At 73.2% G+C, this 103,375-nt stretch carries 90 protein-coding genes and 3 pseudogenes; 48 read left to right on the top strand and 45 right to left on the bottom strand.

Annotated elements, in window-relative coordinates:
* Window positions 1–227: 227 nt before the first annotated feature.
* The 7 genes and pseudogenes from OTB20_RS42900 to OTB20_RS27965 form a co-directional block, all read right to left on the bottom strand.
* Window positions 228–323: pseudogene (locus OTB20_RS42900) on the bottom strand (FKBP-type peptidyl-prolyl cis-trans isomerase); the annotation flags it as partial.
* Between the two features lie 4 nt (window positions 324–327).
* Window positions 328–717 (bottom strand): VOC family protein, encoded by a 390-nt coding sequence (locus tag OTB20_RS27990; RefSeq protein ID WP_267821622.1) that lies wholly within the window; start codon window positions 715–717, stop codon window positions 328–330.
* A gap of 135 nt (window positions 718–852) precedes the next feature.
* On the bottom strand, window positions 853–2,484 hold the full coding sequence (locus tag OTB20_RS27985; RefSeq protein ID WP_267821620.1) for a N,N-dimethylformamidase beta subunit family domain-containing protein: 1,632 nt from the start codon (window positions 2,482–2,484) through the stop codon (window positions 853–855).
* Between the two features lie 116 nt (window positions 2,485–2,600).
* Complete coding sequence (locus OTB20_RS27980; RefSeq protein ID WP_267821618.1) at window positions 2,601–4,994, bottom strand: polysaccharide lyase 8 family protein; 2,394 nt, start codon at window positions 4,992–4,994, stop codon at window positions 2,601–2,603.
* A gap of 65 nt (window positions 4,995–5,059) precedes the next feature.
* Window positions 5,060–5,905 (bottom strand): sugar phosphate isomerase/epimerase family protein, encoded by an 846-nt coding sequence (locus tag OTB20_RS27975; RefSeq protein WP_267821616.1) that lies wholly within the window; start codon window positions 5,903–5,905, stop codon window positions 5,060–5,062.
* Window positions 5,902–7,059 carry a dihydrodipicolinate synthase family protein gene (locus OTB20_RS27970; protein ID WP_267821614.1) on the bottom strand — a complete coding sequence of 386 codons (1,158 nt, stop codon included), beginning with the start codon at window positions 7,057–7,059 and terminating at the stop codon, window positions 5,902–5,904. Before OTB20_RS27970 ends, OTB20_RS27975 begins: the two co-directional genes overlap by 4 nt.
* Complete coding sequence (locus tag OTB20_RS27965; RefSeq protein WP_420716502.1) at window positions 7,056–8,180, bottom strand: Gfo/Idh/MocA family protein; 1,125 nt, start codon at window positions 8,178–8,180, stop codon at window positions 7,056–7,058. Before OTB20_RS27965 ends, OTB20_RS27970 begins: the two co-directional genes overlap by 4 nt.
* A gap of 238 nt (window positions 8,181–8,418) precedes the next feature.
* Between OTB20_RS27965 and OTB20_RS27960 the strand changes: the two genes are divergently transcribed.
* Window positions 8,419–9,516, top strand: coding sequence for a LacI family DNA-binding transcriptional regulator (locus tag OTB20_RS27960; protein ID WP_267821611.1), 1,098 nt, complete (start codon window positions 8,419–8,421; stop codon window positions 9,514–9,516).
* Window positions 9,513–10,313, top strand: a complete 801-nt coding sequence (locus tag OTB20_RS27955) for a sugar phosphate isomerase/epimerase family protein (protein ID WP_267821609.1) — start codon at window positions 9,513–9,515, stop codon at window positions 10,311–10,313. The genes OTB20_RS27960 and OTB20_RS27955 overlap by 4 nt, the downstream gene beginning before the upstream one ends.
* Here OTB20_RS27955 and OTB20_RS27950 read toward each other — a convergent pair.
* Both OTB20_RS27950 and OTB20_RS27945 read right to left on the bottom strand, forming a co-directional pair.
* A complete protein-coding gene (locus OTB20_RS27950; protein ID WP_267821630.1) occupies window positions 10,301–11,293 on the bottom strand; it encodes a hydroxyacid dehydrogenase in 993 nt (330 codons plus the stop codon). The two genes, OTB20_RS27955 and OTB20_RS27950, sit on opposite strands and share 13 nt — an antisense overlap.
* Before the next feature lie 418 nt (window positions 11,294–11,711).
* On the bottom strand, window positions 11,712–12,866 hold the full coding sequence (locus tag OTB20_RS27945) for a substrate-binding domain-containing protein (RefSeq protein ID WP_267821607.1): 1,155 nt from the start codon (window positions 12,864–12,866) through the stop codon (window positions 11,712–11,714).
* Between the two features lie 184 nt (window positions 12,867–13,050).
* Here OTB20_RS27945 and OTB20_RS27940 point away from each other — a divergent pair, with 184 nt between their 5' ends.
* The 3 genes from OTB20_RS27940 (at window position 13,051) to OTB20_RS27930 (ending at window position 16,705) form a co-directional block, all read left to right on the top strand.
* Window positions 13,051–14,901, top strand: a complete 1,851-nt coding sequence (locus OTB20_RS27940; RefSeq protein WP_267821605.1) for a glycoside hydrolase family 35 protein — start codon at window positions 13,051–13,053, stop codon at window positions 14,899–14,901.
* A gap of 124 nt (window positions 14,902–15,025) precedes the next feature.
* Window positions 15,026–15,634: an organomercurial lyase gene (gene merB, locus OTB20_RS27935; protein ID WP_267821603.1), complete on the top strand. Its 609-nt coding sequence runs from the start codon at window positions 15,026–15,028 to the stop codon at window positions 15,632–15,634.
* A 123-nt stretch (window positions 15,635–15,757) separates the two neighbouring features.
* The gene (locus OTB20_RS27930) at window positions 15,758–16,705 is read left to right on the top strand and encodes an aldo/keto reductase (RefSeq protein ID WP_267821601.1); all 948 of its coding nucleotides are present in this window, start codon (window positions 15,758–15,760) and stop codon (window positions 16,703–16,705) included.
* Window positions 16,706–16,718: 13 nt separating this feature from the next.
* Here the strand turns inward: OTB20_RS27930 and OTB20_RS27925 are convergent, their stop codons facing one another.
* The 3 genes from OTB20_RS27925 to OTB20_RS27915 all read right to left on the bottom strand — a co-directional run bounded on the left by OTB20_RS27925 (window position 16,719) and on the right by OTB20_RS27915 (window position 21,402).
* Window positions 16,719–17,588, bottom strand: coding sequence for a carbonic anhydrase (locus tag OTB20_RS27925; RefSeq protein ID WP_267821600.1), 870 nt, complete (start codon window positions 17,586–17,588; stop codon window positions 16,719–16,721).
* Window positions 17,589–17,785: 197 nt separating this feature from the next.
* Entirely contained in the window at window positions 17,786–18,685 is a 900-nt protein-coding gene (locus OTB20_RS27920; protein WP_420716501.1) for an ABC transporter permease, read from the bottom strand.
* Window positions 18,686–18,690: 5 nt separating this feature from the next.
* Window positions 18,691–21,402: an alpha/beta fold hydrolase gene (locus tag OTB20_RS27915; RefSeq protein ID WP_267821599.1), complete on the bottom strand. Its 2,712-nt coding sequence runs from the start codon at window positions 21,400–21,402 to the stop codon at window positions 18,691–18,693.
* 190 nt (window positions 21,403–21,592) lie between these two features.
* On the opposite strand from OTB20_RS27915, the gene OTB20_RS27910 reads away from it, so the two are divergent.
* The 5 genes from OTB20_RS27910 to OTB20_RS27890 all read left to right on the top strand — a co-directional run bounded on the left by OTB20_RS27910 (window position 21,593) and on the right by OTB20_RS27890 (window position 25,825).
* Entirely contained in the window at window positions 21,593–23,137 is a 1,545-nt protein-coding gene (locus OTB20_RS27910; RefSeq protein ID WP_267821598.1) for an ATP-dependent DNA ligase, read from the top strand.
* A 66-nt stretch (window positions 23,138–23,203) separates the two neighbouring features.
* Window positions 23,204–23,884 (top strand): helix-turn-helix domain-containing protein, encoded by a 681-nt coding sequence (locus tag OTB20_RS27905; protein ID WP_267821597.1) that lies wholly within the window; start codon window positions 23,204–23,206, stop codon window positions 23,882–23,884.
* Window positions 23,885–23,901: 17 nt separating this feature from the next.
* Window positions 23,902–24,120, top strand: coding sequence for a DUF6126 family protein (locus OTB20_RS27900; protein WP_267821596.1), 219 nt, complete (start codon window positions 23,902–23,904; stop codon window positions 24,118–24,120).
* A gap of 146 nt (window positions 24,121–24,266) precedes the next feature.
* Entirely contained in the window at window positions 24,267–25,349 is a 1,083-nt protein-coding gene (locus OTB20_RS27895) for a dihydrodipicolinate reductase (protein ID WP_267821595.1), read from the top strand.
* Window positions 25,346–25,825 carry a carboxymuconolactone decarboxylase family protein gene (locus OTB20_RS27890; protein ID WP_267821594.1) on the top strand — a complete coding sequence of 160 codons (480 nt, stop codon included), beginning with the start codon at window positions 25,346–25,348 and terminating at the stop codon, window positions 25,823–25,825. Before OTB20_RS27895 ends, OTB20_RS27890 begins: the two co-directional genes overlap by 4 nt.
* A gap of 69 nt (window positions 25,826–25,894) precedes the next feature.
* On the opposite strand, the gene OTB20_RS27885 is transcribed toward OTB20_RS27890, so the two are convergent.
* Entirely contained in the window at window positions 25,895–27,550 is a 1,656-nt protein-coding gene (locus OTB20_RS27885; protein WP_267821593.1) for a GMC oxidoreductase, read from the bottom strand.
* Window positions 27,551–28,000: 450 nt separating this feature from the next.
* Window positions 28,001–28,657 carry a DUF6629 family protein gene (locus OTB20_RS27880; protein ID WP_267821592.1) on the bottom strand — a complete coding sequence of 219 codons (657 nt, stop codon included), beginning with the start codon at window positions 28,655–28,657 and terminating at the stop codon, window positions 28,001–28,003.
* A 138-nt stretch (window positions 28,658–28,795) separates the two neighbouring features.
* Between OTB20_RS27880 and OTB20_RS27875 the strand changes: the two genes are divergently transcribed.
* Window positions 28,796–30,823, top strand: a complete 2,028-nt coding sequence (locus OTB20_RS27875; protein WP_267821591.1) for a glycosyl hydrolase family 28-related protein — start codon at window positions 28,796–28,798, stop codon at window positions 30,821–30,823.
* A 20-nt stretch (window positions 30,824–30,843) separates the two neighbouring features.
* Here the strand turns inward: OTB20_RS27875 and OTB20_RS27870 are convergent, their stop codons facing one another.
* On the bottom strand, window positions 30,844–32,331 hold the full coding sequence (locus OTB20_RS27870) for an MFS transporter (protein ID WP_267821590.1): 1,488 nt from the start codon (window positions 32,329–32,331) through the stop codon (window positions 30,844–30,846).
* Between the two features lie 70 nt (window positions 32,332–32,401).
* On the opposite strand from OTB20_RS27870, the gene OTB20_RS27865 reads away from it, so the two are divergent.
* The 7 genes from OTB20_RS27865 to OTB20_RS27835 all read left to right on the top strand — a co-directional run bounded on the left by OTB20_RS27865 (window position 32,402) and on the right by OTB20_RS27835 (window position 38,439).
* On the top strand, window positions 32,402–32,728 hold the full coding sequence (locus tag OTB20_RS27865) for a hypothetical protein (RefSeq protein ID WP_267821589.1): 327 nt from the start codon (window positions 32,402–32,404) through the stop codon (window positions 32,726–32,728).
* 15 nt (window positions 32,729–32,743) lie between these two features.
* Complete coding sequence (locus OTB20_RS27860) at window positions 32,744–33,274, top strand: malectin domain-containing carbohydrate-binding protein (RefSeq protein WP_267821588.1); 531 nt, start codon at window positions 32,744–32,746, stop codon at window positions 33,272–33,274.
* Window positions 33,275–33,985: 711 nt separating this feature from the next.
* Window positions 33,986–34,837 (top strand): hypothetical protein, encoded by an 852-nt coding sequence (locus OTB20_RS27855; protein ID WP_267821587.1) that lies wholly within the window; start codon window positions 33,986–33,988, stop codon window positions 34,835–34,837.
* 40 nt (window positions 34,838–34,877) lie between these two features.
* Window positions 34,878–35,417 carry a protein-tyrosine phosphatase family protein gene (locus OTB20_RS27850; RefSeq protein ID WP_267821586.1) on the top strand — a complete coding sequence of 180 codons (540 nt, stop codon included), beginning with the start codon at window positions 34,878–34,880 and terminating at the stop codon, window positions 35,415–35,417.
* A gap of 189 nt (window positions 35,418–35,606) precedes the next feature.
* Window positions 35,607–36,869, top strand: a complete 1,263-nt coding sequence (locus tag OTB20_RS27845; RefSeq protein ID WP_267821585.1) for a cytochrome P450 — start codon at window positions 35,607–35,609, stop codon at window positions 36,867–36,869.
* 119 nt (window positions 36,870–36,988) lie between these two features.
* Window positions 36,989–38,146 carry a hypothetical protein gene (locus OTB20_RS27840; RefSeq protein ID WP_267821584.1) on the top strand — a complete coding sequence of 386 codons (1,158 nt, stop codon included), beginning with the start codon at window positions 36,989–36,991 and terminating at the stop codon, window positions 38,144–38,146.
* Window positions 38,143–38,439, top strand: coding sequence for a hypothetical protein (locus OTB20_RS27835; protein WP_267821583.1), 297 nt, complete (start codon window positions 38,143–38,145; stop codon window positions 38,437–38,439). The genes OTB20_RS27840 and OTB20_RS27835 overlap by 4 nt, the downstream gene beginning before the upstream one ends.
* 33 nt (window positions 38,440–38,472) lie before the next feature.
* On the opposite strand, the gene OTB20_RS27830 is transcribed toward OTB20_RS27835, so the two are convergent.
* The gene (locus OTB20_RS27830) at window positions 38,473–39,870 is read right to left on the bottom strand and encodes a gluconate:H+ symporter (RefSeq protein ID WP_267821582.1); all 1,398 of its coding nucleotides are present in this window, start codon (window positions 39,868–39,870) and stop codon (window positions 38,473–38,475) included.
* A 73-nt stretch (window positions 39,871–39,943) separates the two neighbouring features.
* Window positions 39,944–40,459 (bottom strand): gluconokinase, encoded by a 516-nt coding sequence (locus OTB20_RS27825; protein ID WP_267821581.1) that lies wholly within the window; start codon window positions 40,457–40,459, stop codon window positions 39,944–39,946.
* 144 nt (window positions 40,460–40,603) lie between these two features.
* Here OTB20_RS27825 and OTB20_RS27820 point away from each other — a divergent pair, with 144 nt between their 5' ends.
* The gene (locus OTB20_RS27820) at window positions 40,604–41,332 is read left to right on the top strand and encodes a FadR/GntR family transcriptional regulator (RefSeq protein WP_267756102.1); all 729 of its coding nucleotides are present in this window, start codon (window positions 40,604–40,606) and stop codon (window positions 41,330–41,332) included.
* 57 nt (window positions 41,333–41,389) lie between these two features.
* On the opposite strand, the gene OTB20_RS27815 is transcribed toward OTB20_RS27820, so the two are convergent.
* A complete protein-coding gene (locus tag OTB20_RS27815; RefSeq protein ID WP_267821580.1) occupies window positions 41,390–42,265 on the bottom strand; it encodes a helix-turn-helix transcriptional regulator in 876 nt (291 codons plus the stop codon).
* 138 nt (window positions 42,266–42,403) lie between these two features.
* On the opposite strand from OTB20_RS27815, the gene OTB20_RS27810 reads away from it, so the two are divergent.
* Both OTB20_RS27810 and OTB20_RS27805 read left to right on the top strand, forming a co-directional pair.
* Window positions 42,404–43,183 (top strand): NAD(P)H-dependent oxidoreductase, encoded by a 780-nt coding sequence (locus OTB20_RS27810; RefSeq protein ID WP_267821579.1) that lies wholly within the window; start codon window positions 42,404–42,406, stop codon window positions 43,181–43,183.
* A gap of 58 nt (window positions 43,184–43,241) precedes the next feature.
* Window positions 43,242–43,373 (top strand): hypothetical protein, encoded by a 132-nt coding sequence (locus OTB20_RS27805; RefSeq protein WP_267821578.1) that lies wholly within the window; start codon window positions 43,242–43,244, stop codon window positions 43,371–43,373.
* A gap of 142 nt (window positions 43,374–43,515) precedes the next feature.
* Here the strand turns inward: OTB20_RS27805 and OTB20_RS27800 are convergent, their stop codons facing one another.
* The 5 genes from OTB20_RS27800 to OTB20_RS27780 form a co-directional block, all read right to left on the bottom strand.
* A complete protein-coding gene (locus tag OTB20_RS27800) occupies window positions 43,516–43,716 on the bottom strand; it encodes a hypothetical protein (RefSeq protein ID WP_267821577.1) in 201 nt (66 codons plus the stop codon).
* Window positions 43,709–44,302: a hypothetical protein gene (locus tag OTB20_RS27795; protein ID WP_267821576.1), complete on the bottom strand. Its 594-nt coding sequence runs from the start codon at window positions 44,300–44,302 to the stop codon at window positions 43,709–43,711. The genes OTB20_RS27800 and OTB20_RS27795 overlap by 8 nt, the downstream gene beginning before the upstream one ends.
* Window positions 44,303–44,374: 72 nt before the next feature.
* Window positions 44,375–45,235: an NAD(P)-dependent oxidoreductase gene (locus OTB20_RS27790; protein ID WP_267821575.1), complete on the bottom strand. Its 861-nt coding sequence runs from the start codon at window positions 45,233–45,235 to the stop codon at window positions 44,375–44,377.
* A 144-nt stretch (window positions 45,236–45,379) separates the two neighbouring features.
* Window positions 45,380–45,760 (bottom strand): VOC family protein, encoded by a 381-nt coding sequence (locus tag OTB20_RS27785; RefSeq protein ID WP_267756114.1) that lies wholly within the window; start codon window positions 45,758–45,760, stop codon window positions 45,380–45,382.
* 63 nt (window positions 45,761–45,823) lie between these two features.
* Window positions 45,824–47,752 (bottom strand): ABC transporter ATP-binding protein, encoded by a 1,929-nt coding sequence (locus tag OTB20_RS27780; protein ID WP_267821574.1) that lies wholly within the window; start codon window positions 47,750–47,752, stop codon window positions 45,824–45,826.
* A 139-nt stretch (window positions 47,753–47,891) separates the two neighbouring features.
* Here OTB20_RS27780 and OTB20_RS27775 point away from each other — a divergent pair, with 139 nt between their 5' ends.
* The gene (locus OTB20_RS27775; protein WP_267821573.1) at window positions 47,892–49,973 is read left to right on the top strand and encodes an AMP-binding protein; all 2,082 of its coding nucleotides are present in this window, start codon (window positions 47,892–47,894) and stop codon (window positions 49,971–49,973) included.
* Here OTB20_RS27775 and OTB20_RS27770 read toward each other — a convergent pair.
* Entirely contained in the window at window positions 49,886–51,790 is a 1,905-nt protein-coding gene (locus tag OTB20_RS27770; RefSeq protein ID WP_267821572.1) for a GNAT family N-acetyltransferase, read from the bottom strand. The two genes, OTB20_RS27775 and OTB20_RS27770, sit on opposite strands and share 88 nt — an antisense overlap.
* Window positions 51,791–51,894: 104 nt before the next feature.
* On the opposite strand from OTB20_RS27770, the gene OTB20_RS27765 reads away from it, so the two are divergent.
* On the top strand, window positions 51,895–52,317 hold the full coding sequence (locus OTB20_RS27765) for a DUF350 domain-containing protein (protein ID WP_267821571.1): 423 nt from the start codon (window positions 51,895–51,897) through the stop codon (window positions 52,315–52,317).
* Window positions 52,318–52,445: 128 nt separating this feature from the next.
* Window positions 52,446–52,826 carry a VOC family protein gene (locus OTB20_RS27760; protein ID WP_267821570.1) on the top strand — a complete coding sequence of 127 codons (381 nt, stop codon included), beginning with the start codon at window positions 52,446–52,448 and terminating at the stop codon, window positions 52,824–52,826.
* A 188-nt stretch (window positions 52,827–53,014) separates the two neighbouring features.
* Here the strand turns inward: OTB20_RS27760 and OTB20_RS27755 are convergent, their stop codons facing one another.
* The 5 genes from OTB20_RS27755 to OTB20_RS27735 form a co-directional block, all read right to left on the bottom strand.
* Window positions 53,015–54,238 (bottom strand): acyltransferase family protein, encoded by a 1,224-nt coding sequence (locus tag OTB20_RS27755; RefSeq protein WP_267821568.1) that lies wholly within the window; start codon window positions 54,236–54,238, stop codon window positions 53,015–53,017.
* On the bottom strand, window positions 54,235–55,278 hold the full coding sequence (locus OTB20_RS27750; protein ID WP_267821566.1) for an alpha/beta hydrolase: 1,044 nt from the start codon (window positions 55,276–55,278) through the stop codon (window positions 54,235–54,237). The genes OTB20_RS27755 and OTB20_RS27750 overlap by 4 nt, the downstream gene beginning before the upstream one ends.
* Window positions 55,279–55,478: 200 nt before the next feature.
* Complete coding sequence (locus OTB20_RS27745) at window positions 55,479–56,162, bottom strand: response regulator (protein WP_267756130.1); 684 nt, start codon at window positions 56,160–56,162, stop codon at window positions 55,479–55,481.
* A complete protein-coding gene (locus OTB20_RS27740) occupies window positions 56,159–57,415 on the bottom strand; it encodes a sensor histidine kinase (RefSeq protein ID WP_267821564.1) in 1,257 nt (418 codons plus the stop codon). Before OTB20_RS27740 ends, OTB20_RS27745 begins: the two co-directional genes overlap by 4 nt.
* Before the next feature lie 205 nt (window positions 57,416–57,620).
* Window positions 57,621–58,088, bottom strand: a complete 468-nt coding sequence (locus tag OTB20_RS27735) for a hypothetical protein (RefSeq protein WP_267821562.1) — start codon at window positions 58,086–58,088, stop codon at window positions 57,621–57,623.
* Here OTB20_RS27735 and OTB20_RS27730 point away from each other — a divergent pair.
* Window positions 58,087–59,034 (top strand): AEC family transporter, encoded by a 948-nt coding sequence (locus OTB20_RS27730; protein ID WP_267821560.1) that lies wholly within the window; start codon window positions 58,087–58,089, stop codon window positions 59,032–59,034. The genes OTB20_RS27735 and OTB20_RS27730 overlap by 2 nt on opposite strands.
* Window positions 59,035–59,080: 46 nt before the next feature.
* Entirely contained in the window at window positions 59,081–59,473 is a 393-nt protein-coding gene (locus OTB20_RS27725; RefSeq protein WP_267821558.1) for a hypothetical protein, read from the top strand.
* Here OTB20_RS27725 and OTB20_RS27720 read toward each other — a convergent pair.
* The 4 genes from OTB20_RS27720 to OTB20_RS27705 all read right to left on the bottom strand — a co-directional run bounded on the left by OTB20_RS27720 (window position 59,427) and on the right by OTB20_RS27705 (window position 64,347).
* Window positions 59,427–60,353, bottom strand: coding sequence for a trypsin-like peptidase domain-containing protein (locus OTB20_RS27720; RefSeq protein ID WP_267821556.1), 927 nt, complete (start codon window positions 60,351–60,353; stop codon window positions 59,427–59,429). The genes OTB20_RS27725 and OTB20_RS27720 overlap by 47 nt on opposite strands.
* A 122-nt stretch (window positions 60,354–60,475) precedes the next feature.
* Window positions 60,476–62,008: an FAD-binding oxidoreductase gene (locus OTB20_RS27715; RefSeq protein ID WP_267821554.1), complete on the bottom strand. Its 1,533-nt coding sequence runs from the start codon at window positions 62,006–62,008 to the stop codon at window positions 60,476–60,478.
* Window positions 62,005–62,628, bottom strand: coding sequence for a class I SAM-dependent methyltransferase (locus OTB20_RS27710; RefSeq protein WP_267821552.1), 624 nt, complete (start codon window positions 62,626–62,628; stop codon window positions 62,005–62,007). The genes OTB20_RS27715 and OTB20_RS27710 overlap by 4 nt, the downstream gene beginning before the upstream one ends.
* Before the next feature lie 33 nt (window positions 62,629–62,661).
* Entirely contained in the window at window positions 62,662–64,347 is a 1,686-nt protein-coding gene (locus OTB20_RS27705; RefSeq protein ID WP_420716500.1) for an IucA/IucC family protein, read from the bottom strand.
* A 109-nt stretch (window positions 64,348–64,456) separates the two neighbouring features.
* Here OTB20_RS27705 and OTB20_RS27700 point away from each other — a divergent pair, with 109 nt between their 5' ends.
* The 3 genes from OTB20_RS27700 (at window position 64,457) to OTB20_RS27690 (ending at window position 67,490) form a co-directional block, all read left to right on the top strand.
* Complete coding sequence (locus OTB20_RS27700) at window positions 64,457–66,076, top strand: IucA/IucC family protein (RefSeq protein WP_267821550.1); 1,620 nt, start codon at window positions 64,457–64,459, stop codon at window positions 66,074–66,076.
* 124 nt (window positions 66,077–66,200) lie between these two features.
* The gene (locus tag OTB20_RS27695) at window positions 66,201–67,025 is read left to right on the top strand and encodes a GntR family transcriptional regulator (RefSeq protein WP_267821549.1); all 825 of its coding nucleotides are present in this window, start codon (window positions 66,201–66,203) and stop codon (window positions 67,023–67,025) included.
* A 147-nt stretch (window positions 67,026–67,172) separates the two neighbouring features.
* Window positions 67,173–67,490 (top strand): hypothetical protein, encoded by a 318-nt coding sequence (locus tag OTB20_RS27690; RefSeq protein WP_267821547.1) that lies wholly within the window; start codon window positions 67,173–67,175, stop codon window positions 67,488–67,490.
* Here OTB20_RS27690 and OTB20_RS27685 read toward each other — a convergent pair.
* Window positions 67,447–68,319 carry a GntR family transcriptional regulator gene (locus tag OTB20_RS27685; RefSeq protein WP_267821544.1) on the bottom strand — a complete coding sequence of 291 codons (873 nt, stop codon included), beginning with the start codon at window positions 68,317–68,319 and terminating at the stop codon, window positions 67,447–67,449. The genes OTB20_RS27690 and OTB20_RS27685 overlap by 44 nt on opposite strands.
* 230 nt (window positions 68,320–68,549) lie before the next feature.
* Here OTB20_RS27685 and OTB20_RS27680 point away from each other — a divergent pair, with 230 nt between their 5' ends.
* Together OTB20_RS27680 and OTB20_RS27675 are read left to right on the top strand one after the other, a co-directional pair.
* Entirely contained in the window at window positions 68,550–70,157 is a 1,608-nt protein-coding gene (locus OTB20_RS27680; RefSeq protein WP_267821542.1) for a beta-N-acetylhexosaminidase, read from the top strand.
* Entirely contained in the window at window positions 70,109–71,569 is a 1,461-nt protein-coding gene (locus OTB20_RS27675; protein WP_267821540.1) for a cellulose binding domain-containing protein, read from the top strand. The genes OTB20_RS27680 and OTB20_RS27675 overlap by 49 nt, the downstream gene beginning before the upstream one ends.
* A 72-nt stretch (window positions 71,570–71,641) precedes the next feature.
* Here the strand turns inward: OTB20_RS27675 and OTB20_RS27670 are convergent, their stop codons facing one another.
* A complete protein-coding gene (locus tag OTB20_RS27670; protein WP_267821538.1) occupies window positions 71,642–73,204 on the bottom strand; it encodes a S8 family peptidase in 1,563 nt (520 codons plus the stop codon).
* 67 nt (window positions 73,205–73,271) lie between these two features.
* Here OTB20_RS27670 and OTB20_RS27665 point away from each other — a divergent pair.
* From OTB20_RS27665 to OTB20_RS27650, 4 genes and pseudogenes are all read left to right on the top strand, one after another.
* A pseudogene (locus tag OTB20_RS27665) lies at window positions 73,272–74,016 on the top strand (hypothetical protein).
* A 194-nt stretch (window positions 74,017–74,210) separates the two neighbouring features.
* Complete coding sequence (locus tag OTB20_RS27660; protein ID WP_420716499.1) at window positions 74,211–75,278, top strand: SigB/SigF/SigG family RNA polymerase sigma factor; 1,068 nt, start codon at window positions 74,211–74,213, stop codon at window positions 75,276–75,278.
* 184 nt (window positions 75,279–75,462) lie between these two features.
* Window positions 75,463–76,536, top strand: a complete 1,074-nt coding sequence (locus OTB20_RS27655; protein ID WP_324290422.1) for a betaine/proline/choline family ABC transporter ATP-binding protein — start codon at window positions 75,463–75,465, stop codon at window positions 76,534–76,536.
* The gene (locus OTB20_RS27650; protein WP_267821532.1) at window positions 76,536–78,341 is read left to right on the top strand and encodes an ABC transporter permease/substrate binding protein; all 1,806 of its coding nucleotides are present in this window, start codon (window positions 76,536–76,538) and stop codon (window positions 78,339–78,341) included. Before OTB20_RS27655 ends, OTB20_RS27650 begins: the two co-directional genes overlap by 1 nt.
* 75 nt (window positions 78,342–78,416) lie before the next feature.
* Here the strand turns inward: OTB20_RS27650 and OTB20_RS27645 are convergent, their stop codons facing one another.
* Window positions 78,417–80,618 (bottom strand): MMPL family transporter, encoded by a 2,202-nt coding sequence (locus tag OTB20_RS27645; RefSeq protein ID WP_267821530.1) that lies wholly within the window; start codon window positions 80,616–80,618, stop codon window positions 78,417–78,419.
* Between the two features lie 206 nt (window positions 80,619–80,824).
* On the opposite strand from OTB20_RS27645, the gene OTB20_RS27640 reads away from it, so the two are divergent.
* The 3 genes from OTB20_RS27640 to OTB20_RS27630 all read left to right on the top strand — a co-directional run bounded on the left by OTB20_RS27640 (window position 80,825) and on the right by OTB20_RS27630 (window position 83,147).
* The gene (locus OTB20_RS27640) at window positions 80,825–82,105 is read left to right on the top strand and encodes a sensor histidine kinase (protein ID WP_267821527.1); all 1,281 of its coding nucleotides are present in this window, start codon (window positions 80,825–80,827) and stop codon (window positions 82,103–82,105) included.
* Window positions 82,102–82,770: a response regulator gene (locus tag OTB20_RS27635; RefSeq protein ID WP_267821525.1), complete on the top strand. Its 669-nt coding sequence runs from the start codon at window positions 82,102–82,104 to the stop codon at window positions 82,768–82,770. The genes OTB20_RS27640 and OTB20_RS27635 overlap by 4 nt, the downstream gene beginning before the upstream one ends.
* Before the next feature lie 152 nt (window positions 82,771–82,922).
* Window positions 82,923–83,147 carry a hypothetical protein gene (locus OTB20_RS27630; RefSeq protein WP_267821523.1) on the top strand — a complete coding sequence of 75 codons (225 nt, stop codon included), beginning with the start codon at window positions 82,923–82,925 and terminating at the stop codon, window positions 83,145–83,147.
* Window positions 83,148–83,182: 35 nt separating this feature from the next.
* Here OTB20_RS27630 and OTB20_RS27625 read toward each other — a convergent pair whose 3' ends face one another.
* The gene (locus OTB20_RS27625; protein WP_267821521.1) at window positions 83,183–84,520 is read right to left on the bottom strand and encodes a chloride channel protein; all 1,338 of its coding nucleotides are present in this window, start codon (window positions 84,518–84,520) and stop codon (window positions 83,183–83,185) included.
* A 236-nt stretch (window positions 84,521–84,756) separates the two neighbouring features.
* On the opposite strand from OTB20_RS27625, the gene OTB20_RS27620 reads away from it, so the two are divergent.
* From OTB20_RS27620 to OTB20_RS27605, 4 genes are all read left to right on the top strand, one after another.
* Complete coding sequence (locus tag OTB20_RS27620) at window positions 84,757–87,957, top strand: TIM-barrel domain-containing protein (protein WP_267821520.1); 3,201 nt, start codon at window positions 84,757–84,759, stop codon at window positions 87,955–87,957.
* Window positions 87,958–88,171: 214 nt separating this feature from the next.
* Window positions 88,172–89,077, top strand: coding sequence for an aminoglycoside phosphotransferase family protein (locus OTB20_RS27615; protein ID WP_267821519.1), 906 nt, complete (start codon window positions 88,172–88,174; stop codon window positions 89,075–89,077).
* Window positions 89,078–89,131: 54 nt separating this feature from the next.
* Entirely contained in the window at window positions 89,132–89,521 is a 390-nt protein-coding gene (locus OTB20_RS27610; protein ID WP_267821518.1) for a YunG family protein, read from the top strand.
* A 142-nt stretch (window positions 89,522–89,663) separates the two neighbouring features.
* Window positions 89,664–90,578 (top strand): LysR family transcriptional regulator, encoded by a 915-nt coding sequence (locus OTB20_RS27605; RefSeq protein ID WP_324290421.1) that lies wholly within the window; start codon window positions 89,664–89,666, stop codon window positions 90,576–90,578.
* Here OTB20_RS27605 and OTB20_RS27600 read toward each other — a convergent pair.
* Window positions 90,549–91,802, bottom strand: a pseudogene (locus OTB20_RS27600) (MFS transporter); the annotation flags it as partial. The gene OTB20_RS27605 and the pseudogene OTB20_RS27600 overlap by 30 nt on opposite strands.
* A gap of 38 nt (window positions 91,803–91,840) precedes the next feature.
* Window positions 91,841–92,434, bottom strand: coding sequence for a TetR/AcrR family transcriptional regulator (locus tag OTB20_RS27595; RefSeq protein WP_267821516.1), 594 nt, complete (start codon window positions 92,432–92,434; stop codon window positions 91,841–91,843).
* A 112-nt stretch (window positions 92,435–92,546) separates the two neighbouring features.
* Here OTB20_RS27595 and OTB20_RS27590 point away from each other — a divergent pair, with 112 nt between their 5' ends.
* On the top strand, window positions 92,547–92,807 hold the full coding sequence (locus OTB20_RS27590; RefSeq protein ID WP_267821514.1) for a DUF6158 family protein: 261 nt from the start codon (window positions 92,547–92,549) through the stop codon (window positions 92,805–92,807).
* A gap of 331 nt (window positions 92,808–93,138) precedes the next feature.
* On the opposite strand, the gene OTB20_RS27585 is transcribed toward OTB20_RS27590, so the two are convergent.
* Window positions 93,139–93,681 (bottom strand): DapH/DapD/GlmU-related protein, encoded by a 543-nt coding sequence (locus OTB20_RS27585; RefSeq protein ID WP_267821512.1) that lies wholly within the window; start codon window positions 93,679–93,681, stop codon window positions 93,139–93,141.
* 201 nt (window positions 93,682–93,882) lie between these two features.
* On the opposite strand from OTB20_RS27585, the gene OTB20_RS27580 reads away from it, so the two are divergent.
* Complete coding sequence (locus OTB20_RS27580) at window positions 93,883–94,044, top strand: hypothetical protein (protein ID WP_267821510.1); 162 nt, start codon at window positions 93,883–93,885, stop codon at window positions 94,042–94,044.
* Window positions 94,045–94,123: 79 nt separating this feature from the next.
* Here the strand turns inward: OTB20_RS27580 and OTB20_RS27575 are convergent, their stop codons facing one another.
* Together OTB20_RS27575 and OTB20_RS27570 are read right to left on the bottom strand one after the other, a co-directional pair.
* Window positions 94,124–94,684, bottom strand: coding sequence for a DinB family protein (locus OTB20_RS27575; protein ID WP_420716498.1), 561 nt, complete (start codon window positions 94,682–94,684; stop codon window positions 94,124–94,126).
* A 75-nt stretch (window positions 94,685–94,759) separates the two neighbouring features.
* Complete coding sequence (locus tag OTB20_RS27570; RefSeq protein ID WP_267821506.1) at window positions 94,760–94,945, bottom strand: DUF6126 family protein; 186 nt, start codon at window positions 94,943–94,945, stop codon at window positions 94,760–94,762.
* A gap of 110 nt (window positions 94,946–95,055) precedes the next feature.
* Here OTB20_RS27570 and OTB20_RS27565 point away from each other — a divergent pair, with 110 nt between their 5' ends.
* Window positions 95,056–95,613 carry a TetR/AcrR family transcriptional regulator gene (locus tag OTB20_RS27565; protein ID WP_267821503.1) on the top strand — a complete coding sequence of 186 codons (558 nt, stop codon included), beginning with the start codon at window positions 95,056–95,058 and terminating at the stop codon, window positions 95,611–95,613.
* Between the two features lie 56 nt (window positions 95,614–95,669).
* Window positions 95,670–97,193: an MFS transporter gene (locus tag OTB20_RS27560; protein ID WP_267821500.1), complete on the top strand. Its 1,524-nt coding sequence runs from the start codon at window positions 95,670–95,672 to the stop codon at window positions 97,191–97,193.
* 66 nt (window positions 97,194–97,259) lie between these two features.
* On the opposite strand, the gene OTB20_RS27555 is transcribed toward OTB20_RS27560, so the two are convergent.
* Genes OTB20_RS27555 through OTB20_RS27545 form a run of 3 tightly spaced genes read right to left on the bottom strand, consistent with a single transcriptional unit; the run spans window position 97,260 to window position 100,656 of the window.
* A complete protein-coding gene (locus OTB20_RS27555) occupies window positions 97,260–98,402 on the bottom strand; it encodes a serine hydrolase domain-containing protein (RefSeq protein ID WP_267821498.1) in 1,143 nt (380 codons plus the stop codon).
* Window positions 98,399–100,144 (bottom strand): carboxylesterase/lipase family protein, encoded by a 1,746-nt coding sequence (locus OTB20_RS27550; RefSeq protein ID WP_267821496.1) that lies wholly within the window; start codon window positions 100,142–100,144, stop codon window positions 98,399–98,401. The genes OTB20_RS27555 and OTB20_RS27550 overlap by 4 nt, the downstream gene beginning before the upstream one ends.
* Window positions 100,144–100,656: a mycothiol transferase gene (locus OTB20_RS27545; RefSeq protein ID WP_267821494.1), complete on the bottom strand. Its 513-nt coding sequence runs from the start codon at window positions 100,654–100,656 to the stop codon at window positions 100,144–100,146. Before OTB20_RS27545 ends, OTB20_RS27550 begins: the two co-directional genes overlap by 1 nt.
* Window positions 100,657–100,840: 184 nt before the next feature.
* On the opposite strand from OTB20_RS27545, the gene OTB20_RS27540 reads away from it, so the two are divergent.
* Window positions 100,841–102,088 carry a hypothetical protein gene (locus tag OTB20_RS27540; RefSeq protein ID WP_267821493.1) on the top strand — a complete coding sequence of 416 codons (1,248 nt, stop codon included), beginning with the start codon at window positions 100,841–100,843 and terminating at the stop codon, window positions 102,086–102,088.
* 94 nt (window positions 102,089–102,182) lie between these two features.
* The gene (locus OTB20_RS27535) at window positions 102,183–103,286 is read left to right on the top strand and encodes a PHP domain-containing protein (RefSeq protein ID WP_267821491.1); all 1,104 of its coding nucleotides are present in this window, start codon (window positions 102,183–102,185) and stop codon (window positions 103,284–103,286) included.
* Window positions 103,287–103,375: the final 89 nt, after the last annotated feature.

The raw sequence follows: 103,375 nt of genomic DNA, 5'->3' as shown, positions 1-103,375 counted from the left end.
CACAGCGCGGCAGGAGCGGCTCCAGCCGCCCCCACTCCGCATTCGTCAGATCCCCTCGACCAACCACGCCAACCAGCCTGGCCTCACAAGCATGATCACGTCAGGAGATCCAGGAAACAGAACCTAGCCCAGGCGCGCACTCTCGCACGCGAAGAGACCCCCGGCGCCTTCTGCGTCGGGGGTCTCTCCATGGGTGTGGTGCCGGCAGTCCACGGCAGTGGCCATCGGGAGGGGGACTTGTCACCGTACGCAAGGCGGTTCGGGGTGGTCGGCTCGCGCCGGGCGCCGACCTTCATGCCGACTACGCCCTCGTCCCAGCCCTTTGTCCTACTTCTTGAACCCGCCGTACGGGACGGTGATCAGTTCCATGCCGTGGCCCGACGGGTCCTCGAAGTACACGCCGCGGCCGCCGTCGTTGTGGTTGATCTCGCCGGGGCGCTGCCCGTGCGGGTCGGCGAAGTAGGTGATCCTCGCCCGCTTGATCTTCTCGAAGGCCTCGTCGAACTCGGCCTCGGAGACGAGGAACGCGTAGTGCTGTGCGGTGATGGACTCGGCCGGGATGGCCGCGAAGTCCAGGGTGACGCCGTTGGCGAGCTCGACGGGGATGAAGGGGCCCCAGGGGGCTCCGACCTCCAGGCCGAGGAAGTAGGCCAGGAACTCGGCGGACTCCCGGCGGTCACGGGCGTGGATGATCGTGTGGTTGAGCTGAACCGTCATGAGTGGATGCCTCCGAAAGGCACGTCCCGGCACCTCCATGCCTCACCCAGCCGGTGACCGACACGCGATGCCGCGACATGATCCTAAACACCCCTTACGGGTGGAGTCCAGTGCGTTTGGGTCGAGCGGTGGAGCTCACGCACCCGAACCTCCGTACACCGCCTTCACGTTGTCCTGCGCCGGACGCGTCCGTCCCGCAGGGCCCGCCGCGAAGACGCGGAGCAGGTTCTCCGTCACCCGTGTGGTCAGGGCGCCCGAACGTGCGTCGAGACCGTGGTTGGCCCGGCTGCGGCCGTCGCCCGTCGCGTCGAGGGCCTCCACCCAGCGCATCGTCCCGGTCGCGAAGACGGCTGCCCCGCTCGGTGTCGTGTAGTACGCCGTGTCCTGGTGGCTGGGGCGGCCCTCGCAGACCACGGGGGAGTGGGCCAGGATCTCGATCGGGCGCGGGGTCGTGAAACCCGTGTTGACCTTGTCGTACTCCACGCCGACCAGGTGAGGGAAGCTGTCGCCCGCCTTCGCTCCGGTGCCCTCGAAGAGCCAGTGGCCGGGGTACGTCACCACGTACGGGGCGTCCACCGGGTAGCCGTCGTAGATCACGCCGAGCAGCGTGCTCTCCGGGTCGGCGGCGGGCGGGGACCGGAAGTCGACGGTGGCCGGGTGGCCGCGTTTGAAGCCGGGATCCTGCTCGAAGGAGGACTTGTAGCAGACCAGCGTACGGTCCGGTCCGAGGTCGGAGGCCTCCAGGCGGATCCGGCGGTAACAGCAGTTCGCGCCGAGGATCGCGATGTTGGTGCCCGCGTCGCGGGCCGCCGTGAAGTGGGCTCGTTGCTCGGGCGACCAGTACTCGTCGTGTCCGAGGGAGAGGACCGCCGAAGCACCCTCCAGGAGTCGTTTCTCCCGGGCCACGTCAGTGGTCGTCGTGTACGCCAGGGGGGTGCCGAGGCGTTCGGCGAGCGCGAGCAGTGGGGCCTCGTACACGAGGAAGAGGCCCGCGCCGTCGTCGTACTCGTAGGGCCGGTCGAAGGTCACGGCGAGCGAACGCGAGGCGTATCCGCCGCCGGGGCCGTCGTAACTGCCGTAGCCGCCCCAGCGGTTGTACGCCTGCCAGGTCGCCACCGCGTTGACCACGACGGTACGTCCGGCCGTGGTGGCGGACCGCACGGTGACGGGTACGAACCTCTGGCCCTCGCCGCCCTGCGCATCGAGGCGCAGGAGGTAGCAGCCCTCGGGCCAGCCCTTGGTCTCGACGGTGGTGCTACGGGCCCACCGGGTGCGGACCGTACGGGTCGCGGAGTCCACCGTGTGGTCGGGCCGGCGCACCCCGGGCAAGGACTCGGAGCGCCAGACCAGGCGGGCCCGGGCGCCGCCGTACCAGCCCATGCGGTAGGCGGAGACGGTGAACCGGGGCGCGGTGGTGGAGACGTGCAGGCCGAAGGATTCGCCGGGCAGCACACTGACCCGGTCTGCGAAGCCCTCGATGGCCCGGGCCGGACCGGCCTTGGTCACCTGCCAGTCGGCGTTCCCCGGGTGGGCGTTCTCGGCCTTGACGTCGAAACCGCGCGGCCTTTCCTTCTCCGGCTTCGCCGGTGGACCGGACGGCTCCGGGCTCCCGCCGCGCCCGGCCCCGTCCGCCTCACCGGTGTCCTCGTCGGCGCAGCCGGCCAGGGCCCCCAGCCCGGCGGCGGTGGCCGCTGCCCCCGTCGCCAGGGCGAGGAACCGCCGCCGGCCCGCGCGTTCGCCGTCCCCGGATATGTGCTCCTGATCCATACAGGGCACGTTATGTCACCCTGTGGCCTCTGCTTTTACCGCCCCCGCGGGGTGTCCGCCCGACCGCCCCCGTGCCGTCCGGAGATCACGGCGCCGCACCATACGGCGGTCGGGGATCACCCCAGCTTCACCTCCACCACCTGGCTCGCCCCCTCCAGCGCCGTGAGGCTGCCGAAGCCGAGCTGGAGCCGGGTCCCCGTGGTCGCCGAGACCACGCTCGCCGGCCGGGACAGTACCTGCGCGACGGGCCGGTTCCACACGAGGGTCAGCCCCGTCAGCGTGCGCGTCGGGTCCGAGACGCAGACCACGGCCGTGCCGTTGCCGCGCTCCCGCACCGTGACCGAGCACGGCGCGCTCGCCTGCAGGGCTCCGATCGTCGCGGGCTGCCAGAAGTTCACCCCGGTGAAACCGAGCGAGCCCACCGCCACCCCTTGGGCGGTCACGTTGTTGGCGAGCACCGTGAGCCATCCGGTGGCCGCGGACCGCGCCGAGGTCTGGGCGGCCGAGGCGCCCGGCATCAGCTGGTAGACGTAGCCGCCGGCGGTCGGGTCCGTCCCGTGGTCGTACCAGAGGGTCAGGTAGCGCCGGGTCAGGGCCGTGGTGGAGGCGATCCGGTTGATATCGCTCCACCGGCCGGTGCGCGCCTCCCGCAACGCTCTGAAGGTGCCCGAACCCGACATCACATAGCCGCCGAAGCCGGCCAGGTGCGCCCAGCCGGGCGCGGGAAAGGAAGCGGTCCAGCCCAGCGTGGCCGGCTGGACCGTGCCGCCCACGGTCAGGGCATGGGCGCCGGCCGCGCCCAGATTCCGGTTGTCGATGACGGAGTCGACCGCGGCGCCGTCGGTGGCGCTGATCCCGGCGCCCAGGCAGACCACGGTGTCGTCGAGGAAGAACCACGACTTGCGGGCCGTGAGGGTGCTGCCCAGTCCCTTCAGGTGCTGGCCCACCGAGGCGAACTCCCCGTCGGTCGTGCCGCCCACCCAGGTGGCGTCCGGCCGGGAGGCACCCCAGTCGCCCCCTGCCCCGTCGGCCAGCGCCTTGCGGGAGACGGTGGTCCCGGGCAGCCGGTACGGATTGACCGTCGGCCAGAACGCGTCCGAGTACTGGCCGTTCCCATAGGTGGAACCCCACCAGCAGAGCATGCCGCTGCCCGTGTGCCAGCCGCGCAGGTTCTCGCCGTTGCCCGTCTCGTAGTGCGTGATCCGCTTCGAGGCCATCGACAGGGAGGCCGCCCACGTGGGCCTGCGGTGCGCGGCCCGGTCCATCGAGGGGAACAGCCGGTGCGCCACCGGCTCGGGCGCGGCCGGCACGCTGCTGTCCGCCAAGACCTCGGAGAGGCGGGCCAGGGCCGACAGTGTCTGGGTGACGTCCGCCATCGGAGGGCTGTAGTAGGCCCGCGCCGTCCAGCCCTTCACCAGGGATCGCCAGTGGGTCCGTTCGGCGGTGCTCGCACCCTCGGCGAGGAGCAGGATCGCGGCGAGTACGGAGTGCCCGCGGGTGTGGTCGTCCAGCTGCGCCCGGAGCGGATCGGCCAGCTGGACGCCCCGGCTGGGGGCCCGCCCCGATACGGCGTCCATGACCAGCCCGTTGAAGAGGAACGGCGCCCACGCGTGCTCGACCGCGTCGAAGACGATCTGCGCGCCGGGGGCGGTGACCTCCCACGCCGTACCCTTCAACAGGCCGAACAGCATGCCCAGTCCGCCGAGCATCACCGAACCGTACGAGCCGGTGTACGCGACGTAGGTGTGCTGGATGAAGGAGCCGTCCCGGTAGAGCCCGTCGCCGGAGGTGACGTACGGGAACACCGGCGTGAGCGCGTCCCGGGCGAGAGCGATCTTCGCGTCGTCACCGCCGGCCACTCCCCGCAACGCGAGCACTCGGCACAGGTCCACCCGGTTCGCCCCGGTACTGGTCCCCGTGTACGCGCCGACGGACGAATCGGGTACGAAGTGGTCCACGGCGGCGCAGTAGCCGTCGAGCTGGGCGGCCGACAGCCGGCCGTACATCAGCACCATGGTGTCGAGCAGCGCCTGTGGGGCGCCGATCTGCCAGCACCACCAGTTTCCGTACCGCGCCTGGCCGGCGTGGTAGACCTCGTCGTGGAGATGGTCCAGCCCGGTCAGCACGGCCGCACTGAGTCCGGCGTCGCCGGTGAGCCCCGTGCCCGGCCTGACGTAGGCCTCCGCCATGCTCCGCAGCCGGTAGTAGCTCTGGGCCAGCTGCTCCGGGTCGGTGGTGAAGACCTGGTCGGGCCAGAGCGAACCGGTCGTCGGGGCCATCGAGGAGCGCCACTGGCCGGCCTGCGCGCCCAGCGCGGCCAGCCGGGTGCGGAACGGCTCCGCGGTGGGGGAGGACACGGTCCCCAGGACGAGGCCCTGCCACACCGCGCGCATGGCGGCGTGCACCGGGGTCATCGTCCCGGCGGTCGCCGGGAAGGCGGGGGCGCCGAGCAGCACCACGCTGCCGCCCAGTGCCGTGAGGAAGGCACGTCGGTTCCACACATCTGTCATCGCAGTCTCCTTTGACTGAAACGCTCCGGTCCCCCGTGGTCCCTTCTCACGCATCCCCCTTCACCTCATGCGACGTGGTCGCGGTAGCGGTCGATCACCTCCCGCAGCACCTCTTCGCCGTCCCGGGCCCACAGCCCGGGATGGAAGATCTCCACCTCCACCGGCCCCCCGTACCCGGCGGCGTCGGTCAGCTCCCGGAAGGCCCGCAGGTCGATCGAGCCGTCGCCCAGCTGTCCCCGCCCCAGCAGCACGCCCTCGGGGAGCGGTGTCACCCAGTCGGCGACCTGGACGGACACGATCCGTCCGGCCTCGCCGGCCCGCCGCAGTTCGGCGGGCAGCCGCTCGTCCCACCACAGGTGGTAGGAGTCGACGACCACCCCCACCTGTGGCGCGGGGAACTCTTCGGCGATGTCCAAGGCCTGACCGAGGGTGGAGACCACACAGCGGTCCGCCGCGTACATGGGGTGCAGCGGCTCGATCCCCAGGCGTACCCCGTGCCCGGCGGCGTACGGGGCCAGGTCGCCCAGGATGTCGACGATCCGCCGCCGGGCCCCCGCCAGGTCCCGGTCTCCGTCCGGCAGGCCGCCCGAGACCAGAACCAGGGTGTCGGCGCCCAGCTCCGCGGCTTCCTCGACGGCGCGGCGGTTGTCCTCGAGGGCGGCCGCGCGCCCGGCCGGATCGGCGGCGGTGAAGAAGCCGCCCCGGCACAGCGAACTGACCCGCAGTCCGGCCCCGGCGACCAGCTTCGCGGTCTCCCGCACCCCGAACCCCCGCACCGGATCGCGCCACAGGCCCACCGCGCCGACCCCGGCCGCGGTGCACCCGGCCACCAGCTCGGGGACGGACCACTGGCGGATCGTCTCCTGGTTGAGGCTGAACCGGGCCGGCGCCGTCGCCGTCGCCGGGCTCACGACGCGGTCCCGTGCAGCGCGAGCAACTGTCGCATCCGGGCCTCGGCGAGCTCAGGGTCCGGGAACAGACCGAGACGGTCGGCCAGTTCGTACGCGGTGGCCAGATGGGGGAGCGAGCGGGCCGAGTGCATCCCGCCCACCATCGCGAAGTGCTCCTGGTGTCCAGCCAGCCAGGCCAGGAGTACGACGCCCGTCTTGTAGTAGCGGGTGGGCGGGGCGAACAGGTGCCGGGACAGGGCCACCGTCGGATCCAGCAGCTCCCGGAAACCGGCCGGATCGTCCTGGTCGAGGGCGAGCGCGGCCCGCGCCGCGATCGGGGCGATCGGGTCGAAGATCCCCAGAAGGGCGTCGCTGGCCAGCTCGCCGTCCCCCGCGATGAGTTCCGGGTAGTGGTAGTCGTCGCCCGTGTAGCAGCGCACTCCCGCCGGGAGCCGCCGCCGGATGTCCACCTCGCGCCCCGCGTTGAGCAGCGAGACCTTGATGCCGTCGACCTTCTCCGGATACTCCGAGATGATTTTGAGGAAGACGTCCGTGGCCTCGTCGAGGTCCTCGTGCCCCCAGTACCCCTCCAGCGCCGGGTCGAACATCGGCCCCAGCCAGTGCAGGACAACCGGCCGGGAGCTCTGCCGCAGCAGCCCTCCGTACACCGACAGATAGTCCTCGGGGCCGCGCGCCGCCGCGGCCAGGGCCCGCGAGGCCATCAGCACGGCCGGTGCCCCGCACGCCTCGACGTGCGCCAGCTGCTCCTCGTACGCGGCGGTGACGGCGGCCAGGGAATGCGCGGTGTCCGGGGCCAGCTGGTCGGTGCCCGCCCCGCAGACGATCCGGCCCCCCACCGACCGGGCCTCCGCGGTCGAACGGCGGATCAGTTCCGCCGCGCCCGGCCAGTCCAGTCCCATCCCGCGCTGCGCGGTGTCCATGGCCTCCGCGACCCCCAGGCCCTGCCTCCACAGCGTGTGCCGGAAGGCCAGAGTGCTCTCCCAGTCGATCACCGGTCCGGACTCGGCCGAGGCGAAGAGGGGGTCGGCGACCACGTGCGCGGCCGAGAAGAAGGTGCGGCTGTGGGCCGGGCCGCAGGTGAGCAGCGCCAGCGGCGCGGTGCCCGGCGAGTGGAGGCGCAGCCCGCCGTCCACCGAGGGGAGCCGGATGCTCACAGCGCCACCTCCGGCACCACGAGCCGCCGGCCCTCGGCCGAGGAGCGCAGCCCGAGGTCGGCGAGCTGCACCCCGCGGGCCCCGGCCAGGAGGTCCCACTGCCAGGGCTCGTCCCGTACGACATGGCGCAGGAACAGTTCCCACTGGGCCTTGAAGCCGTTGTCGGCGGGGCTGTTGTCCGGGACCTCCTGCCACTGGTCGCGGAACCGCTCGGTCAGGGGCAGGTCCGGATTCCACACCGGCTTCGGCGTCGCCGCGCGGTGCTGGATCCGGCAGCCGCGCAGCCCGGCGACCGCCGAGCCGTGGGTCCCGTCCACCTGGAACTCCACCAGCTCGTCGCGGTTGACCCGGACCGCCCAGGAGGAGTTGATCTGCGCGACGGCGCCCCCCTCCAACTCGAAGATCCCGTACGCCGCGTCGTCCGCAGTGGCCTCGTACGGTTTGCCCTCCTCGTCCCAGCGGCGGCCGATGTGGGTGCGTGTCAGGGCCTGGACGGTGCGGACCCGGCCGAACAGCTCGTGCAGCAGGTACTCCCAGTGCGGGAACATGTCGGCGACGATGCCGCCGCCGTCCTCGGTCCGGTAGTTCCACGACGGGCGCTGGGCGGGCTGCCATTCGCCCTCGAACACCCAGTACCCGAACTCCCCGCGCACGGAGAGGATCTCGCCGAAGAAGCCGCCGTCGATGAGCCGCTTGAGCTTCAGCAGGCCCGGCAGGAACAGCTTGTCCTGCACCACCCCGTGCTTGACGCCGGCCGCGTCGGCCAGCCGCGCGATCTCCAGCGAGGACTCGAAGGTGAGGGCGGTGGGCTTCTCGCAGTACACGTGCTTGCCGGCCGCCACGGCCTGCCGCACGGCCGCCTCGCGGGCGCTGGTGACCTGGGCGTCGAAGTAGATCTCGACCTCGGGATCAGCCAGCACCGCCGCCAGATCCGTACTCACGTGCTCCAGCCCGTGCCGCTCCGCGATGGCCCGCAGGGCCGCCTCCCGGCGCCCGACGAGCACCGGCTCCGGCCACAGCACCGTGCCGTCGCCGAGGTCGAGCCCGCCCTGCTCGCGCAGTGCGAGCAGGGAGCGGACCAGGTGCTGGCGATATCCCATCCGCCCGGTGACGCCGTTCATGGCGATCTTGATCGTCCTGCGCTGCACGGTGTCCCCCTCCTTTGTCTTGTGCGGTGATCCTTGTACGGAGCTTTCGAGGAAGCAGCATAGAAAGCGCTTTCCCTCCGTTCAGGCTAGGGCCGCGCAACACTTCGGTGCAAGACTCTTACGGGTGATGGAAAGCGCTTTCTTTTTCGGCGAGTATGGAGATCCACACCGGATGAGACGATGACTCGGGACGGATCGGAAGGAGGAGCTCATGGCGGTCACACTCGCCGAAGTGGCGGCGCAGGCGGGCGTATCGCCCGCCACGGTCTCGCGCGTGCTCAACGGCGGCTACCCGGTGGCCGGCGCCACCCGGACCCGCGTGGAGCGGGCGGTCGAGGACCTCGGCTACATCGCCAACGGCCCGGCGCGGGCCCTCGCCGCCGCGACCTCGGACCTGATCGGCGTCCTCGTGCACGACGTCGCGGACAGCTTCTTCGGGATCCTCGCCGGCTCCTTGCAGAGCGCGCTGGCCCCCGGTGGCCACGGCGACGCGCGCCGGCTCGCCGTCGTCTGCAACACCGAGGGGGCCCCGGCCGCCGAGCTCGACTACCTCGCCCTCCTGGAGGGCCAGCGGGCCGGCGGAGTCGTGCTGACCGGCGGCGCCGTGGAGGACCCGGAGCACACCCGGGCGCTGGCCGCCCGCCTCGCACGCATCGCGGCCACCGGCGCCCCGGTGGTGCTGTGCGGGCGTCCCCCGCTGCCCATGCCCGCCGGACTCCCTGTCGCCACCGTCATGTTCGACGACCGGGGCGGCGCCTTCCGGCTCACCGAGCACCTGCTGACACTCGGCCACCGCCACATCGCCTACGTCGCCGGCCCGCCCGGACTGAGCACCACCCGCGAGCGGCTCGCCGGACACCAGGACGCGCTGCGCGACCACGACCCCGCACTCCCCGGGCACTGCGCCGGCCTCACCGTGCACGCGGGGTTCGAGCGCTCCGCCGGATACGATGCCACCCGTGAACTGCTCCGCCGCGGGGCGCCCTTCACCGCCGTGGCCGCAGCCAACGACACCGTCGCCACCGGAGTGGCCGCGGCCCTGCGCGAAGCCGGCTTGCGGATACCCGAGGACGTCTCCGTCGCCGGCTTCGACGACCTGCCCGTCTGCGTGGACACCGCCCCCGCCCTCACCACCGTCCGGGTGCCGCTGCGCGAGGCGGGGGTGCTCTGCGCCCAGCTCGTCACGGGCCGCAGAGCACTGCCCCCGGGCGGTATCACCACACTGCCCACCGAGCTGATGGTGCGCGGCTCCACCGCGCCGCCACCCGCGACCGCGCCGTCCGCCGCCACCGAAGGGGGGCATCCGTGAAGTACGCCTTCTCCACTCTCGGCCTGCCCGGCACCCCGCTGGAGCGCAGCGCGGCCCTCGCCGCCACCCACGGCTACGAGGGCCTCGAACTGCGGGCCCACCCGGAGGAGCCCCTGCATCCTGCCAGCCCCGCCGGCGACCGCACGGCCGGCCTGCGCACCCTGACCTCCGCCGGAGTCGCCGTCCTCACGGTCGCCGGCTACGCCCGGGTGGCCGCCCCCGGTCCCGACGAGCCCGTCCTCGCCGAGATCCAGAGCCTGGTCCGGCTCGCCGCCGACCTCGAAGCCCCCTACGTACGGGTCTTCCCCGGCGGCGGTGAACTGCCCCCGGCCGCCGCCGACGCCCACGCGGTCCGCAGGCTCCGGGCCGCCGCGCCCTTCGCCGAGCGGCAGGGGGTGCGGATCCTGCTGGAGACCCACGACTCGCACCGCACCGCGACCGCCACGGCCCGGGTGCTCGACCAGGTCGCGCACCGGGGCGCGGGCGCGCTGTGGGACGTACTGCACACCTGGCTCGGGGGCGAGTCGCCGGAGGAGTCGAGCCGCGCCCTCGCCGGGCACTTGGGCTACGCACAGGTCAAGGACGTGGCGTCCGCGCACGAGCTGACCCCGCTCGGGCTCGGCGGGGGAGCGCTGCCGCTCGCCGAGGCGGTGGCCCTCGTACCGCCGCACGGCTGGCTCTGCTGGGAGTACGAGAAGCGCTGGTATCCGGGCGCCGGCGAACTGGCGGGACGGCTGGGGCCGGGCCGGGAGTACTTGGAGGGGCTGGTCCGCGCGGCCGACCGTCAGGCCGAGTAACCGAGCCGGTCCCGGTCGACGGGGTGGCGGAAGGCGAACCCCTGGGCGTAGCGCCCCAGTTCCTCGACGGCCGACGCCGCCAGCCGGTCCAGCTCCCCGCCCAGGGCGCCGGCCACGTGCGGGGTGAGCAGCACGTTGGGCAGGTCGTACAGCGGGGAGTCGGCGGACAGCACCTCCGGCTCGGTGTGGTCGAGCACGGCGTGCAGCCGCCCCGAGACCAGCTCCTCGGTCAGCGCCGCGGTGTCGACGAGCGAGCCGCGCGCGGTGTTCACGAGAGTGGCCCCGTCCGGCATCAGGGCCAGCCGGGGCGCGTCCAGCATCCGGCGGGTCCGCGGCAGCTCGGGAGCGTGCAGGCTCACCACGTCGCTGCGGGTGAGCAGTTCGTCCAGGGCTACGGCCTGGGCGCCGAGAGCGGCCAGCTCGGCCGGATCGGCATACGGATCGTGCACGAGCACCCGCAGGTCGAAGGGGCGCAGCAGCTCCAGTACGCGGCGCCCGATGAGGGAGGCGCCGACCAGGCCGACCGTACGGCGGTAGTTGCCGACGGCGGGATAGCGGCGCAGCGGGTCGACATGGCCGCGGGCCGCCCGGTAGGCGTGCGCGGAGTCCAGTACGCGCTTGTTGGCGAACAGGATGGCGGCGAGCGTGTACTCCGCGACCGGCAGGGCGTTCGCGGCGGCGGCGCTGGATACCAGCAGCCCGCGCTCCCAGCAGGCCTCGGTGACATGGTGTTTGACACTGCCGGCGGCGTGCACGACCGCCCGGAGCTCCGGCATCAGCTCCAGCGCGTCCGCGTCCAGCGGAGGGCAGCCCCACCCGGTGAACAGGACCTCGGCCGCGGCCAGCCGCCGCCGCACGGCGTCCTCGGAGCAGATGGAGCGGAAGTCGGTGACGAGCAGCGCGGGGTCCACATCGGCGACCCGGACCAGGTCCGTAAGGATCCGCTCACCGAGGACGGCGGCTCGGGCATCGGGGCCCATGGCGAGCACCGTCACGGGGCGGCGCGGCGGCGCGGAGGGGCAGGGGCCGGAACCGGAGGCGGGGTGGGTCACTTGACGGCTCCTGAGGTGAGGTCCGAAGCCCGGCCAGGCGTCCCCGAGGGCGAACGCGAGGGTGAACACGACGATGGTCACAAACCCCGGCCGCGGCGCCGGGAACGACACGTGGGCGGAGCCGAGCCGTTCCGCCGGGGCGGGATGGGGCCCCGAGGCCGCCGCTCCCCCAAAGAGGCGGCCCCGGAGCCCTTCGAGCCTCATCCTTCTTGCCGGGTGATCACATCGTCAAGGCGAATCCGCTATTCGATCGAAACGTTCACTCCGGTCGGAAGTGGTGGCTCGGTGGCGGGAGCCGGATCGGGGACCGGTCCGCGCCCGAGGCCCGCCATACCCCCGGGCGTCGCTACGGGCGGACCGTCAGTCGGGGAAGCAGATCCAGATGCTGCCGCGGCCCCTCCCGCCCCGTCCCGCGGTCCTCCAGCCGGTCCAGCAGCATGCCGGCCGCCCGCGCCCCCACCTCGCGCTTGGCCGGCGCCACCGCCGTCAGGGGTACGTCGGCCAGGCCGGCCACCTCGTCGTCGTAGGTGATCACCGCCAGGTCCTCCGGCACCCGCACCCCCCGCGCCTGGAGCCGCGGGATCAGCATGATGGCGTCCGTGTCGCTGTGGATGAGGGCGGCGGTCACGCCCGACTCGGTCACCGCCGCGCACAGGTACTCCAGGGCCCGCGCGAACGCCTCCGCCTCCGTGAGCGAAGCAGCCCCGGCAGCGGCATCCGCCCCGGCAGAGGCACCCGCCCCGGCCGCAGGCCACGGCGGCGCCGGCTCCAGCCCGAGCGCGGCCACGGCCGCCGCGAAGCCGGTCCGCAGCCGTCCCGACGTCGGGGTCTCCCGGCTGGCCAGCGCGATCCGCCGGTGCCCCAGCCCCGCCAGGTGCCGTACGGCACGCGCCGCGCCGTCCGCGTGGTCGGAGGCCACCCGGTCCAGGGAGGCGGCCGGATGTCCCGGCGGAGCCCACCGTTCCACCAGGACGGCCGGCACCGGCAGTTCCGCCGTCCACGCCCCTTCGCCGGGTCCGGGCGCTCCGGCTTCCCAATTCGGGGTCAGCAGCAGTCCGTCGGCCCCCGTGGACAGCAGCCGCTCCGCCTGTGTGCGGTCCTCGCCCGCCAGGTACCGGGTCAGCCCCACGGTGAGCCGTGCACCCCTCGCCTCGACCACCTCGCGGGCCCCCCGTACGACGTCGGCGTAGTAGTACTCGGTCGTCGGCACGACCATTCCGACCACCAGCCCGCCGGCGTCGGCGCCCGTGCCCCTGCCCCTGTCCCTGCCCGCGGTCCCGGCTCCGGTCCCGGCCTCCGTGCCCGCCGGGACGGTCTCCAGCCGGCTGATCACCCCGTGCATCCGCTGAATCTCGCCCCGCGCCGCCATCGCCTCGATGTCCCGCCGCAGGGTCACGGGGGAGATGCCGAGTTCCCGGGCGAGGTCCGCGACGCGCGCACTGCCCCGCGCCCGGACGAGGGCGAGCACCCGGGCCTGGCGCTGGTCGACATGTGGTCTCAAGGATCCCCCTGCTGTCTGCGTGGTCCGTCGCGCGCGTGCGGCTCGATTCCACCACAGAAAACCGAAACGATCGATTCGATCGAATCCGATCAACCGGTCATTGACGGCGTGGACCGTGCGTTCATATATTCGGCCACGTCCCGCACCTCACGGCAGCATCTCGACCTCTCCCGGGAGTCAGCGCATGCTCACGCACGACCAGGACGGCTTCCGGCGAGCAGACCGCCCCCACCGCATCGTCTCGGGGGCGCTGCACTACTTCCGGGTCCACCCCGACCTGTGGGAGGACCGCCTGACCCGGCTGCGCTCCATGGGCGCCAACACCGTGGACACCTACGTCCCCTGGAACTTCCACGAGACCGCTCCGGGCAAGGCCGACTTCACCGGCTGGCGCGACCTGGGCCGCTTCCTGCGCATCGCCCAGGACCTCGGCCTCGACGTCATCGTCCGCCCCGGCCCGTACATCTGCGCCGAATGGGACTTCGGCGGCCTGCCGGCCCGCCTCCTCGCCGTCGACGGCCTGCGGCTGCGCTGCTCCGACCCGCGCTTCGAGGCAGAGGTGGACGGCTGGTTCGACCTCGTCCTTCCCGAGGTGCTGCCGTACCTCGCCAGCCGCGGCGGTCCCGTCGTCGCCGTCCAGATCGAGAACGAGTACGGCTCGTACGGCAATGACACCCGCTACCGCGCCCACATCGAGCAGGCGCTCCTCGAACGCGGCGTCGACTGCCTGCTGTTCACCGCCGACGGCCCCACGGACGCCATGCTGCAGGGCGGCATGGTCCCGGGCCGGCTTGCCACCGCCACCTTCGGCGCCAAGCCCGCTGAACGCCTCGCCTCCCTGCGCCGCTACCAGCGGACCGGTCCGCTCACCGCCATGGAGTTCTGGATCGGCTGGTTCGACCACTGGGGCGAGGAGCACCACGTACGCCCCGTGGAGGACGCGGCGCGCTCGCTCGACGAACTCCTCGCCACCGGGGCCTCCGTCAATCTCTACATGGCCCACGGCGGCACCAACTTCGGCTTCTGGGCCGGCGCCAACCACACCGGCTCCCGTCCCGGCGACCCCGGCTACCAGCCCACCGTCACCAGCTACGACTACGACGCCCCCATCGGCGAGGCCGGCGAACTGACACCGAAGTTCCACGCGTTCCGCGAGGTCATCGGCAAGTACGTGCCGCTGCCCGACGGTCCGCTGCCCGAGCCGCAACCCCGGATGGCCCCGGCCCTCGCCGCCGCCGAGGGCGTCGCACCGCTCTTCGCGCACCTCGACCTCCTCGCCGGCCCGCCGCTCCTGCGCCCCGCGCCCGAGTCCATGGAGAATCTCGGCCAGGACCACGGCCTGATCCACTACCGCACCACCGTCACCGGCCCGCGCCCCGCCATGCCCGTCAAGATCGACGGGCTGGGTGACCGTGCGTACGTCTTCGCCGACGGCGTGCCGCTCGGCACCCTGGACCGCAACGCTCCGGACGAGGGCCTGGACCTGCCCGTCGGCGAGGCCGGAGTCGTCCTCGACCTGCTCGTCCGGGCCCAGGGGCGGGTCAACTACGGGCCGCTGCTCGACGACCGCAAGGGCATTTCGCGCGCCGTGCGCCACGGCCACCAGCACCTCTTCGAATGGGAGATACGGCCGCTGCCGCTCGCCGACCTGACCTCACTGAAGTGGTCTGCCGGCACCCTGGAATCCGACACCCCGGAATCCGACACCCCGGAATCCGGCGCCGCAGAGCCCGATGCCCCCCAGCCCGGCGAGCCCGCCTTCCACCGCTTCACCCACACCCTCACCGGCTCCCCGGCCGATGGCTTCGTCGACCTCTCCGGCTGGGGCACCGGCCTGATCTGGCTGAACGGCTTCCTCCTGGGCCACTACGACACGCCCCGCGGTCCCCAGCGCACCCTGTACGCACCCGCCCCGCTGTGGCGGGCCGGCGCCAACGAGATCGTCGTACTGGAACTGGAGCGGCCGGGCACGGAACTGCCCCTGCGCGACCAGCCCGACCTCGGCCGCCCGAAGATCGTCGACATCGACTACTGAGGCGTTGACGTGGGCGGATCCGGCGAACTGCGAGGCAGTTCACAGCCGCCCGGTCGCCCCGTGATCCGATAGCTTGGGAGCGGGACAAAACCCCGCCAACAAGGAGAAAACACGTGAACCCCGCGTGCAGGACCTGTCGGATCAGCTGGTCGCCAAGTGGACCTCCCCGAAGGGAGTGAAGCTCATGGCCGCCGGGGCGGGCATCGTCGGCGGACTGCTGAACGTCGGACCGCTCTCCCCGGCCAAGGCGGGCGACGTGCTCGGCTGGCCGGCCGAGCACGTCCTCGACCGTTTCCGTGCCATGGACTTCGGTCTGGAGACGGACGCGGGCGGCGACATCGTCGGCGCGGGGGTCTCGCTCGACGCGGAACGGCCGTACGCCATGGAGCTCAAGGGGCAGCGCGTCACCGGCTGGTGCGTCATGGACATCCTGATGTTCCCGGTCGTCTTCAAGGAGGAGTCCAGCCGGGTCACCGGCCGCTGCGCCACGACCGGCACGCCGATCTCGCTGACCGTCACCCCGGACGGAGTCCGCGACCTCACCCCCGCGTCCGCCTGCCTCACGCTGGCCCCGGCCACCGGCGCCGACATCCGCGAAGTGTTTTGCAATCGCGTGAACTTCTACGCCACCACCGAACTGGCCGAGGCGGCCGTCGCGGCCGATCCCGACCTAGCGGTCTGCTCGGTGGACGAGGGCTGGACCATCGGCAAGCGGCTCGCCGACCTCTTCTGAGGCCCGAGCCCGGGGGTGTTCCGAATGGGCGTGGGCACGCCCCGTCCCCCGCCCGGGGCGCTGGGCGATCTACACTGCCGTCCGGTCGATCAAGTGCCGGACGAGTGCGGAGGAACGAAACCCATGCGCCATCTCCCCCTGGGCAGTTCAGGTCTTCAGGTCTCGGCGATCGGGCTCGGCTGCAACAACTTCGGCGGCCGGCTCGATGCCCGGGCCACCCGCGAAGTCGTCGACGCCGCCCTCGACGCGGGCATCACCCTGCTCGACACCGCTGACATCTACGGGGGCGGCGGAGGCTCCGAAACCCACCTCGGCGAGGCCCTCAAGGGCCGCCGGCACCAGGTCGTCCTCGCCACGAAGTTCGGCTACAACGGCGTGGACATGGGCTACGGACCGGCCGCAGGCTCCCGCGGAGGCCGCGCCTACATCCGGCGTGCGGTCGAGGCGTCCCTGACCCGTCTGCAGACCGACCACATCGACCTCTACCAACTCCACAGCCCAGACCCGGCCGTTCCCGTCGCAGAGACCCTCGCCGCGCTCACCGAGCTCGTCACCGAAGGCAAGATCCGCTACATCGGTCACTCCAACCTCAGCGGCTGGCAGCTCGCCGAAGCCGCCCACGTGGCACGCGAGACCGGCGCGGCACCCTTCGTGTCGGCCCAGAACGAATGGTCGCTGCTCCAGCGGTCGGCCGAGCGTGAGCTCGTCCCGGCCGCCCGCCACTACGGAGTCGGTGTGCTGCCGTACTTCCCGCTGGCCAACGGGCTGTTGACCGGCAAGATCCGCCGGGGCGCCCCCGTCCCGGCCGGCTCCCGCCTCGAAGGCCGCGAGGCCTACCTCACCGACGAGCGGCTCGACATCGTGGAGGCCCTGGCCGCGCTCGCCGACAAGCACGGCCGCAGCGTCCTGGAACTCGCCATCGGCTGGCTCTCCGCCCAGCCAGGCTGCGCCTCCGTCATCGCGGGCGCAACCTCCGCCGAGCAGGTACGGGCCAACGCGGCCGTCGCCGACCGGCCGCTCGACGCCGAACTCCTGGCGGAGGTCGACGCCGTCGCGGGAGCAGTCGGCTGACGGGCGCGCACCCTCAGGACGCGTCGGCCGACTCCGATGCGGATGCGGATGCGGATGCGGATGCGGATGCGGATGCCGACTCCGACGGGGTCGGCGAGGCGCTGGGGGAGTTACTGGCCGACGGGCTGGCCGACGTACTGGCGGAAGCGGTCCCGGCCGGCGCCCCCGTCAGTACCTCCACCTGGCCGGTGTCCAGCGAGTAGTACGCGCCGACCACGGCCAGCGCGCCCTTCCGTACCAGGGGCGCGAGGTCCGTGTTGGCCCGCAGCTCGTCCGCCGTCACCTTGATCTGATTGCGGATCATCGTGTCGACCGGGTCGTCGCCCGGGTCCTTGACGGTCAGGTCATAGGCCGGCACCAGGGCCTTGGCGATCGCCTCCAGGTTGCCGGGCAGCGAGGTGCCCTCCCGCAAGGCCTTGTACGAAGCGTCGATGGCCCCGCAGCGCTGGTGCCCGAGGACCATGATCAGTGGGGTGGCCCCCGTCATCGGGCCGAACTCCACCGACCCCGTCACCACCGGGCCGACCGCCTGCCCGCCGGTGCGCAGCACGTAGAGGTCGCCGAGTCCGGTGTCGAAGAGCAGCTCCGGCGGCACCCGGGAGTCGATGCAGGCCAGGATCACGCCGAAGGGATCCTGCGCCTCCGCCACCAGCTGGCGGCGGTTGGGATCCCGGTCGGGGTGGTTGAGGCTGCCGCTCACCCAGCGCTTGTTGCCCTCCATCAGCCGGCTGTACGCGCCGGCGGGAGTGCTCGGCCGAGGCTCCGGCGCCGCCGTCGTCGCCTTCGGGGCGCTCTTCGCCGAGCAGCCCGAGAGCAGGGCCGCGGTGGCCGCGAGGCCCCCGGTCAGCACGAACCTGCGAGGCGGAAGTCCTGCTCTGTCCATCGTTCGTACCCCTCGGTTCCGTTCGGACGCGTCCGTACGTCCTGACCGAGGCCGATTCTTGGGGTGCGCGGGCCGAGGGGGCGGCAGGCACACGCGTGGGCCCCCGGGTTGGCCCCCTACGGCCGAACGGGACCGGGCGTCGGAGCACGGCCCCGCGGGCGGGGGCCCGTACGGCCCCGGGCTTCAGGACCGGAGACTCAGGACACGATGTCCTTGCGCGCGAACCCGCGGAACGCGAGCGCGAACAGCACCAGCGCGTACGACACCGATACCACCGTCCCCTTGATCATCCCGCCCCACTCCAGCTGCGGCTGCAAGGCGTCGGCCCACGCGAACTGCCAGTGCGCCGGCAGGAACTCCCGCCAGGAACCCAGCGCCGTCACCGCGTCCAGCACGTTGCCGACGATCGTCAGCCCGACCGCCCCGCCCACCGCGCCCAGCGGTGCGTCCGTGCGCGTCGACAGCCAGAACGCCAGCCCGGCCGTGACCAGCTGCGACACGAAGACGAACGCCACGGCGATCGCGAGCCGGCCCACCGTGTCCCCGGCCGGCAGCGAGCCGCCCGCGGGGAGTTCGAGCGGCCCCCAGCCGTACGCCGCCGTACCCGCGGCGAGCGCCACCAACGGCAGCAGCACCATCGCGGCCAGGCTGAACCCGAGCGCCACCACCAGCTTGCTCCACAGCAGCCGGGCCCTGGGCACGGGCGAGGCCAGCAGATAGCGCAGCGAGGACCAGCTCGCCTCCGAGGCCACCGTGTCCCCGCAGAACAGCGCCACCGGCACCACCAGCAGGAACCCGGCCGACACGAACAGGCAGGTGGCCGCGAAGTTCGCGCCCGAGGCCGTAGCCGTGTCGATGAGGGTGATCCGGCCGTCGCCGCCGCCGCGACTGCCCGGGCCGCCGCCCACCGCGAAGGCGATCATCAGGATGAAGGGCAGGGCGGCCAGGATCCCGCCCATCACCAGCGTCCGCCGCCGCCGCCACTGCCGCAGCGCCTCCACGCGCAGCGGCAGCGTCCGGCCGGCCCGGTAGCCGGGCGCGACCTCGCGGCCGATGCCGGCCGGCGTCACGCCGTCGTTCGCATCCAGGTCCGTCACGGCGTTCACGCCGCACCTCCGATCAGGGTGAGGAACGCGTCCTCCAGCCGACGGTGCGGCCCCACTCCCGAGACCGGCACCTCCAGCCGTACGAGTTCGGCGATCAGCTCGGCGGCGCTCGCGCCGTCGAGGCGTACGAGCAGACCGTCAGCGGCGCTCTGCACGGACTCCACTCCCTCCAACGCGGCGAGTTTCCCGACCGCCGCTTCGTCCACCGGTCCGCCCAGTGTCACCAGCAGGATGTCCCCGCCGCCGGTGATCTCGGCGACCTCGCCGGCCTGGACGAGCCGGCCGCGGTCCATGACCACCAGGTGCGTGCAGGACTGTTCGACCTCGGACAGCAGGTGGCTGGAGACGATGACCGTGCGCCCGGCGGCCGCGTACCGGATCATCACGTCGCGCATCTCGCGGATCTGCGGCGGGTCCAGACCGTTGGTCGGCTCGTCGAGGATCAGCAGGTCCGGCATGCCGAGCATGGCCTGCGCGATCGCGAGGCGCTGGCGCATGCCCTGGGAGTACGTGCGTACCGCGCGCTCCAGCGCGTCGCCGAGGCCGGCGATCTCCAGGGCCTCCTCCATGTGGGAGTCCCCGGTGGGGCGGCCCGTGGCCTGCCAGTACAGCTCCAGGTTGGCGCGACCCGTCAGGTGCGGCAGGAAACCGGCGCCCTCCACGAACGCCCCGACCCGGGAGAGCACGGGCGCGCCGGCCCGTACCTGGTGCCCGAACACCCGGATCTCCCCGGCGTCCGGAGTGATCAGGCCCATCAGCATCCGCAGGGTCGTGGTCTTGCCCGCGCCGTTGGGTCCGAGCAGGCCGAGCACCTGGCCCTTCTCCACCCGGAAGGACAGGTCCCGTACTGCGTAGCGGTCCTGGGCCTTGGCATAGCGTTTGGTCAGCCCGGTGATCTCCAGCGGTACGTCGGCCAGGGCGGGTTCGGGCTGCGTGCCCGCCCGGCCCCCGCCCGGCCCCCGGCCGGTCCTGCGGATCCCCACCAGCGCCGCGGCCAGCAGCGCCGCCCCGAGCGGCATCCACCAGGTCCAGGCGGGCAGCCCGGAAGACGCCGTGCGGACCCCGTCCGCGACGGGCACGGCCAGTGGGCCCTGCGCCGAGACGGTGTAGGCCGAGGGTGCGGCCGGGGACGCGTAGCCGAGGTCGGTGGCGGCGACGACGAGCCGCAGCCGGTGCCCGGCCTCGACCGCGTGGTCGATCGCGGGCAGCCGCAGCTCGACGGTCTTGTCCTGCTGCGCGTCCTCCATGCGTACCGGGGCCACCAGCTGACTCGGCAGTACCTGCTGGCGCCCGTCGGGGCTGACGTCGTACACCTTGCCGAACAGGACGGCCGAACCGTCCGCAGCTGTAGACCTCACCTTTAGGGTGATGGTCGGGGTCCCGGTGATCCGTGTTTCCCCGGTCAGCGGCTCCGAATCGAACCGGGCGTTCTGCCCGGGGAAGTCCAGTGAGAGCCCGCCTCCGAGGGCGGCGAGCTGCCCGCCGATGCCCGGCAGCGCGGACAGTGCGGGCGGGGCTCCGCCCGCCGGGTTGCCGAAGGTCTGCTCGCGGCCGGTCAGGGCGAACTCGCGCGGCCCCGACAGCAGCCCGGGATAAGTGGAGCCACTGGCTCCGCGCAGGGTGACCTGGCCGTCGGTGGAGTCGATGCCGCCGGAGCGCGAGACGCGGAAGGCGGGCCCGGTGTCCACGGCCGTGTCCTCCTTGAGGTACCGGTCGAACCAGGACTTCACCCGGTCCTCGACGCGGTCCGCCTCGAGCATGCCCCCGTCGTGCCCGCCGGCCGCCCAGTCCACGGAGACGGGCGCGCCGTTGGCGGCGATCGCCTCGGCCATGGCATCGGCCTGGTCCAGGGGGAAGAGGGAGTCGTCCTGGCCCTGCGTGATCAGGGTCGGCACCTTGATCGCGCCGCCGACCGCCGACGGGCTGCGCCGCTCCAGCAGGGCGCGGGCCTCGGGGTCCGGTTTGCCGGCCACCGCGACCCGTTCGTACATGGCGCACAGCTCCGGCTGGAAGCGTCCGCAGCCGGGCGCGGCCGGGGCGGCCCGCGGGGCGCTGCCGGGGCCCGGGGCGCCCGGCTGCAGTCCGCCCGCGGAACCGGTGGTGAAGAAGAGGCCCGCCCACAGCTTCTTGAAGACGCCGTTCGGGAACAGGGCGTCCGCGAGGTTCCAGTAGGTGATCGAGGGGGCGATGGCGTCCACGCGCGGGTCGTGACCGGCGGCGAGCAGCGAGATGGCCCCGCCGTAGGAGCCGCCCGCGAGGCCCACGCGCGGATCTCCCGCCGCGTCGAGCCGCACCCCGGGCCGGGCGGCGATCCAGTCGATCAGCCGGGCGACGTCCTTGACCTCGTAGTCGGGGTCGTTCAGCCCGATCTTCCCGCCGGACCGGCCGAAGCCGCGCGCCGACCAGGTCAGTACGGCGTACCCGTCGCGGGCGAGGCGCTCGGCCTGCGGACGCACGTCCTCCTTGCTGCCGCCGAAACTATGTGCGAGGAGAACGGCAGGACGTTTCCCCCCGCCATCCCCGGCGGTGAAGTACGAGATGTCGATTCCGGCGCCGGGCATGTCGAGGACCTGGTCCTCGCGGCGCACGGACGGAGCGTCGCCGGCCGCGGCGGTGGCCGTGAGGGTGCCCGCCCCCGCGACGACGGCGAGCGCGGCAGCGCCCGCGAGCAGGCGGCTTCGGCGGCGCCGGGGCAGTCGGAGCTTCATACGGGAACCCTAAGCGCCAAGCACGCGCCGTCCGCGCTCCCGCAGGCTGAACTGCCGACGTTCTCAAGGACTACACGGACCGGCGCGCGTACCGCGCCTGCGGTACACGCGGCGGGGTGCGGCGGCGGGCGCGGGTGGGCGCCCCCGGCGTCGAGCTGCGCCGGGAGCCGGCCGGCGGGAGGATGGCCGCATGCTGCTGGCCGAGGTCGCGCGCGTGTCCCGGGAGGTCTCCGAAACCTCCGCCAGGTCGGGGAAGACCGCCCTGCTCGCGGAGGTGTTCGCCGCCGCGCCCGCCGAGGAGGCCGCCCTGGTGGTGTCCTACCTCGCCGGGCGGCTTCCGCAGGGACGCCCGGGCATCGGCTGGCGCGCCCTCGCCCGACAGACGCAGCCGGCCGCCGGGCCCACCCTGACCGTGACCGCCGTCGACCAGGCCGTGACCCGGCTGGCGGCCGTCGCCGGGGCCGGTGCCCAGGCCGCGCGCCACGGGATCCTGGACGCCCTGTTCGGCGCCGCGACCGAAGCCGAGCAGCGGTTCCTGCGCAGCCTGCTCTCCGGGGAGGTGCGCCAGGGCGCGCTCGACGCCGTGGCCCTGGAGGGGGTGGCCGCCGCGGCCGGGGTGCCCGCCGCCGCACTGCGCCGGGCCGCCATGCTGGACGGCTCCCTGCCCCGGGTGGCGGCGGCCGTGCTCGCCGACGGGGCGGCGGCCCTGCGCGATGTCACCCTGCGCGTGGGGCAGCCCGTACAGCCGATGCTGGCGAACACCGCCAAGTCGGTGGCCGAGGCCCTGGCCGTGATCGGGCCGTGCGTGGTGGAGGAGAAGCTCGACGGGATCCGGGTGCAGGTCCACCGCGAGGGAGACGACGTACGGGTCTACACCCGCTCCCTGGACGAGATCACCGACCGGCTGCCGGAAGTGGCGGAGCTGGCGAGGTCGTTTCCGGGGGACCGGTTCATCCTCGACGGGGAGGTCATCGGGATGTCCGCGGCGGACGGGCGGCCGGTGCCGTTCCAGGAGGTGGCGAGCCGGGTCGGCTCCCGCATCGACGTCAAGGCCGCCCGGCGGACCCTCCCGGTCGCCCCCTACTTCTTCGACGTGCTGGCGGCGGGAGATCGCGTACTCCTGGACCTGCCGGTGCGCGAACGGTACGCGGCGCTCACCGCCCTGGTACCGGAGGAGTCCCGGGTCCGCCGGCTGGTGGTCGAGGACCCGGCGGCGCAGGCGGCCGAGGCGCAGGAGTTCTGGACGCAGACCTTGAGCCGGGGTCACGAGGGCGTGATGTTCAAGGCCCTCGACTCCACCTACGCGGCCGGCCGGCGCGGCAAACACTGGCTGAAGGTGAAACCGGTACACACCCTGGACCTGGTGGTGCTCGCCGTGGAGCGGGGCCACGGCCGGCGCACCGGACTGCTGTCCAATCTGCACCTGGGCGCCCGGACCGCCGACGGCGGCTACGCGATGCTCGGCAAGACCTTCAAGGGACTCACCGACGAGATGCTGCGCTGGCAGACCGAGCGGCTCGGCGAGCTCGCGGTCGAGGACGACGGCCACACCGTGCGGGTGCGCCCCGAACTGGTGGTGGAGATCGCCTACGACGGTCTCCAGCGCTCCCCGCGCTACCCGGCCGGGGTGGCCCTGCGCTTCGCACGCGTCCTGCGCCACCGCCCGGACAAGGGGGCGCAGGACGCGGACACGGTGGACACGGTGCTCGGCGGCCCACTGGCCGGAGGGGCCTGAACGGCTGGCTTTGCCTCAGAGGCAAAGCGGATTGCCAGGCAGGTAAGAATCTGGCTCAATCGGGGCATGACAACCGGTCCTGCCCCCGGCCCCGGCGAAGCGGCCGACCCGTACCCGGGCCCCAGCAGCCCCGGCGACCTCGCCCACGAGGCCGAGCTGCCCACCGTGGCCCCGCAGCTGCGCGACCTGCGCCGCCGGGCGGGGCTCACCCTGGAGGCTGCCGCCGCCCGGGCGCGGCTCTCGCCGGCGCACCTGTCACGGCTGGAGACCGGCCGGCGCCAGCCCTCGCTGCCGCTGCTGCTCGGACTCGCCCGCACCTACGGTACGACGGTCTCGGAGCTGCTCGGGGAGACCCCGGCCGTCGCCGATCCCATCGTACGGGCCGGTGGTCCGGGCGCCCGCGAGGCCGACGGCTGGACGTACTGGCAGGCCGGCGGATCCGGCCGCGGGATGCAGGCGCTGCGCGTGCACGTCCCACACGGCCGCAGCCAGGGCGAGCTGGTCCGGGTCCACCCCGGGGAGGAGTGGCTGCACGTGCTCCGGGGGCGGCTGCGGCTGCACCTGGGGGAGAGCGAGTACCTCCTGGAGCCCGGGGACAGCGCCCACTTCGACTCGCTCACCGCGCACAGGATCGGCGCGGCCTCGGCCGCCGGGGCGGAGCTGCTGTTCGTCCACACCCTGCTGCAGAGCAGCCTCGCCGGCCTGTGCCTCGGCGGCGGCACCGGCACGACCACACACCACCGATAGGCGAGGAGCCGTACGCCATGCCCCAGACGCAGCAGCCGAAGTCGCAGCCCCAGTCGCAGCCCCGGTCGGAGCCCGAGTCACAGCTCCGGGCACAGCCAGCTCCGACCGTTGTACGGCGCATCGAGTCGAAATTCCCGCGCGGTCTGATCATCCGGCTCGTCGCCTACTTGTTCGTAGGCCACCTCTTCGCCTTCTTCGTGTACCTGCTCTTCGTCCTGGGCGCAGAGAACCAGTGACGCGGGAGCGGTGACGCGGGGGCGGTGACGCGAAACGAGTGAAGCGAAACCAGCGAGGCGGATCGTGCCGCAAAAGCAGTGACAGCGGGCCGGAATTTCCGTACACGGCTCTAGGAACCTACAGGTCCTGAAGTTACCCTCCGCGCATGATTTCCACGGTTGTCTGGGGTACCGGCAACGTCGGCCGTTTGGCCATCCGTGCCGTAGAGGCCCATCCGGCGCTGAGGCTCACCGCCGTCATCGTCCACAATCCGCAGAAGGTCGGCCGCGACGCCGGTGAACTCGGCGAACTCGACTACGAAGTGGGGGTCGCGGCCACCGACGACATCGAGGCGGTCCTCGCGGCCCGTCCACAGGCAGTCGTCTACGCGGCGTCGGGCGACATCCGCCCCGACGACGCGCTCGCCGACATCTCCCGGGCGATCCGCGCCGGGGCCGTCGTCGTGAGCCCCGCCCTCTATCCGCTCTACGACTACCGCAGCGCGCCACCGGAGTTCCTCGACCCGGTGACCGCCGCCGTCGCGGAGGGCGGCGGTTCGCTCTTCGCCTCCGGCGTCGACCCCGGCTGGGGCAACGACGTGCTCCCGCTGCTGCTCAGCGGGCTGGGCACCCGGATCGACGTGATCCGCTGCCAGGAGATCTTCGACTACTCCACCTACGACCAGCCCGACTCGGTCCGCCTGCTGATCGGCATGGGCCAGCCCATGGACTTCGAGCCGATGATGCTCATGCCGTCGATCCCGAGCATGGTGTGGGGCGGGCAGATCCGGATGATGGCCCGCGCCCTGGGCGTCGAACTCGAGGACATCCGCGAGACCGTGGAGCGCCGCGCCCTCGACACCACCGTCACCACACGCACGATGGGGGAGTTCGAGGGAGGCACCCAGGGCGCCATCCGCTTCGAGGTGCAGGGGATGGTCGAGGGCGAAGCCCGCATCGTCATCGAGCACGTCACCCGCATCCACGCCTCCTGCGCCCCCGACTGGCCGACCCCGCCCGACGGCGGCGACGGCGCCCACCGGGTCATCATCGAGGGCCGCCCGCACATCGAGGTCACCATCGAGGCCACCGACGAGGGCGAGAACCGCTCCGCCGGAGGCAACGCCACCGCCGTCGGACGCCTCGTAGGAGCCATCGACTGGCTGGTGGAGGCAGAACCGGGGCTCTATGACGCCCTGGACGTCCCCCTGCGCCCCGCCGTCGGCAAACTCGGAAGGAAACTGTCATGAGGATCGACGTACCCGAAGGCCAGCACCCCATCGAGTACGTGTGGGGCGATCTGGTACCCGGCATCGGGATGGCCGCCGCCAACTTCTCGCTGTCGGTCTACGCCCACACCACCCTGGGGCTGCGGGAGTTCGAAGCGGCGCGGCTGCGCGTCGCGCAGATCAACGGCTGCGTCTTCTGCCTGGACTGGCGGACGGACCGGGACGGGGAGAAGGTCGAGAACGAGTTCCCCGAGGCCGTCACCGACTGGCGCACCACGGACCGGTTCGACGAGCGCACCCGGCTGGCAGCGGAGTACGCGGAGCGGTACTGCGAGGACCACCACGGCCTGGACGAGGAGTTCTGGGAGCGGATGACGGCGCGCTACAGCCAGGTGGAGATCGTGGAGCTGACGATGAGCATCGGGTCCTGGCTGGCCTTCGGCCGGCTCAACCACGTGCTCGGACTCGACAGTGTCTGCGTGCTGCCGGGCCACTGAGCGCGGCGCACACGGGTCCGGGGCCGTCGGAGAATCCGACCGCCCCGGTCTTCGTGCTGTCCGCCGCCCCTACAGGTCGGTGGCGATGATCTTCTCGATGTTGCGCTCGGCGAGCGCCGTGATGGTGACGAACGGGTTGACGCTGGTGTTGCCGGGGATCAGTGCGCCGTCGATGACGTACAGGCCGGTGTAGCCGTGCAGGCGGCCGTAGTTGTCGGTGGCCTTGCCCAGGACCGCGCCGCCGAGGGGGTGGTAGGTGAGGTGGTCGCCCCAGATCTTGTTGGTGCCGAAGAGGTCGGTCCGGTAGATCGTCCCCTCCGTCTTGTTGATCTTGTCGAAGATGGTCTTCGCCATGTCGATCGACGGCTGCTTCCACGCCGTCTGCCAGTTCAACTTGACCGAACCCGACGCGGCGTCGTAGGTGAACTCCGCGCGGTTCGGGTTCTTGGTGATCGACAGGTAGAACGAGGCGTACGTCTCGATGCCGGTCGGCAGCGGCGCCACCTCGGCGAACGCACCGCCCGCGCCCCAGTTGTCGATGCCTCCGCAGGGGATGGACGCCTGCACCTTGCCGGTCGCGTCCCACATGTGGTTGGCCCGGCCGCACATGACGTTGCCGTTGTCGCCCCAGCCCTTGCCGACCTCGCCGTTCAGGTTGGGCAGCGCTCCGGTGGCCTTGAGCCGGACGAGCAGCTTGCTGGTGCCGACGCTGCCGGCCGCGAAGAACACCTTGTCCGCGCGGACGGTCTTGGTCCCGATCGTGTCGCCCGTGGTGTTGATCTGGTCGATGACGACCGTGTACCCGCCGGCGGCGGCCTGGGAGACCGAGGTGACCTTGTGCTGGGGGGAGATGGTGACCTTGCCGGTGGCCTTCGCCTGGGCGATGTAGGTCTGCTGGAGGGACTTCTTGCCGGCGTTGTTGCCGTAGAGGATCTCACCGGCGACGGCGGACTTGGGGACGGTCCCGGCCGACTCCTGCTTCATGTAGTCCCAGTCGTATACGTCCGGGACGAAGACGAAGGGGAATCCGGCGCGCTGGGCGTGCTTGCGGCCCACCCGGGCGAACTGGTAGCAGTCGACGGTGTCGAACCAGGCCGGGTCGATCAGGCCGACGCCCAGGCCCGCGTTGGCACGCGGATAGTAGGTGTTGTACATCTCGTCCACGTTGACGGTCGGCAGGACGGCGCCGAAGTTCTCGCGCTTCGGAGTGACCGCCATACCGCCGTTGACCAGGGAGCCGCCCCCGACGCCGCGGCCCTGGTAGACGATGATCCCGCCCATCTCCTCGGCGTCCAGGATGCCGGTGTAGCGCGGGACCGCCTTGTCGATGGGGAAGCCCAGGAAGTTGCTCAGCGGCGCCTTGGTCTTGGTGCGGAGCCAGTAGGCGCGGTAGTCCGGGGTGGTCGTGTTACAGAAGATCTTGCCGTCCGAGCCGGGGGTGTCCCAGGCCATGCCCATTTCGATCATGTGGACGTCGACCCCGGCCTGGGCGAGCCGCAGGGCCGCGACGGAGCCGCCGTACCCGGTACCGATCACGAGGGCCGGTACGTGTGCTCCGTTGTCGATGGGGCCGGCGGCGGCCGCGCCGGCCGTGGCGGCCTGGGCCTGAGACGGGGCGATCTGACCCGCGAGGGCCATCGCACCCAGAATGGAACCAGTTCTACCGAGGAACCCTCGACGCGATACGCCGTTCTGGCTCGCTTTGTGCAGGCCTTTGTCGCTCATGTGAGCTTCCTCACTCTAGGCGGAATGAGAACGAGTTCTACTGCCGAGTGCTTGCGAAGTCACTAGATACGTCGAGGTATCTTTCGCGAGTTGCCGCCGTGGACGGCCTCAATCCTTGGTCCGCGCAAGGGCGTTGAAAGTCCCATCGGACGCTGGGAACGACGGCCGGCTGTGGATGGCCGGTGGCCCCTGAGTGACGCGCGCGCCCTTGCGGGAGGGGCCGGGCGGCGGGGTGCGCGCGGTCGAATCCACCACGTCGGAAGTCGAACGCGTTACGGGAGGCCGCCTCGTCCGGAGCCGGTGGAGGCCTTGGCGCACCCAGCCACTCCGTCGTGGCTGCATCCCACGGGCCCCGAGGCCGAAAAGCGACAAACCGCAAGGTGGGCCCGTGGTCGGCGGCCAAATCTTTTTACCTTCGGCAGGTGCTTCTGTTCGCCACCCGGGCCGGCGTTACAGGTTCGGCGCACCCCGGCCGGCGATCTCGTGTACACAAGGGGAACGCGCACGGTCGCCGGTCCAGACCAGGATCAGCGTCGATGCGGCCGCCGCGAAGGCGCACCAGGTGGAAGCGAACTCGAGCCTCCAGAGAGCAGCGCAGGCCAGGGCCCCGGCGCTCATGAGGAGGCCCAGGAGGCGCAGCAGGCGGTCCCCGGAGATGAGCAGGGCGCCGATCGTGGCGAACAGGTAGCCGGCGAGGGCCAGGGGCATCCACGGGACGTTCACGCCGTATCCGAGGACGTGGCCGCGGATCTCGGCGGTCACCGGGCGGGTCGCCAGGCAGTACGAGAGGTACGCGCCGGTGGCGAGTCCGGCGGCGGCCGGCCAGTACAGACGGGTTCTGAGCTCGGGCGCGGCGGCGAGCAGCACCCCGAGCGACACCCACACCGGCAGCAGCGGAAGGGTGATCGCCGCCCAGACGGTGGAGGCCGGGCCGCAGCCCGCTCCGGAGTGCCAGGCAGCGGCTTCGATCAGCTGGTGCGCGCCCAGGATCAGCGGGAGCGCGGCAACGGGCAGGTCCCGGGCGCGTCGGGTCCGGGCCAGGCAGGCGATCCCGATGGCGGTGATGACCGTGCCCGCCGTCAGATCGGCCGTCGCGCTCCAGCACATGACGCCCTCCCGATCTCACGGTAAATCCGAGGTGCGGACGTCTGCCACACCACGAAAGTCTGGAAAAATTCGACAGAACACAGAAGATTTCTGCACGAGTCTTGCTGTGTTTGCGTGCGGGGTCCTACTGTCCCGGCCATGCCCCCAAGAAAAGCCGCAATAAGAGCCGCAAGAAGAGCCGTCCCCGCGCGGGCCGCCACCGTGCTGGCGGCGTTCACCGCGTCCGCCCTCGGTCTCGGCGCCCTGGGTGCGGGCGCGGCCCAAGCCCGGCCTGCCGGCGAGGACCGCGCGGCAGCCACGGCCGTCACCCGGGCCGCCCTCGACCCCGCACTGGCCGAGGGCCGCGGCGCCCGCGTGGACTTCGCCGAACAGGAGGCGGAGAACGCCGTCACCTCCGGCACGCTCATCGGCCCCGACCGCACCGCGTACTCGCTGCCCGCCGAGGCCTCCGGCCGCAAGGCGGTCAAGCTGGCACCCGGCCAGTACGTGGAGTTCACCCTGCCCGCGGCGGCCGACGCGCTCACCGTCCGCTATAGCCTCCCCGACGCCCCGGCCGGCGGCGGCATCACCGCCCCGCTCGACGTCACCGCGAACGGCAAGAACCGCCGCTCCATGACGCTGACCTCGCAGTACTCCTGGATGTACAACCAGTACCCCTTCAGCAACGACCCGCAGGCCGGCCTCCTGCACCCCGACTGGTGGATCACCGAGTGCGGGTGCGTCCCGGCGGCCACCACCCCGGCCCCGGTCATCGCCAAGCCGTTCCGCCCCACCCACATGTACGACGAGCAGCGCCTCCTCCTGGGCCGCACCTACCAGGCGGGCGACAAGATCCGGCTGACCGTCCCGGCCGGGAGCCCCGCCGCCTGGACGGTCATCGACCTCCTCGACTCGCAGCGCGTCGGCGCCCCGCACGTGGAGACCGCCGCCGCCAACGCCCTCCTCTTCGGCGCCGACCCGACGGGCCGCCGCGACTCCGCCGACGCCATCGACCGGGCCGTCGCCTTCGCCAAGCGCCACCGGCTCCCGGTCTACCTGCCGCCCGGCGCCTACCAGGTGAACCGCCACATCATCGTGGACGGGGTCACGGTCACCGGCGCGGGCAGCTGGTACACCACCGTCAAGGGCAAGGGCGTCGGCTTCTACGGCAAGGAGGCCGCGGACGGCGGCAGCCGCGGCGTCCACCTCTCCCGCTTCGCCATCGAGGGCGACGTCCGCGAACGGGTGGACACCGACCAGGTCAACGGAGTCGGCGGCGCGATGAGCGACTCCACCATCGACTCCCTCTACATCCACCACACCAAGGTCGGCCTCTGGTTCGACGGCCCGATGAGCAACGTGAAGGTCACCCGCAACGTCATCACCGACCAGATCGCCGACGGCCTGAACTTCCACACCGGGGTCACCGACTCCCTCGTCCAGGACAACTTCGTCCGCAACACGGGCGACGACGGCCTCGCGATGTGGGCCGAGAAGACCACGAACGCCCGCAACACCTTCGACCACAACACCGTGCAGAGCCCCACCCTCGCCAACGGCATCGCGATCTACGGCGGCGCCGACACCACCGTCAGCGCCAACCTCGTCGCCGACCCGGTCCGCGAGGGCAGCGCCCTGCACGTCGGCTCCCGCTTCGGAGCCGAACCCTTCACGGGGAGTCTGCGGATCGATGGCAACACCACCGTGCGCGCGGGCACGTACGAACTGAACTGGAACATCGGGCTCGGCGCGATCTGGTTCTACGCCCTCGACCGCAGCATCGACCTGGCGGACGTCCAGGTCACCGGCAACTCCTTCCTCGACAGCACCTACAACGCGGTCATGCTGGTCAGCGACTGGCCGGTGAAGGACAAGGTCCGCATCGAGAACGTCCACTTCAAGGACATCCGGGTGGACGGCACCGGCACCTCCGTGGTCAGCGCGCGGGCGGCCGGCTCGGCGACCTTCGAGAACGTGGACGCCCGGGGCGTGGGAGCCGTCGGCGTCAACAACTGCGGTTCCTTCAACTTCCCTGCCACCGGCTCGGAGTTCACCCTCGTCGACCGGGGCGGCAACGACGGCGGCGGTACGACCGGCCCCTGGCTGGCCGGCTGGGAGCTCCCCAACACCATCACCTGCGACGACCGCCCGCCGGTCGTCGCACCACCGGCGCCGAGCCCCTGGTAGGGGTTCCTCCGCCGACGGGGTCACCGCTTCGCCGCTCCCGGGGGTTCGAGCGGCGGAGCGGTCACCGCGCAGTTGGTACGGCACTGCGGGTGACATGCCCCGGATGCGGGGGACCGTACGGTGGCCCAGGCCACCACGGCTCCGGCCACCAGCACCCCCGCGCACCAGAACATCGCCCGCCCGAAGGCCGCGTCGAAGGCCCCGGCCGAAAGGTACGCGTCCGGCCCCATCCCGGCCAGCAGCGGCAGCGCGGCCACCGCGAGGAGCCCGGCGGCGCGCGCGGCCGCGTTGTTGATGCCGCTGGCCAGGCCCGCCCGGCCGGGGTCCACGGAGGACAGGACGGTCGCCGTCAGCGGAGCCACCAAGGCCACCATGCCCATGCCCATCACGATCAGCGCCGGCAGGACGTCCTGCGCGTAGGAGGCCTCCGGGCCCACCCGCAGCATCAGCAGCATTCCCGTCGCGCACAGCAGCGGCCCCAGCGTCAGCGGGATGCGCGGGCCGATCCGCTCCCCGAGTTGAGCCGACCGGGCCGACAGGAACAGCATCAGGGCCGTGGTGGGCAGCAGGGCGGCCCCGGAGGCCAGGGCGGAGTAGCCGGACACCACCTGGAGCTGGAGCACCACGAGGAAGAAGAAGCCGCCGAACGCCGCGTACACGCACAGGGTGACCAGATTGACGGCGGTGAACTGGCGCGAGGAGAAGATGTCCGGCGGCACCATCGGATCGGCCCGCCGCCGCTCGAGCGCCACGAACGCCCCGCCCAGCAGTACGCCGCCCACGGCGGTGCCCGCCACGAGCGCGGTGCCCGACCGGGCCTCGATGAGCGCGTAGGTGAGCAGCGCGAGCGAGGCCGCGCCGAGGATCGCCCCGGCCACGTCGAACCGTCCGTGCGCCGACGGATCCCGTGATTCCGGTACGTGCCGCAGTGCGACCGGGACGCAGAGCGCGGCCACCGGCACGTTGAGCAGGAACACCCAGCGCCAGCCCGGCCCGTCCACCAGCCAGCCGCCCAGGAACGGCCCCACGGCGGCCCCCACCCCGCCGAACCCCGACCACAGGCCCACCGCGCGGGCCCGGTCGTCGGGATGGATCGAGCCCTGGATCAGCGCGAGGGAACCGGGCGTCAGCAGTGCCCCGCCGACGCCCTGCAGGGCGCGGGCGGCGATGAGCATCCCGGCGTTCGGCGCGATCCCGCACAGCAGGGAGCCGGCCGCGAACCACACCACCCCCAGCACGAAGATCCGGCGCCGCCCGAACCGGTCCCCGAGCGCCCCGCCGACCAGGATCAGGCCCGCGAGGGTCAGCAGGTAGGCGTTGACCGTCCACTGGAGCGCCGCCAGATCGGCGCCGAGATCCCGTCCGATGCGGGGCAGCGCCACATTGACCACGGTCGAGTCGAGCAGTGCCATGGCGGACCCGAGCACGGTGGTCAGTACGATCCACCGGCCCTGCGCGGTCCCGAGCCGTACCCCGGGGGACGGCGGCGGGGATACGGGATCGGTCATCCCCCCAGGCTCGCCCCCGTGGCCGGGAACAGCCACCCGGCGTCGGCGGTACGGCTCATCCGGCCCTCTTGTGACCGCGGCCCAGTACGAGCCCGCGGCGGGCACCGTGGACGTCAAGGCGGCCGACGTCACCCTGGTGACCCGGTCGCTGCGCACCGGCAAGGTGACCCCGTCGAAGCCGGCGGTGGAGATCGTCCTGCCGCCGGGCCGGCAGCGGGCACGGACCCCGGACCTGGCCAACCCGGGTCTCGGCACGGCCTTCACCGTGGCCGAGGACGCGGCCTGGCTGAAGGTCTCCCCGGCCTCGGGCGACCTCCCGACGGGCGGGAAGGCCCCGCTCACCCTGTCGGTGGACACGGCCGGCCTGACCCGGGCACCGTCCTCACGACCGACCTGAAGATCACCTCGGCCAGTGGCCGGACCGGTGCTCACCGTCCCCGTCGAACTCGTCGTCCCGCGCTACCAGGTCGCCCTGGACGCCGGCTCCACGGGCGCGAGCACCGACTCGCTGGGCGACGGCTGGTCCCCGGACCGCAAGTACACGACGGGCTCGTACGGCTACCAGGGCAATGCTTCCGCCCAGTCCACCAGCCGCACGATCACGGTCACGAACGACCAGAAGCTCTTCCGCGACGCCCGTGGGGGCATGTACGAATGCCGCTTCGACAACGTCCCCAACGGCACCTGCACCGTGGAACTGGGCTTCGCGGAGCTCTCCTCCACCAAGCCGGACAAGCGCGTCTTCGACGTCCTCGCGGAGGGCACGCAGGTACTGCCTTCGCTGGACATCGCCCTGGAGGCGGGCACGTACACGGCCCTGACCCGCACCTACACGGTCACGGTCACCGACGGCACCCTGCACGTCCGCTCCGTCACCCACACCCGCTTCGGCAAGCCCCTGCTGAACTCCCTGCGCGTGACGGACCGCCCGGACAAGAGCTGATCCCCGGCGGTACTCAGAAGGGCGGGGCGCTCCACGCGCCCCGCCCTTCCCGCGCTTCAGCTCCGGCGGTACTGGTCCCCGAGGATCGTGACGGAGCCGTAGGGCAACAGCCACCGCCGGGGCCGGCAGCGCGAACCGCCGCCCGCGTCCAGGCACGCCGCGGCCCCGCCCGGGGGCCGGTGCCGGTGCGGGTGGGGGCGTGGGTGCCGCTGTCCGGCCGCCGGGTCCGGCTCCGGAGTCCATGGCCGCCCCGGGGAAAGGGGGAGCGCTGGCCGGCGGGCCCGGCCGTGCGGTGGCCGTTCTGGTGGCCTGGAACGGCGCCGGGGCGGGCCATCCGGTGTCCCCGGCCCCCGACCTCCCGGACCGGCCCGGGCAGCCGGCCTTCGATGAACTCCGGCCGTGGACCCACCAGGGGGTGAGCCCGTACGGAGGCGATCAGTTCGGCCGGCTCCGGACGGTCCGGAGCGGCAGGACCGTGCGGGCCGGCAGCGGCCCGTGCCGCCGTACCACCTCGTGCAGTGGTCGTCACCGGGATCCGCGCCGAACCGCCGGGGGAAGGGGCCTGAAGGGTCCGGGGGAGCCCGGGACGGGCCGAGTCGCCCGGTACCCGACCGGCCCTGCCGGGCCGGTGCGGGGCATTCGGGTGGCCGGCCGCGGCCGGGCCGGGCGACGCGCGGGGCAGGTGCGGCGGGCGCCGTACCGTGGCTGACCATGACGCTCCAGAGCGACCGGGCCGGGCAGGGCGAGCAGGCCGAGCAGTGCGGGCAGACCGTGCACTGCGGGCACACCGAGCAGTGCGAGCCGGTCGCGCACCGCGCGCCGGCCGGGTACGCCGACCGGATCGAGGCTCTCGTACGGGACGCGGACCCGGGGGCCGGCTGGGCGGTCGGCGGCCCCGACGGTCCGGACGCGGTGGTCGAGGCCGGGGTCAGTGCTGAGGCCGGAGCCGGAGCCGGAGCCGAGATCGGAGCCGCGGACCGGTCCGGTGGCTCCGACGTCGGCGGGCTGGTGGGCGTGCTGGCCGTCTGGCCCGTCATCGGCCTGCTCGTGGACGCGGGGGAGCTGGCCCTGCACACCCCGCTCGCCGCCTACGGGGCGGGCGCGGGCCTGCCCGCCGGTACCACCGCGCACCACCTGCTCACCCACGGTCCGGGGGTGTCGCCCGCCCTCATCGGGCTCACCGAGAGGTTGTGCGGCGGCCCCCTCGCCGGGTACGCCGCCGAGCGGATCTGGGGCCCGCTCGGCATGACCCGGACGGGCTTCGCCGCCGACGGCACCCTGCACGCGCCGGCCGCCGACCTCGGCCGGTTCCTGAGCCACCTCCTCGCCCCGGCGGGCGGCCCCGTCAGCCCGGCCTGGACGGCGCAGTCGCTGCGCATCCGCACCGGCGAACTCCTTCCCGCCCGAGGCCTCCTCTGGAATCCCGCCGCGCACGGATCCTGGTCCCACGGCGAGGGCCCGGCCCTGTGGATCTCCCCGCGCGGGCGACGCTGGGCGGCCCTCCTCCCCGGCATCCCTTCGGCCCCGCTCCGTACCGCCTTCGGTGACGCGGCCTTCTCCTGAACTTCCTTACGCGGCAAGGCAGTCGTATCCTCGGAGCCGAATGAAGAAGACCCACCGCAAGGGCCGCGACGTACCCGGTCCGCAGAGTCCCTGGGACGAGATCGCCCCCGGCCTCTGGATGGGCGGCCACTTCTGGACCGACCCGGCCGGGGAGCTGCGGCCGGTCGTTGTCGGATCCGAGTTCGACCTTGTCATCAGTCTCTTCACCCGCCAGGGTCACGGCCCCGACCCGTTCGTGGAACACCTGGTCGGGGAAGTGCCCGACGCCCCGCTCACGGGCGCGCAACTGCGTACCGTCCTGCGGCTGGCCGGCGCCGCCCGCACGGCCCTCGACTCCGGACGCAGGATCCTGGTCCGCTGCCATTCCGGCTACAACCGCTCCGGGCTCGTCGTCGCCCAGTGCCTCGTCGACGGCGGTCTCGCGCCGACCGCCGCCATCGGCCTCGTCCGCCTCGGACGCTCCCCCTGGGCCCTGCACAACGAGACCTTCACGGAGTACCTCGCCGCAGGCCCGGACGTCGCCGCGCTGCTCGTCGACCTCGATCCCGGTCCCGGATCCGCGGTGGCGCCCCACCCGTAGGACCTCGCGTGGCCCGCCCGTAGCCCCCTCGCGGTCCTCGGGGCGCGGTCCCGGGACGGTCGACGTACGGTGAGCGCGAGATCACCGACCGACGAGTCCCAGGCTGCGCGGAGGTACACGGATGCGTACGGCCCACGAGACCGCCCTCGATGCGCGCACGCCACCGGACCCGGCCGCGCAGGCCCCCCAATGACGGCCCGGACGACGGCCCGGACGGGGCGCGGCGAGCGCGCCCGGTTCGTCGCCGCCCACACCCTTCCCGCCCTCGTACGGGGCTTCGTGAACGCCCGTCCCGGTGCGGCACGCGGCCACGCCGGGCCGGGCCGGCCGCGCTGGTCCGCCGCCACCCTGCGGGCCCTGCGCGAGCGGCACGGCGGGGCGCCCGTGCTCGTACGCGGGCTGGGCGGCACCGTCCTGCTCATCCTCGATCCGCAGGACATGCGGCAGTTCTACGCGGAACCCGTCGGCTCCCTCGCCCTGCCCGCCACGGGAACGGACGGCTGCGCTCACACCGGGTTCCGCGTCGAGCGGCGGGCGGTGGACGACTCCGTGCTCGCCACCGGGCAGAGCGTGCACCCCTCGTGCGGGGCGTTCCTCTCGGTCCTGGCCGACGAGGCCCGCCGCCTGACGGCCGGTGGTTCCCTCGAACCCGCCCGCGTCCGGTACGTCGTGGCCCGCGCGGCCCGGCGCATCGTCCTCGGCGACGCGGCCGCCGAGGACGTGGAACTCGGGCGCCGACCCGGCCGTTCACACGACAGGGCCGGCGCGCGGATCGCCGCGTACGCCGACCTCGCGGAGCCACACACCCTCGTCGGGCGGGCCCGCCGCCACACGGACTCCCTCGGTCGGCCGGACGGGCTCGGGCCGGACCAGGTCGGGCAGGTCCGCCAGTGGCTGGCGGCCTTCGACCTCGTGCCCGGCGTCCTGCTGCGCACCCTGCTGCTCCTGGGCGCCCACCCGGCCGAACAGGACGCCGTCGCCGCCGAGGCGAGGGCCGCCGGGTCCGCGCGAGGCGCCGCCCCGGGCGCGCTGCCCCGGATGCGCGCCTGCGTGCGGGAATCGCTGCGCCTCTATCCGACCGTGCCCGACCTGATAAGGACCACCCGGGCCGAGACCGAATGGCGGGGTGTGCGGCATCCGGCCGGGACCCGTGTGCTGCTCCCCGTGCTGTTCCACCAGCGCGACCCCGACCACGTGCCCGCCGCGCATGTCTTCGTGCCTGGCCGGTGGGCTTCGCGCGAAGCGGACCGGGACGTCCGGATGGCCCCGTTCGGCCATGCCGGCGGACGCTGCCCCGGCGAACAGCTGGGGCTGCTGGTCACCGCGGCGCTCTGCGCGGAAGTGCTGCGCGGGCACCGGGTACGGCCCGTCCGGCCCCTGCTCGACCCCCTCGGCCCGCTCCCCGCGGCCCTGGACCCGCAGAACATCCGCCTGCGCCTGACCCGCCGCTGACCCCACCACCGGCCTCCCGCGTAACCCGGCGGAGCCGCGGGCGCCCTCCGTCCCGACCGCTCCTGCCCGGCCTGCCGCCCCTGTCCTGCCCGACGTGCACCCGACCCGACGAGGAATCCATGTCCGACGCCCCGACCCCCGGGACCTCCGCGACCTCCGCGTCCACCGACCCGGACGCCGACCAACTGGACGCCCTGTGCCGGGAGCTGGCCGAGGCAGCCGACGCCGTTGGCGAAGCCGCCCGTTACGCCTCCCGGCTGGCCCTCGGCTCCCGGCTGCCGGTCACCGCGCTGGGCCTCGGCAGCCGCCGCCGCGCGGCCTGGCGTACGCTGCTGCGGGCCCTCACCGACCCGGACGGACTCGGCTGGGCCGCCCTCGGCCGTGGCGTCGCGCGGGCCGGGTGGCTCGCCGGTGTCTTCACCCGCCGGGAGAGCCTGGCCGTCAGCCTCGCGGTGTGCGGCCTCAAGGGCCGGATCCGGGTCGCGAGCGCCCGTAACCCGCAGAGGTCGGCCGACCCGGCCGCCGCCGAGGTGTTCCTCGCGGTGGAGGAGGGCCGGCAGGCGGACGCAGTCCGGGCGTTCCGCGACCTCGTGCGCCGGCGGGGCGAGGGTCCCGCCTTCGCCCTGCTGAAGCCCGCCTTCGCCGACATCCTGGCCTGGAAGGCGCTGACCGACGACAATCCGTTCAACGACCACGCCGGCTGGCAGGTCGCCACCGGCAGGGCCGTCGCCGCCGAGCCGCTCCTCGGCATCGGCGCCGCACTCCGGGCCTTCTTCGACCGGGGACCCGCCTGCTCCGAGCCGGGGAACGGCCTCCTCGAGGAGCTGGACACCACCGGCACCCCGGCCGGGTACCGGGGCAATGCCGACCGGATCGGCGGGGCCCCGGGGGCGGCCTTGCTCCAGCAGGTCGTCGGCCCGGACGGGTGCGAGCGGTGCGTGCTCCAACTCGCCGGCCCACCAACGGAGTCCGGCAGCGCCGATGCCCCGTACGAGGAGTCGGCCGCGCACGTCAGGGAAGTGGCCGCGACCGTACGCCGCCTCGTGCCCTCCGGGACCGAACTCGCCCTGCTCGGCCACGGCCCGGGCGCCCGGACGGCCGGACGGCTGGCCGCGAGCCGCGAGTTCACGGCCGCCTACCGGGTCACCTGGGTGGGTTCGGGCCCCGAGCCGGGTCCGGCGGCGGCCCTCGCCGCCTTCCGGGGCCGGGTCACCGGGAGCCACCTCGTACGCCTGCCGGGCCATCCCGACGTCTTCGTACCGGGGCGGTCGCAGTGACGGACACGGACACGGACACCGCCGGGCCCGGGCCCCGAGCCGGGACCGGTCCGGCCCCGGCCGCCGGCCTGCGCGCCCACTCGGCCGCCCTGCGTTCGCACGCCGAGCGGCTCCGCATCGCCGCCGGCGACCTGAACTGGCAGGGCCCGGGGGCCGACGCCTTCCGCGTCGAGGTGGCGTCCCTGGCCGACCGCTGCGCCACCGCTGCGGGCGGCTTCGAGCTGGCGGCGGCCCAACTGGCCCGCCCCGGGCCCCAGGACGGGACCGGTGGCAGGTCCCGGCGGCCCGGCTGACCGGACGGGGCCGGGGTGCCGGCGTGGCGGGGGTCAGAGGACCAGCGACAGCAGCAGGACGAAGCCGAGACCGACCACCGAGATGATGGTCTCCATCACCGACCACGTCTTGAGGGTCTGTCCGACCGTCATGCCGAAGTACTCCTTCACGAGCCAGAACCCGGCGTCGTTGACGTGGCTGAAGAACAGCGACCCCGATCCGATGGCGAGGACCAGCAGGGCGGTCTCCGTGGTCGACATGCCGGCCGCGAGCGGGGCCACCAGGCCGGCCGCAGAGATGGTGGCGACCGTGGCCGAACCCGTGGCCAGGCGGATGGCCACCGCGATGAGCCAGGCCAGCAGGAGGGCGGGTATCGCCCAGTTCTGGGACAGATCCATGATCATCCGGCCGACGCCCACGTCGATCAGCGTCTGCTTGAAGCCGCCGCCCGCGCCCACGATCAGCAGGATGCCCGCGATCGGGGCCAGCGACTTCTCCACCGTCACGGACAGCCGCGCCTTGGTGAATCCGGCCGCCCGGCCCAGGGTGAACATGCCCACGAGCACCGCCGCGAGCAGGGCGATCAGCGGCGAACCCGCCACATCGGTGACCCGCTGGACCGCGTTGGCCGGGTCGTCGACCACGATGTCGACCAAGGCCTTCATCAGCATCAAGGCCACCGGCAGCAAGACGGTGAAGACCGTCGCCCCGAAGCGCGGACGGTGTTCCAGCTCCGCGGAGGGCCGCTGCGGGACCATGTGCTCGGGCGCCGGTATGTCCACCCACCGGGCCGCGTACCGGGAGAACAGCGGGCCCGCGATGACGACGGTCGGGATGGCGACGAGTACACCGAGCGCGAGGGTGACGCCCAGGTTGGCGTGGAGCGCGTCGATGGCGACCAGCGGACCGGGGTGCGGCGGGATCAGCCCGTGCATCACGGACAGGCCGGCCAGCGCGGGGATGCCGATCCGCATGAGCGAGTAGTTGCCCCGCTTGGCCACCAGCAGGACCACCGGGATCAGCAGCACGATGCCGACCTCGAAGAAGAGCGGGAGGCCGATCACCGAGGCGATCAGCACCATCGCCCAGGGCATGGCCCGGCCCTTGGCGCGCGCCAGGATGGTGTCCACGATCTCGTCCGCGCCGCCCGAGTCGGCGAGCAGCTTGCCGAGGATCGCCCCCAGCGCGATCAGTACGCCGACACCTGCGACGGTGGCGCCGAGTCCGGCGGTGAAGCTGGAGATGGTCTTGGCCAGTGGAGCGCCCGCGAACACCCCGAGGGCGAGCGAGCCGAGCGTCAGCGCCAGGAAGGCGTGCAGCTTGAGGCGGGTGATGAGCAGGACGATGACGGCGATGCCCGCGAGGACGGCTATGCCCAGCTGGGTGTTGCCGGCCGAGGTGATCGGCTCGGTGGCGGCCGCTGCCAGAGTCTCGACGCTGAGACTGGTCACGGTGACGGTTCCTTCGTTCTCGTTCCCGGACGGGGAGGAGGGGGCGGGCGGGGGTGGTCGTGGGCCTGCGCGGTCAGGTGACCGGCGCCGGGAGGCGGCGCAGGGCGGCCAGCGCGCGAGCGGTGATCTCCTGCGGGGCTCCGGACACGTCGACGAGGACGCCGAGTTCGTCCGCTTGGAGCGGCTCGAGGGTGGCGAACTGCGAATCCAGCAGCGTGGTGGGCATGAAGTGGCCCTTGCGCGCCGCCATCCGCTCCTCGATCAGGGGCCGCTCGCCGGTGAGGTGGACGAAGACGGTGCCCGGCGCGATGGCCCGCAGCCGGTCGCGGTAGGCCCGCTTGAGCGAGGAGGCCGCGATGACCCCGCCGCTGAGACCGGCCCGGTTGCGCATCCACTCGCCGATGGAGTCCAGCCAGGGCCAGCGGTCCGTGTCGTCCAGGGGGATGCCGGCGGACATCTTGGCGACGTTGGCCGGCGGGTGGAAGGCGTCGCCCTCCGCGTAGGGGAGGGTCAGCGCGTCGGCGAGCAGCCGGCCCACGGTCGTCTTTCCCGTCCCGGCCACGCCCATCACCACAATGACGCGCGTCATCGCGCACCTCGTTTCGCTGTCCTCGTTGACTTCGGCCCGTTAGGACCTGGCATTACTGAAGCCTATTACGTAGTACTTATTCAAGAGGTGCATGGCAAAACGTCATATTTTTTGTCCATCGGGGAGTCACCGTACGCTTACGCCATGACCACTGAAGGGCCGGGCGAACCGGGCGGGCCGGGCGGCCAAGGGCTCCACTCCCATGTGCTGGACACCCTCGGCCTCGCGATCACGGCGGGGGAGCACCCGCCCGGCAGCGTGCTGCGCACCGACGAGATCGCCGAACGCTTCGACGCCTCCCGGACCGTGGTCCGCGAGGTGGTCCGCGTACTGGAATCGATGCAACTGGTCGAGTCCCGCCGCCGGGTCGGCGTCACCGTCCGCCCCACCGGGCAATGGAACGTCTACGACCCGCGCGTCATCCGCTGGCGCCTCGCCGGCACGGACCGCCCCCGTCAGCTGCGCTCCCTCACCGTGCTCCGCTCGGCCGTCGAACCGGTCGCGGCCGGACTCGCGGCCCTCCGGGCCACCCCGGAGCAGTGCGCCGAACTCACCGAGGCGGCCCTGGGCATGGTCCGCACCTCACGCGGCCACCAGCTCGACGGGTACCTCCACCACGACATCGCCTTCCACCGGACCGTGCTCAACGCCTCCGGCAACGAGATGTTCGCGCGCCTCGGCGATGTCGTCGCCGAGGTCCTGACCGGGCGCACCCAGCACGCGGTGATGTTCCACGATCCGGACCCGGCGGCCGTCACCCTGCACGTGCGGGTGGCCGAGGCCGTACGCGAGGGGGACGCGGCCGGCGCCGAGGCGCTGACACGGCAGATCGCGACGGGCGCGCTGGAGGAACTGGACGTGCTCGCACCGTAGGGCGCCGGGCCTGTACGGCCCCGGCCCCGGCTCCGTCGGTGGGCGTGTCCCGTCCGGCTATTCGCGTACCCGGGCGTCCATCGTCGGACGCCCGCCCTCGGCGTCGCCCTCGCCCTCGCCCTCGGCGCTGTCTGCGCCGAGGCCCGCGAGCAGGCGCAGCCCGTCCTCGGCGGGGCTGTCGGGGGCCGCGGAGAACACCAGCAGCTCCATGCCCGATTCGTTCGGCAGCGCGAAGTTCTCCTGGTGCAGTTCCAGCAGTCCGACCAACGGGTGGCGGAACGCCTTGCGTCCATGGGTGCGGGCGCGCACGTCCGCACGGGCCCAGAGGCGGCGGAACCGCTCGCTGCCCATCGCCAGCTCGCCGATGAGCGCGGCCAGGCGGGGATCCTCGGGGTATTGGCCGGCGGCCAGGCGCAGGTGCCCGACGACATCGAGGGTGCACGTCTCCCAATCCGCGTAGAGGCCGGACTCGGCCTCCTCCAGGAACATGTGCCGGGCGATGTTCAGGCCCGGCATCGGCCGGCCGAAGAGGAGTCCGGCCATGCGGTTCCCGGCGAGCGCGTCCAGTCGGTGGTCCATGATCAGCGCAGGTGCGTCGGCGACCAGCGCGAGGACGCGCAGCAGCTCCGGCCGGACCCGGCCGCCCGGCGCCTTCGCACGTCGGCGGCGCTGCCGGGCGAGCCGGTAGAGGTGCCCGCGTTCGGTCACGTCCAGGCCGAGGACGCGGGCGAGTGCGTCGAGGACCTGCTCGGAGGGCTGGGTCGCGCGGCCCTGCTCCAGACGCACGTAGTAGTCGACGCTGACCCCGGACAGGTGCGCGACCTCTTCGCGGCGCAGGCCTTCGACCCGGCGGCGGCTGTCCGTGGGGATGCCGACGGCCACAGGGTCGACCCGGGAGCGCCGGGTCCGCAGGAAGCCCGCAAGATCGTCCATGTCGCCCAGTATGGCCTCGCCCGGGCCCGTGAAGGTGGTACTGCCAGTACCAGGAAGCCCCGTCCGATGGAAGGAGCGCCCCTGAACACCGGGCGCCGAGGGCCCCAGGATCAAGGCATCCGATCCGAAGGAGTCCCCATGAAGACGCTCATCGTCTACGCCCACCCCGAGCCGAAGTCGCTCAACAGCTCACTGAAGGACCTCGCCGTCACCACCTTGGAGGCCGCCGGGCACGAGGTGCGGGTGAGCGATCTGTACGCGATGAACTGGAAGGCCGTCGTGGACGCCACGGACTACGGCTCCGAGGCCTCCAGCCCCTTGAAGGTCGCCCTGGACTCGGGCCGGGCCTTCGACGCCGGGACGCTCACCCCGGACGTCCTCGCGGAGCAGGAGAAGCTGCTGTGGGCCGATACGGTCATCTTCCAGTTCCCGCTGTGGTGGTACACGATGCCCGCGATCCTCAAGGGCTGGGTGGACCGGGTGTTCACCTACCACTTCGCTTACGGTGTCGGCGAGCACAGCGACACCAAGTACGGCGACCGCTTCGGTGAAGGCACCCTCGCGGGCCGCAGGGCCCTGCTGTCGGTGACCGCCGGAGGCCCGGAGTCGCACTACGCCGCCCGCGGCATCAACGGCCCCATCGACGACCTGCTGTTCCCGATCCACCACGGCATCCTCTACTACCCGGGCATCGAGGTGCTGCCGCCGTTCGTGCAGTACGGCACCGACCGGATGTCGGACGAGGACTACGCGGACGTGGCCAAGGCCTGGCAAGAGCGCCTGCTCACACTGGAGTCGACCGAACCGATCCCGTTCCGGCGGCAGAACTCCGGCGACTACGAGATTCCCTCGCTGCACCTGAAGGAGGGACTGGAGCCCACGGGCCGCAAGGGTTTCGGACTGCACGTGCACGCCTGACGGCCGGCCCGGCCCTGACCGCCGTGTCAGTGGCGACTTCAGCCGGACCGACCTCATCGTGGCGCCGGTCACCGGCTGCCCCGCCGGCGTCCGCACGGTCGCCCCTGCCGTCCGGGGCAACGACGTGAAGGTCAAGGCCGACGGGTACGACGGCGGTGACTCCGCTTCCTCCGTGGGGCCGGACCGGTGAACCGGCCGCACAAGGGCTTTGCGTGAAGAACGGCTGATCACCCTGACCGGGCCGGGACCCCGGCCGCAGCGGTGCGGCAATGGATCGGCGAGCGCCGGCTGCTCCTCGTAGCCTGCCGCGGCCACCTGCACGCCGCGCGCGGCTACGTGGAACGGGCGCTCGCCGCCGCGCGGCCCGAGGAGGTGGCCCCGCGGATCCGGGCGCTGGAGGTGGCCCCCTGCTCCAGGGCGAGCAGGAGCAGGCCCACCGGATCGCCGTCGGCTGCGAGGCCCTGGCCGCGGGGCTGGAGGGGGATGACTCCGGGCCGGCGCTGGACGCGGCATACCTGCTGGGCCTCAGCCACCTACTGGCCGGGCGGCCGCTGGCCGCGCGGATCGTCTCCGACACGCCCGCGACCGTACGAAGGCTGAGCGCGGGCGGGGCGAGGTCGGGGCGCGGGCGGGGCGAGGCCGGCGGGGGGCCGGGCCCGGGGTGCGAGGCGGCTGGTCGGCGGGAGCGTCGGCGAGGCTGACGGCGGGGCAGCCGAAGAGCTCGGTGAGGACCCGGCGCTGGTGGCCCGTCAGTGGATTGACGAAGACGACCGCGTCGGCTCCGGCAGCCTCGCGGAGCACCAGCACCTCCTGGGCCTTCCCGCGCCGGATGAGGGTCTGCGAGGAGAGCGGCCAGGACATCTTGCGCACGCCGCCGTCCGAGACGCCGCGGCGCTGGACGGCGCGGCCCAGGACCCGGATCCCCCGGGCGGCCAGTACGGCGGCGGCCGTGTCCATGACCGAGGCGAAGTCCTTGCGCTTGCCGGAGAAGTAGCCGACGAGCACCACTCCCGTCCCTTCGGCCAGTACGGACCCGGCCTGCCGGAGCGGGAGCGGGGTGGACGTGCGCCCGGACCGCGGCCGGGCCGGACGGTGATCGCGCCTGCGGCTCCTGTGCATGACCGGACCGTAGCCGGGCGTTCCCGCGGGACGACATCCATTTTCCGCGGACCGCGGGCACGGGCCCGCCGGTCAGGGCTGGTTGGGGAAGCTCGCGAAGTAGCCGGCGGCCATGTCCTCGGAGCCGTGGCCCAGTTCGTCGGCGCGGTGGAAACGGGCCCGCGCGGCGACCGCCAGGTCCACCGAGATCCCGGCTTGCGCCGCGGCCTCGGCGATCAGGCCGGTGTCCTTCTCGGCGCCGCGCACCGTGAAGCTCGGCGTGAAGTCCCGCTCCAGTACGGCCCGCATCTTGGCCTGGAGGTACGGATTGTCCATCGGCCCGCCGGTCACGACCCGCGCGAACAGTTCCGTGTCCACCCCGAGTCCCTCGGCCAGTGCCAGGGCCTCGCCGACCGCCGCCGTCACGGTGATCGCGTACCCCACGGCGGCCAGCTTCAGCCGGGTCGCCGCTCCGGGCTCGTCCCCGACCCGCAGCACCTTGTCCCCGAGGGCGGCGAAGACCGGGTCCAGCCGCGGATCGGCCGGGCCGCCGACCAGCACCACCAGGGTCCCGTCCTCAGCGGGCTGACGGGTGCCCTGCACCGGGGCGTCCACGAAGACCAGCCCGTGGTCCGCCGCGAAGGCGGCCAGTTCGTCGAGCGCGGCCAGGCCGACCGTACCCATCTGCGCCCACACCTGACCGGCGCTCAGGCCGTCCACGGCCGCCGCCATGGCCCGGGACACCGCCGCCCCGTCGGCCAGCATGGTGATCACCACATCGGCCCCGGCCACCGCGTCGGCCGGGCCGTCGGCGACCACCGCACCGTCGGCGGCCAGCGCGGCCGCCTTCTCCCGGGTCCGGTTCCACACGCGGACTTCCAGTCCGGCCTTGAGCAGGTTCCGGGCCATGCCCGATCCCATGATTCCGGTCCCCAGCAGTGCGACGACGCTCATGGCGCCACTCCCTCTCCGATGATTCCGCAGGCGTACCCCGGGGGCCAGTCTCCACGGCCGTGGGACCCGGTCACGCCGACGGGGCCACAACTCGCCATCGGGAGAGCCGCCGAGAGGACGCGTTCCGGCGGGGGCGGTTCCCCCTCAGCCCGCCGATGCCGTGCGCGGAGTGGTCTGCTGGACGGCCCAGCCGTTGCCGTCGGGGTCGGAGAAGTAGACGAAGGAGCCCCAGGGCATGTCCTCGATCTCCGTCACCTCGATGCCCCGGCCCTTGAGGTCGGCGAAGGCCTCCTCGATGTCCGCTACCACGACCTGCATGTTGTCCAGCGAGCCCGGTGTCATCCGGGTCAGGCCCTTGCCGATGGCGATCGAGCAGGCCGAGCCCGGCGGGGTCAGCTGGACGAAGCGGATGTCCTCGCTGACCGTGACGTCGTGGTCGGCGTGGAAGCCCAGCCGTTCGTAGAAGGCCTTGGCCCGGTCGATGTCGGTGACCGGTACGGCGACCAGTTCCAGTTTGATGTCCATCGGCTGCTCCTGACTCCGGTGTACCAGTGGATCAGGGGGCCGGTCCGGCCACCCCGTCGGCCATCATCCGCCGGAGACCGCCGCCGCGCCGCCCGCGACGGCATCCGCCGACGGCGTGTCTCCGTCCGGGCCCGACGTCGCGAACTGGGTGCGGTACAGCTCCTCGTACCGTCCGGCCGCCGCCAGCAGCTCGGCGTGCGTGCCGCGTTCCACGATCCGGCCCTCCTCCACCACCAGGATCAGGTCGGCCGCCTGCACCGTCGACAGCCGGTGCGCGATCACCACGGCGGTCCGCCCGGCCAGGGCCTCCCCGAGGGCCTCCTGGACCGCCGCCTCCGAGGTGGAGTCCAGATGGGCGGTGGCCTCGTCCAGGATCACCACCCGCTGTCCCGCCAGCAGCAGCCGGGCGATGGTCAGCCGCTGGCGCTCGCCGCCCGAAAGCCGGTAGCCGCGCTCGCCGACGACCGTGTCGAGCCCGTCCGGGAGCGAGGCCACGAGCCCGTCGAGGCGGGATCGGCGCAGGGCCTCCCAGATCTCGGCCTCGTCCGCCTCCGGGCGGGCCAGCAGCAGGTTGGCCCGTACCGACTCGTGGAAGAGGTGCCCGTCCTGCGTGACCATGCCCAGCGTCTCGCGGATGGAGTCCGCGGTGAGGTCCCGTACGTCGATGCCACCGAGGCGCACCGTGCCCGAGTCCGTGTCGTACAGCCGGGGGAGCAGCTGCGCGATGGTCGACTTTCCAGCGCCCGAAGAACCGACCAGGGCGATCATCTGCCCGGGCTCGGCACGGAAGGACACCTCGTGCAGCACCTCGGTGCCACCCCGCGAGTCGAGGATCGCGACTTCCTCCAAGGAGGCGAGGGACACCTTGTCGGGGGAGGGGTAGCCGAAGGAGACCCGGTCGAATTCCACCGTCACCGGCCCCTCCGGCACCCGGCGGGCGTCCGGCTTCTGGGAGATCAGCGGCTTCAGGTCGAGGATCTCGAAGACACGCTCGAAGCTGACCATCGCGCTCATCACCTCCACCCGCGCCCCGGCGAGCGCGGTCAGCGGCGCGTACAGCCGGGTGAGGAGGAGGGCCAGGGCGACCACCGAGCCCGCGTCGAGGGTGCCGGCGAGCGCGTAGTGGCCGCCGAGACCGTACACGAGCGCCAGGGCCAGCGCGGAGACCAGGGTGAGGGCGGTGATGAAGGCCGACTGGGCCATCGCCGTCCGGATCCCGATGTCGCGCACCCGGGCGGCCCGCGCAGCGAACTCCGCCGACTCCTCCGCGGGCCGACCGAACAGCTTCACCAGCGTGGCGCCCGGCGCGGAGAACCGCTCGGTCATCTGCGTGCCCATCGAGGCGTTGAGCGCCGACGCCTCCCGCTGCATCGCCGCCATCCGCGCCCCCATCCGGCGGGCGGGCAGGACGAACACCGGCAGGAGCACGAGGGCCAGCAGGGTGATCTGCCAGGAGATGCTCAGCATCACGGTCAGCGTCAGCAGCAGCGTCACGGTGTTGGCCACCACTCCCGACAGGGTGTTGCTGAAGGCCCGCTGCGCGCCGATCACATCGTTGTTGAGCCGGCTGACCAGCGCCCCGGTGCGGGTCCGGGTGAAGAACGCCACCGGCATCCGCTGTACGTGGTCGAAGACGGCCGTCCGCAGGTCCAGGATCAGCCCCTCGCCGAGGGTGGACGACAGTCGGCGGACGATCAGCCCCAGCGCCGCCTCCGCGACCGCGATCAGCGCGATGAGGAGGGCGAGGCGGGTGACCGTACCGCCTTCGCGGCCCTCGACGATCGTGGTGACCACACGGCTCGCGAGTACCGGGGTGGCCACCGCGAGCAGTGCGGTCACCACACTGAGCAGCAGGAAGAGCGTCAGCCCGCGGCGGTGCGGGCGGGCGAAAGCGGCGACGCGGCGCAGCCCGGCCCGCGAGAGCGGGCGCCGGTCCTGCTGGGCGTTGATCGCGCTGTGCAGCGATGTCCAGGCGGTTACTTCCATATCCATGAGCCGAACGCTAAGACCTCAACCAACCTTGAGGTCAATAGGTGGAGCCCCACATGATCCGATTCAGGACCAACTCCCGCTCGTAAGGGCGATTTTCCTCCCCTTCGTGACTGTCGGTGCCCGGTGACAGAATCGGTCCATGACGCACGGATCAGAGTCCTTCACGCACTCCGGCCGACGCACCGACGACACCGTTCTGACCCGCTTCGAACGCTGGGTACGCGACACCCCGGGAGCCCAGGCCGTCGCCGCGGGCACCGACAGCCTCACCTACGGACAACTCGACGCACGCGCGAACCGGTTGGCCCACCACCTGCTGAACTCCGGACTGCCCGACCGGTCCGTCCTCGCCGTGGCCTGCGCCCCGCGGGCCGAGCTCCTCGCCGTGCTCCTCGCCATTCTCAAGGCCGGCGCCGCCTACGCCGTCATCGACATCGAGAACCCGCGCACCGGGCAGCGCCAGCTCGCCGCCTCCCGGCCCTTCGCCCTGCTCGCCGACGCCGCGGACCGGGCCCGCCTCGACGACGGCGGCGACGGCGGCCATCTGCGGGTGATCCGCCTCGGCGCACACGCGGACGAGGCGGGCGGGCTGCCCGCCGACCCGCCGGAGCGTGTCGTACGAGGGGACGCGGCCGCCGTGCTGTTCACCGGGGGCGCGGACCGGCGGGCCGTCCCCATCGGCCACGGACGGCTCCTCGCCGCCCACGAGGGCTGGGCCCGGGTGACGGGGCCGGTCCCCGAGGACCGGCACCTGATCGCCGCCGCCCCGGACCTCACCGGCTTCGCCGCCGGATGGACGCGGGCCCTGTGCGAGGGCGCCGCCCTCGTCCTGCCCGAGGGGCCGCGCTGGACGGCCGAGTCGCTGCGCCGCGCCGTAGACGCCGAGCGGGTCACCGTCCTGCACGCCGACCCGGGCACCGCCACACAGCTCCTCCTGCGCGACCGCGAGGCAGCCCTGTCGAAGACCCTGCGCCGCACCGACGAAGGGCTCCGCTCCCTGCGCATGGTCACGGTCACCGGCGACCGGCTCTACCTCGACGAGCAGGCCGCCCTGCTCGCCCGGCTGCGGCCCGGCGCCCGGCTGCTGAACGTCTACGGTCCCACCGAGGCGGTGGGCATCGGTGCCCGGTTCGAACTCCCGCAACTCGCCGGGCCGTTGGACGGGTCCGAGGAACTCTCGTTGATCGGCTCCCCGTTCCCCGGCTGCCAACTCGACCTGTGCGACGGGGAGATCCACCTCACCGTGCCCGGCGGCGGCGAACCGGTCCCGACCGGCGATCTCGGTGCGCTGCGCCCCGACGGGCTGCTGGAGTTCCGCGGCCGGATCCGCGACCGGCTCACCGTGGACGGCAAACCCCTCGACCCGCATCCCGTCGAATCGGCGATCCGCGGCCATGCGGCGGTCGGCGGGGCAGTCCTGGCCGAGGTCAAGGGCGCCGGTACGGGGGTGAACGCGAGGCCGGCGCTCATCGCCTTCCTCGCCCCGCCCGCCGACAACGACAGCCGGCCACCGGGCTCCGACCTCCCCGACGGCGCGGAGCTCCGCCGACACCTGGCGGGCAGGCTCCCGGGAGCCATGATGCCGAGCGCCGTGTTCCGGCTGCCCCGGATCCCCCGGGACAAGGCCGGCCGCGAGCAGCGCAGCGCGCTCCCGCTGCCCCCGGGGCCCGCCGAAGACGGGCCGACCGGGGGCGGGACCAAGTACGCGAGGTCTTCATCGGGGCCCCATGCCTCCGGATGGGCTGGACTCGTCTTCTTCGTCGTGCTCGGGCTGCTGCTGCTGGGGGGCGTCGCCATGCTCCTGACCGCGATGTTCTGGCCCGGATCCACGGACCTCTCCGGCGTCCCGAACCCGTACGCGACGCTCTTCTTCATCCTCTACCTGGCCGAGTCCTGGGCCTTCGCGGCCGGTGTGCTGTTCCTGTTCATCGGCCGCTCCCGGATGCTCCGCCACGGGCGCCGCGGCCCCCGCATCACCACGGCCGCCCACCTGGCGATCGTCTACCTGCTGGCCGCCTGGTGGCCGCAGGACAACCTCTACCGGCTCGCCGCCAAGCAGGACTGGCCCCAACAGGCGGCCCTCGTCTACACCTTCAACATCCCCCTGATGATCGCCGCCGGGATCGTGGCGGTCTACGCCTCCCGCCCGCCGCTCAGCGCCTTCGACGTGAACCCGGAACCGGCGCCGGCCCGGGAAGCGGCCTCCGGCCCGGCCGGCTGAGCCCCGCCCGCCTGCTCGAACATCGCCCCGACGGACAGTGCCTCAGCCCGAACCAGCCGTTCGGCCGCGTCCAGCAGTTCCCTGCCGGCCGCGGCCACCAGGGCGCCCATCCAAGGCGCCGGTTCGAAGGCGCCGGTGGGGATGGCGGGGAGGAACACCGCGCCGGTCCCGGCGCACCTGCGAACCAGCCGCTCGCACAGGTCGTCGAACGCAGCCTCCGGAAGCCGGGCACCCAGCTCCACCCGGTCGACGATCCGTACGAAGTGCCCCGCGCCCCGCAGTTCGTCCAGCCGGGCCGCCACCACGAAGGCGACGGACGGCCCGGTCAGCCGCAGGTTCGTCTCCGTCGGCGCGAGCCGTCCCGCACCGTCGGCGACGAAATCCACGTCGAACCAGCCCCGGTAGCCCGCGGCCGACAGCTCCCGGCCCACCGCCCCGCCGAAGGCCAGCAGAGGCTCCTGTGCCCACCCGGGGACCACCCCCGGCCCCACCGTGGCCCCGCGGTACCCGCCGTCCGCCACGTCCATCACCGCCCCGCCCACCTCGTGCACCCGGCCCCGCGCGTCCACGAACCCGTCATACGTGAGGTCGCGCGGCTCGTCCGGATCCGCCGGGCCGCGTACGTACTCCTCCACCAGCAGCGGACCGCGCGGCAACGCCCGCACCACGGCCCGGGCCCCGCCCGCCGCGCGGATCCGCTCGGGAGTCACCACCGTGGTGCCCGAACCCCCGACCCCGTGCTCCGATTTGAGGACGGTGCTCTCGCCCGCCCCGGTACGCGAAGCCAGCAGCCGGACCGCCGCCCGCCGGGTCGGCGCCCGCCACTGCGCGGGAAGCGTGATCGCGGGATGCCCGCCCTCCGCGAGGATCCGCCCGAACAGCCCGTGCGCCGCCGACTTCGACTCGTACCGCAGCTCCTCCGGCCGCCAGGGCCGCCGCGCCAGACGCGCGAAGGGGGCGGTCAGCCCCCACGGCACGAGGGGCGCCCCGGCGAGGGCTCCGGTCACGGACCCGGTCCCGGCCAGCCGCGCGGCCAGCGCCGGCCGGGCCCGTACGGCGTCCGACAGATCCGGGTCCCGCTCCGCCAGCCCGTCGTACACCTCGACCCCGGCGGGCCAGTCCAGTTGGCGTCCGAGCAGGGAGATCCAGCCCTGCGGTACCGGGCGCGGCAGCACCAGCGCGGCCGGCCGGGGACTGTAGAAGGCGGCCAGACAGGCGTAGTGGTGGGCGGCCGTCTGTCCCCGGTCCAGGGAGGCGTCGGCGAACTGTGCGTTGTACTCGGCGACATTGCCCACGTGTACGGCCGCCGCGCCGCCCGTCCAGGCCCGGGCCCAGTCGGCCAGGGGCGCGGGCGCCACCTCGAACGGCACGAGCGCGCCGAGAGCGTCCGGGCCCGGGCCCGGGCCCTCGCCCACCGCGCCCATCGCCCGGTAGAACCCGCGGGCGTGCGGATCGGCGTCGATCAGAAGCCGGCGGAAACCCAGCTCGGCGGCGCGACGCACCACGTCCCGGTACAGCAGGCGCCCCACGCCCCCGCCGATGGCCGCCGGCTCGACGAAGAGCAGCCCCAGCCGTCCGAGCGGCGGCTCCCCGTCCAGGGAGGCGAGCCCGAGCACGGCGGCCGGGCCGCCGCCGGACCGGGCCCCGGGCCCGGCGACCACGATCCGCCGCCGCTCCACGTCCCCGGCCTCGATCCGCAACTCCGGAGCGCACGCGGCGAGGAACCCCGCCCCGTACCCCCAGTGCGCCTTCGACCGCATGACCAGATCCGTCAACGCCTCGGCTTCCCCGGGCCGCGCGGCCCTGAGCTCCGCCATTTCCAGACCTCCCCATGGTCGGGTGCCATGGCGTGCGATAGATTCGGCCACCGCGACGACAGGCACGCGACGTACTTCCTACCCCACCCGGAGACGGCTTCCCAATGAGCGACATCATCAACGGACTTGGCCGCACCAGCGCATTCGGCGGCGTCGGTCTGGTGCTGCTCATCCTCGGCATCGTCCTGGTGGACGTGCTGACCCCCGGCAAACTGCCGAAGCAGATCTGGGAGGAGCGCAACCGCAACGCCTCCGTGATGCTCTCGTCGGCGCTGCTCGGCATCGGCGGCATCGTCTTCACCTCGATCTGGACCACGTACGACAGCTTCGGCAAGGGCCTGCTCTCCACGGCGGCCTTCGGAATCCTCGGCCTGGTCCTGATGGCCGTGGCCTTCCTGCTGCTGGACCTGGTGACCCCGGGCAGGCTCGGCGCGATCGTGGTCGACCCCGAGCCGCACCCCGCCGTATGGGTGACGGCCTCCTGCAACCTCGCGGTCGCCGCGATCGTCGCCGCTTCCATCGCCTGACGGCCCGCGCCCGCCCGAACGCCACACACGAGAGCGCCGCTCCCCGGAGGGAGCGGCGCTCTCGTTTCGTACGGGTGCTCCGGACGGGCCCACCTGGGAGCGATGTTCCCGTGCGTCAGAATCGACGCATGCTGAGTATCGGATCCGTTGTGCTGGGTGTCTCGGACGTGCCGCGTGCGGCTGCCTTCTGGGGGGCGGCCCTGGGGTACGTGCCGCGTGAGGAGATGGAGGACGACTGGGTGGTTCTGGTTCCGGCCCCAGGGGTGGCGGCCGGAGTCCAGCTGTCGCTCAGTCTGAGCGTGACCCCGGTCCGGGACCATCCGCGAACCCATCTGGATCTGTACGCAGCCGATGCGTCCGATCAGTTGGCCGAGGTGGAACGGCTGGTCTCGCTGGGCGCCCAGCGGGTCGAGTGGGACCTCTATCCCGCCGATGCCGACTTCGTCGTGCTCGCCGATCCCGACGGCAACCGCTTCTGCGTCATCGACACCGGCCAGGCCGCCTCCTGACCCGCGGACCCGGGAATTTCGCCGGGTTGGCGCCCGTCGTGGATATCAGGTCCACCGGGTTCGCACCCGCCGCGCGGACGTGCACCGCGATTTCACTCCGGGCCGGGCCCCGGTGTCTGCGCGTCCACGAGTTCGCAGCCCGCCGGGGTGCCGGAGGCAGGGGCGAACCGGCAAGGGCCGTTGCCGGACTAAGCCAGGCCCAGTGCGAAGACCGCGAACCCGGCCGCCAGCAGGCCGGCCACGGTACGGCGCACCGCCGTGGCCCTCGTCCAGGGCTGCTCGAACCGGCGAGCGTAGCGGGCGATGCCCACCAGCAGCGCCGCGAACACCGGCATCCACGCCAACCGCGCCACGATCCATCCGACACTGTCCGGCGCAGTCGTCAGACCGGCCAGCCCGCCCGCGAACGAACCCGGTACGGCGGCCGCCAGCATCGCCGTCTGGTGCCAGCACAGGATCGTCATCGCGCACAGGTTGACCACGACCACCGGCGCCCACAGCAGCGGCCGGGCCAGCAGCCGCGCCAGCCGGTCCCGCAGCAGGATCGCCGCTCCCGACTGGGCCGAGGCCAGGGCCAGTACCAGCAGCGACGGCGGATGGGAGTTGGTCCGGGTCTTGCCCGGCACGCCGACCATCGACGCCGGGTAGTGGAAGACCACCAGCAGGGCCGCGAACAGTGCGCCCCCGCCCGCCAGCAGCAGCCACCCGCCGCGCCGCCCGATCCGGCCCTCGCCCCAGTCCACACCGAGCTGGTACGCGAACAGCCAGCCCGGCAGGATGTTCACCAGCGCCACCCACCCGGGCACCGAGTCCGCGAAGGGCCCGTAGCGCAGGAAGTCCACCACCGCGACCGAGGCGAGCAGCGGGGCGGCCGCCCAGCCGCCCAGCCGGTGCGCGGCCCGCACGCAGTACGGGGTCAGCGCGGTGACCAGCAGGTACACCCCGACGAACCAGAGCGGCTGGATCACCAGCTTCGCCCCTGTCCGCAGCGTGGCCTCGGGCACCCCGGCCGCGTACAGCACGGGCGCGGCCAGCGCCCACACCGCCGTGACCCCGAGCACCGGCCGCCCCAGCCGGGAGGTCCGGCCCTTCAGCCAAGCCCCGGCCGATCCGGTGCGGCGCCGGAAGGAGAGCGCCGAGGCATAGCCTCCGACCAGGAAGAAGATGCCGAGCATCTGCAGCACCCAACTGGCCGGCGCCAGGCCGCCGAAGGCGGAGAGGGGACTGGCATTGTGCAGGGCCCCGACGTCGTCGAGGGTGAACCCGCCGAGCAGCCAGTGCCCGGTCGGAACGGCCAGCAGGGCCAGCGCCCGCAGCCCGTCGACCGCCCGGTCCCGGTGGGCGGGGGTCTTCGCGTCGATCCGGCCGGCGGCCTCCCGTGCCCTGGTGAGGATGGTGCCGGGCGCGCTCATCGGCCCGCTCCCGCGGCGATCGAGGCGAAGGCCTTCAGGGACTGGGTGCCGGGGGTGAAGTAGCCGGTGTGGCCCGCCACGTCGGCGGCGGGGATCCGGCGGGCGCCGAAGGCCGCCGAGGTGGGATCGGCGCCGTGGCCGAGCCCGGCGAACTCCACGTTGGGCACGTCGGAGATCCAGTCGTCGGGCCCGCGCGCCGCCCATACGCGGGCGTCGGTGTGCAGGCGCGCGACACTGCCCGCCCGCATCCCGGGGGAGCCGAAGGCGACGATGTCGGTGGCGTCCGTGTGCCGGGCCGCCAGTCCGCAGACCACCGAGCCGTAGCTGTGGCAGAACAGCACCGGGTCGGGTGCGCCGACGGCGTCCAGCCCATCGGTGAACCGGGCCAGGCGGACCGCGCCCGCCTCCGCGAGGCGCCCGCGGGCCGTGTCCAGCCCCACCCCGACGGGCGTGGTGTAGCCCGTCCACGCGATCACGGCGGCCGCCTCCCCGGTCGCTGACCGCAGGGAGCGGGCCATGCCCGCCGGGCCGGTGTACGCGGCCCGGGGCCGGTCGTAGGTGGTGGCGTCGTTGTCCGAGCCCGGCACGACCACCGACACGTGCGCGGCCCGACCCAGGTCCCCGAACACCTCGGCGACGGTGCCCCGGCCGCGCGGGTCGAAGGCCAGGATCTGCCGGCCGGGCGCGGCCAGCGAGGCGAAGCGGGGCTCGCCCGTCGCCAGCACGGCCAGCCGGTTGGCCTCGTAGCGGAGCGCGAGCGGGGCGCCGTCCAGATTGCCGGCCACCAGCGGGTGGGACCGTACGAGGCCCAGCGCCAGGGAGTCGTCCAGCGCGGCGAAGAACCGCGCGACCTCCGACGGCGTCGCCCGCGCCGGATCCGGCAGGGGGCGCCCGGACACCGTGTCGGCCCGCCATGCCGCGCTGCCGGGCGGCGGCCCGGTGACGGCCGACTGCGAGCCGGCGGATGCCCATCCGGCGGTTCCGGCGACGACGGCCGTGGCCAGAGCGGCCGTGACCAGTGTCCTTGCGAAGCGGCGCATGCCCCTTCTCCTCTCCTCGTGACGAGGAGGAAGGTAAGGAGAAGGTGACGCACGGGGCGTCGCACCGTGGAGCCAAACCGGATGTCATACCCCGGTAGGGGGTGGAGGAGATCCCCCCGGGCCGGGCGGCGGACGAGGGTCCGGGCCGGGCCGCGAGGTGGGTCCGGGCCCGGACCGCGAGCGGGGCTCCGGAGGCTGGATCAGGCCTTCGAGTCGCCCGGCCGCACCAGCCCCGCCTCGTACGCGAAGATCACGGCCTGCGCCCGGTCCCGCAGGTCCAGCTTGCCGAGCACCCGCCCGATGTGCGTTTTGACCGTCTGCTCGGCGAGCACGAGATGGCCGGCGATCTCCTGGTTGGACAGTCCGCGCGCGATGAGCTCCAGCACCTCGGTCTCCCGCGGGGTCAGCCCGTTCAGCCGCAGCGCGGGATTGCGGCGCGGCGCCGGCCGCCGGTCGACGAAGTCGGCGATCAGCCGCCGGGTCACCGACGGAGCCAGCAGCGCATCGCCCGAGGCGACCACCCGTACCGCCGCGATCAGATCCGCCGGCGGGGCGTCCTTCAGCAGGAATCCGGAGGCGCCCGCGCGCAGCGCCTCGTACACGTAGTCGTCGATGTCGAAGGTGGTCAGCATCAGAACCTTCGGCCGGTGCTCCACGCCCGGCGGGGGATCGAGGAGCTCGCGGGCGGCGCTGAGCCCGTCCATCTCCGGCATCCGGACGTCCATCAGCACCACGTCGGGATGGACGGTGCGGGAGACCTGGATCCCCTGACGTCCGTCGGGCGCCTCGCCCACCACGTCGATGTCGGCCTGCGCCGACAACAGCGCGGCGAAACCGGCCCGCACCATGGCCTGGTCGTCGACGATGATCACGCGGATGGTCAACTTGGTTCCTCGGACGGGGTATTGATGGGCATACGGGCGGCTACCCGGAAGCCGCCGTCGGGCAGCGGGCCGGTGTCCAGCGTCCCGCCCGTCAACCGTACGCGCTCCCGCATCCCCACCAGGCCGTGCCCGGTGCCCGAAGTCTCCAGCGCCACCACCGCGTCCCGTGCGGGGCCGTTGACCACCAGCACGAGGACCTCCTCCTCGTCGAAGGTCACCGAGACCCGGGTCGGCGCCCCCGGCGCGTGCCGCACCACATTGGCCAGCGCCTCCTGCACGATCCGGTACGCCGACAGGTCCACGGCCGGCGGCGCGGCCCCGGCCGCCCCGGTGGCGAGCGCCAACTCCACCGGCTGCCCGGCCCGTACGGTCGCCTCCACCAGCTGCTGCAACCGTCCGAGCCCCGGCTGCGGGGCCCGGTCGGCGCCGTTCGCCTCGTCCCCGCGCAGTACCGTCAGCAGCCGCCGCATCTCGCCCAGCGACTCGCGCGCGCTCGCCGCGATCGCCGCGAACTCCTCCCGCACCGGCTCCGCCATGCCGGGCAGCCGGTACGGCGCCGAATCCGCCTGCACCGTGATCACCGACATGTGGTGGGCCACCACGTCGTGCAACTCCCTCGCGATTCGCGCCCGTTCCTCCAGAAGGGTGCGCCTGGACCGCTCGGCCTCGCTGATGCTCTCCTGCTCGGCGATCTTCTGGCGCGCGTCGCCGAGCCCGCGCAGCGCTCCCGTCAGCGCGAGCACCACCCCGGCCAGCACGAACAGCAGGGCGACCGTATTGGTCGTTCCGTCCGGCTGGAAGCCGCTCAGCGCCGAGCCCGCCACCCCGGTCGCCAGCCACACCCCGACCAGGGTCCGGATGGACTCGCGCAGGCCCAGGCAGGCCATCAGCACCAGGTAGCCGATGATCACCATCGGGGTCCAGGGCCAGGCCTGCCCGGCCACCTGGTCTGCCTGGGTCAGTACGGCGGCCCCGGCCGTGTCCGCGAGCAGCACCATGCCCCACGCGGGCAGCGGCCGGGTCACGGCGAGCAGCAGCGGCAAGGTCTGGGCCACGCCCAGCGCCCCGGCCCAGCCGCCGCCCGCCTTGTAGCCGTTGGTCAGCACCACGATCGTCACCGGCAGCAGCGTCATCACGCAGATGGCGGTCACGGCGTACGGCAGCATCCGCTGCCAAGCCTTGGGGGCCTGCGCGAACAGTGGCTCGCGGGCCCGTGCGGGCGTGCGCAGCGCCACCGCGAACTGGGCCGCCACCCGCGGAGTCCGGGCGGCGGAGGCGGCGTCCGGGGTGACCGACTCGGATCGGGACGGGGATCCTGACGGGGATCCGGACGGCGATCGGGACGGCGATCCGGATCCGGATCGGAAGCGTGCTCGGAAGCGGGCTCGGGCTCGGGGTCGGTCGCTCATGATCGGCCCAGCGTATGTGCCCGCGACCCGCCACGGCCCCGTACGGTGCTCACCGGCCGGGCCGGCCGCCAGGGACGGGAGCCGAGCCCGCGGGAGAGGCACCCGCCCGCTGCGCGAGGGCCGCGCGCAACCGGGTGAGCCGCCCGATCTCGGCGTCGAGCACGCCGGGCCGGTGCGCGACGATCCCGCCCGAGCCGCAGCGCGGCGGCGGGATCCGCCGCGAGCAGGTGGAGCCGGTCGCCACGCCGCGCAGGTCCTCGACGGTGAATCCGTGGGCCGGCAGATCGCGGATGATCCGCAGCCGGGCAACGTGACGGTTGCGTACGAGGACCAGCCCGGGGCCCGGCCCGGGCTCCCGCAGTGGCACCTCGACGACGGCGAAGTGTGCCCGCTCGGGCAGCCCTTCGGGGCGGGCGGCGAGCCGGATCCCGCTCCCGCGAGGCCGCCTCCCACGGTCGGCATAGACTGCGCCCGGCCCGGAAAGCGGGTCGCGAACGGCGGGGGAGCGGGTACGCATGGGCGGGGCGGCCGCGCTGGAGAAACTGATACCGGTGGCGCTCGCCTTCGGCGCCGGCGTGTTCCTCGCGCGCCGAAAGACGGTCCCCGCCGAGGCCTCCAAGGCCTTCGCCGACTACGCCTTCCTCTTCGCGGTCCCGTGCTACCTCTTCGGCAACATCTACGAGGCGAACCTGTCCGCCCTCTTCGACTGGCGGGCCATCGGCGGCTACGCGGCCGCGGCGGCGCTCGCGGTCGCGGCCGTGGCCACCGTCTCGGCGGCGGCCGGACTGCGGGATCCCCGGGCCGTGGCGCTGCGGGTGATGGCCGGGGTCCAGGTCAACACCGCCTACTTCGCCGTCCCCGTCTTCATCACCTTCTTCGGGACGGCGGCGCCGATCTTCCCGGTCCTGCTCTTCCAGGTCTGCGTCCTGTCGCTCGTCGTCATCGCCATCATGGAACTGGGCCGTTCCGGCCCCGCTGCGGGCGGCCCCGGCCGGCGACTGGCCCGCGCCGTCAGCGCCTCGCTCGTCACTCCGCTGGTCCTCGCCTGCAACGCCGGGATCCTGCTGAACCTGCTCTCCGTGCACGTCCCGCAGGTGGTCCTGGACGGGGCCGCCTTCGTCGGCGACAGTGCCTCCCCGGTGGCGCTCTTCGCCCTCGGCCTGCACCTCGGCGGCATCGGCCTCGACGTCCGGGGTACCACCCGCGAGGAGCTGGCGCTCATCGGCTTCAAGTGCCTGGCCTTCCCGCTGCTTGCGTGGGCGGTGTGCGGGGCGCTGTTCGGGGTCCGGGGCGAGTGGCTCACGTACCTCGTGCTGATCGCCGCGATGCCGACGCCCCAGAACCTGTTCATCTTCGCCCAGCGCTACGACGTGGGCGTGGACCTCTCCGCCGCCGTCGTGATCAAGAGCTCGCTGGTCTGCCTCCTGCTGCTGCCGCTCTGGCTGCAGCTGCTGTCCCGGTGACCTCGGGGGCGTCGTTCCCCCGGCGGGCTCCGCTCGTTGAGCGGGCATGGAGCTTCCGTCGATCGCGGCGCCCGGCGTCGGTGAACAGGCCGACGCCGTGGCCGATGCCGCCTGCCACCTCTACGACACCCTCGCGCCCTGGGGTCACACCGCGCCCGGAGGGTGGAGCCGGGGCGCCGCCGAGGACGCCGCCGAGGCCATCGAGACGGCCGCGCACGCCCTCGCGTACGCCCATCCGCGTGCCGAGGTCATCCTCGGGCCCGTGCACACCGCCCTCGCGGACCTGCGCCGTCAGCTCGGCCTCGGGCCCGCCGAACCGCTGACCGCGCAGGGGCTGCCGGCGACCCCGCGGACGGTGGGCAACCCGCGCCGCACCCGCCGGGCGAGGGTGTTCATGCCACCCGCGCCCCGGCAAGCGCAGTCTCGTACAACTTCCTGATGTCGGCCCCGAAATAGGAGCTGTAGGAGGTGTCGGGGGTGTCCCCGCCGGTCTTCCAGCCGCCGATCACGCCGACCACGTCGCCGGTCTCGGTCCGCTCGTCGAAGCCGGTCAGGAACGGACCGCCGCTGGTGCCGCCCGGGTAGCCCGTGCAGGCGATCCGCAGGAACGATCCCGGGATCCCCGGATCGGTGCTGGTGAACTTCGCCGTCCGGTTCACGCACAGCCGGGGCCGGGCGGCGGAGGCCGGATAGCCGATCAGGGAGACCTTCTTGTGCGCGTACGTGGCGCCGGTGACGAGGCGGTTCCCGCCCACCACGTCCTCCACGGGAAACCCGTCGGCGTCCGGGCCGACTTGGGCGAAGGCCACGTCGAGGGCGGCGCCCTTGTCCGCGCCGAGCCGCCGGTAGCGCGGGTCGATCCACACCTTGGAGCGGCCGCCCGCGTCACGCAGGATGGGGAACATTCCGTACGGCTGGGGGTTCTGCGCCGTGTACTGCGGTACGAAGGCCACCTGCCGGGCGTCCGTCCCGAGCAGGCAGTGCGCCGCGCTGAGCACCAGATCGTGGCCGGGGGAGGAGACCACGCTCGCGGTGCAGAAGTAGGCGCCGCCGCTCTTCATGACGAACATCCGGCCCACGACCGGGATCCCGTCGAAGTCCTGGCCGGTCCCGTCGGCCGCGGCCGGGGCGCCGCCGCGGCTGATCGGGACCGCGGACGCCATCCGGTCGGGGGTCCAGAACGACTCCGCCTCCCGCGCCGACCACCGGCCGGCGGCCGACGCCGGCGCCGGGGCGGTTCCGGCCTCGGCCACGGGCAGGGGCCCGGCGGGCAGCAGCAGGGCGGCCGTGGCCGCCGCCACCGTCAACGTACGTCGCATGTCCGTCTCCTTCTTCGGGGATGGGAGGCAGGTTCTTCGGGGATGGGAGGCAGGGGCTGGTGCTGCTCCCGGCCAGAGCGCCGATGCCTGGCGGGAAGGTCTGCCAGGTCCCGGCCACAGCACTAGACGGCCTGCGGGAAGCGGAACAGCCGGTCGGGGTCGTAGCGGCGCCGGACTTCTTCCAGGCGGGCGAGATTCGGCCCGTAGTAGGCCTCGCGCCAGCCGGTCAGCTTCGGGTCGGCGTAGTTCTGGTACGCGGCTCCGCTCGCCCAGGGCCGCAGGTCCTGCCAGAGTCCGTCGAGCCAGCCCTGGTGCCGGGCGATGCCGGCGGCCGGGGCCGGGCCGGGCCAGTGGACGAGGTACTGGGCGAGGAAGCCGGCCGAGCGGTGCGCGAAGGCGGTGGCCCGCGCCGGGACCCGGCCCAGGGCTCCGCCGCAGACCCCGTCGAACTGCACCACGCCGAACCCGCCGCGCGGCACGCTCCCGGCGTAGCGCCGCAGGGCGGCCAGGACCGCCAGGGCCGCAGGTTCGCCCAGTCCGCCCGGGGCCCAGAAGTCGGACCTGGCGGCGTAGGAGGCACGGCCGAGGCGCCCCTGGGGATTGTGTCCGGGCAGGCTGCCCGCCGGCCTGCATTCGGCGGGGCTCCGGTCCAGGCAGCCGGCCATGGCCCGGACGGTGTCCGCGTAGCCGCGTACGACGGTCCAGCTGTCCCGGGGCGGGCCGCCCACCAGATCGGACAGCCGGGTCAGCTGCCGCTCCAGCTCGGCGTGCCCGCCGTCCAGGCAGAGCACCCGCAGGGCCGGGGCGACGACCGGGCCGCCGTCGACGGTGAACTCCACCTGGCTCCAGAACGGGTCGGGCAGCGCCTCCAGCCAGCGCTGCCAGCCGCGCAGCACGGCGGGGGAGTCGGCGGCGGACCAGCGCAGCTCCGCGAAGGCGCAGTCGGAGACCGGGTGGGCACGGAAGCGGAACCCGGTGACCACCCCGAAGTTGCCGCCTCCTCCGCCGCGCAGGGCCCAGAAGAGGTCGGGCTCGTCGTCGGCGCCGACCTCGCGGACGGTCCCGTCGGGGGTCACGACGGTCACCCCCGTGAGCCGGTCGGAGGTGGTTCCGCAGGACCGGGAGGAGAGGCCCAGACCGCCGCCGAGGGTGAGACCGGCGATGCCGACGGAAGGGCACAGCCCCGTCGGGATCGCCAGGCCGCGCGCGGCGAGGACGGCGTTGACCTCCCCGAGGCGGGCGCCCGCGCCGATCCGCACCCCGGTCCCGGAGTCCGCGGCCACCTCCGCCATGGCTCCCGTGTCGATGACGAGCCCGGCCTCGCGGGTGGACCAGCCCGCATAGCCGTGGCCGCCGCCCCGCGGGACCACGGGGACGGCCGAACGCCGGGCGAAGTCCAGGCAGGCGGCCACGTCGTCCGGGTGCGCGGGATAGGCCACCGCGCCCGGCCGGACCGAGTCGAAACGGGGCTGGAACAGCTGCCGGGCCTCGTCGTACTCCGGGTCGCCCGACGCCACCACCCGGCCGTCGAGGGACCTGGCCAGCGCACCGTAGTCCGGCTCCGTGCGCCGGGCCGTCCCGCGGGGCGTCGCGCCGATCGAGGCGAGCACGCCCGTGGCGGCTCCCGCGAGGACCTGGCGGCGGTGGAGGGTCATCCCGCCTTCCTGCCACCGCCTTGCCCGTTCGGGGCGAAGGCGGGCCCACGGGGGCCCGCTTGCCCCCCGAACGGCCGATGCCCGGGCGGGGTCCAGTACACGTCGAGGTCGACCGGATGCCCGTACGCGTGTTCCAGCCGGAGCTGCCGGTCGCCCGCCTTGAACGCGATCAGCAGGTACCCGCCCGGGGCCAGTACCCGCGCGAACTCGGAGAACAGTGCGGGGAGTTCGGGCGCCGGCGTATGGACCGTGGAGTACCAGGCCAGCACCCCGCCGAGGACCCCGTCCGCGATGTCCAGCGCGCCCATCGAACCGACCTCGAACCGCAGCCCCGGATAGGTCCGGCGGGCCACCGCCACCATCGCGGGGGACAGGTCGACTCCGAAGGCCCGTACCCCGAGGCCGTCGAGGTGCGCCGTTACCCGGCCCGGGCCGCAGCCCAGGTCGGCCACCGCCCGGCCTGCGGCCGGATCGTCCCCGCGCACGCACTCCGCGAAGGCGGCCAGCATCGCCCGGTCCAGCGGTTTGCGCTCCAGCTCCGAGGCCAGCAGCGCGGCGTAGTCCCCGGCGACGGCGTCGTACGACGACCGGACGGAGTTCAAGTGCGAAGTCGATGACATGCCCCCGGACAGTAGCCCGCCCGCGCCCCGGACTCAGCCCCCGGCCAGTGGATTGTCGAGCTCGGCCCACTGATCGCCCGGTACGCCCGGGCTCAGCCGCATCAGGGTCAGCGCCTTGGTCGGCAGCGGCCCGGTCAGCAGCGCCCGGGTGTCGGCGGTGGCGGGCAGGCCGGGCGCGGCAGCCGCCAGATCCGCCGCGAGCGCGGTGGCCGAACCCGCCGTGGAACCGAGCGCCCCGGCAACCAGCGATCCGAAGAGCTTGCGGCGCAGCAGGGTCACGTCATCGGTGATCAGCCGCCCCGACAGCGGCGGCGCCGACAGGCCGTGGCGGGCGAGGCGGTCCGGGCTGATCCGGATGTCGGCCAGGTCGCGGTACACGAGCCGCAGCGGGGCGCCGTCGGCGGACAGGACGACCAGGAGGTTCTGGCCGTGCGCCTCCAGGGCCACTCCGAGCTCCAGCACCCGCAGGCACACCGACAGCGCGAGGCGGGCGAAACCGGCCCGCCAGGGGGCCGAGCGTGCGTACGGGGTCAGCGCCAGGGCCGCCACGGGCAGGACCCGCTCGCCCGCGCCCCGGTCCGCGTACGCTTCGGGCGGCTCGCGGAGCACGGCGGCCAGATCCGGGGTGCCGGCGGTGACGGCGCCCAGCGTGCGGGTGATGTGCAGACGGCCGTCGAGCCGCTCGGACAGGCTCTGCGCGAAGGCGGAGACGGCGGCGGCCGTGTCGATGGAGTAGACGGAGATGTCCCGCACGGAGGAGGTGAGCCGGGTGCTGAGCGCGGTCTTGACGTGCGGCCCGCCGTCCCAGGGAGAAAGGGTGCGCAAGGCCATCAACGGGTGCGCGGCGGGACCGGGCCGGAGCTCGTGCCCATGCGGCTCCCCCTGTTTCACCACGTGCTCGGCCTGCCAGGGATGGACGGGTACGAGGATCCGCCCGGCCTCCCGCCACCGGTCCGGCCACTCCCCGGTCACCCGGCACTCCGCCGCCCGTACGACGGCCAGCCCCAGGGTGACCACCGGCCGGTGCTCGGGCGCGTACGCCAACTGCTCGGCCACCGTGAATCCGGGACGGGAGCGGCAGTTGGGGTGGTACGGATGGCCGTCGACCACCCGTTGCTCCCACTCCCAGGCGGCGAGCTGCCCGGCGCCGGGCCCGGCGCCGGTACTCGGGCCGGCCGGCTGACCCGCGCGGGACAGGGCGAGGGAGGACGTGCTGTCGTCCAGCTCTGCGGCGAACTCCTCCCCGTACGGCAGCCCCAGCGCGGCCATCAGCGGGGCGGCCTGCCGGTAGGGGCGGCCGTCGAGCAGCAGCTCGGTGACGGGGGGCGCGGTCGAAAGGGTCGCTGAGTGGGTCGTCGCGTACGGGTCGGGGAGGGGGCCTTCCAGCCGGGCGCCCGAGGCCAGGCGAAGCGCGAGCACACCGGAACCCCGCTCCCGGCGGGTGATCCACGGCAACGGCTCGAAGGCGAACGCCCGCCACAGCCGGGTCAGCACCGCGGCGCGCGCACCGGGGAGCGCGGCGGCGTACGCCGGCCCGAGCGAGGGCCGGTCCCCGGCCGGGGACGCGGGGCCGGCGGGTCCGGCCGGCCCCGTGGGCCCGGCAGGCCTGGTCGGCCCGATGGGCGCGGCGGGCCGGGCGACTCCGGCCGGGGCGGTTTCGGACAGCCCGGCCAGTTCGGCGGCGACGGCCTCTTCGGCCGTGGTGGCGGGGAGGTACATGCTGGGGTCCAGGGCCCTGGTCCTCTCGGATGACGTGATGATCACTTCATCATCGCGGATACTGAAGATCACGGCCGGTGGTACGCCCCGCGCACCTCCGGCGCTCAGGATGGACCGAATGGAATCCGTGGACCTCAACGCCACCGACAACGCCGCCGCCGACACCTACGCGGCCGCCCCGCTCCTGAACTGCCTGCTACGGGAGGCCGCCGAACCGGTCCCGCCCGCCGGGTCGGGGGAGTCCGCGGGCTCGGGGGAGCCCGCCGGGTCGGAGGGAGGCGGCTGGTGCGTGTACCGGCTGTCGGGCAGCGGGCGCCTGCTGCGGGTGCGAGCCGGGCGCCGGCCCGAGCGGCCCGAACTGCGCACGGAGGCCGGCTGGCACCCGCTCACCCACACCGAGCTGGTCAAACTCGTCTCCGACGAACTGCGCCAGTACACCGGGGTGTCCAACGACGAGCTCCCGGTCGAGATCGGCGACAGCCGCGAGACCATCGCCGCACTGCTGGCCGTCCGCGCGGCCACCACGCCGGCGGCCGACCCGTACGTCCGGTCCGAACAGGCCCTGGTCATGGGGCACCCCCACCATCCGGCGCCCAAGGCCCGGGGCGGCGGGCCGGTGACCGGCTGGCTGCCGTACGCCCCCGAGGCGCACGCCCGTTTCCCGCTGGTCTTCCTGGGGCTGCGCGAGGACCAGGTGGCGCAGGAGGGCGGGCCGGCCGCGTCCGCCGCGGTCGATTCGCTCGCGGAGGCACTGGGCGGGCCGCGCCCCCCGGCCGGCTACCGGCTGCTGCCCGCCCACCCCTGGCAGCTCGACCTGGTCGGGGGCAGGCCCGCCGTCCGCGAGGCCTTCGCGGACGGGAGGCTGCTGACGCTGGGAACCGGCCGGGTGCCGGTCTGGCCGACCGCCTCGATCCGGACCCTGTACGTGCCCGGCGCGGGCCCGGCCGGTGACCTGTTCGTGAAGTTCAGCCTCGATGTGCGGATCACCAACGACGTGCGCCGGCTGTGGCGGCACGACCTGCTGAAACTGCGCCGCACGGACGCCGCGGTCGAGGCGGGCTTCGCCGAACTGCGCCGGTCCGGGTCGGGCGCGGCCTGGCTGTCCGACCGGGGGTACCGGACGGCCGCCTTCGCCTTCGAGGAGCTGGCCGTGCTGGTCCGTGACGGCCTGGAGGCGCACGCGGAGCCCGGGCTCACGCCCTTGCTGGCGGCCGCGCTGGCGGAGGGGTATCCGGACAGCCCGCTGGCCGCGACGGCCGACCCGGCCGCGTGGTGGCGGGCGTACCTGCGCCAGGTGGTGCCGCCCGTGCTGCACCTCTTCGCCCGGCACGGCGTCGTCCTGGAAGCCCACCTCCAGAACACCCTGGTGGCCGTCGACGCCGAGGGCATGCCCGCGCAGGCCCTCTTCCGGGACGCGGAGGGCGTCAAACTCCTCCCCGACCTGGGCCGGGACGCCGCTTGGCAGCGCCTCGTCTACTGCCTGGTGGTCAACCACCTGACCGAGGTGGCGGGCACGCTCGCGCAGAGCCACCCGGAGGCGGCGGGGGAGCTGTGGCCCGCCGCCCGCGCGGAGTTCCGGCGCTTCGGCGCCGCCCACGACCTGCCGGAGATCGCCGGTCTGCTGGCCGCCCCGGCCCTCCCGGCCAAGACCAACCTGTTGCTGCGCTGGACCCGCGCCGACGGCGGCGACGCCCGCTACCTGCCGCTTCCCAACCCGCTGCGGCCCTGAGGGGGCGTGTGGTTCCGGCCAAAGAGGTTCGGATACCGGATCTCACCTCGTTCACAGGTATAGACCAATGCTACGTTGGTCGAGCAGACCGCGCAGTCCTTGACCTCCCGTCAGAGGAGAAGCCATGCCCTCCCCTTCACGGGGCGGCGGCCCGACCGCCATGCCCGAGTACCACCCGGCCGCCCTGCCCAAGTACCAGCGGATCGCCGCGGCGTTGCGGCGCGAGATAGACCTCACCGCACTCGATCCCGGTGCCCGGCTCCCCTCCGAGCGCAGCCTCGCCGCCCGCTTCGAGGTGAACCGGCAGACCATCCGGGCCGCCCTGCAGCACCTGAGGGAGGACGGCCTCGTCGTCACCGGCCGGCGCGGCACCCGGCCGGCCTTCCAGGCGCTGCCGCCACGGCCCCCGGCCCCGGCCCAGGACGCGGCCGCGGCCCACGACGCGGCCCCGGCCCAGGCGGCCGCGCCGGTGCCCGAGGGGGTCTCCGCCCGGGCGTGGCTCACCCTCGTCACCCTGGCTCCGGCGCTCGCCGAGCAGCTCGGCATGCGCGGCGGGGAGCAGACCCTCGTCCACCACCACCGCGAAAGCGGCCCGACGGGTGAGACCCGGCGGCACGCGGTGACGTACCTCTGTCCCCGCACCGTCGCCAGGTTCCCCGAACTCGCCCGCTACCGGGACCGCCTGACGGCGGGCGTCCGGGACGAGGACCTGGGTCCCCTGCACCACTGGCTGGAGGGGGCCGCGCGGGCCGGCCGGGTCGCCGAGACCATCACCATGACCCGGACCACCTCCCCCCACACCGCCGCCCCGGCCGGTGGGCTCTCCGTACGCCGCACCCTGCACGATGCCTCCGGCCGGCTGCTCGCCGTCACCGATCTCGACTTCCCCTCCTGGGACCGGCTGACCTTCGACAGGTCACCGGCCGCCATCGGCTTCCGGGTGACGTAACCGGCCGCCCGGCCTCCGGGGGAGCGGGCTGGGCCGGGCGCCCTGGGGGGCCGGGCGGAACCCCTGGGGGGCCGGGCTGGACCGGGGTCGTCGGGGTGAGCCGGGGCGGGGTGCCCGGGTGGCGGGCTCCCGGGACCGGGTGTCGCCGTGGACCCGGACCGGTGGGACGTGCGTTCGTACGCGCGACCCCTGGACCAGCAGACGGGCGGCGCCGACTACCGGCCCTACCTGACCACCCCCTACAGCACGGGCTACATCACGCCCGACCGCAAGTACCACACGCTGATGGCGTACTCCTCGGCCTGCGGCGGGCCCTGCTCGGCCGTCAACCAGTACGCGAACACCGAGAACACCGGGGACGGGCAGCCGCTCGGGGACGCCTGCAACAACAACGCCGCCGTCGCCCGGGTCACCACCCCGATCATCTCGGGCTCGTGTGGACGTCCCCGGTGGTGGTGGAGGTGATGACCGCCCGCCGGCCGAGGTCGCCCGGCGGGATCCCCGGGTGGTGGCCGCCCGACAGCGCGGTTCCCGGGGACGGGCCGGGGGGCGGCCCCGGGGACACCCCGAGGGCCAGGCGCGAGACGATCCGGTAGCGGTCGCCCCGGTACACGGAGTGCACGTACTCCACGGGCCGGCCGGTGGAGTCGGTGGTGAGCCGCTCGATGAGCAGGGCGGGGGAGAGCAGCGGGACGTCCAGCAGGCCCGCCTCCGCCTCGTTCACCACCGTCGGCTCGATGGACTGCTGCGCCTCGTGCACGTACACGCCGTGGTGGTCGCGCAGGTGCTCGTAGAGGTCCCCGGCCTCCAGTTCCGCCGGGGTCAGGGCCGGTACCAGATCGGCCGGGATGTGCAGGTGCTCGATGGCCATCGGGGCCCCGTCCACCAGCCGCAGCCGGGCGATGTAGAGCAGGAGCGCGCCGGGGGAGATCCGGAGCCGGCGGCCGATCCGGGCGCCCGCCTGGACGGTGGAGTGCTCCAGGACCCGGCTGGACCAGTGGCCGGAGGCCTGCCTCATCGCGAACGCCGCCTCGTCGGCGGCCAGCTCCTGGGTGATCTTGGCCGGGGCGACGAACATCCCGCGTCCGTGCTCGCGCACGAGCAGCCCCGTGGCCACGAGCTCGTCCACTGCCGCGCGCAGGGTGGGGCGGGAGACCTCCAGGGTGGCGCACAGGGTGCGCTCGGAGGGGATCGCGTCGCCGGGCCGCCGGATGTCGATGAGCCCCAACAGGTGCTCGCGGACCCGTTCGCGCTTGAGTACGGATCCCGACGAGTCGGTTGCGTCCTTTGTCATGGCCCGCCCCCATTTCTCTCTGCTCACCTGTCCAACTGGTCATGTGCATCTAACCACTCGGTCGGGAGTGGCGCGAGGAGTCCGCGGAAATTTGTTGGTACCTGCGGGGTTGACGGCGCATACGGGCCGTGTCACCTTCTAGCCACTCAGCTAACCAATTGGTCAGTTGGTCAACTCCAGTTCTTTTGGTCCCAGTTGGCAGAACAGCCAGGTGAGGAATCTCCGACACCGTGACCGATGCCGCCTCCGCTTCCCTCCGACCCGATCTCGCGCTCGTCCCGCGCCCCGACTCGGTCACCCCCCTGCCCGGGCGCTTCATCCTCGACCACCACACCGGACTGCGCGCCGGTCCCGGCGCCGAGGCGGCCGCCGACCTGCTGCGTGAACTGCTCACCCCCACGACCGGATTGCCCCTGGCGCCGGATGCCGGCGGCCGGATCTCACTCCTGCTGACCTCCGGGCAGCAGGCCCTGGGCGCCGAGGGGTACGTCCTCACCGTCCGTCCCGACTCCGTCCTGCTGAGCGCCGCCGGCCCGGACGGGCTGCTCCGCGGGATCCAGACCCTGCGGCAGCTGCTGCCGCCCGAGGCGCTGGCCGCCGGGGGCGCGCGGCCCCGTACCCCCGCCTCCGGCTGGTCGCTGCCCTGCGTGCGGATCACCGACCGGCCGAGGTTCGCCTGGCGCGGAGCCATGCTGGACGTGGCCCGCTACTTCCAGCCCGTGTCGTACGTACGCCGCTTCGTGGACCTGCTCGCCCTGCACAAGCTCAACGTCCTGCACCTGCACCTCACCGACGACCAGGGCTGGCGGATGCCGGTCGCGGCCTACCCCCGGCTCACCGAGATCGGCGGACGCCGCGCCGAGAGCGAAGGTGACGGGGTCCCGCACGAGGGCGCCTACACCCGCGCCGAGCTGGCCGGGCTCGTCGCCTACGCCGCCCGGCGCGGGGTGAGCGTCGTCCCCGAGATCGAGATGCCCGGCCACGCCCGCGCCGCCCTCGCCGCCTACCCCGAACTCGGCAACCTGCCCGGCGTCCGGCTGGAACCGTGGACCCGCTGGGGGGTCTGCGAGAACGTCTTCGGGGTCCACGACGCCGTGCTCGACTTCTGCCGGGGAGTGCTGGACGAGGTCGCGGACGTGTTCCCCGGGCCCTACGTCCACCTCGGCGGCGACGAATGCCCCCGGGTGGAATGGGAACGCTCCCCGGCCGCCCGCGACCGGATCACCGCCGAAGGGCTGGCCGGCCCCGGCGCGCTCCACGGCTGGTTCCTCGGCGCCGCCGCGGAGCACCTGGCCAAGCTCGGCCGCCGCCCCCTCGGCTGGACCGGCACCGGCACGGAGCTGCCCACCGCCTTCACCGCCATGGCCTGGCTAGACACCGAACACGGGCGGGCCGCCGCACTGCGCGGCCACGACGTGATCATGGCCCCCTACCGCTCCACCTACCTCGACTACCCGCAGTCCGCCGACCCCGGCGAACCGCGCGGCCAGGACGGCGTGCTCGACCTGCGCGGTGCCTACGACAACGAGCCCGCCCCCGCGCACTGGGAGCCCGAGGCCGCACGCCGGGTCCTCGGCACCCAGGCGCAGCTGTGGACCGAGTACGCGCGCACCCCGGCCGAACTCGAATACCTGGCCTTCCCCCGACTGTGCGCCCTGGCCGACACCGCCTGGTCGGCGCACCGCGACTGGCCCGACTACCTCCGTAGACAAGGCCACCACCAGACCCGGCTCGACGCCCTGGGCGTGCGAGGCCGATCCCTTCCCCCCCACCCCGAGAGGAACGCACCATGCGCACCCCGACCCGAACCCGAGCCCACAAGCGCCGCACGGCCGTAGCCCTGGCCATCGCCCTGGCCGCCGGCCTCGGTTCGGCCGCCCTGACGGCCCTGCCCGCGACCGCCGCGGCCGACTCCGTCAAGGTGCAGTACCGCACCAGTGCGACCGGAGCCACCGCGGACCAGGCGGAGCCCTGGTTCAAGGTGGTCAACAACGGCTCCTCCACCGTCGCCCTGAACCAGGTCACCTTCCGCTACTACTTCAAGGCGGACGGCCCGAACACCCAATACCGGTACGCCTGTTCGTGGGCGGTCAAGGGCTGCGCCAACATCACCGGCACCTTCGGCACCCTGGCCACCCCGACGGCCACCGCCGACCGCTACCTGGAGGTCACCTTCACCGGCGGCGCGGGCTCCCTCGCCCCCGGAGCGGACACCGGCGACATGCAGCTGCGCTTCTACCGCGCCGACTGGCAGACGCTGAACCAGTCCGACGACTACTCCTTCAGCGCGTCCCGCACGGCGTACGGCGACTGGGACAAGGTCACCGCCCGGCTGGGCCCCAACACCGTCTGGGGCACCGCGCCCGGAGGCAACACCCCCGACCCGACGCCGACCCCGACCGGACCGACCCCCAGCCCGACCCCGACCGACCCGGGCCCCTCCGGAGCCACCCTCTTCGACGACTTCACCTACACCTCGTCCACCGACCCGGCGATAGCGGCCCACGGCTGGAGCGTGCGCTCCAACTCCGGCGGCCCCGGAGTCCCGAACGCGACCTGGGCGCCCGAGAACGTCACCTTCGCGGCCGAGGCCGGCAACTCCATCATGAACTTGGAGACCTCCACGGCCGGTACGGGTGAGAGCACCAAGCAGACCGAAGTCCTCACCAAGGCGTCCAAGTTCAAGAACGGCACGTACGCGGCCCGGGTGAAGTTCTCCGACGCCCCCAAGTACGGCCCGGACGGCGACCACCTCGTACAGACCTTCTTCACCATCAACGACCTCAAGGCCCCGATGGCCGACGACTACGCCGAGTACGACTTCGAGTACCTCCCCAACGGAGGCTGGGGCGAGCCCGCCAACATCCTCTACACCACGTCCTGGGAGACGTACCGCCCCGACCCGTGGGAGGCCGTCAACCAGCACAGCGAGTCCCGGATCAGCTACGCGGGCTGGCACGACCTGGTGCTCACCATCGACAACAACGCCATCACCTACTACGTCGACGGCCAGGTGTTCGGCACGCACGACGCCAAGTACCTGCCCGAGCGGCCCATGTCGATCAACTTCAACCAGTGGCTGATCGACCTGAACGGTCAGCCGGGCTCCACCCCCCGCGCCTACGACCAGAAGGTCGACTACGTCCTGCACGTCAAGGACCAGGTCCTGACCCCGGCCCAGGTCGCGGCCAAGGTCGGCGGCTACCGCACGGCCGGCACGGCCTTCGTGGACAACGTCCCCAACGGCTGACCCGGGCCCGGCCTACGTACAAGGCGGCGCGCTCCGGGGACAGCTGCCCCGGAGCGCGCCGGCCGTCGGCGTTCAGAACCGCAGCGCCCACCCGTTGATGTATCCGGTGTTTCCGGCGAAGGCGTCGAACACGCGCAGCTTCCACACCCCGGCCGCCGTCTCCGAGGACGCGTTCACCCCGTACAGCGAGACGAGGTTCCTCTCGCCCCAGCCCGTGTACTCGTCCTTGAGCGGATAGGCCGTCCCGTCGGGTGCGATCAGGTCGATCTTCAGGGTCCCGGAGTCCGGGTGCGCGATGTACACCTCCACGTCCAGCTGGGCCGGGGCCTTGCCCGTGACCCCGCTGACCGTGATCGGGGACTGGACGGTCTTCAGATCACCGACCGCGTAGTTCGCGGTGTTCACGAACCGCTTGCTGATCACCGGGTTGGGTGCGCTCCCCACGTAGAGCGAGCGGATGGGGGAGCCGGTTCCGGCGCCGAGTACGGCCCCGGTGGTGGCCGAAGCCCTGATGTAGTACGCCACCTGGGCCGGGGTGGCGGTGCGGTGGAGGGAGAGGTACAGCGCCGCCGCGCCCGCCACGTGCGGGGAGGCCATCGACGTACCCGACATGACGGTGCTCCACTCGTCGTCCCAGGAGACCGCCGAGGTGATGGAGTCACCGGGGGCGAACAGGTCGATCAGCGGACCGTAGTTGGAGTACGAGGACCGCGAGTCGTGGTCGCTGAGCGCCCCGACCGTGATCGCCTGGGAGACCCGGGCCGGCGAGTGCTTGGAGGCGTCGATGCCCTGGTTGCCGGCAGCCACCGCGTAGGTGATGCCGGAGGCGATGGAGCCCCGGACGGCCGCGTCCAGCACGGCGTCGGGGTCTCCGCCCAGGCTCATGTTCGCGACGGCCGGTTTCACGGCGTTGCGGGTGACCCAGTCGATTCCGGCGACCACCTGCTCGGTCGTGCCCTCTCCGGCCGCGTCGAGGACCCGGACGGCCACGACCTTGGCCCGCTTGGCCACACCGAACGTGGTTCCCGCGACCGTCCCGGCCACGTGTGTGCCGTGCCCGTGCAGGTCCTCGGCCACGGAGTCGTTGTCGATGGCGTCGTAGCCGTGCGAGGCGCGCCCGCCGAAGTCCTTGTGGGCGATGTTGACACCGGTGTCGATGACGTACGCGGTCACCCCGAGCCCACCGGAACTCGGGTACGTGTACGCGTCGTTCATCGGAAGCCTGCGCTGGTCGATCCGGTCCACGCCCCACGACGGCGGGGTCGGCTGGGTGGAGTCGAGACGCAGCTTCCGGTTCTGCGCGACCGTGGCCACGGCCGGGTCGGCCGCGAGCCGCCGGGCCTGGCGCTCCGTCATCTGGACGGAGAAGCCGCTGACCGCCGAGTCGTACGTCCGGCGGATCGTGCCGCCGGACCGTTCGACCGCGGCCCGGCCCCGGTCCGTACGGGAACCCGCGGGCGCCGGGTTCAGTAGGACGAGGTAGCTGCCGCTGACGGCCCCGGGCGCTCCGGCGTACAGGACCGCCCCCTCCGGCGGGGTCGCGGCCGAGGCACCTGTGTCCACCCCGAGCGCGAGCGCCGAGGCGAGTGCCAGCGCGGCTGCACAGCGCCGCGATAAGTGCGATCTCATGATCATGAAAATGGGATCCCCCCTGAGTCGTCCGCTCAGAGTGCTGCGTTCGCAGGTCCCGCACAAGGGCCCCGTGCGGGAGGAATCAGGCCTTGCGGATGGGGGCCCTTCTCCACGCAGTTGGGACTACGTCGAGGACCGCTTCGGGGCTCCGGACCTGCTTCCCTTCACCATCTCCGACATGGACTTCGAGACCGCCCCCGAGGTGCTCGCAGTCCTGCGCGGCCGCCTGGAACACGGGGTACTCGACTACTCCCGCCGACGCCACGGGGAGTTCCTCTCCGCGGTCCGGCACTGGTACGCCACCCGCTACGACACCCCCGTGGAGCAGGACGGCATCGCCTAGTGATGAGACTCACTCCGGCCTCGCGCCCGCCCCCCCCATCGGCACCGCCCCTGGGCGCTGTACGGCCGCCCCGGCGGAGGCCGGGCCGTGGCTCGACGCGCTCAACGCGTACGTCCGGGGCAACCTGCGCATGGTCGGTGAACGCCTCGCCGAGGCCTTCCCCGGGCTCGACTGGCAGCCGCCCCGGGCCGGCTACCTCGCCTGGATCGATCTGCGGCCCCTCGCGATTCCCGACGAGGTGCTCCAACGTGAGCTGATACACACCGAGAAGGTGCCGATCACGCCCGGAACCGCCTACGGGCCCGAGGGCGCGGGCTTCGTACGCCTCAACGTGGGCTGTCCGCGCGCCAAGGCGCATGCGGGTGTCGAGGCCTTGATCCGGGCGCTTCGCACCACCGCGGGAACCACCTCGGGGAACCCCTCGGGCGCCATCTCCCGGGCCGCCTCCGGGCCCGCCACCGAAGGGAATTGACCGGACGGCCGTGGAGGCCGCGACCGGACGGCCGATGTGCGACCGGAACGCGGCCCTGCCATAAATACGGCCGGAATCTGCCCGATTGAGGTGGAAGGAAGGGAGCTGGGGAAGGGATCCGGAACCGGCTAGGGTGGACGCCCATCAAGGTCATGCGCCGCAAGCCGACCAGCCCAAGGAGCGACCCCGTGTCTATGTCCGACCCGTTCTCCCATACCGCCGGCCCCCTCGCCGGTCCCCTTCCCGGCCCCGTTCCCGGTCCCCGTACCGGGCCTCGTACAGGCACCCGTACCGCCCCCTGCCCCGGCTCGCCCGCAGGCTCCGTCCCGGCCACCGCGGCCGGCCGCGAGCCCGCCGCCACTGTGCTCCCGCCACGGATCGCGGAGCCCCGCGAGGTGGCCCCGGCGGACGCGCGCGAACTGTCGAGACTCTTCTTCCGACGGCTCCACGAGCTCGACGAGGACACCCCCGAGTACCGGTACGTCCGCGAGACCCTCGTCGAGATGAACTGCTCGCTCGTCCAGTTCGCCGTCCGCCCCTTCCGGGGCCGCGCGGACGGAGTCGACCTCGAGGACCTGGTCCAGGTCGGCACCATAGGCCTGATCAAGGCCATCGACCGGTTCGACCCGGCCCGCGAGGTGGAGTTCGCCTCCCTCGCCATGCCGTACATCACCGGCGAGATCAAGCGGCACTTCCGTGACACCAGCTGGGCGGTCCGCGTCCCGCGCCGGCTCCAGGAACTGCGCATCGGCCTGGCCAAGGCGAAGGAGGACCTGACCGCGCTGCTCGACCGGCCGCCGACGGTCGCGGACCTCGCCGCACACCTCTCGATCACCGAGGAGGAGGTCATCGAGGGGCTCGTCGCCGCCAACGGCCACACCAGCGGCTCCCTCGACGCCCCGCACTCCGAACACACCGACGGCCCCGCCGACGGCCACAGCCTCGCCGAGACGATGGGGGCCGAGGAACCGGCGCTGGGGCGCGTCGAGGACATCCAGACCCTGGCGCCGCTGCTGGAACGCCTCAGCGACCGCGAGCGCCGCATGCTGTCGATGCGCTTCGGCGAGGAGCTCACCCAGGCCCAGATCGGCGCCGCCCTCGGCATCTCACAGATGCAGGTCTCGCGGCTCCTGACCCGGGTGCTCGCGCATCTGCGGGCCTCGATGCTCGCCGACCCCGAGTGGCCCGGAGCCGCGGCCCCACAGCAAGCGGAATCCGGCTGCACGGGCGCAGGCGCCGACGCCAAGGTCGACGCAGCGTAAGTGACATGACTCACTTCACTGTTTGCGTGAGTTAAGTGCGGGCAGTAGCGCTCCTGGAGCGGACCCGTCCGCCGGCCGGAACAGTGGCCGGGGCGCGGGCGACGGGCAGATCCCGTCCCGCTCCACGGCCCGCCGGTCGCACGCACGCCGGTGGGCCGTTTCCGGTACAACCCTTGAGGTGTATGTGTCCACGCTCATAGCCGAGCATGTGTACAAGGTGTTCGGTAAAGGACCCGACAACGGCGCGGCCGTCGCGAAGGCGGTGAGCGCGCTCGAAAGCGGCGCGACCGACCGCGACGAGCTGCGCGCCGAAGGAACGACGGCCGCTGTGATCGACGCCTCCTTCCGCGTCGAGCCCGGCCAGATCTTCGTCGTCATGGGTCTGTCGGGCTCGGGCAAGTCCACCTTGCTGCGCATGCTCAACGGCCTGCTGGAGCCCACCGCGGGCCGCATCCTCTTCGACGGCGAGGACCTCACGGCCCTCTCGCCGGCCGAGCTGCGCCGCGTACGCTCCACCAAGATCAGCATGGTCTTCCAGCACTTCGCGCTGTTCCCGCACCGCGACGTGCTGGAGAACGCCGGCTACGGACTCGAGGTCCAGGGCGTCCCCCGGGCCGAGCGCGAACGGCGGGCCGCCGAAGCGCTGGCCCTCTGCGGGCTCGGCGGCTGGGAGAAGTCCTGGCCCGACGAGCTCTCCGGCGGTATGCAGCAGCGCGTCGGGCTCGCCCGCGCCCTGGCCACCGACGCCGACCTGCTGCTGATGGACGAGTCGTTCAGCGCGCTCGACCCGCTGATCCGCCGCGACATGCAGGACCAGCTGCTCGAACTCCAGCAGAGCCTGGGCAAGACCATCGTGTTCATCACCCACGACCTCAACGAGGCCATGCGGCTCGGCGACTCCATCGCCGTCATGCGCGACGGCCGCATCGTCCAGCAGGGCACGGCCGAGGACATCCTCACCCGCCCCGCCGACGACTACGTCGCCTCGTTCATCCAGGACGTGGACCGCTCGCGCGTGCTGACGGCCGACGCCGTCATGACCGGGGCCCCCGGTGGCAAGCCCGACTGCGACTGCCCCACCGTCGCCCCCGGCACCCCGCTCGCCGACGTGTGCGCGGTCAGCGCCCGCGTCCCGCACCCCGTCGCCGTCACCGGTGAGGACGGCTCCGTCGTCGGCACCGTCCCGCAAGGCCGCCTCGTCGCCTTCATCGGCGACGAGCGGCGCACCCCGCTGGACTGCGTGGAGGTGGCCGCCTGATGCCCCGCCTGAATCTCGGCGCCTGGGTCGACAGCGGTGTCGACTTCCTCCAGAGCCACCTGTCCTGGCTGTTCGACGCCATCAGCGCGCTCGTCACCGGGCTCTACGACGGCATCGAAGCCGTCCTGACCGCGCCGAACCCCCTGCTGCTGGCCGGAGTCCTCGCCGTCGCCGCCTGGTGGCTGCGCGGTCTGCTCGCCGCCCTGCTCGCCTTCGCGGGCTTCGCCCTCGTCGACTCCGTCGCCCTGTGGCCCGACGCCATGTCCACGCTCGCGCTGGTCCTGGTCGCCACCCTGGTCACGCTGCTCTTCGCGATCCCGCTGGGCATCTGGGCCTCGCGCTCGGACAGGGTCAGCGCCGTCCTGAAGCCCGTCCTGGACTTCATGCAGACCATGCCGGCCATGGTCTACCTCATCCCCGGCATCATCTTCTTCGGGGTGGGCGTGGTGCCCGGCATCATCGCCACCATCATCTTCTCGCTGGCACCCGGCGTCCGGATGACCGAGCTCGGCATCCGGCAGGTCGACCCCGAACTCGTCGAAGCCGCCGACGCGTTCGGCACCACCCCGCGCGACACCCTCGTACGGGTCCAGCTCCCGCTGGCGCTGCCCACCATCATGGCGGGCATCAACCAGGTCATCATGCTCGGCCTGTCCATGGTGGTCATCGCCGGCATGGTCGGCGGCGGCGGCCTCGGCGGCGCCGTCTACCGGGCCATCGGCAGCGTGGACATCGGCCTCGGCTTCGAGGCGGGCATCTCCATCGTCATCCTCGCCATGTACCTGGACCGGATGACCGGGGCGCTCGGCCGCCAGGTCTCCCCGCTGGGCCGCCGCGCCCTCGCCAAGGCGCGCTCCGCCGCCACCGGCACCGCCAAGGTATGGAGTCACCGCCCGCAGCCCGTCTTCGCCGTGGCCTCGGCCGTGGTGCTGTCCCTGGTCGCGGGCGGCCTGGGAATCTTCGGCGACTCCGGGAAGTCGAACGTGAACGCGGTCGGCGGGGCCGGGGTCGAGAACATCGGCAAGGGCCGCAAGATCAGCATGGGCTACATCCCGTGGGACGAGGGCATCGCCTCCACCTTCCTCTGGAAGGAGCTCCTGGAGCGCCGCGGTTTCAAGGTCGACGCCCGTCAGCTGGAACTCGGCGCGCTCTACACGGGCCTCGCGGACGGGCAGGTCGACTTCCAGACCGACTCCTGGCTGCCGGTGACGCAGGCCGAGTACTGGAAGAAGTACGGGAACAAGCTCGACGACCTCGGCTCCTGGTACGGACCCACCTCGATCGAGCTGGCCGTCCCCTCGTACATGAAGGACGTGAAGACCCTCGCCGACCTGAAGGGCAAGTCGGGGGAGTTCAAGGGCCGGATCATCGGCATCGAGCCCAGCGCGGGCGCGATGGGCATCCTCAAGGACAAGGTCCTGCCGCAGTACGGGCTCGGCGACGAGTACAAGGTCGTCGACGGATCGACTCCGGGCATGCTCGCCGAGCTCAAGCGGGCCTACGAGAAGAAGGAGCCCGTCGCGGTCGTGCTCTGGTCGCCGCACTGGGCGTACTCCACGTACGACCTGACGAAGCTCGCGGACCCCGAGGGCGCCTGGGGCAAGGGCGACGGCATCCACAACGTCGCCCGCAAGGGCTTCGCGGCCGACGAGCCGAAGGTCGCCCAGTGGCTGAGCTCGTTCAAGCTGACCGAGGACCAGCTGACCGGACTGGAAGCCAAGATCCAGGAGACCGGCAAGGGCAAGGAGCAGGAGGCCGTCCGCGCCTGGCTGGCCGACCACCCCGAGGTCGCCAAGCTGGCGTGAGCCGGTGCGGGGCCGGTCCGCGAAGCCGTTGCTACGAGGCTTCGCGCGCCGGCCCCGCACGGGCCGGTCCGCGCCTCAGCCGGTCGTGACCCGCTCGGGCGCACGCCGCGCCGCGGGCCGCCCGGCCGCCGGCCGGGGCCGCAGCGGCCACCACAGGTATCGGCCCAGCAGTGCGGCCAGGGCCGGCACCAGCACGATCGACAGCACGAACGCGGAGAGCAGGATCCCCAGGCCCGTCGCGAAGCCGATCTGCTGGGTGGCGGAGCCGGGACTCGCGGCCAGACTCCCGAAGGAGAAGGCCAGCACCAGACCCGCGTTCGCGATGGCGGGAGCCGTGTGCCGCACCGCCCGGGCCACGGCCGCACGGGCCGGACCGGGCCGGTCCATCTCCTCCCTGATCCGGTCCGCGATCAGGATGTTGTAGTCGGTGCCCAGCGCGACCACGAACAGGAACAGCACCAGCGGCAGCGAGAAGTCCACGCCCGGCCGGCCCGCCGCGTGCTGGAACACCAGCGTCGAGGCACCCAGCGTCGCCGCGAAGCCCAGACCCACCGAGAGCATCAGCACCACCGGCGCGAGCAGGCTCCGCAGCAGCAGGAACAGGATCAGCGCGATCAGCGCCGCCGCCACCGGGAAGACCACCTTCAAGTCCTTGTCCACGGCGGACGCGATATCGGAGAAGATCGCCGCCGTGCCGCCGACGTGCGCCTCGGTACCGTCCGGGCGGTGCGCCGCCACCGCGTCCCGGACCGGGCCGGAGACCAGGTCGCGGGCCTCCTGCCCGTGCGGATCGGCGGTCGGGAACAGGTCGATCCGGGCCGCCCGGGCATCCTCGCTCAGTACCGTCGGCGCCACCTGGCCGACCCCGCCGACCGAAGCGAGCGCCCGGGAGAGCCCGCCGAGCCGCTCGGCGGTCAGCGCGGAGCCGTCCGAGGAGGTCACGAACACGCTGGTCGGATCGGAGACCCCGGCGGGCAGCGCGCGGGCGATCTCGGCCGCCGTCGCCGCCGAAGCCGTACGCTCCCCGCCCGCGCTGCTCTGTCCGTAGTCCACCCGCATTCCGATCATCCCCGCGGCCAGCGCCCCGAGCAGGGCCACCGAGGCGAGCACCAGCGTCAGCGGCCGCCGCGCGATCAGCTCGCCCGTCCGTGCGGCCACGCCCTCGCGGGTCCGGCGCTTCAGGGCGCGCGAGGGCCAGAACATCTTGCGGCCGGTGACCGCGAGGATGGCCGGCATCAGGGTCAGGCTGCCGAGCAGCATCACCAGTACGGACACGGCGATGGCCGGGCCCAGCACCCGGAACTGTCCGAAGGTGGCCACCGCGAGGGTGGAGAACGCGGCGACGATGGTCAGCGCCGCACAGGTGATCGCCGTACCGACCCGGCCGGCGACCTCGGCCGCCGCGGCCCGCCCCGACTGCTCGGGGTGGCTCCGCAACTGCTCGCGGAAGCGGAAGAGCAGGAAGAGGAAGTAGTCGATGCCGATGCCCACCAGGACCACGCTGATCAACTGGGGTGTGGAGGCGTCGAGTTCGATCCCGGTCAGCAACGCCGTACCGATCACGGTCCCGGCCGCCGCGCCGCCGATGATGGTGACCGCGATCAGCGGCAGCAGCGCCGCCATGACACTGCGGAACACCAGCACGTGCAGGAGCACGATCACCATGAGCATGGCGACGCCCACGATCGTCGACCGGGTCTCCTCCGCGTCGGTGGTGTCCACGGTGTCAGCCAGCCCGCCGGTGAACCCGGTCCGCAAGTCCGCCTCGGCGAACTCCGCCCGGCTGTGCTCCCGGAAGGCCCGGTAGAGGTCCTGCATCCCGGGATCCATGGGGTTGCCCGTCAACTCGACCGACAGCAGCCGAGAGCTCCGGTCGGGCGCCGTCATGGCCGGGCTGATCCGCGGCGACTGGGAGTGGTCCTGCACCAGGAAGGCCGGGTCGTCCTTCGACCGCGGCATGGCGATCCGCTGCCGCGTCAGCTTCGCGGCCTCGGCGTCGATCCGCCGCTCGTCGTCGGCCGTCAGCGGCGCACCGTCGGCGCGGGCCACCAGAACGGTCAGCGGATTGGCATTGGGCTTCACCCCGAAATGCTCCTCGGCGACCTTCAGCGCGGCCGCCGAATCGTAGGAAGCGGGCAGGAACTCGCCGGTGCTCGGCTGCGTGGCGCGGAAGACGAGCGCCTGGCCGAGGACCGACAGGGCGATGCCCAGCACCGCCCAGAGGGCTATGACCTTCCATGGACTTCGAGTGGCGAAGGCGGTCAGGGCGCGGATCAAAGGGTCCTCCGTAACGGGGGCGGCCACCGGGGATCACCGGCTGCTCACCAGCTCATCAGCGTCCACGCCCCGAAACGTCGTGTCGCGGGAGGAGGTCGCACCCGGGACCGGAGGCCGGACCGGGCCCCCGACCCGGACCAGGGTCCTGGTCCGCGCTCCACCTCCGGGCCCGCGGAGCGGGCTCCGCCCGATGGGAGGATGGGTCAATGCCGATACGCACAACAGACGCCGGGCCGGCCGCGCGCCCGCCCGCCCGGGCCGCGAACCGGGCCCGGACGTGGGCCCTGGAGCGGGCCCGGAGCTCCGACTGGGGCCGGGCCCTGAACTGGACCCGCAACGACGCGCTCGTGGCCATCGGGGCCGCGGTGGTGGACCTGATCGGCTATTCGCTCGGCGCCGCGGAGTACGGCCGGCCCCTCACGGTGTCCGCCCTCGTCCTGGTGGTCCTGACCGCACCCTGCCTGCTGGCCCGGCGGACCAGCCCGGTGGCCGTGCTCTGCGTCGTCCTCGCCCTCGGCGCGGTACTCAACCTGACCACCGCGCAGGGCCCGCACTTCTCCGCGGGGGCGAGCGTCGCGCTCTACTCCGTGGCCCGTGTGCGCGGCCCGGCGGTCACGGCGGCCGCCGCCCTGGCCGCCGTGCCGCTGACGGTGATCGGCAGGGACTACGCCGGGACGATCGGTGTCATGGGCGTGGTGGGCAACGCGGTCGCCGCCCTGATCGTCGTCGCCGCCGCCCTGCTGACGCGGCGCTGGCAGCAGGAGACCGAGGCCAAGCGGACCCTGCTCGCCGAACGGGCGGTGGCCGAGGAGCGCCGCCGCATCGCCCGGGAGCTGCACGACATCGTGGCCCACCACATCACCACCATGCAGCTGATGGCCGGCGGGGCACGGGCCAACCTCTCGCACGATCCGGAGACGGCCCGCGAGGCCCTGGTCACCCTGGAGGGCTCCGGACGGCTCGCCCTGCGCGAGATGCGACAGCTGCTCGACGTGCTGCGGGCCGGGGAGGAACCGGAGAACACCCCGCCGGCCCCGCAGCCGGGAACCGCGGACCTGGAGCGGATCATCGCCGACTCCCGGATCGGCGGCCTGGAGACGGCCTTCGCCGTGGACGGCCCGGTCCGCCCGCTCCCGCCGGCCCTGGACCTGACGGTGTTCCGGATCGTGCAGGAGTCCCTGACCAACACCCGCAAGCACGCCGGCCCGGCCCGGGCCCACGTACGGCTGACGTATCGTCCGGACGAGCTGACGGTGGAGGTGCGCGACGACGGGTCGGGGGACCGGCAGGCGCCTTCGCGGTCGGCGGCGCGCTCCGGGTACGGTCTGATCGGAATGCGCGAACGGGTCGCCCTGCAGGGCGGCACCCTGGAAGCGGCCGCCCTCGCCGGCGGCGGATTCCGGGTGGCCGCGCGCCTCCCGGCGCCGCCGTGCCCGGGTCCGGGCGCGGGCGCGTCCGGGGGAGAGGGAGAGGAACACCGCCGATGATCCGTGTGCTCATCGCAGACGACCAGCCGCTCGTCCGGCGAGGTCTGGCCCTGATCCTGGCCCCCGACCCGGAGTTCGAGGTCGTCGGCGAGGCCGGGGACGGCGCCGGGGCGGTGGCCCTGGCGGAGCGGCTGCGCCCCGACGTGGTCGTCATGGACATCCGGATGCCGGTCCTCGACGGGGTCGAGGCCACCGCGGAACTGTCCCGGCTCCTGCCGGAGTGCCGGGTCCTGGCCCTGAGCACCTTCGACATGGACGAGTACGTGGTCGCCGCCCTGCGGGCCGGTGCCTACGGATTCCTGCCGAAGGACATCTCCCCGGAGGAGCTGACCGCGGCGATCCGCACCGTCCACACCGGCGAGGCCGCCGTCGCGCCGCGCCTGCTGACCAGGCTGATCTCCACGTACGTACGTGCCTCCGCGCGGCCCGCCCCGCGCGCGAGCGGGGTCCCGGCCGAACTCACTCCGCGGGAGCGCGAGATCTGGCAGCTGCTGGCCACCGGCCTCGACAACACCGAGATCGCCGCGGAACTGGACATCAGCGTCTCCACGGTCAAGAACCACATCACCGGCATCTTCGGCAAGCTGGGCGTTCGGGACCGGGCCCAGGCGGTCATCGCCGCATACGAATCGGGTGTGGTGGCGGTCGCCGACGGGCCGCGCTGAGCGTCAAGTCCCCTGCGGGGGACGGCGGAAGCCCGGTCGTACACTCCTGACCTGCCGGAATGCCGCCCGAACACTGGAGGATTCGCCCGTGCGGAAAGGGGCAGGTCCATGGCACAGTGCGAGCAGTCCAACCGCACGACCAGGGAGTCTCCATGCGCGATCCGCACTCCACGACGCTCGCGGCCGCCCCCGAGTGCCGGCCGGAGCCCAGCCCGCTGCCCTGTTGTCCGGTGTGCGGCAGCGCCCCGGAACGCATCTCCTGGCGTCAGCGCCCGGGGGAGCCGGTGCTCCTGGTCTTCGACCCCTGCGGCCATCGGCACATGTCCCCGGCGGCGCCGGTCGTGGCGGTCACGGGCCCGGGACGGGACCGCGCGTGATCGCGCCGGTCCAGCGCGGTCATCCGGTCATCCGGTCATGCGTCAGTGGCGGACGCGGGCTGCAGGTGGGCCGGGTCCGAGGGGCGCTGGCGGTCGATCAGGGCCGAGGCCAGCAGTGCCGTCACCGCCGCGATGGCCAGCAGCGGCATGAGAGTGGGCGCCTCCTTGCCCAGCAGGGCGGCGGCCAGCACGACACCGGTCACCGGTAGACGGGTACCGGCCACTCCGGCAGCGCAGATGCCGGCCGCGAGCGCGGGTCCCATGCCGAATCCGGGAAGGCTGCCGCAGGCGACGCCGATCGCGGCCCCGATCATGATGGACGGGAAGATGGGGCCGCCCCGGAGGCTGCCCAGGGCGATGCTCCAGCCGATCAGTTTGAAGACCGCGAGGGCCACCAGCGCGCCCACCGCCCAGGACGAGGGCTCGGCGGCGAGCATGCCGACGGTGTTCTGGCCGGACAGGGCCACCTCGTCGGGGGAGCGTCCGGTGACCAGGGCGTAGCCGGTGACACACACGGCGACGGCCAGCGCGCACAGGACGATCCGCTTCGCGGAGGTGCCCGTCCAGCTGTGGACCCGCAGGCCCGCGGACTTGCCCAGGGCGACGACGACGCCGATCAGGGCGGCCATGGGCACGCCCCAGAGGAAGTCGCCGGCGTCGGGCAGGCCGGCGGCGGGTTCCTGGGGGAGGGCCAGCGCGCCGATCTCGAGCCCGGTCCAGTGTCCGAAGCCGGTGAAGACCAGGGCCCCGACCCCGCTGGCGATCAGGGCGGGCAGGATCAGTACGAACAGGCGGGGTCCCCCGGCCACGAGGGCGGCACCTTCCAGCACCATCACCACGGGGATCAGCGGGCTGCCGAAGATCGTGCTGATGGCGGCGGTGGATCCGGCCATGCCGAGCACCGTGACCAGCTCGGGCTGGGTGGCGCGCTTGGCGGCGCGGACGCTGAGCAGGGCCAGGCCGCTGCCCATCGCCATCAGGGGTGCCTCGGGTCCGAGCATCACGCCGAGCGGCAGGCAGGCGAGCGCGGCCAGGACCACGCTCGGGGTCTCGCGCGGCATGGTCGGCGGCCCGCCGAAGCCGTGGGCGGGGACGTGCCCGCCGGCGCCGGGCATCCGCGTGATGATCGGCGCGGCCAGCAGCCCGGCGAGGGCGAGCGTGGGCAGCCCCCACCACCACGGGGGGCGGGCGTAGCCGAGCAGGTCGGGGGCGGTGCGCCACACCCAGTGCTGGAGTTCGTGCTCGAGGCTGACGAAGCCGAAGGCGAACAGCGAGACCGGGATGCCGATGAGCGCCGAGAGGGCCAGCAGCCGCAGGGTCCCGGGGGCGGTGAGGAGCTGACGGAGCGATGCGGGCTGTTGCGCCTGTTCCATGGGTGCCGGGCCCTCCAGGAAAGTCCGTAGTTCGTTTCAGGGTCGGGGCGGGGGGCCGGTCACGCTGGGCGGGTGGGCCACACGGGTGAGGGACCCGCGAAGGTATGAATGCTCAAAGATGCTCGTTGACAAGCCATTGCGAGCATCTTCCTTCAAATGAGGCCTCTGGGGCGCTATGTTGCCCGGTGCATGCCAAATGGTGTGTCCGTAGTCCGGACCGCACGAGGAGCCGCCCCATGAGACTCATCAGCATCCGCAGAAGCCCACGGCGGCGGCGCACGCCGATGGCCGCGGTGCTCGCCGCGGCCCTCGCCGTGGCCGGTCTGGCCACCGCCGGCCCCCTCTCCTCCCCGGCCTCGGCGGCCCTCGCGGCGCCGGCCCCCGCCACGGCCGGCAACGTCACCGGCCTCACCCAGTCCGGCAGCACCTTCACCGTCGCCACCGCGAGCGGGGCCAAGGCCCGGGTGGTCGTCGCCCGCGCCGACATCTTCCGGCTCTGGCTCTCGCCCGACGGCGCCTTCACCAACGACCCGGCCGGCACCGACCTCGCCCCCACCACCGAGTTCGGTCCCGTGAGCGCCCTCTGGGCCGACGCGGGCACCTACTACAAGATCACCACCGGTTCGCTGTCCATCCGGGTCAACAAGGCTCCGCTGCGGTTCTCCGTCTACCGGGCCGACAACTCCACCCTCGTCTGGCAGGAGACTCAGCCCACCTCCTGGACCGGCGGCCAGACCACCCAGTACCTCGCGCGCGGCGCGGACGAGCAGTTCTACGGAACGGGCCTGCGCCTGGGCGAATGGGCGCTGCGCGGCAAGACCGTCCCGATCGCCGTCGACAACAAGTGGCGCGAGAACGACAATGCCAGCCCCGCGCCCTTCTACGTGTCGACCAACAACTACGGCGTGATGCGCAACACCTGGGCCCCGGGCTCGTACGGCTTCAACGCGCCCACCACCCTCACCCACAACGAGACGCGCTTCGACGCCTGGTACTTCACCGGCGACTCCCTCAAAACCGTCCTCGACGCCTACACCGACGTCAGCGGCAAGCCCTTCATGGCTCCGACGTGGGGCTTCGAGCTCGGCAACGCCGACTGCTTCAACGCCTCCAACCCGGCCTACCAGGGCGATCACAACCGGCTCCGCCACCAGACCACCCCGGACGTCGTCGGCTACGCCACGGACGCCCGCGCCGCCGACATGCCCTCGGGCTGGTTCCTGCCCAACGACGGCTACGGCTGCGGCTACACCGCGCCCCTGAAGTCCACGGTCGACGCGCTGAAGGCCAAGGGCTTCCAGACCGGACTGTGGACCTCCACGGGCCTCGGCAACATCGACGACGAGGTCGGGGTGGCCGGTTCCCGGGGCGTGAAGACCGACGTCGCCTGGATCGGCGGCGGGTACAAGACCGCCTTCTCCGGCGTCCAGCAGGCCGTGGACGGCATAGAGAAGAACTCCGACGCCCGCCGTTACGTCTGGACCGTCGACGGCTGGGCCGGCACCCAGCGCAACGCCGTCGTCTGGACCGGTGACACCAGCGGCACCTGGGACGCCATGCGCTGGCACGTCCCCGCCATCACCGGCGCGGGCCTCTCCGGCCTGAACTACGCCTCCGGGGACGTGGACGGCATCTTCGCCGGCAGCCCCAAGACGTACGCCCGCGACCTGCAGTGGAAAGCCTTCACCCCGGCCTTCATGACCATGTCCGGCTGGGGCGCGACCGGCCCCTCCGCCGGCTACCAGGACAAGCAGCCCTGGCGGTTCGCGGAGCCGTACCTCTCGATCAACCGCAAGTACCTCCAGCTGAAGATGCGGCTGATGCCGTACCTGTACACGATGAGCCGGACCGCGCACGAGACCGGCGTCCCGAGCACCCGCGCGATGGTCCTGGAGTACCCCAATGACCCGGTGGCACGCGGCAATCTGACCAGCGGCCAGTTCATGGCGGGCGACTCCTTCCTCGTCGCGCCGGTCGTCTCCGACACCTCCGTACGGGACGGCATCTACCTCCCGGCCGGCACGTGGACGGACTACTGGACCGGCAAGACCTATGCCGGGCCGGGCTGGCTGAACGGCTATCAGGCGCCGCTCGACACCCTGCCCCTCTTCGTCAAGGGCGGCGCCGTCGTCCCGATGTGGCCGCAGATGAACTACACGGGGGAGAAGCCCGTCTCCACCCTCACCTACGACATCCACCCGCGCGGCAACAGCTCCTTCAGCCTCTACGAGGACGACGGAACCACCCGCGCCTACCAGTCGGGAGCCTTCGCCCGCCAGCAGGTGGGCGTCACCGCCCCCGCCTCCGGCTCCGGCACGGTCACCGTGTCCGTCTCCGCCCCGGCCGGCAGCTACACCGGCAAATCCGCCTCGCGCGGATACGAGTTCAGCCTGCACGTGGCCACCGCCCCCGGCGCGCTCACGGTCGACGGAGCGGCGCTCACCCGGCTGACCAGCAAGGCCGCCTACGACGCGGCGGCCACGGGCTGGTACTTCGACGGCGCCGACCGCGGCGGCATCCTGTGGACCAAGACGGGTACGAAGGCGGGCGCGTTCAGCGTCTCGGCCACCGGCACCTCCGTACCGGCGGCCGAGCCCATCCCGATCACCTCCAGCCCCGTCCCGCAGTCGGCCTGGACCCTGGTCTCCGCCGACAGCCAGGAGACCGGCAGCGAGAACGGCGCCGCCCCGCGCGCCTTCGACGGCAACACGGGGACGATCTGGCACACCGCCTGGTCCGACGGCGTCCCCGCGCCGCTCCCGCACGAGATCCAGATCGACCTCGGCGCCCGCTACACGGCCGACGGCCTCGGCTACCTGCCCCGCCAGGACGGCGGGGTCAACGGCCGGATCGGCGGCTACGAGGTGTACGTCTCGGACACCACCACCGACTGGGGTTCCCCGGTGGCGACCGGCACCTTCGCCGATACGGCGACCTTGAAATCGGTCTCCCTGTCCGCGAAGGCAGGCCGCTACCTCCGCCTGAAGGCACTGACCGAGGCGGGCGGCCGGGGCCCCTGGAGCAGCGCGGCCGAGATCACCCTCACCGGCCGGCCGACCCCGCTGCCGGCCTCCGCGACCCTGGTCAACGCGGCCTCGGCCAGCTGTGTGGACCTCCCCGGGAGCGCTACGACCCCCGGCACCCGGCCCACCCTCTACAGCTGCCACGGCGGCCCCAACCAGCGCTGGACCCTGCAGGGCGACGGCCGGCTGACCGGACTCGGCGGAGTCTGCCTGGACGCGGCCACCGCCTCGGCCGTCGCCGTCCAGACCTGCAACGGAAGCTCCGGCCAGACCTGGCAGACCGGCCCCGACGGCAGCCTGCGCAACTCCGGCCAATGCCTGACCCCGGCCGGCTCCGCCACCGCCAACGGCACCGGGCTCACCCGAGTCGCGTGCGCCACGACCCCGGCCCAACGCTGGACGTTCACTCCCTGACACCCCCGTACCGCCCGACACCCCCGTACCGCCCGACACCCCCCACCGAGCCCGGCCCGGCATCCCGCCGGGCCGGGCTCGCCCTTGCCCAACCCGCCCGACCGGCGGATAGGTTGGAGTCCGAGCCCTCGGACACCCAGCCCGTCAGCCCGTCAGACCGTCAGCCCGTCAACGCGTCAGCCCCCAGCCCGTCAGACCGTTCAGGAAGGTGCTCATGCCCGCCGGAAAGATGCACGTCGACGAACCGGACATCGACACGTCCCTGGTGATCCGGCTGATCGCCGGAGAATTTCCGCGGTGGGCAGGGCTTCCCGTGGAAAGGGTCGATTCGGCCGGTACGTCCAACGCCATGTACCGGCTGGGCGAGGACATGGTCGTACGTCTCCCGCGTACGCAGGGATCGGCCGCCGACGTCCGGGCTGAGCAGATCTGGCTGCGGCGGCTGGCCCCGGGGCTCCCGGTGGCCGTTCCCGTCCCGGTGGGGGCGGGGCGGCCCGCCGAGGGCTATCCCTGGCCCTGGTCCGTCTACGGCTGGCTCCCCGGTGCGAATCCGGTGACCGGAGAGATCGCCGCACCGGACCTGCTGGCCAAGGACTTGGCGGAGTTCATCACCGCGCTGCACGGTGCCGACACGGTGGACGCGCCGCTCTCCTACCGCAGCGGGACCCTGGCGGCGCGGGACGCCGAAACCCGCGCCGTGATCGCGGAACTGGGTGCGAGCGGCGATGTCGACGCCGAGACGGCGACCGCCCTGTGGGAGGAGGCCCTGCGTGCCGCGCCGTGGTCCGGCCCGCAGGTCTGGATCCACGCGGACCTGCAGCCCGGGAACGTGCTGCTGGCCGACGACCGGCTCGCTGCCGTCATCGACTTCGGCTGCGCCGGCCTCGGCGACCCCGCCGTCGACCTGATCGCGGCCTGGTACCTGCTCCCGGCCACGGCCCGGCCCGTCTTCCGGGCGGCCCTGGGTGCGGACGACGCGACCTGGACGCGGGGCCGGGGCTGGGCCCTGTCGATCGCCCTTCCCGAGCTGGGTCACTACCGCGAGACCAACCCGGTCATGGCCACGATCGCCCGCCACGTACTGCGCGAACTCCTCGCCACCGCAGCGGCGGTGGGCTGAACCCGGCCGGCCAGGGGATGGATCTTTGCCGGTGCCGGTTGCGAAAATGGGGCCATGACAACCTTACTTCTGGCCGACATCGACCGTGCCGTCCGCAGCAGTTGGAGCGAGCAGACGTGCACCCCCGCGTACCGCGACCGGTGGACCCGGGAGAATCCGGCGCGCGACCAGTGCGGTGTGACGGCCCTCGTCCTCCACGACCTGCTCGGCGGTGAGCTGATCCGCGGTGAGGTCCTCGTCGACGGCGAGCGCGTGGACTACCACTGGTGGAACCGCCTGGGCATGGGCGTGGAAATCGACCTCACCCGAGAGCAGTTCGGGCCCGAGGAGAAGATCGGCGAGGGGGTCGTCGTCCCCCGTCCACAGGAGAGCGACATGCGCCGCCTCCGCACGGAGTACGAGATCCTCCGCGAACGGGTGATGGCCAAACTCGCCACGCGCTAGTCGCAGCGGGTCGGCACCCGTTCCCTCCCTCGCGATGGAGGGAACGGGTTGCCGCCCTGGGCCGTGAACTGATCATCGACCGACCGGAATCCCAAGTCAATCCTACGAATTTCTGGTAACCCCCAAGGGATACCTTGGGGTTGTGACCCTGGATGACCTCCGCGTATTCGTCGCGGTCTGCCGGGCCGGCAGCCTCAGCGCCGTCGCCCGCGACCTCGGCCGCACCCAGCCCGCCGTCAGCCAGCACATCCGCCGCCTGGAGAAGGAGACCGGCGCCGTGCTCCTTGAGCGCCACCCGCGCGGAGTCTCGCCCACCGGGGCCGGCCTCATCCTCCAGGCGGCCGCCGCCGACGGCATCGCCGGGCTCGACGGAGCCCTCCGCCGCCTCGACACCCTCGTACGGGGCGACGGAGGAACGGTCCGCATCACCACCGGGGCCACCACCGTGCGGCACTTCATGGCCGAGGCCGTCGTAGCCTTCCGGCGCAGCCACCCCCGGGTCAGCCTGGAGTTCCAGACCGAGAACTCCAGCCGCAGCTGCTTCGAAGCCCTCGCCGCCGACGACCTCGACCTCGCGTGGATCACCATCGGCGCCCCCGTACGAGGCATCGAGCAACGCCCCGTCATGAGGCTGCCCTGGGTCCTCGCGGTCGGCGCCGACGACCCCCTCGCCACCCGCTCCCGCCTGGAGCCGGCCGACCTCGGCGCCATCCGCCACATCCGGCTCCCCGAGAACTCCACCTCCCGCGCCCACCTCGACGCCGCCCTCGCCGAAGCCGGTATCCGGATCAGCTCCGACACCAGCGTCGCCGACTGGGACACCGCCCTCCTCCTCGCCGAACTGGGCCTCGGCCACGCCGTCGTACCCGCACTGCCCGGCTGGCGGGTCCCCGGATCAGACGGACCGCTGCGCCTGGTGCCGGTCCCCGCCCTGCCGCCGCTCGCCGTCGGCTGGGCCGTCCGCCGCTGGTCCGCCCTCGCCCCGCTCGCCCGCGCCTTCGCCGACGAGGTGGCCCGCACCTGCGTGGCCCGCGCGAGCGGGCCCGCAGGGGCGTGACGCCGGCAGTCGCGACGCCGGCAGCAGTCCTACGGCGGCCAGCGCGGCCAGCGCCGCGACCGAGGCCCCGGTCCCCGCGGCCACCGCGATGCCGAGGGCGGGACCGATGTTCATCGCCGTCTGCTTGAGCCCGCCCACCACCCCCGCGTGCCCGGCCGGGGCGTCCCCGACCACCGTCCCGGTGGCCGTCACCATCACGGCGGCGAAGCCCGCGCCCAGCACCGTGAAACCCCAGCCCGGACCCAGTCCGATGATCCCGAGCACCACCAGCCCGGTACCCGCCAGCGCCGTCCCGCGGGCGCCGAACCGGCGCAGCGCGGCCCCCGCCACCGGTGCGCCGATGACCATGGCGGCCGTCATCGGCAGCACGCGAAGCCCGGTCGCGAGGGGATCGAGCCCCGCCGCGTCCTGGAGCGCGAAGCTGGCCCCGAAGAGGGCCCCGAACAGGGCGGCGGAGACCAGGGCCAGCAGCAGGACGGACGCCGTCACCGGAACGGAGCGGGCCACCGGCCGCGGCACCAACGGCTGGGCGGAGCGCCGCTCCGACCGGACGAGCAGCGCCGCCAGCGCGGCCGCCGCGCCGAATCCGGCCAGCGTACGAGGCCCCGCCCAGCCGTGCTGCGGTATGCCGGCCAGCGCGTGCACGAGCACCGCGAGGGCCGTCGCGAGGAGCGCCGCCCCGCCCGGCCGGATCCGGCCGGACCCCGTGGACGGGGGCACGGGGACCCGTACGAACAGCGCCGCGGCGGCGATCGCGAGGGCGGCGGGGACGTTGACCACGAACACCGCACGCCAGCCGAAGTGTTCGACCAGCACACCTCCCAGGAGCGGCCCGGACGCCGCGGCCACCCCGATCGCCGCGGTCCGGGCCGCGACCGGTCCGCCGATCCGCTCGGGCGGGTACGCGAGCCGCAGCAGGGCCAGCGTCGCCGGCTGGAGCAGTGCCCCGAACACTCCCTGGACCGCGCGCAGGGTGATCACCCAGCCGGCTCCGGGAGCGAGCGCGATGCCCGCCGAGGCAGCCGCGAAGCCGAGTACCCCCGTGAAGAGCAGTCGGGTGTGCCCGTACCGGTCGCCCAGCCGTCCGGCGAGGACCAGGAACGCGGCCACGCTCAGCAGGTACGCGCCGCTCGTCCACTGCACCTCGGCCAGACTCGCGCCGAGGTCCCGCCGCAGGCTGGGCTGCGCCATGAGCAGCACCGTCCCGTCGAGGGCGACGAGCATCGCTGCGGCCGCGCTGACGAAGAGCGCGAGACGGGGCCTCACGGGCGGTTCGGAAGGTGGGCGTCGAGGGCTGCGTCGACGATCCGTTCGACGGAGGCCTCCGGGTCGCCGTCGAGGGCGAGCGGCAGACTGCCCCAGGCCCACAGCTGAGCCATGCCGTGCAGATTGGCCCAGAGCGCGGCGGCGGTGATCCGGGGCGCTCCCGCCGGGTCGCACCGGGCGACCAGCGAGACGAGCAGTTCGAACAGCGGCAGCGTGAACTCCCGGAGCCGGGACCCCGGGGGCAGTTCCTGCCCGCTGCCGTCGAGCAGGTCATGGCGGAACATCAGCTCGAACATCCCGCGGTGCTCCAGCGCGTACCCGACGTACGCGTGCCCCAGCGCCCGCACCTGCCCGCGCGGGCCGTCGGCCGCGGGGCCGACCGGGAAGCGGGCACCAAGATCCTCGAACCCGCGCCGGGCGATGGCGGACAGCAGCGCCTGATGGGTGGGGAAGTACCGCCGGGGCGCCCCGTGCGAGACCCCGGCGCGGCGGGCGATCTCCCGCAGCCCGAGCGCGGAGCTGCCCTCGGTCGTCACGAGCTCCACGCCGACGTCGATCAGCCGCTCGCGCAGCCCGCTGTCCTGTTGCATAGACACTGTCTACCAGGAGGCCGTAGACAGTGTCTATCCCTCCCCTTCGGGGATGATGGGAAAGCGTGGCCGGGCGAGGCGCCCGGCCCGGCCGAGGGAGAGGTGACCTGCCATGGCGGAGCGCGAGGCCCGAGAGGCCGGGCCGAAGGCGGACGGACTGGAAGAGGGCCGCCTGATGAAGGAGCTCGAAGCCATCCACCGCACCCGTCACGAGACCCTGCTGCACGGCTCGCAGGACGCGCTGCTCACACACACCCGGCGGATGGAAGAGCTGGAGCGCGAATACGTACGCCGCCACCCGGACCGAGCCCAGACCCCCGGCCGCACCCGCTCGGGGGCACGCGCCCGAGGGGGGACGGAGGAGCAGGGCTAGTGCTGTGGCCGGAAAGGTTTGCCGGGTCGCGGTGTCCGGTGCGGCGCATCGCAAGGCGGAGGACCGCGACCCGTACTGGACGTACCGGCGTGGTCCGACAACGCAGGGGGCACCTCCCAGCGGTAGCTGGGGGAGAGGTGCCGTGCCGGGCGCCGCGACGCGGTGAACCTTTCCGGTCACAGCACTAGATGGTCGATCCAAGGAGTCGGTGAGCGAGCGGAGGGTCTCTTGCCCCCTGGACCGGAGCCAGTGGTTTCGGGGAGAGACTCCAGGCTTCCGATGTGGTGTATGGCTGCCCGCGATCGGGCTCGGCGTGGCCCGGAAGAGGCCGTCACCACTTCCGGTGCACGGTTGCCTTGCTGCCGGTCACCAAACTGGCCGGTGGAACGTCATCGGCCACGACCGCGCCGGCGGCAACCACGGCGTCACGGCCAATGGTGACGCCGGGCAGGATCGTGGCACCGGCACCGATCCACACGTTCTCCGCCACGTCGATGGGTGCGCCGGTGAGGTACAGCCGCCGCTCCCCGGGATCAACCGGGTGGCCGCTGGTGATGAACGTGACCTTCGGTCCGATCATCACGCGCTCGCCGAGCCGGATGCCCGCATAGTCCAGGAACGTGCAGTTCTGGTTGATGAAGACGCGCTCGGCGAGGTCGAGGTTCAGGCCATGGTCCGTGTAGAAGGGCGGGTAGATCGTGACTCTCGGTGGCAGTGGCTTGCCAAGGATCTGTTCGAACAGTTCCGCCTTGCCCGCTTCGTCTTCGAAGGGCAGGAGGTTCAGGCGGGAGGTGAGCTCGGTGACCCGCAGGACCCTCTCGGCCATGGCCTGGAACTCGGCGCTGTGGATGCGCATGAGACGGTCGCTGGACATGCCGCGATCCTTTCTGTGAACCGGTGACTGGACAGGGCCAACTCAACCTCTAACAGCACCGAGGCCGGACACCCGGCGGCGCGGGGGCCGTGCCGAAAAAAAGGGTTTCGGCGGCCCCCACCCAAGGGCGAGTATGCGGGGGACTACTCACCCTGCCCGGAGGGCCCCGTGGGAATCCAGAGACGCGGCATGCTCATGTTCATGCCCGGTCGCACGGGCGTCTCCTTCGTCCCCACCATCAACCGCCGCCGCATCTCCACCGCACCGGAGTTCACCGACCTGGCCTGGTACCTGCACGCGCTCGTTCCCGCACTCGTCACCGCCGGGCCCAGGGGGTACGAGGCGATAGAGGTCCGCTACTGACCGCGTCGGGCGTCCGGGTGTCATCGGGTGGTGCAGGGTCCGCCGCCACCCGGAGGGCTTTCCGGGGGCGGCGGGCTCGCTACTGGCCCACCCTGCCGTCCACGCACTCGCGCAGCAGGTCGGCGTGGCCGCAGTGGCGGGCGTACTCCTCGATGCGGTGGACCAGGAGTTCCCTGATCGAGATGTCGTCCTTGCCCACGCGCTCGCCCAGGTCCGGGTGCGCGGCCAGCGCGGCGTCGGTCTCGGCTTGTTCGCGCTCCAGGTCGCGGTACGCGGCGTCGACGACGGCCTGTTCGGCGACGGCTCCGTGGAAGTCCGCGTCGCGCGCGCCGTACAGCTTCGGCAGCGGGTCGGCGTCGCCGATCCAGCCGCGCCAGTCCCGTTCCACCTCGGCGAGGTGCCGGACCAGGCCGAGCAGGGACATCGTGGACGGCGGGACGGACCGGCGGGCCAGCTGTTCCGGGTCCAGGCCCTCGCACTTCATCCGCAGGGTCAGGCGGTAGCTCGCCAGGTAGTCCTGCAGCGTCGCCGGCTCGCCCTCGGGTCCGGCTCCTTCGCTTTCGCGGGGATCATCGGCCGGATCGGTCCACATGTCGGCGTAGACGGTGGCCTTGGTCCATCGCTCGGTTTCGTCGCTCATGCGGCCCATGGTCGTCCGTGACCGGCCGGGCCCGCCACCGAGTTCCGGCGGCTTTGCGGGCCGGGGGCCGGGCGGCTACTTCTCGGCGTGCTGGCCCAGCATGAACAGCAGCCAGACGAAGCCGGGGAAGAGGTGCGTGCCGGCGATGTAGAAGAACGCGCGCAGCAGCACGCCGTTCTCCTTCCACTTCTCGTACTTCGCCGCCGCGGCGGCGGAGCGCGCCCGCTCGGAGTCCTCGTTCTCGTGCTCGTCCGTCGTCACGCGAACAGCGTACGGGCGTACCTGCGGACGGGCGCACGCTGTCCGGCGTGGATCAGATTTGCTTCATGTGAGACAAATTTGTATCGTTTGATACGAAGGAGGATCGCGTGATGAACGATGAAGAGCTGCTGGACGGTGCCGCACGCGTACTCGCCGGCGACCACAGCGCCTCGATGGCGCACATCGCCGCGGGCATCGGCACCAGCCGCGCCACGCTCAGCCGCCGCTACGCCACCCGCGAGGCGCTCCTCAAAGCCGTCGCCGTCCGGGCCATCGACGTGGTCGACGGATGCCTCGCCCCCGCCGACCTGCCCGGGACCGCCGGCGCAGCCGAGTTCGACGCCGCGCTGGAGCGGCTCGTCACCGGGCTGCTGCCCGCCGCGCACCTGTACGGGTTCACCTCCCGCGACGCCACGGTGCTCGCCGACCCCGAGTTCCGGGCCGGGATCCAGCGCCAGGACCAGCGGGCCCTCGCCTTCCTGGCCCTCGGCCAGCGCCTCGGCCGACTCCGCGTCGACCTGCCCGCGTACTGGATCTGGTACTCGCTGTGGGGGCTGCTCGACGCCGCCGCCGAGGGCGTCCGCGACGGCCACCTCGCCCGCCGCGACATCGGCCGGCTCGTCCTCGCCTCCTTCCTCAGCGGAACCCGGCCCGCACCGGCGGCCTGACCCCGCACCCTCCCGCGTACGACCGCGACCGTGATACGACCGTGAACGGAACCCCCATGCACACCCCCACGCAGGACCCGCGCCGATGGATCGTGCTCGCGATCCTCTCCGGCAGCCTCCTGCTCATCTCGATGGACACCACGATCCTCAACGTGGCCTTCCCCTCGCTCGTCGGCGACCTCCAGCCGGGCGCCGTACAGCAGCTGTGGATCATCGACATCTACGCCCTCGCCCTCTCCGGACTGCTGGTGACCGCCGGCGCCCTCGGCGACCGCTGGGGCCGCAAGCGGCTGCTCATGGCGGGCTTCGGGATCTTCGCCCTCGCCTCGGTCGTCGCCGTCCTGTCCACCGAGGCCTGGCACGTCATCGCGGCCCGCGCCCTCCTCGGGGTCGGCGGCGCCGCGATCATGCCCTCCACCCTGTCGATCCTGCGCGGCGTCTTCACCGACGCCAAGGAACGCGCCTTCGCCCTCGCCGTCTGGGCCGCCGTGTTCGGCGGCGGCATGGCCTTCGGCCCCGTCGTCGGCGGCCTGCTCGTCCAGGACTACGGCTGGCACTCCGCCTTCCTCCTCAACCTCCCCGTCACCGCGCTCATCGTCGCGGCCGGCCTGCGCTACCTCCCCGAATCCCGCTCCCCGCGCTCCACCGGCAAGTGGGACTGGTGGGGCGTCGGCCAGTCGATCGTCGGCATGCTCGCCCTCGCGGGCGGCATCAAGCAGCTCGGCAAGAGCGGAGTCGCCGACCCGCTGCCCTGGGCGCTGCTCGTCCTCGCCGGCGTCGCGTTGACCCTGTTCGTCCGCCGTCAGCTGCGCGTGGACAACCCGCTGCTCCAGGTCCGGCTCTTCACCAAGCCCGCCTTCAGCGTCGCCGCCACCGCGATCTTCCTGCCCATGGTGGGCATGGGCGCGATCCTCTTCCTGGTCACCCAGTGGTTCCAGTACGGCCAGGGATACACGCCGCTGGAGGCGGGCCTGCGGCTGCTGCCCGCCCCGCTCGCGCTGATCTGCGCCTCGATGGTCGCCCCGACCCTCATGCAGCGCTTCGCGATCCGGCACGTGCTCGGCGGCGGCCTGGTGGTCCTCGCCGCGGGCATGGCCCTGCCCTGGACCCTCCAGCAGTTCACCGGCCTCGGCTACCCCGCCTTCGCCGTGGCCCTGACGATCATGGGTCTGGGCGCGGGCATCGCCACCACCGTCGCCTCGGTGACCCTCATCTCCACGGCCCCGGCGGACCAGGTCTCCAGCGCCGCCGCCATCGAGGAGACCTGCTACGAACTGGGCTCGGCCATGGGCGTCGCCATCCTCGGCTCCACCGCCGCCGCGCTCTACCGGGGCAACCTCCCGGCCCTGGACCTGGACTCCGGCACGCTGGCCGCCGTACGGGACTCCGTGGGCGAGGCCGCCCACACCGCCGAGCAGCTCGGCGGCGGCGTCGGCCGGACCCTGCTCGAGGCCGCCTCGCAGGCCTACACCCTCGCGATCACCCCGGCGTTCCTGATGGCCGGCGCCCTCGCGTTGGTCGCCGCGGCGACCACCTGGACGCTGATCCCGCGCGACCTCCGGCCGACCGAGAACCACTGACGGCGCGGCCTGCGGGTACCGCCCCGGGCGGTACCCGCAGGCCGGGCGGTAGCCCGACGCCGGCCGCTACGAGGCCGCGTACGCCCACACCGCGCGCATCGGCTCCGGGTAGGGCGACGGGCCTGCCAGCTCCCGCTGGGTCAACAGGATGGTGACGGCCCCCGTCGAGGGGACGATGTGGGCTGCGGTGCCGGTGCCGCCGATCCAGCCGTAGCGGCCCGGCACGTTCCACGGGTCGGCCGCCGTGACGTCGACCGAACCGCCGAACCCCCAGCCCTGGCCCTGCAGGAACAGTTCGGCGCCGGCCCGCTGGGCCGGGGTCAGCTGGTCGGTGGTCATCCGCCGCACCGAACCATCCGTGAGCAGCGGGCCGTCCTCGTCGAGCAGCATCCGGGCGAAGCGGTGGTAGTCGTCCGCCGTGGAGACCAGCCCGCCCGCGCCGGAAGGGAAGGCGGGCATGGCGCTCCACTGCCCGTCGGGGGCGTCCACGAGGTCCAGGCCCCCGTCCGCGCCGGCCCGGTAGGAGTGCGTGAACCGGCCCGACTGCCCCGCCGGCACGGTGAAACCGGTGTCGGCCATGCCCAGTGGCTCGAAGATCCGCTCCGCCAGGAACTCAGGCAGCGAGCACCCCGCCACCCGGGCGATCAGCACTCCCAAGACGTCCGAGCAGGTGTTGTACAGCCAGGCCCCGCCCGGCTGGTGCAGCATGGGAATCCGGCCCAGGGTCGCCATCCACTCGTCGGGGCCGGCGACGTCCTGCGGCCGCGGCGGCCCCTGTCGCAGCTCGCCGAGGAGCGGTGCGAGCGCCGGGAGCGAGAAGTCCGAGGAGAATCCCCACCCCGCGCGGAAGGTCATGAGGTCCTCGACCGTCACCGGTCGCGTCGCGGGGACCACGTCGTCGAGCGGGCTCGCGGGAGTCCGTACGACCATCGGTTCGGCGATCTCCGGCAGCCAGGGCGCGACCGTGTCGGTGAGTGCCAACCGGCCGTCCTCCACCAGCATCATGACGGCCGCGGCAGTGACCGGTTTGGTGAGAGAGGCGATCCGGAAGATCGAGTCACGGACCATCGGGGCCTCACCCCGGACGTCGGCGCCGCCCACGGCGGCCACCTCGGGCTCACGGCCGTCGCCCCGGTCCACCAGGGCCACCGCCCCCGGGAGGGTGCCGTCGTCCACGTACGGCTGAAGGATGTCGGTCAAACCGGTCACGAGCCCGCCCTTTCGAGAGGTTCTGCTACGGAGTCCCACAGCCCGCAGTGGTGCCGGGCCGCCGCGTCCACAGGGCGGATGCCGCCCGCGGTTCCCGGCGCCAGGGACAGTACGGCGGGGGAGCGCGGCCACCAGGGCGCCGCCCTGGGACCGTTCGGGTCGCCGGTCGCCGCGAACCGGGTCCAGTAGCCGGTCATCCGCTCCGCGAGGACCCGCTGCGCGGCGCTCAACGGGAGTCCGGTGTCGAAGAGGTACGGCAGTTCGAAGCCGTGCGAGGCCCCGTACGGGAAACCCGGCACGGGCGGCAGCCCGGTGAAGTCCGGCGCCTGCCGGTCGTCGAACCCGTAGTCGTACGTCGGCACGTGCCGCGCCAGCGAACGGCTGTCCCGCAGCTGCGGGCAGACGAAGGAGGCGTCCGACAGCACGGCGGCGAAGGCCAGCGCGGGCGTCGGATGGGCCGACACCGGATAGGCGGCCTCGACGAGGCCGGCCCGCGCCCCGAACGCGGCGCGCAGCCGGGACCGGTAGGCCTGCGGGTCGGGAACCGGGTAGGCGGCCAGGGTCTGCCCGAGGAAGATCCGCATCTCGTCGCGGGCCGAGCCCTGCACCACCGGGACCCGGTGGAACTCCCCGCGTTCCAGGGCCCGTCGGGGCTCGGTGGGCAGCAACGGGGTGCCGTAGGAAACCGGGGAGAAGAGCATCATGAGCTCGGGCGTCGCCAGCGCGCCGGGCGGCAGGCCGCGCAGGCACCGCAGGACCTCCGCGTCCGACGCGCCCTGCGGGGACCGGCCGCAGCCGAGCCGGGCCGCCGCGGCGGTTCCCTCGGCCACGGTGCGGCGCTCCGCCGCGAACGGCTCGTAGGCGCCCATCGTGGGGAGCCACGAGTGCGGGGGGACGCTGAGCGAGCAGGAGCCGCTCTGCACGATCGCCCGGTGGAACAGCCCGGCCGAGGCGGGAGACGTCAGGTGCAGGCACACGCTCAGACCGCCGGCGGACTCGCCGAACACGGTGACGTTGCCGGGATCGCCGCCGAAGCGGGCGGCGTTCGCCCGCACCCAGCGCAGGGCCGCCTGCTGGTCGGCGAGCGCGAAATCGGGGGCACCGCCGAGCGCGGGATGCCCGAACAGCCCGAAGACGCCGAGCCGGTAGTTGACCGTGACGACCACGACCCCGCCCGCCGACGCCAGCCGGCCCGGCCGGTACAGATCCCCGGCGCCGTTCATGAACCCGCCACCGTGGAACCAGACCATGACCGGCCGGGGCGGCCCGGCGGCGGGCGGAGTGCCGGTGGCTGCCGCCGCCCTCGGGGCCGTGACGTTGAGGAACAGGCAGTCCTCCGAGCCGCTCGGAGCGCCCGGCCCCACCGCGGGCAGCTGCACGCAACGGGCCCCGGGCGCGCCGGCGTCCCGTACGCCCGTCCAGCGCGCGGCGGGCTCCGGAAGCGTCCAGCGCAGCGGCCCGGTCGGCGGGGCGGCGTAGGGGATCCCCTCGAAGGTGCGGTACCCGGCGGCCTCCCGGCCGCGCACCGCACCCCGATCGGTCTCCACCACGGGCCGCTCGCCGGGGCCCGCGTCGGGTCCGGCTCCGTGCCGGGCGGCCCGGGCCCCGGCGGGGGAGCCGGCGGGGGAGCCGGCCCCCGCTCCGGGGGCGGCGGCTGCGGCCCCGGCGAGCGGGCCTGCGGTGGCCGCCGGCCTGGCGGCGAGGAGGAGCAGGGCCAGCAGCAGCGCTCTCCGGGAGGCCATCAGCGGCCCCTCGTCAGCACGCCCCGGGCGAAGGCCGCCTGCCCCGCGTGCTGGAGGTCGTCGCCGATCACGCTGACCAGCCGTACCCCGAGGGTCACCGGCGGGTCCCACTGTTCGTCGACCACCCGGTCCAGGTCGGCGGCGGACAGCCCCCGAAGGAACCGGCCCGTCTGCGCGTGGACGGCGTCGTGGTATCCCAGCAGGAGCTCGCCCGAGCCGACCCGGACGGCGCCGGCCTCGCGGGCGGTGTGCCCGTACCCGGTCGACCCGGGAGGCAGCTCGAGCCCGAACCGTTCGTCCCACCCCTGCGCGTGCCAGACCTGTTGCCGGCCGGCGGCGTCCGCCACGTGATCGTCCTGGATCCGGGTCAGGTGCCAGACGAGCCAGGCGATCGAGTTCGCGCCGGGGTCGATCCGCGCGTTCAGCTGTTCGGGCTCCAGGCCCTCGACGGCCTCGTGCACCACGCCCTGGATCCGGCCGAACGCGTCGGCCAGTACCTCCGTACCCTTCATGCCCCCACCATGCCCACGGCAGGTGCCGACCGGGCCCGCGGCGCTGCGGGGGACCCCCGTTTGCCCGCCCCGAATGGCGCAGCGGATCCGGGTGCCGCTGAATGTAACAAAGCGTGCGCTTCCCATGACGCACGATGACCGGCGTGCGATGTGTAGACCCGCGCGTCGGCGAACGGAGCTTTCCATGAATGACCCGATCACGCTCGCCGCGACGGATTACGAAGAACCGCGCGGGCTCCCCGACACCACGGACGTCCGGCACCCGGTCCCCGATGCGGACGCCCTCGCCTCCGGCCCCGAGCCGGAGTCCGGGACCGCTCCGGCGGCCCAGGCCGGACCCCAGGCCCCCCGTCCCGAGGCCGGTTCTCAGACCCGTCCCGAGGCCCGTCCAGAGGTCGAGTACCAGGCGGGTTCCCAGGCCCGTCCAGAAGTCGAGTACCAGGCCGGTCCCGAGGCCCGTCCAGAGGCCGAGTACCAGGCCGGTCCCGAGGCCCGTCCAGAGGCCGAGTACGAGGCCGGACCCCGGACCCGCCCCGGGGCCGGGTACCGAGCCGGTCCGCCGGCCGGTCCCCAAGCCGGACCCGAGGCAGTGGCCGCACCCGGCCAGGACCCGGCCCACCGGCCCGCCGCGGCCCCCGCGCGCACACTCCTGGAGACCGCCGCCACCGGTCGCTCCGTCCGGGAAGTCGCCGATCTGGTGAGCCTCCTCAAGGACTCCGGACAAGTCCCCAACCCTGGGCACACGGCGCTGCGCGCGGCCGCCGTGGCCCGGCCGGTCCACGAAGTGCGCGAGATGGTGACGCTGCTGGGCGAGCCCCCGCACGAGGTGGTCGAAACCGACATCACGCTGCGGGCCGCCGCCCTCGGCCGGCCCATCGAGGACGTGGCCCTGCTCGTCAGCATCCTCGGCTCCGGCGAACAGCCCGCGCACGGCCACCCCGAGCCGGCGGAACGGGTACGGACGGCCGCACACCCGCCCGCGCCACAGGCTCCGGCCCCGGCGCAGGCCCCGGCCCGAGGCACGGCACGGTCGTGGAGCGGCTCGCTGCGCCACATACTGCGCTGGCCGGTGGCGCTCGCACTGCTCCTCTGCGGTGGGCTGCACGTGCCCGGCGATCTGGCGGGTCTGACCTCCGGCGCCCCCGGGGGCCTGGTCGCCCTGGCCGTCACCCTGCTCTGCCTGACCGCCGGCGCGCTGCTGGCGCTACGGGACACGGCCGGCGCGTGGCGGGCCGCCGCGGTGGTCGCGCTGGGCGTGGCCGTGCTCCACGTGGTCGGCGGCGCCGCCGGGTTCGACCCGCTCGGCGGCGCGGTCGGCGGCTCCGTGGACTGGGCGGGCACCACGGTGGTGCTGAGCGCGGCGGCCGGCGCCGTACTCGCCGGCCTGGCCCTGCAGTTCCGTCCGGCGGCCGAGCCGGCGGACGGCGCCTGACCCGGGCGGAGAGGGGGCCCGGGTCGCCGACCCGGGCCCCCTCTCCGCCGCTTTCCCCTTTCCCCGCGCCGGAGTTCCACGGAGGGAGCACGCAATGGACCCGGTGGCCGCGCTGGACCGGATCGCCTTCCTCCTGGAACGCGCCCAGGAACCGACCTACCGCGTCAAGGCCTTCCGTACGGCCGCGGCCGCCGTCGGCCGGATGGGCGAGGGCGAGCTGGCCGAACGGGTCGGAGCGGGAACCCTCGAAGCGGTCAAGGGCATCGGCCCGAAAACCGCCCAGGTGATCCGCGAAGCCCTCGGCGGAGCGATCCCCGCGTACTTGCGGGGCCTGGAGGACAAGGTCGCGGCCCACCCCGAAGGCCCGCCGCCCAGCCCTGAGGCCCTGGCCCTGCGCGCCGCCCTGCGCGGCGACTGCCACATGCACTCCGACTGGTCGGACGGCGGCAGCCCCATCGAGGCGATGGGCCGGGCCGCGGCCGCACTCGGGCACGACTGGGCGGTGCTCACCGACCACTCGCCGCGCCTGACCGTCGCCCGGGGACTCTCCCCGGAGCGGCTGCGCGAACAACTGCGGACGGTCGCCGAACTCAACGCGACCTGGGCCCCGTTCCGGCTGCTCACCGGCATCGAGTGCGACATCCTCCCCGACGGCTCGCTGGACCAGGAACCGGAACTCCTCGCCGAGGTGGACCTGGTGGTCGGCTCCGTCCACTCCAAGCTCCGGATGGACGCCCCCGCCATGACCCGGCGGATGGTCGCCGCGGTACGCAACCCGCACCTCGACGTCCTCGGCCACTGCACCGGGCGGCTGGTGACGGGCCGCACCCGGCCGGAGTCGGAGTTCGACGCCGAGGCCGTCTTCGCGGCCTGTGCCGAGTCGGGCGCCGCCGTCGAGATCAACAGCCGGCCCGAGCGGCTCGACCCGCCGCGCCGTCTGCTGCGGCTCGCCGTGGCGGCGGGCACCCTCTTCGCGATCGACACCGACGCCCACGCCCCGGGCCAGCTCGACTGGCAGATCCCGGGCTGCGAACGCGCCCTGGAATGCGGGGTGACGGCCGACCGCATCGTCAACACCTGGTCCGAGGCCGACCTCCTCGACTGGACCCGGACCCGCCGGCCGCCGCGGACCCGGCAGACGCAGAAGCCTCGGCAGACCCCTAGGTCCTGTCTGGAGTCCGGATCGCGAGTTCGGTAGATCGCCTGCGCGTGGAGGCCCGGTCTTGATAGGCCATCAGTCATGGCGCGAGGCGATCTCACCGACGAGCAGTGGACTCTGATCGAGCC

The organism is Streptomyces sp. H27-H1, assembly GCF_026627445.1.
Classification (GTDB): domain Bacteria; phylum Actinomycetota; class Actinomycetes; order Streptomycetales; family Streptomycetaceae; genus Streptomyces.
The sequence above is the reverse complement of the archived record's forward strand: the minus strand, read 5'-3'. Positions and strand labels throughout refer to the sequence as shown.

Bases quoted from the DNA above. Each gene is read 5' to 3' on its own strand.
- OTB20_RS27990 (WP_267821622.1), bottom strand. From the start codon at position 717: ATGACGGTTCAGCTCAACCACACGATCATCCACGCCCGTGACCGCCGG.
- OTB20_RS27985 (WP_267821620.1), bottom strand. From the start codon at position 2,484: ATGGATCAGGAGCACATATCCGGGGACGGCGAACGCGCGGGCCGGCGG.
- OTB20_RS27980 (WP_267821618.1), bottom strand. From the start codon at position 4,994: ATGACAGATGTGTGGAACCGACGTGCCTTCCTCACGGCACTGGGCGGC.
- OTB20_RS27965 (WP_420716502.1), bottom strand. From the start codon at position 8,180: ATGAACGGCGTCACCGGGCGGATGGGATATCGCCAGCACCTGGTCCGC.
- OTB20_RS27960 (WP_267821611.1), top strand. From the start codon at position 8,419: ATGGCGGTCACACTCGCCGAAGTGGCGGCGCAGGCGGGCGTATCGCCC.
- OTB20_RS27950 (WP_267821630.1), bottom strand. From the start codon at position 11,293: ATGGGCCCCGATGCCCGAGCCGCCGTCCTCGGTGAGCGGATCCTTACG.
- OTB20_RS27940 (WP_267821605.1), top strand. From the start codon at position 13,051: ATGCTCACGCACGACCAGGACGGCTTCCGGCGAGCAGACCGCCCCCAC.
- OTB20_RS27930 (WP_267821601.1), top strand. From the start codon at position 15,758: ATGCGCCATCTCCCCCTGGGCAGTTCAGGTCTTCAGGTCTCGGCGATC.
- OTB20_RS27925 (WP_267821600.1), bottom strand. From the start codon at position 17,588: ATGGACAGAGCAGGACTTCCGCCTCGCAGGTTCGTGCTGACCGGGGGC.
- OTB20_RS27915 (WP_267821599.1), bottom strand. From the start codon at position 21,402: ATGAAGCTCCGACTGCCCCGGCGCCGCCGAAGCCGCCTGCTCGCGGGC.
- OTB20_RS27910 (WP_267821598.1), top strand. From the start codon at position 21,593: ATGCTGCTGGCCGAGGTCGCGCGCGTGTCCCGGGAGGTCTCCGAAACC.
- OTB20_RS27905 (WP_267821597.1), top strand. From the start codon at position 23,204: ATGACAACCGGTCCTGCCCCCGGCCCCGGCGAAGCGGCCGACCCGTAC.
- OTB20_RS27900 (WP_267821596.1), top strand. From the start codon at position 23,902: ATGCCCCAGACGCAGCAGCCGAAGTCGCAGCCCCAGTCGCAGCCCCGG.
- OTB20_RS27895 (WP_267821595.1), top strand. From the start codon at position 24,267: ATGATTTCCACGGTTGTCTGGGGTACCGGCAACGTCGGCCGTTTGGCC.
- OTB20_RS27890 (WP_267821594.1), top strand. From the start codon at position 25,346: ATGAGGATCGACGTACCCGAAGGCCAGCACCCCATCGAGTACGTGTGG.
- OTB20_RS27885 (WP_267821593.1), bottom strand. From the start codon at position 27,550: ATGAGCGACAAAGGCCTGCACAAAGCGAGCCAGAACGGCGTATCGCGT.
- OTB20_RS27880 (WP_267821592.1), bottom strand. From the start codon at position 28,657: ATGTGCTGGAGCGCGACGGCCGATCTGACGGCGGGCACGGTCATCACC.
- OTB20_RS27875 (WP_267821591.1), top strand. From the start codon at position 28,796: ATGCCCCCAAGAAAAGCCGCAATAAGAGCCGCAAGAAGAGCCGTCCCC.
- OTB20_RS27870 (WP_267821590.1), bottom strand. From the start codon at position 32,331: ATGACCGATCCCGTATCCCCGCCGCCGTCCCCCGGGGTACGGCTCGGG.
- OTB20_RS27855 (WP_267821587.1), top strand. From the start codon at position 33,986: ATGACGCTCCAGAGCGACCGGGCCGGGCAGGGCGAGCAGGCCGAGCAG.
- OTB20_RS27850 (WP_267821586.1), top strand. From the start codon at position 34,878: ATGAAGAAGACCCACCGCAAGGGCCGCGACGTACCCGGTCCGCAGAGT.
- OTB20_RS27845 (WP_267821585.1), top strand. From the start codon at position 35,607: ATGACGGCCCGGACGACGGCCCGGACGGGGCGCGGCGAGCGCGCCCGG.
- OTB20_RS27840 (WP_267821584.1), top strand. From the start codon at position 36,989: ATGTCCGACGCCCCGACCCCCGGGACCTCCGCGACCTCCGCGTCCACC.
- OTB20_RS27825 (WP_267821581.1), bottom strand. From the start codon at position 40,459: ATGACGCGCGTCATTGTGGTGATGGGCGTGGCCGGGACGGGAAAGACG.
- OTB20_RS27820 (WP_267756102.1), top strand. From the start codon at position 40,604: ATGACCACTGAAGGGCCGGGCGAACCGGGCGGGCCGGGCGGCCAAGGG.
- OTB20_RS27815 (WP_267821580.1), bottom strand. From the start codon at position 42,265: ATGGACGATCTTGCGGGCTTCCTGCGGACCCGGCGCTCCCGGGTCGAC.
- OTB20_RS27810 (WP_267821579.1), top strand. From the start codon at position 42,404: ATGAAGACGCTCATCGTCTACGCCCACCCCGAGCCGAAGTCGCTCAAC.
- OTB20_RS27795 (WP_267821576.1), bottom strand. From the start codon at position 44,302: ATGCACAGGAGCCGCAGGCGCGATCACCGTCCGGCCCGGCCGCGGTCC.
- OTB20_RS27790 (WP_267821575.1), bottom strand. From the start codon at position 45,235: ATGAGCGTCGTCGCACTGCTGGGGACCGGAATCATGGGATCGGGCATG.
- OTB20_RS27785 (WP_267756114.1), bottom strand. From the start codon at position 45,760: ATGGACATCAAACTGGAACTGGTCGCCGTACCGGTCACCGACATCGAC.
- OTB20_RS27780 (WP_267821574.1), bottom strand. From the start codon at position 47,752: ATGGATATGGAAGTAACCGCCTGGACATCGCTGCACAGCGCGATCAAC.
- OTB20_RS27775 (WP_267821573.1), top strand. From the start codon at position 47,892: ATGACGCACGGATCAGAGTCCTTCACGCACTCCGGCCGACGCACCGAC.
- OTB20_RS27770 (WP_267821572.1), bottom strand. From the start codon at position 51,790: ATGGCGGAGCTCAGGGCCGCGCGGCCCGGGGAAGCCGAGGCGTTGACG.
- OTB20_RS27765 (WP_267821571.1), top strand. From the start codon at position 51,895: ATGAGCGACATCATCAACGGACTTGGCCGCACCAGCGCATTCGGCGGC.
- OTB20_RS27760 (WP_267821570.1), top strand. From the start codon at position 52,446: ATGCTGAGTATCGGATCCGTTGTGCTGGGTGTCTCGGACGTGCCGCGT.
- OTB20_RS27755 (WP_267821568.1), bottom strand. From the start codon at position 54,238: ATGAGCGCGCCCGGCACCATCCTCACCAGGGCACGGGAGGCCGCCGGC.
- OTB20_RS27750 (WP_267821566.1), bottom strand. From the start codon at position 55,278: ATGCGCCGCTTCGCAAGGACACTGGTCACGGCCGCTCTGGCCACGGCC.
- OTB20_RS27730 (WP_267821560.1), top strand. From the start codon at position 58,087: ATGGGCGGGGCGGCCGCGCTGGAGAAACTGATACCGGTGGCGCTCGCC.
- OTB20_RS27735 (WP_267821562.1), bottom strand. From the start codon at position 58,088: ATGCGTACCCGCTCCCCCGCCGTTCGCGACCCGCTTTCCGGGCCGGGC.
- OTB20_RS27725 (WP_267821558.1), top strand. From the start codon at position 59,081: ATGGAGCTTCCGTCGATCGCGGCGCCCGGCGTCGGTGAACAGGCCGAC.
- OTB20_RS27720 (WP_267821556.1), bottom strand. From the start codon at position 60,353: ATGCGACGTACGTTGACGGTGGCGGCGGCCACGGCCGCCCTGCTGCTG.
- OTB20_RS27715 (WP_267821554.1), bottom strand. From the start codon at position 62,008: ATGACCCTCCACCGCCGCCAGGTCCTCGCGGGAGCCGCCACGGGCGTG.
- OTB20_RS27710 (WP_267821552.1), bottom strand. From the start codon at position 62,628: ATGTCATCGACTTCGCACTTGAACTCCGTCCGGTCGTCGTACGACGCC.
- OTB20_RS27705 (WP_420716500.1), bottom strand. From the start codon at position 64,347: ATGTACCTCCCCGCCACCACGGCCGAAGAGGCCGTCGCCGCCGAACTG.
- OTB20_RS27700 (WP_267821550.1), top strand. From the start codon at position 64,457: ATGGACCGAATGGAATCCGTGGACCTCAACGCCACCGACAACGCCGCC.
- OTB20_RS27695 (WP_267821549.1), top strand. From the start codon at position 66,201: ATGCCCTCCCCTTCACGGGGCGGCGGCCCGACCGCCATGCCCGAGTAC.
- OTB20_RS27685 (WP_267821544.1), bottom strand. From the start codon at position 68,319: ATGACAAAGGACGCAACCGACTCGTCGGGATCCGTACTCAAGCGCGAA.
- OTB20_RS27675 (WP_267821540.1), top strand. From the start codon at position 70,109: ATGCGCACCCCGACCCGAACCCGAGCCCACAAGCGCCGCACGGCCGTA.
- OTB20_RS27670 (WP_267821538.1), bottom strand. From the start codon at position 73,204: ATGATCATGAGATCGCACTTATCGCGGCGCTGTGCAGCCGCGCTGGCA.
- OTB20_RS27660 (WP_420716499.1), top strand. From the start codon at position 74,211: ATGTCCGACCCGTTCTCCCATACCGCCGGCCCCCTCGCCGGTCCCCTT.
- OTB20_RS27650 (WP_267821532.1), top strand. From the start codon at position 76,536: ATGCCCCGCCTGAATCTCGGCGCCTGGGTCGACAGCGGTGTCGACTTC.
- OTB20_RS27640 (WP_267821527.1), top strand. From the start codon at position 80,825: ATGCCGATACGCACAACAGACGCCGGGCCGGCCGCGCGCCCGCCCGCC.
- OTB20_RS27635 (WP_267821525.1), top strand. From the start codon at position 82,102: ATGATCCGTGTGCTCATCGCAGACGACCAGCCGCTCGTCCGGCGAGGT.
- OTB20_RS27630 (WP_267821523.1), top strand. From the start codon at position 82,923: ATGCGCGATCCGCACTCCACGACGCTCGCGGCCGCCCCCGAGTGCCGG.
- OTB20_RS27625 (WP_267821521.1), bottom strand. From the start codon at position 84,520: ATGGAACAGGCGCAACAGCCCGCATCGCTCCGTCAGCTCCTCACCGCC.
- OTB20_RS27620 (WP_267821520.1), top strand. From the start codon at position 84,757: ATGAGACTCATCAGCATCCGCAGAAGCCCACGGCGGCGGCGCACGCCG.
- OTB20_RS27615 (WP_267821519.1), top strand. From the start codon at position 88,172: ATGCCCGCCGGAAAGATGCACGTCGACGAACCGGACATCGACACGTCC.
- OTB20_RS27610 (WP_267821518.1), top strand. From the start codon at position 89,132: ATGACAACCTTACTTCTGGCCGACATCGACCGTGCCGTCCGCAGCAGT.
- OTB20_RS27595 (WP_267821516.1), bottom strand. From the start codon at position 92,434: ATGCAACAGGACAGCGGGCTGCGCGAGCGGCTGATCGACGTCGGCGTG.
- OTB20_RS27590 (WP_267821514.1), top strand. From the start codon at position 92,547: ATGGCGGAGCGCGAGGCCCGAGAGGCCGGGCCGAAGGCGGACGGACTG.
- OTB20_RS27585 (WP_267821512.1), bottom strand. From the start codon at position 93,681: ATGTCCAGCGACCGTCTCATGCGCATCCACAGCGCCGAGTTCCAGGCC.
- OTB20_RS27580 (WP_267821510.1), top strand. From the start codon at position 93,883: ATGCCCGGTCGCACGGGCGTCTCCTTCGTCCCCACCATCAACCGCCGC.
- OTB20_RS27575 (WP_420716498.1), bottom strand. From the start codon at position 94,684: ATGAGCGACGAAACCGAGCGATGGACCAAGGCCACCGTCTACGCCGAC.
- OTB20_RS27565 (WP_267821503.1), top strand. From the start codon at position 95,056: ATGAACGATGAAGAGCTGCTGGACGGTGCCGCACGCGTACTCGCCGGC.
- OTB20_RS27560 (WP_267821500.1), top strand. From the start codon at position 95,670: ATGCACACCCCCACGCAGGACCCGCGCCGATGGATCGTGCTCGCGATC.
- OTB20_RS27550 (WP_267821496.1), bottom strand. From the start codon at position 100,144: ATGGCCTCCCGGAGAGCGCTGCTGCTGGCCCTGCTCCTCCTCGCCGCC.
- OTB20_RS27545 (WP_267821494.1), bottom strand. From the start codon at position 100,656: ATGAAGGGTACGGAGGTACTGGCCGACGCGTTCGGCCGGATCCAGGGC.
- OTB20_RS27540 (WP_267821493.1), top strand. From the start codon at position 100,841: ATGAATGACCCGATCACGCTCGCCGCGACGGATTACGAAGAACCGCGC.
- OTB20_RS27535 (WP_267821491.1), top strand. From the start codon at position 102,183: ATGGACCCGGTGGCCGCGCTGGACCGGATCGCCTTCCTCCTGGAACGC.